This is a genomic window from Sodalis sp. RH16, from assembly GCF_047324245.1.
In the GTDB taxonomy this organism is placed as follows: Bacteria; Pseudomonadota; Gammaproteobacteria; order Enterobacterales; family Enterobacteriaceae; genus Acerihabitans; species Acerihabitans ligni.
In genome coordinates this window covers 1,434,553-1,549,895 of sequence record NZ_CP178737.1, presented here as the reverse complement: position 1 = coordinate 1,549,895, position 115,343 = coordinate 1,434,553, and the positions used below count along the sequence as shown (strand labels likewise).

88 protein-coding genes, 6 tRNA genes, 3 rRNA genes, 1 other RNA gene, 1 pseudogene and 2 riboswitches (2 of these 101 only partly in view) are annotated in these 115,343 nt (G+C 54.0%); of the genes and pseudogenes, 67 read left to right on the top strand and 32 right to left on the bottom strand.

Going from position 1 to position 115,343, the window contains the following annotated elements; all coding sequences use genetic code 11:
• The 3 genes from rbsB to rbsR all read left to right on the top strand — a co-directional run.
• On the top strand, nucleotides 1-778 hold the 3' portion of the coding sequence (gene rbsB / locus ACL2XJ_RS07005; protein ID WP_413726062.1) for a ribose ABC transporter substrate-binding protein RbsB. It extends 110 nt beyond the left edge of the window; 778 of the gene's 888 nt are visible here — the last part of the coding sequence; its start codon lies beyond the left edge, outside the window; its stop codon occupies nucleotides 776-778.
• Nucleotides 779-862: 84 nt separating this feature from the next.
• Nucleotides 863-1,789, top strand: a complete 927-nt coding sequence (gene rbsK / locus ACL2XJ_RS07000; protein WP_132924314.1) for a ribokinase — start codon at nucleotides 863-865, stop codon at nucleotides 1,787-1,789.
• 1 nt (nucleotide 1,790) lies between these two features.
• Complete coding sequence (rbsR, locus tag ACL2XJ_RS06995; protein WP_413726061.1) at nucleotides 1,791-2,792, top strand: ribose operon transcriptional repressor RbsR; 1,002 nt, start codon at nucleotides 1,791-1,793, stop codon at nucleotides 2,790-2,792.
• Nucleotides 2,793-3,076: 284 nt separating this feature from the next.
• Here the strand turns inward: rbsR and tpiA are convergent, their stop codons facing one another.
• The 6 genes from tpiA to ACL2XJ_RS06965 form a co-directional block, all read right to left on the bottom strand.
• Nucleotides 3,077-3,844 (bottom strand): triose-phosphate isomerase, encoded by a 768-nt coding sequence (tpiA, locus tag ACL2XJ_RS06990; RefSeq protein WP_132924317.1) that lies wholly within the window; start codon nucleotides 3,842-3,844, stop codon nucleotides 3,077-3,079.
• Nucleotides 3,845-3,969: 125 nt separating this feature from the next.
• A complete protein-coding gene (locus tag ACL2XJ_RS06985) occupies nucleotides 3,970-4,563 on the bottom strand; it encodes a DUF1454 family protein (protein WP_132924319.1) in 594 nt (197 codons plus the stop codon).
• A gap of 53 nt (nucleotides 4,564-4,616) precedes the next feature.
• Nucleotides 4,617-5,363 (bottom strand): ferredoxin--NADP(+) reductase, encoded by a 747-nt coding sequence (gene fpr / locus ACL2XJ_RS06980; RefSeq protein ID WP_203524105.1) that lies wholly within the window; start codon nucleotides 5,361-5,363, stop codon nucleotides 4,617-4,619.
• 179 nt (nucleotides 5,364-5,542) lie between these two features.
• Nucleotides 5,543-6,553 carry a class II fructose-bisphosphatase gene (gene glpX, locus ACL2XJ_RS06975; protein ID WP_132924322.1) on the bottom strand — a complete coding sequence of 337 codons (1,011 nt, stop codon included), beginning with the start codon at nucleotides 6,551-6,553 and terminating at the stop codon, nucleotides 5,543-5,545.
• Between the two features lie 143 nt (nucleotides 6,554-6,696).
• Nucleotides 6,697-8,217 (bottom strand): glycerol kinase GlpK, encoded by a 1,521-nt coding sequence (glpK, locus tag ACL2XJ_RS06970; RefSeq protein WP_132924324.1) that lies wholly within the window; start codon nucleotides 8,215-8,217, stop codon nucleotides 6,697-6,699.
• 74 nt (nucleotides 8,218-8,291) lie between these two features.
• Complete coding sequence (locus tag ACL2XJ_RS06965) at nucleotides 8,292-9,140, bottom strand: MIP/aquaporin family protein (protein ID WP_132924326.1); 849 nt, start codon at nucleotides 9,138-9,140, stop codon at nucleotides 8,292-8,294.
• 585 nt (nucleotides 9,141-9,725) lie between these two features.
• Between ACL2XJ_RS06965 and zapB the strand changes: the two genes are divergently transcribed.
• The gene (gene zapB / locus ACL2XJ_RS06960) at nucleotides 9,726-9,965 is read left to right on the top strand and encodes a cell division protein ZapB (RefSeq protein WP_132924327.1); all 240 of its coding nucleotides are present in this window, start codon (nucleotides 9,726-9,728) and stop codon (nucleotides 9,963-9,965) included.
• Between the two features lie 52 nt (nucleotides 9,966-10,017).
• Here the strand turns inward: zapB and rraA are convergent, their stop codons facing one another.
• The 7 genes from rraA to priA form a co-directional block, all read right to left on the bottom strand.
• Nucleotides 10,018-10,503, bottom strand: a complete 486-nt coding sequence (gene rraA, locus ACL2XJ_RS06955; RefSeq protein ID WP_132924329.1) for a ribonuclease E activity regulator RraA — start codon at nucleotides 10,501-10,503, stop codon at nucleotides 10,018-10,020.
• Between the two features lie 112 nt (nucleotides 10,504-10,615).
• Nucleotides 10,616-11,533 (bottom strand): 1,4-dihydroxy-2-naphthoate polyprenyltransferase, encoded by a 918-nt coding sequence (locus tag ACL2XJ_RS06950; protein WP_132924331.1) that lies wholly within the window; start codon nucleotides 11,531-11,533, stop codon nucleotides 10,616-10,618.
• A gap of 91 nt (nucleotides 11,534-11,624) precedes the next feature.
• The gene (hslU, locus tag ACL2XJ_RS06945) at nucleotides 11,625-12,956 is read right to left on the bottom strand and encodes an HslU--HslV peptidase ATPase subunit (protein WP_132924333.1); all 1,332 of its coding nucleotides are present in this window, start codon (nucleotides 12,954-12,956) and stop codon (nucleotides 11,625-11,627) included.
• Nucleotides 12,944-13,498 (bottom strand): ATP-dependent protease subunit HslV, encoded by a 555-nt coding sequence (gene hslV, locus ACL2XJ_RS06940; protein WP_132924335.1) that lies wholly within the window; start codon nucleotides 13,496-13,498, stop codon nucleotides 12,944-12,946. The genes hslU and hslV overlap by 13 nt, the downstream gene beginning before the upstream one ends.
• An 85-nt stretch (nucleotides 13,499-13,583) precedes the next feature.
• Nucleotides 13,584-14,573 carry a cell division protein FtsN gene (gene ftsN, locus ACL2XJ_RS06935; protein WP_132924337.1) on the bottom strand — a complete coding sequence of 330 codons (990 nt, stop codon included), beginning with the start codon at nucleotides 14,571-14,573 and terminating at the stop codon, nucleotides 13,584-13,586.
• 89 nt (nucleotides 14,574-14,662) lie between these two features.
• A complete protein-coding gene (gene cytR, locus ACL2XJ_RS06930) occupies nucleotides 14,663-15,697 on the bottom strand; it encodes a DNA-binding transcriptional regulator CytR (protein WP_413726060.1) in 1,035 nt (344 codons plus the stop codon).
• Nucleotides 15,698-15,933: 236 nt separating this feature from the next.
• Nucleotides 15,934-18,129 (bottom strand): primosomal protein N', encoded by a 2,196-nt coding sequence (priA, locus tag ACL2XJ_RS06925; RefSeq protein WP_132924340.1) that lies wholly within the window; start codon nucleotides 18,127-18,129, stop codon nucleotides 15,934-15,936.
• 202 nt (nucleotides 18,130-18,331) lie between these two features.
• Between priA and rpmE the strand changes: the two genes are divergently transcribed.
• The 20 genes from rpmE (at nucleotide 18,332) to ACL2XJ_RS06825 (ending at nucleotide 45,334) form a co-directional block, all read left to right on the top strand.
• On the top strand, nucleotides 18,332-18,547 hold the full coding sequence (rpmE, locus tag ACL2XJ_RS06920) for a 50S ribosomal protein L31 (RefSeq protein ID WP_132924342.1): 216 nt from the start codon (nucleotides 18,332-18,334) through the stop codon (nucleotides 18,545-18,547).
• A gap of 920 nt (nucleotides 18,548-19,467) precedes the next feature.
• On the top strand, nucleotides 19,468-19,965 hold the full coding sequence (gene tssB / locus ACL2XJ_RS06915) for a type VI secretion system contractile sheath small subunit (protein ID WP_413726059.1): 498 nt from the start codon (nucleotides 19,468-19,470) through the stop codon (nucleotides 19,963-19,965).
• A 29-nt stretch (nucleotides 19,966-19,994) separates the two neighbouring features.
• Nucleotides 19,995-21,545 (top strand): type VI secretion system contractile sheath large subunit, encoded by a 1,551-nt coding sequence (gene tssC, locus ACL2XJ_RS06910; protein ID WP_203524096.1) that lies wholly within the window; start codon nucleotides 19,995-19,997, stop codon nucleotides 21,543-21,545.
• Between the two features lie 17 nt (nucleotides 21,546-21,562).
• On the top strand, nucleotides 21,563-22,912 hold the full coding sequence (gene tssK / locus ACL2XJ_RS06905) for a type VI secretion system baseplate subunit TssK (RefSeq protein ID WP_413726058.1): 1,350 nt from the start codon (nucleotides 21,563-21,565) through the stop codon (nucleotides 22,910-22,912).
• On the top strand, nucleotides 22,909-23,580 hold the full coding sequence (gene tssL / locus ACL2XJ_RS06900) for a type VI secretion system protein TssL, short form (protein ID WP_203524094.1): 672 nt from the start codon (nucleotides 22,909-22,911) through the stop codon (nucleotides 23,578-23,580). Before tssK ends, tssL begins: the two co-directional genes overlap by 4 nt.
• A gap of 1 nt (nucleotide 23,581) precedes the next feature.
• On the top strand, nucleotides 23,582-25,279 hold the full coding sequence (locus ACL2XJ_RS06895) for an OmpA family protein (protein WP_413726057.1): 1,698 nt from the start codon (nucleotides 23,582-23,584) through the stop codon (nucleotides 25,277-25,279).
• Nucleotides 25,280-25,311: 32 nt separating this feature from the next.
• Nucleotides 25,312-25,803: an Hcp family type VI secretion system effector gene (locus ACL2XJ_RS06890; protein ID WP_132924354.1), complete on the top strand. Its 492-nt coding sequence runs from the start codon at nucleotides 25,312-25,314 to the stop codon at nucleotides 25,801-25,803.
• Nucleotides 25,804-25,971: 168 nt separating this feature from the next.
• Nucleotides 25,972-28,599 (top strand): type VI secretion system ATPase TssH, encoded by a 2,628-nt coding sequence (tssH, locus tag ACL2XJ_RS06885; RefSeq protein ID WP_413726056.1) that lies wholly within the window; start codon nucleotides 25,972-25,974, stop codon nucleotides 28,597-28,599.
• The gene (locus ACL2XJ_RS06880; RefSeq protein WP_413726055.1) at nucleotides 28,593-31,094 is read left to right on the top strand and encodes a type VI secretion system Vgr family protein; all 2,502 of its coding nucleotides are present in this window, start codon (nucleotides 28,593-28,595) and stop codon (nucleotides 31,092-31,094) included. Before tssH ends, ACL2XJ_RS06880 begins: the two co-directional genes overlap by 7 nt.
• Before the next feature lie 107 nt (nucleotides 31,095-31,201).
• Nucleotides 31,202-32,794 carry a T6SS phospholipase effector Tle1-like catalytic domain-containing protein gene (locus ACL2XJ_RS06875; protein WP_413726054.1) on the top strand — a complete coding sequence of 531 codons (1,593 nt, stop codon included), beginning with the start codon at nucleotides 31,202-31,204 and terminating at the stop codon, nucleotides 32,792-32,794.
• Nucleotides 32,791-33,444 carry a DUF2931 family protein gene (locus ACL2XJ_RS06870; protein ID WP_413726053.1) on the top strand — a complete coding sequence of 218 codons (654 nt, stop codon included), beginning with the start codon at nucleotides 32,791-32,793 and terminating at the stop codon, nucleotides 33,442-33,444. The genes ACL2XJ_RS06875 and ACL2XJ_RS06870 overlap by 4 nt, the downstream gene beginning before the upstream one ends.
• Before the next feature lie 147 nt (nucleotides 33,445-33,591).
• Nucleotides 33,592-33,858 carry a PAAR domain-containing protein gene (locus ACL2XJ_RS06865; protein ID WP_413726052.1) on the top strand — a complete coding sequence of 89 codons (267 nt, stop codon included), beginning with the start codon at nucleotides 33,592-33,594 and terminating at the stop codon, nucleotides 33,856-33,858.
• Nucleotides 33,859-33,862: 4 nt separating this feature from the next.
• The gene (locus ACL2XJ_RS06860) at nucleotides 33,863-35,032 is read left to right on the top strand and encodes a hypothetical protein (RefSeq protein ID WP_413726051.1); all 1,170 of its coding nucleotides are present in this window, start codon (nucleotides 33,863-33,865) and stop codon (nucleotides 35,030-35,032) included.
• A gap of 286 nt (nucleotides 35,033-35,318) precedes the next feature.
• Nucleotides 35,319-38,393, top strand: coding sequence for an ImcF-related family protein (locus tag ACL2XJ_RS06855; RefSeq protein ID WP_413726050.1), 3,075 nt, complete (start codon nucleotides 35,319-35,321; stop codon nucleotides 38,391-38,393).
• The gene (gene tssA / locus ACL2XJ_RS06850) at nucleotides 38,393-39,985 is read left to right on the top strand and encodes a type VI secretion system protein TssA (RefSeq protein WP_413726049.1); all 1,593 of its coding nucleotides are present in this window, start codon (nucleotides 38,393-38,395) and stop codon (nucleotides 39,983-39,985) included. The genes ACL2XJ_RS06855 and tssA overlap by 1 nt, the downstream gene beginning before the upstream one ends.
• Nucleotides 39,986-40,037: 52 nt before the next feature.
• On the top strand, nucleotides 40,038-41,801 hold the full coding sequence (gene tssF / locus ACL2XJ_RS06845; RefSeq protein ID WP_413726048.1) for a type VI secretion system baseplate subunit TssF: 1,764 nt from the start codon (nucleotides 40,038-40,040) through the stop codon (nucleotides 41,799-41,801).
• The gene (gene tssG / locus ACL2XJ_RS06840) at nucleotides 41,765-42,862 is read left to right on the top strand and encodes a type VI secretion system baseplate subunit TssG (protein ID WP_413726047.1); all 1,098 of its coding nucleotides are present in this window, start codon (nucleotides 41,765-41,767) and stop codon (nucleotides 42,860-42,862) included. The genes tssF and tssG overlap by 37 nt, the downstream gene beginning before the upstream one ends.
• Nucleotides 42,843-43,379, top strand: a complete 537-nt coding sequence (tssJ, locus tag ACL2XJ_RS06835; protein WP_413726046.1) for a type VI secretion system lipoprotein TssJ — start codon at nucleotides 42,843-42,845, stop codon at nucleotides 43,377-43,379. Before tssG ends, tssJ begins: the two co-directional genes overlap by 20 nt.
• A gap of 3 nt (nucleotides 43,380-43,382) precedes the next feature.
• Nucleotides 43,383-43,817 (top strand): type VI secretion system baseplate subunit TssE, encoded by a 435-nt coding sequence (gene tssE, locus ACL2XJ_RS06830; RefSeq protein ID WP_413726045.1) that lies wholly within the window; start codon nucleotides 43,383-43,385, stop codon nucleotides 43,815-43,817.
• Nucleotides 43,818-43,963: 146 nt separating this feature from the next.
• Nucleotides 43,964-45,334 carry a VasL domain-containing protein gene (locus ACL2XJ_RS06825; protein WP_413726044.1) on the top strand — a complete coding sequence of 457 codons (1,371 nt, stop codon included), beginning with the start codon at nucleotides 43,964-43,966 and terminating at the stop codon, nucleotides 45,332-45,334.
• A 169-nt stretch (nucleotides 45,335-45,503) separates the two neighbouring features.
• Here the strand turns inward: ACL2XJ_RS06825 and metJ are convergent, their stop codons facing one another.
• The gene (metJ, locus tag ACL2XJ_RS06820) at nucleotides 45,504-45,821 is read right to left on the bottom strand and encodes a met regulon transcriptional regulator MetJ (RefSeq protein WP_132924380.1); all 318 of its coding nucleotides are present in this window, start codon (nucleotides 45,819-45,821) and stop codon (nucleotides 45,504-45,506) included.
• Nucleotides 45,822-46,145: 324 nt separating this feature from the next.
• Here metJ and metB point away from each other — a divergent pair, with 324 nt between their 5' ends.
• The 6 genes and pseudogenes from metB to metF all read left to right on the top strand — a co-directional run bounded on the left by metB (nucleotide 46,146) and on the right by metF (nucleotide 52,771).
• The gene (metB, locus tag ACL2XJ_RS06815; protein WP_132924382.1) at nucleotides 46,146-47,306 is read left to right on the top strand and encodes a cystathionine gamma-synthase; all 1,161 of its coding nucleotides are present in this window, start codon (nucleotides 46,146-46,148) and stop codon (nucleotides 47,304-47,306) included.
• A 2-nt stretch (nucleotides 47,307-47,308) separates the two neighbouring features.
• Nucleotides 47,309-49,744 carry a bifunctional aspartate kinase/homoserine dehydrogenase II gene (locus ACL2XJ_RS06810; protein ID WP_132924384.1) on the top strand — a complete coding sequence of 812 codons (2,436 nt, stop codon included), beginning with the start codon at nucleotides 47,309-47,311 and terminating at the stop codon, nucleotides 49,742-49,744.
• A gap of 701 nt (nucleotides 49,745-50,445) precedes the next feature.
• Nucleotides 50,446-50,808 (top strand): hypothetical protein, encoded by a 363-nt coding sequence (locus tag ACL2XJ_RS06805; protein WP_413726043.1) that lies wholly within the window; start codon nucleotides 50,446-50,448, stop codon nucleotides 50,806-50,808.
• A 12-nt stretch (nucleotides 50,809-50,820) separates the two neighbouring features.
• A pseudogene (locus ACL2XJ_RS06800) lies at nucleotides 50,821-50,967 on the top strand (ankyrin repeat domain-containing protein); the annotation flags it as partial.
• A gap of 3 nt (nucleotides 50,968-50,970) precedes the next feature.
• Nucleotides 50,971-51,552 (top strand): ankyrin repeat domain-containing protein, encoded by a 582-nt coding sequence (locus ACL2XJ_RS06795; protein WP_413726042.1) that lies wholly within the window; start codon nucleotides 50,971-50,973, stop codon nucleotides 51,550-51,552.
• Between the two features lie 307 nt (nucleotides 51,553-51,859).
• Entirely contained in the window at nucleotides 51,860-52,771 is a 912-nt protein-coding gene (gene metF / locus ACL2XJ_RS06790) for a methylenetetrahydrofolate reductase (RefSeq protein ID WP_132924388.1), read from the top strand.
• A gap of 252 nt (nucleotides 52,772-53,023) precedes the next feature.
• On the opposite strand, the gene ppc is transcribed toward metF, so the two are convergent.
• Nucleotides 53,024-55,663 carry a phosphoenolpyruvate carboxylase gene (gene ppc / locus ACL2XJ_RS06785; protein WP_413726041.1) on the bottom strand — a complete coding sequence of 880 codons (2,640 nt, stop codon included), beginning with the start codon at nucleotides 55,661-55,663 and terminating at the stop codon, nucleotides 53,024-53,026.
• A 262-nt stretch (nucleotides 55,664-55,925) separates the two neighbouring features.
• On the bottom strand, nucleotides 55,926-57,077 hold the full coding sequence (gene argE / locus ACL2XJ_RS06780; protein WP_413726040.1) for an acetylornithine deacetylase: 1,152 nt from the start codon (nucleotides 57,075-57,077) through the stop codon (nucleotides 55,926-55,928).
• Nucleotides 57,078-57,313: 236 nt separating this feature from the next.
• Between argE and argC the strand changes: the two genes are divergently transcribed.
• The 3 genes from argC to argH all read left to right on the top strand — a co-directional run bounded on the left by argC (nucleotide 57,314) and on the right by argH (nucleotide 60,566).
• A complete protein-coding gene (gene argC / locus ACL2XJ_RS06775) occupies nucleotides 57,314-58,321 on the top strand; it encodes an N-acetyl-gamma-glutamyl-phosphate reductase (RefSeq protein WP_413726039.1) in 1,008 nt (335 codons plus the stop codon).
• A 21-nt stretch (nucleotides 58,322-58,342) separates the two neighbouring features.
• Complete coding sequence (argB, locus tag ACL2XJ_RS06770) at nucleotides 58,343-59,119, top strand: acetylglutamate kinase (protein ID WP_413726859.1); 777 nt, start codon at nucleotides 58,343-58,345, stop codon at nucleotides 59,117-59,119.
• Between the two features lie 67 nt (nucleotides 59,120-59,186).
• On the top strand, nucleotides 59,187-60,566 hold the full coding sequence (argH, locus tag ACL2XJ_RS06765) for an argininosuccinate lyase (RefSeq protein WP_413726038.1): 1,380 nt from the start codon (nucleotides 59,187-59,189) through the stop codon (nucleotides 60,564-60,566).
• A gap of 74 nt (nucleotides 60,567-60,640) precedes the next feature.
• Here argH and ACL2XJ_RS06760 read toward each other — a convergent pair whose 3' ends face one another.
• Nucleotides 60,641-61,378, bottom strand: coding sequence for a glutathione peroxidase (locus ACL2XJ_RS06760; protein WP_413726037.1), 738 nt, complete (start codon nucleotides 61,376-61,378; stop codon nucleotides 60,641-60,643).
• A gap of 146 nt (nucleotides 61,379-61,524) precedes the next feature.
• Between ACL2XJ_RS06760 and oxyR the strand changes: the two genes are divergently transcribed.
• Nucleotides 61,525-62,445, top strand: coding sequence for a DNA-binding transcriptional regulator OxyR (oxyR, locus tag ACL2XJ_RS06755; RefSeq protein ID WP_132924402.1), 921 nt, complete (start codon nucleotides 61,525-61,527; stop codon nucleotides 62,443-62,445).
• Here the strand turns inward: oxyR and sthA are convergent.
• Complete coding sequence (sthA, locus tag ACL2XJ_RS06750) at nucleotides 62,428-63,828, bottom strand: Si-specific NAD(P)(+) transhydrogenase (protein WP_132924404.1); 1,401 nt, start codon at nucleotides 63,826-63,828, stop codon at nucleotides 62,428-62,430. The genes oxyR and sthA overlap by 18 nt on opposite strands.
• A 207-nt stretch (nucleotides 63,829-64,035) precedes the next feature.
• On the opposite strand from sthA, the gene fabR reads away from it, so the two are divergent.
• The gene (gene fabR, locus ACL2XJ_RS06745; protein WP_132924406.1) at nucleotides 64,036-64,680 is read left to right on the top strand and encodes an HTH-type transcriptional repressor FabR; all 645 of its coding nucleotides are present in this window, start codon (nucleotides 64,036-64,038) and stop codon (nucleotides 64,678-64,680) included.
• 5 nt (nucleotides 64,681-64,685) lie between these two features.
• Nucleotides 64,686-65,057 carry a YijD family membrane protein gene (locus ACL2XJ_RS06740; RefSeq protein WP_132924408.1) on the top strand — a complete coding sequence of 124 codons (372 nt, stop codon included), beginning with the start codon at nucleotides 64,686-64,688 and terminating at the stop codon, nucleotides 65,055-65,057.
• Nucleotides 65,058-65,186: 129 nt separating this feature from the next.
• Here ACL2XJ_RS06740 and ACL2XJ_RS06735 read toward each other — a convergent pair whose 3' ends face one another.
• The 3 genes from ACL2XJ_RS06735 to trmA form a co-directional block, all read right to left on the bottom strand.
• On the bottom strand, nucleotides 65,187-66,023 hold the full coding sequence (locus ACL2XJ_RS06735) for an NADPH-dependent oxidoreductase (RefSeq protein ID WP_413726036.1): 837 nt from the start codon (nucleotides 66,021-66,023) through the stop codon (nucleotides 65,187-65,189).
• Between the two features lie 391 nt (nucleotides 66,024-66,414).
• A complete protein-coding gene (locus ACL2XJ_RS06730; RefSeq protein ID WP_132924412.1) occupies nucleotides 66,415-67,773 on the bottom strand; it encodes an MFS transporter in 1,359 nt (452 codons plus the stop codon).
• 284 nt (nucleotides 67,774-68,057) lie between these two features.
• Nucleotides 68,058-69,167 carry a tRNA (uridine(54)-C5)-methyltransferase TrmA gene (trmA, locus tag ACL2XJ_RS06725; RefSeq protein WP_413726035.1) on the bottom strand — a complete coding sequence of 370 codons (1,110 nt, stop codon included), beginning with the start codon at nucleotides 69,165-69,167 and terminating at the stop codon, nucleotides 68,058-68,060.
• Nucleotides 69,168-69,298: 131 nt separating this feature from the next.
• A riboswitch (cobalamin riboswitch) is annotated at nucleotides 69,299-69,486 on the top strand.
• Between the two features lie 69 nt (nucleotides 69,487-69,555).
• Between trmA and btuB the strand changes: the two genes are divergently transcribed.
• The 10 genes from btuB (at nucleotide 69,556) to birA (ending at nucleotide 81,157) form a co-directional block, all read left to right on the top strand.
• Nucleotides 69,556-71,436 carry a TonB-dependent vitamin B12 receptor BtuB gene (btuB, locus tag ACL2XJ_RS06720; RefSeq protein WP_413726034.1) on the top strand — a complete coding sequence of 627 codons (1,881 nt, stop codon included), beginning with the start codon at nucleotides 69,556-69,558 and terminating at the stop codon, nucleotides 71,434-71,436.
• A complete protein-coding gene (gene murI / locus ACL2XJ_RS06715) occupies nucleotides 71,381-72,256 on the top strand; it encodes a glutamate racemase (RefSeq protein ID WP_132924418.1) in 876 nt (291 codons plus the stop codon). The genes btuB and murI overlap by 56 nt, the downstream gene beginning before the upstream one ends.
• Nucleotides 72,257-72,609: 353 nt before the next feature.
• A 16S ribosomal RNA gene (locus ACL2XJ_RS06710) occupies nucleotides 72,610-74,152 on the top strand.
• Nucleotides 74,153-74,226: 74 nt separating this feature from the next.
• Nucleotides 74,227-74,303 (top strand) — tRNA-Ile (locus tag ACL2XJ_RS06705).
• Between the two features lie 192 nt (nucleotides 74,304-74,495).
• Nucleotides 74,496-74,571: transfer RNA gene (locus ACL2XJ_RS06700), tRNA-Ala, on the top strand.
• A gap of 216 nt (nucleotides 74,572-74,787) precedes the next feature.
• Nucleotides 74,788-77,699: ribosomal RNA gene (locus tag ACL2XJ_RS06695) — 23S ribosomal RNA — on the top strand.
• Between the two features lie 124 nt (nucleotides 77,700-77,823).
• Nucleotides 77,824-77,939, top strand: a 5S ribosomal RNA gene (gene rrf / locus ACL2XJ_RS06690).
• The 16S, 23S and 5S rRNA genes sit together here with 2 tRNA genes alongside, the layout of an rRNA operon.
• Nucleotides 77,940-78,193: 254 nt before the next feature.
• Nucleotides 78,194-79,012, top strand: a complete 819-nt coding sequence (locus ACL2XJ_RS06685) for a hypothetical protein (protein ID WP_413726033.1) — start codon at nucleotides 78,194-78,196, stop codon at nucleotides 79,010-79,012.
• Nucleotides 79,013-79,163: 151 nt separating this feature from the next.
• Nucleotides 79,164-80,201: a UDP-N-acetylmuramate dehydrogenase gene (gene murB, locus ACL2XJ_RS06680; RefSeq protein WP_413726032.1), complete on the top strand. Its 1,038-nt coding sequence runs from the start codon at nucleotides 79,164-79,166 to the stop codon at nucleotides 80,199-80,201.
• Nucleotides 80,198-81,157, top strand: a complete 960-nt coding sequence (gene birA / locus ACL2XJ_RS06675; RefSeq protein WP_132924424.1) for a bifunctional biotin--[acetyl-CoA-carboxylase] ligase/biotin operon repressor BirA — start codon at nucleotides 80,198-80,200, stop codon at nucleotides 81,155-81,157. Before murB ends, birA begins: the two co-directional genes overlap by 4 nt.
• 133 nt (nucleotides 81,158-81,290) lie before the next feature.
• Here birA and coaA read toward each other — a convergent pair whose 3' ends face one another.
• Together coaA and ACL2XJ_RS06665 are read right to left on the bottom strand one after the other, a co-directional pair.
• The gene (gene coaA, locus ACL2XJ_RS06670; RefSeq protein WP_132924425.1) at nucleotides 81,291-82,241 is read right to left on the bottom strand and encodes a type I pantothenate kinase; all 951 of its coding nucleotides are present in this window, start codon (nucleotides 82,239-82,241) and stop codon (nucleotides 81,291-81,293) included.
• A 196-nt stretch (nucleotides 82,242-82,437) separates the two neighbouring features.
• Nucleotides 82,438-82,986: a GNAT family N-acetyltransferase gene (locus tag ACL2XJ_RS06665; RefSeq protein ID WP_132924427.1), complete on the bottom strand. Its 549-nt coding sequence runs from the start codon at nucleotides 82,984-82,986 to the stop codon at nucleotides 82,438-82,440.
• Between the two features lie 461 nt (nucleotides 82,987-83,447).
• On the opposite strand from ACL2XJ_RS06665, the gene ACL2XJ_RS06660 reads away from it, so the two are divergent.
• The 15 genes from ACL2XJ_RS06660 to ACL2XJ_RS06590 all read left to right on the top strand — a co-directional run bounded on the left by ACL2XJ_RS06660 (nucleotide 83,448) and on the right by ACL2XJ_RS06590 (nucleotide 102,095).
• Nucleotides 83,448-83,523: transfer RNA gene (locus ACL2XJ_RS06660), tRNA-Thr, on the top strand.
• Nucleotides 83,524-83,534: 11 nt separating this feature from the next.
• Nucleotides 83,535-83,619: transfer RNA gene (locus ACL2XJ_RS06655), tRNA-Tyr, on the top strand.
• A gap of 42 nt (nucleotides 83,620-83,661) precedes the next feature.
• Nucleotides 83,662-83,788, top strand: a non-coding RNA gene (locus ACL2XJ_RS06650) — RtT sRNA.
• Between the two features lie 141 nt (nucleotides 83,789-83,929).
• Nucleotides 83,930-84,004, top strand: a tRNA-Gly gene (locus tag ACL2XJ_RS06645).
• 4 nt (nucleotides 84,005-84,008) lie between these two features.
• Nucleotides 84,009-84,084: transfer RNA gene (locus ACL2XJ_RS06640), tRNA-Thr, on the top strand.
• 110 nt (nucleotides 84,085-84,194) lie between these two features.
• Nucleotides 84,195-85,379 carry an elongation factor Tu gene (tuf, locus tag ACL2XJ_RS06635; protein ID WP_132923667.1) on the top strand — a complete coding sequence of 395 codons (1,185 nt, stop codon included), beginning with the start codon at nucleotides 84,195-84,197 and terminating at the stop codon, nucleotides 85,377-85,379.
• A gap of 265 nt (nucleotides 85,380-85,644) precedes the next feature.
• Nucleotides 85,645-86,028 carry a preprotein translocase subunit SecE gene (secE, locus tag ACL2XJ_RS06630; RefSeq protein WP_132924429.1) on the top strand — a complete coding sequence of 128 codons (384 nt, stop codon included), beginning with the start codon at nucleotides 85,645-85,647 and terminating at the stop codon, nucleotides 86,026-86,028.
• A 1-nt stretch (nucleotide 86,029) separates the two neighbouring features.
• On the top strand, nucleotides 86,030-86,575 hold the full coding sequence (nusG, locus tag ACL2XJ_RS06625) for a transcription termination/antitermination protein NusG (protein ID WP_132924431.1): 546 nt from the start codon (nucleotides 86,030-86,032) through the stop codon (nucleotides 86,573-86,575).
• A 167-nt stretch (nucleotides 86,576-86,742) separates the two neighbouring features.
• Nucleotides 86,743-87,171 carry a 50S ribosomal protein L11 gene (gene rplK / locus ACL2XJ_RS06620; RefSeq protein ID WP_132924433.1) on the top strand — a complete coding sequence of 143 codons (429 nt, stop codon included), beginning with the start codon at nucleotides 86,743-86,745 and terminating at the stop codon, nucleotides 87,169-87,171.
• 3 nt (nucleotides 87,172-87,174) lie between these two features.
• Nucleotides 87,175-87,879 carry a 50S ribosomal protein L1 gene (gene rplA, locus ACL2XJ_RS06615; RefSeq protein WP_132924434.1) on the top strand — a complete coding sequence of 235 codons (705 nt, stop codon included), beginning with the start codon at nucleotides 87,175-87,177 and terminating at the stop codon, nucleotides 87,877-87,879.
• 324 nt (nucleotides 87,880-88,203) lie between these two features.
• Nucleotides 88,204-88,701, top strand: a complete 498-nt coding sequence (rplJ, locus tag ACL2XJ_RS06610; protein ID WP_132924436.1) for a 50S ribosomal protein L10 — start codon at nucleotides 88,204-88,206, stop codon at nucleotides 88,699-88,701.
• A gap of 66 nt (nucleotides 88,702-88,767) precedes the next feature.
• On the top strand, nucleotides 88,768-89,133 hold the full coding sequence (rplL, locus tag ACL2XJ_RS06605; protein ID WP_132924438.1) for a 50S ribosomal protein L7/L12: 366 nt from the start codon (nucleotides 88,768-88,770) through the stop codon (nucleotides 89,131-89,133).
• 355 nt (nucleotides 89,134-89,488) lie between these two features.
• Complete coding sequence (rpoB, locus tag ACL2XJ_RS06600) at nucleotides 89,489-93,517, top strand: DNA-directed RNA polymerase subunit beta (protein ID WP_132924440.1); 4,029 nt, start codon at nucleotides 89,489-89,491, stop codon at nucleotides 93,515-93,517.
• A 213-nt stretch (nucleotides 93,518-93,730) separates the two neighbouring features.
• Nucleotides 93,731-97,954 (top strand): DNA-directed RNA polymerase subunit beta', encoded by a 4,224-nt coding sequence (rpoC, locus tag ACL2XJ_RS06595; RefSeq protein ID WP_132924442.1) that lies wholly within the window; start codon nucleotides 93,731-93,733, stop codon nucleotides 97,952-97,954.
• Nucleotides 97,955-98,516: 562 nt separating this feature from the next.
• Nucleotides 98,517-102,095 (top strand): inverse autotransporter beta domain-containing protein, encoded by a 3,579-nt coding sequence (locus ACL2XJ_RS06590; RefSeq protein WP_413726031.1) that lies wholly within the window; start codon nucleotides 98,517-98,519, stop codon nucleotides 102,093-102,095.
• A 113-nt stretch (nucleotides 102,096-102,208) separates the two neighbouring features.
• Here ACL2XJ_RS06590 and thiH read toward each other — a convergent pair whose 3' ends face one another.
• From thiH to rsd, 7 genes are all read right to left on the bottom strand, one after another.
• Nucleotides 102,209-103,345: a 2-iminoacetate synthase ThiH gene (gene thiH, locus ACL2XJ_RS06585; protein ID WP_413726030.1), complete on the bottom strand. Its 1,137-nt coding sequence runs from the start codon at nucleotides 103,343-103,345 to the stop codon at nucleotides 102,209-102,211.
• Nucleotides 103,345-104,136 carry a thiazole synthase gene (locus tag ACL2XJ_RS06580; protein ID WP_132924447.1) on the bottom strand — a complete coding sequence of 264 codons (792 nt, stop codon included), beginning with the start codon at nucleotides 104,134-104,136 and terminating at the stop codon, nucleotides 103,345-103,347. Before ACL2XJ_RS06580 ends, thiH begins: the two co-directional genes overlap by 1 nt.
• A gap of 2 nt (nucleotides 104,137-104,138) precedes the next feature.
• The gene (gene thiS / locus ACL2XJ_RS06575; RefSeq protein ID WP_132924449.1) at nucleotides 104,139-104,339 is read right to left on the bottom strand and encodes a sulfur carrier protein ThiS; all 201 of its coding nucleotides are present in this window, start codon (nucleotides 104,337-104,339) and stop codon (nucleotides 104,139-104,141) included.
• On the bottom strand, nucleotides 104,339-105,106 hold the full coding sequence (locus ACL2XJ_RS06570) for a HesA/MoeB/ThiF family protein (protein WP_413726029.1): 768 nt from the start codon (nucleotides 105,104-105,106) through the stop codon (nucleotides 104,339-104,341). Before ACL2XJ_RS06570 ends, thiS begins: the two co-directional genes overlap by 1 nt.
• Nucleotides 105,096-105,749 carry a thiamine phosphate synthase gene (gene thiE, locus ACL2XJ_RS06565; RefSeq protein ID WP_132924453.1) on the bottom strand — a complete coding sequence of 218 codons (654 nt, stop codon included), beginning with the start codon at nucleotides 105,747-105,749 and terminating at the stop codon, nucleotides 105,096-105,098. Before thiE ends, ACL2XJ_RS06570 begins: the two co-directional genes overlap by 11 nt.
• Nucleotides 105,746-107,665: a phosphomethylpyrimidine synthase ThiC gene (thiC, locus tag ACL2XJ_RS06560; RefSeq protein ID WP_132924455.1), complete on the bottom strand. Its 1,920-nt coding sequence runs from the start codon at nucleotides 107,663-107,665 to the stop codon at nucleotides 105,746-105,748. Before thiC ends, thiE begins: the two co-directional genes overlap by 4 nt.
• Before the next feature lie 102 nt (nucleotides 107,666-107,767).
• Nucleotides 107,768-107,881, bottom strand: a riboswitch (TPP riboswitch).
• A 110-nt stretch (nucleotides 107,882-107,991) separates the two neighbouring features.
• On the bottom strand, nucleotides 107,992-108,513 hold the full coding sequence (gene rsd, locus ACL2XJ_RS06555) for a sigma D regulator (RefSeq protein ID WP_132924456.1): 522 nt from the start codon (nucleotides 108,511-108,513) through the stop codon (nucleotides 107,992-107,994).
• Between the two features lie 93 nt (nucleotides 108,514-108,606).
• Here rsd and nudC point away from each other — a divergent pair, with 93 nt between their 5' ends.
• The 6 genes from nudC (at nucleotide 108,607) to ACL2XJ_RS06525 (ending at nucleotide 113,092) form a co-directional block, all read left to right on the top strand.
• Nucleotides 108,607-109,407: an NAD(+) diphosphatase gene (gene nudC, locus ACL2XJ_RS06550; protein ID WP_132924458.1), complete on the top strand. Its 801-nt coding sequence runs from the start codon at nucleotides 108,607-108,609 to the stop codon at nucleotides 109,405-109,407.
• 18 nt (nucleotides 109,408-109,425) lie between these two features.
• Nucleotides 109,426-110,490 carry a uroporphyrinogen decarboxylase gene (gene hemE / locus ACL2XJ_RS06545; RefSeq protein WP_413726028.1) on the top strand — a complete coding sequence of 355 codons (1,065 nt, stop codon included), beginning with the start codon at nucleotides 109,426-109,428 and terminating at the stop codon, nucleotides 110,488-110,490.
• 80 nt (nucleotides 110,491-110,570) lie between these two features.
• The gene (nfi, locus tag ACL2XJ_RS06540; RefSeq protein WP_413726858.1) at nucleotides 110,571-111,266 is read left to right on the top strand and encodes a deoxyribonuclease V; all 696 of its coding nucleotides are present in this window, start codon (nucleotides 110,571-110,573) and stop codon (nucleotides 111,264-111,266) included.
• A 59-nt stretch (nucleotides 111,267-111,325) separates the two neighbouring features.
• Nucleotides 111,326-111,916 (top strand): YjaG family protein, encoded by a 591-nt coding sequence (locus ACL2XJ_RS06535; RefSeq protein ID WP_132924462.1) that lies wholly within the window; start codon nucleotides 111,326-111,328, stop codon nucleotides 111,914-111,916.
• Nucleotides 111,917-112,107: 191 nt separating this feature from the next.
• Entirely contained in the window at nucleotides 112,108-112,380 is a 273-nt protein-coding gene (gene hupA / locus ACL2XJ_RS06530) for a nucleoid-associated protein HU-alpha (protein WP_025246531.1), read from the top strand.
• Nucleotides 112,381-112,420: 40 nt separating this feature from the next.
• Complete coding sequence (locus ACL2XJ_RS06525) at nucleotides 112,421-113,092, top strand: DUF1481 domain-containing protein (protein ID WP_132924463.1); 672 nt, start codon at nucleotides 112,421-112,423, stop codon at nucleotides 113,090-113,092.
• Nucleotides 113,093-113,157: 65 nt separating this feature from the next.
• Here the strand turns inward: ACL2XJ_RS06525 and purD are convergent, their stop codons facing one another.
• Entirely contained in the window at nucleotides 113,158-114,447 is a 1,290-nt protein-coding gene (gene purD, locus ACL2XJ_RS06520) for a phosphoribosylamine--glycine ligase (RefSeq protein WP_413726027.1), read from the bottom strand.
• 15 nt (nucleotides 114,448-114,462) lie between these two features.
• Nucleotides 114,463-115,343, bottom strand: the 3' portion of a protein-coding gene (gene purH, locus ACL2XJ_RS06515) for a bifunctional phosphoribosylaminoimidazolecarboxamide formyltransferase/IMP cyclohydrolase (protein WP_413726026.1). The gene runs 709 nt beyond the window's last position; only the last 881 of its 1,590 coding nucleotides appear in the window; its start codon lies off the right edge, out of view — the gene reads right to left on this strand; the stop codon is at nucleotides 114,463-114,465.

The following is a 115,343-nucleotide window of genomic DNA, read 5'->3' as shown; positions in this document are numbered from 1 at the left end:
CAATCCATTCTTTGTTTCGATGAAAGACGGGGCGCAACAGGAAGCGAATAAACTGGGTTATCAATTGGTAGTCCTCGATTCGCAAAACAATCCGGCCAAGGAATTGGCTAACGTGCAGGATCTGACGGTGCGCGGCGTCAAGCTGGTCATGATAAACCCGACGGATTCCGATGCGGTGGGCAATGCCGTTATCCTGGCCAACCAAGCCAAGATCCCGGTCATCACCCTGGATCGTAAGGCGAACAAGGGCCAGATCGTCAGTCATATCGCCTCGGACAACCGGGTCGGCGGCAAAATGGCGGGTGATTTTATCGGGCAAAAACTGGGTAACAGCGCCAAGGTTATTGAACTTGAAGGGATTGCCGGCACCTCAGTGGCCCGTGAACGCGGCGAAGGATTCAAGCAATCCGCCGATCAATACAAATTCACCATGTTGGCCAGCCAGCCGGCTGATTTCGATCGCACCAAAGGTCTTAACGTCATGCAGAACCTGCTGACCGCCCACCCGACGGTACAAGCGGTATTCGCGCAAAATGACGAAATGGCCTTAGGCGCGATGCGTGCCCTGCAAACCGTCAATAAAACCGATGTGCTGGTGGTAGGCTTTGACGGTACGGCGGATGGACTCAAAGCGGTGCAAAGCGGAAGAATGGCCGCCACCGTGGCGCAGCAGCCCGATCAAATCGGTATTATCGGTGTTGAAACCGCAGACAAAGTATTAAAAGGCGGCAAGGTGGATGCCATAATCCCGGTAGCCCTTAAGCTGGTCACGAAATAACGCCGGTTCACTTTCTACAGCAAGGTATTGCGTTATCGACCCGCCAGCCGGGGGACGATAACGCATTCAATCAGGATAAATACGATGGCGACAAACAAGCTGGTGGTGCTGGGTAGTATCAATGCCGATCATATCCTCAACCTTGAGCAATTTCCTCGTCCCGGTGAAACGGTTATTGGAAAAAACTATACCGTCGCTTTCGGCGGTAAAGGCGCCAATCAAGCGGTGGCGGCCGGGCGTAGCGGGGCGAATATCGATTTTGTCGCCTGCGTCGGCGAGGATGATATAGGGCAGCGTATCCGTAAGCAGTTGGCGGCGGACAACATCGGTGTCGGATCGGTGGAAGCCAGCCCCGGCACAACCACCGGCGTTGCGCTGATTTTCGTGAACCGGGATGGTGAGAATGTGATTGCCATCGATCCGGGCGCCAACGCCGCGCTTACGCCGGATTATCTGGCGCGATACGAGAAAAAGATTATCGATGCCTCCGTGCTGCTGATGCAGCTGGAGTCGCCGCTGGAGACGGTGATTGCCGCCGCCAAGCTGGCAAAGCTGCATCAGACGCAGGTTATTCTGAATCCGGCTCCGGCCCGTGAGTTACCGGACCCGTTGCTGGCCCTGGTGGATACCATCACGCCGAATGAGACTGAAGCGGAACGTCTGACGGGCGTCGCAATCAATGATGACGCCTCCGCCGCCCGCGCCGCGCAAATACTCCATGGCAAAGGCATTCCCACGGTATTGATTACCCTGGGCAGCCGCGGCGTATGGCTTAGCCGGCAGGGTCATGGCAAACTGATCCCGGGGTTTAAGGTCGACGCGGTGGATACCATTGCGGCGGGGGATACATTCAATGGCGCGTTGGTTACGGCATTGCTGGAAGGGGAAGATATGGACAAGGCAGTGAGATTTGCCCATGCCGCCGCCGCCATTGCGGTCACCCGCTCGGGTGCGCAGCCGTCCATTCCCTGGCGCCAAGAAATCGACGCCTTTTTGCAAGGGTTAGACTAGCTTGTCCACCATGAAAGATGTCGCCCGTTTGGCGGGCGTTTCAACCTCCACGGTTTCTCATGTAATCAATGACAATCGTTTTGTCAGCGATGCGGTGCGAGATAAGGTTCTGGCGGCGGTGGAACAGCTGAATTACGCGCCTTCGGCCCTGGCCCGCAGTTTGAAGATAAACCAGACGCGTACCATCGGGATGTTGATAACCTCCAGTAATAACCCGTTTTATGCGGAAGTGGTGCACGGGGTGGAACGCAGCTGCTATGAGCGCGGTTATAGCTTGATCCTGTGCAATACCGAGGAGGATGCGGATCGCATGAGCCGCAGCATGGAGACGTTGCTGCAAAAACGCGTGGACGGCCTGCTTATCATGTGTACCGAAAACAATCGTCCCTCCCGGCTGGCGTTGCGTCGTTATCCTTCATTGCCCATTGTGATGATGGATTGGACGCCGTTTGAGGACGCGCTGGATATCATCCAGGATAATTCGTTGCTGGGGGGCGATCTGGCCACCCGTTATCTGATTTCCCGTGGTTATCATAAAATTGCCTGTATTGCCGGTCCCCAGGATAAAACCACTGCCCGCCACCGGTTGGAGGGCTATCGTCTCGCCATGAATCGCGCCGGGCTGGTTATTCGGGCCGGATATGAAGTGTTCAGCGATTTTGAATTTGGCGGCGGTGTGGCGGCGATGAAACAGCTTTTGGCGTTGCCCGAACCGCCCCATGCGGTTTTCACCGGCAATGACGCGGTGGCGGTTGGGGTTTACCAGGCGCTGTTTCAGGCCGGGCTATCGGTGCCGGGAGATATGGCGGTGGTGGGTTATGACGATATCGAGCTGGCCAAATACCTTACTCCGCCGCTGACCACTATTAATCAGCCGAAAGATTCCCTTGGCGAGCTGGCCATTGATACCTTACTTTATCGGCTGCAAAATCCCGAGACTGAACCGCAAGTGCTGGTGCTGACCCCGGAGCTGGTGGAGCGGGCGTCGGTGGGGCGTCGATGATGGCGCCATTGCCCCGTTTCTCTTGGTTTAACCGCCGGTGATCGCGGGCCTACCGAGCTGTGGGGCGCTCCGGCGGGCGGTAAAACCACGCCCGCTTCGACCCCATCAGCACGGTCTCCCTTTTACACGCTCGGTGTAACCTCCGGCGATCGCGGGTCGTGCCATGATGTCATCAGTTTTCGCCGATGCGACCCGGCCGTTGCATGTTCTCGCACTGTTCATGGCTGGGTATTGCGCAAAAAAAAAACGGGAACATCTGTTCCCGTTTTCGTCTTGATTCAGTATCAGGCCTGTTTGGCTTGTGCCGCGGCTTTAACGATAACGGCAAATGCATCGGCTTTCAGTGAAGCGCCGCCCACCAGCGCGCCGTCGATATCCGGCTGGGTGAACAGTTCAGCGGCGTTGCCGGCGTTAACCGAGCCGCCGTACTGAAGAATAACCTGTTCGGCGACCGCGGCGTCCTGTTTGGCGATATGGTCGCGGATGAATTTATGCACCGCTTGCGCCTGTGCCGGGGTGGCGGATTTGCCGGTGCCGATGGCCCAAATGGGTTCATAGGCGATCACTGCGTTTTCAAACGCGCCGGCACCCAGGGTGGTCAATACGGCGTCCAGTTGACGGGCGCATACCGCTTCGGTTTGCCCGGCTTCGTTTTCAGCTTCGCTTTCACCGATACAAAGCACCGGAATCAGTCCGGCGTCTTTCAGTACCGCAAATTTCTTCGCGATCAGCTCATCGCTTTCTTTATGGTAGGTTCGGCGTTCGGAATGGCCGATGATGATGTATTTGGCGCCGATGTCTTTCAGCATGGCGGCGGAAACTTCACCGGTAAAGGCGCCGGACAGATTAACGTCGACGTTTTGGGCACCCAATGCCAGGCGGCTGCCGGCAAGCTGGTGTTTGGCTTGATCCAGATACATGACCGGCGGCGCAATAGCCACATCACAGCCGACGACGCCACTCAGTTCACTGCGTAGGGCAGTAATCAGATCGTTCACCAAATGTTTGCTACCATTCAGTTTCCAGTTACCCATCACTAACGGATGTCGCATTTTTTATAATCTCCAATCAGGAACGCGAAGCGAAAATTGATTGCCGTAAGGCACTCTTACCTGACCCATAGTATAGAGATTTAATGCTGTGGTGGCTTTGTTTTTTGTCATCAAACGCAGGGGGATCAAGGCTCGGCTAAAGCGAGTTTAACGGGCTCGACGGCAAAAGTAAGGCCCTTATCGCCATCATCCGCCACCACATAGCGTAACGGCCCCCAGGATTGCTGAAAAAAATGGGCGCCCCGGCCTTTGGCCAATAAATCCATGACCCGGGCCGTGCTTTGCTCCACCGTTAAGCCGGGTTCAAACTCGCGCACCAGCGCGGCCATATAATTGACGGCGGTGGCGCGGGCGGCTTTTTCGCCGCCGCCTACCACCGGCAGGTAGGTAATCTGCAGCGTTTTTATTTTACCGCTGCCCTTTTCCAGGGCGGTGGATGCGTAGAGAGTGCTGTTGATCTTGCTGGCGGCGCGGGTCAGGTTGATAAGATCGTTTCGGTTATCAATGGATCGAAATTCACCGATAGGTAAGTTGGGGTTATGGTCGTTATATCTTTCACGAAATTTAACGATGGTTAAATCGAACGTCGGTGCGCCGGCCAACAGGTATGGCGCCACCGGCGTTGCCGCGGCGGAGGTATCGGCGGCCAGAACATGTGTCCAGGCAACGCCCAGCAGCAGACTGGCGGCGGCGAAGCGGATGAACCGGTTCCTATCCATTTATCACCCCGTTAACCACCCTATGCGATACCCATCAGACCGAGTCTCACCGGTTACCAGTAATGCTCGCTGGTGATATGACCCGGCTTGCGCCGCAGGTGTTTGCGCATTTCGCGCGTTTCTTTCAATAATTGCTGAGTATCCCGCACCATTTGCGGATTACCGCAGAGCATGACATGGCCGTTTTCCGCGCTCAGTGCCACTCCTACCGCTTGTTCCAACGAACCGTCGGCGATCAGCGCCGGGACACGGCCGGTGAGTGAACCGGGCACCGTTTCCCGGCTGACCACGGTCTGAATATGCAGTTTGCCGCTATAGCGCTGCTGCAGTTCAAGCATCAACGGCAGGTAACTGAGATCGCGGGCATAGCGCGCCGCATGCACCAGGACAATATCTTTAAAGCGCTCCAGCCCTTCTCCAAATTGCAAAATAGACAGAAACGGGCCCAACGCCGTGCCGGTGGCCAACATCCACAGCGTTTCACAGGGGGGAATTTCGTCAAGGACAAAGAAACCGGCGGCTTCTTTGGTAACCATCAGTTGGTCGCCCGGTTGCATGGCATGCAGCGGCGGACTGAGCTTTCCTTCCGGTACCGTCACCAGATAAAATTCTAGATTGGGGTTATTCGGCGCATTCACATACGAATAGGCGCGCTGGACGCGTTCGCCGTTGATCTCCAGGCCGAGTTTGGCAAACTGGCCCGCGGTGAAAGCGTCCACCGGCGCGCGGACATACAGGCTGAAAAGACTTTCCGTCCAGTGCTCAACATGTATGATTTCCCCATTAACCCATTCAGCCATAGTGCATTTCCCCTTGGTCTTTCAATAAATAATCTGACCGGCAAATTATATTCCACTCTGTCACAGCGGCTTTTGATAAAGGCGATGGCGCCATTATCAGTTAATTTCGGTATTGCATCCAGCCCGGCTGTCGGTTCTTGTTAAGAAAAAGTTGCATTCGAAAGACGCCATCAACGGCGCTAAAGGATAAACGGATGCAGGGCGGGATCTTTACGATCGAGATAATGGGTGGAAGAAATGCGCCGGATCGTCCGACTGTTGCCGCGAATCAGCAGGGTGTCCGTGGTGGCGAGCAGACCTTTGCGGGTAATGCCGTTCAGCAAATCCCCTTTGGTGATGCCGGTGGCGGAAAAGACCACATTGTCGTTACGCGCCATGTCATTGAGCCGCAGCACGGTATTGGCGGCGATACCCATGGCCGCGCAGCGGGCCAGTTCATCGGCGCCGATGCGCAGGTTTATTTCACTGTTGCCTTTGACCTGATGGCGGGGCAGCAGGCGGCCCTGCATATCGCCGTCCATGGCGCGGATTGCCGCCGCGGAAATCACCCCTTCCGGCGCGCCGCCGATGCCGTACATGACATCCACTTCACTGTCCGGCATGCAGGTGAGCAGGGACGCCGCCACGTCGCCGTCAGGAATGGCAAACACCCGTACGCCCAATTGCTGCAGTTCGGCGATAATTTGTTCGTGGCGGGGTTTGGCCAGGATGATGACCGTAAGCTGCGACAATGGTTTACCCAGTTTGCGGGCAACGTTGCGCAGATTCTCATCCAGGGGCGACTCGAGGTCGATAACGCCTTTGGCCGCCGGTCCCACCGCTATTTTTTCCATATACATATCGGGAGCATGTAAAAAGCTGTCTTTTTCCCCCACCGCCATCACGGTCAAGGCATTGGGTTGGCCCATCGCCGTCATGCGGGTTCCTTCGATGGGATCCACCGCGATATCCACCGAATCGCCCCGGCCCGTGCCCACCGCTTCGCCGATATAGAGCATCGGCGCTTCATCGATTTCCCCTTCGCCGATCACTATACGGCCATCGATGTCCACCTGATTGAGCATGATGCGCATGGCCTGGACCGCGGCGTTGTCGGCGGCATTTTTATCGCCGCGGCCCAGCCAGCAATAGCCCGCCAGCGCGGCGGCTTCCGTTACCCTGGAAAATTCAATGGCTAATTCACGTTTCATGACTAAACCTTGCGTCGCAACTTAAATTGAAGTTTGCTGCAAAGTTTATCACATTCGTCACGCTTTCCGGGTGGTCTATGATTTGCCCGAATCTATGATTTGTCCGAAAAAATAAGGCCCATTCATTGAATGGGCCATATGCCTCAGTCCTTCTGTTCTTCATGCTCTTCCCACGAGCGGGCGCGCGCCACGGCCTTCTGCCAGCCACTGTAGCGCACATTGCGCTCCACGGTTTCAATGCCGGGGTGGAATTCCCGCTCGATAACCGATTTGCTCCTCACCTCGTCCAGATCGTTCCAGAAGCCCACCGCCAGCCCGGCCAGGTAGGCCGCCCCCAGCGCGGTCACTTCCCGCACTTCCGGCCGCTCCACCCGGGTGCCCAGGATATCCGACTGGAATTGCATCAGGAAGTTATTCGCCACCGCGCCGCCGTCCACCCGCAGCGACTTCAGCCGGGCGCCGGAATCCCCCTGCATGGCATCCAGCAAATCCCGGGTCTGGAACGCGATGGACTCAAGCGTCGCGCGGATAATATGGTTGGCGTTGACGCCGCGGGTGATGCCGAAGATGGCCCCGCGCGCATAGGGGTCCCAGTAGGGGGCCCCCAGGCCGGTAAAGGCCGGCACCACGTAGACGCCGTTGGTGTCTTTTACCTTGCAGGCGAAATAATCGCTGTCGGCGGCGTCGCTGATAAGCTTCATTTCATCGCGCAGCCACTGGATGGCCGCGCCGGCGACGAACACCGCCCCTTCCAGCGCATAGTTCACCTCGCCGCGCGGGCCGCAGGCGATGGTGGTCAGCAGGCCGTGTTTCGACCGTACCGCTTCGGTGCCGGTATTCATCAGCAGGAAGCAGCCGGTGCCGTAGGTATTCTTGGCCATGCCCTTCTCGACGCACAGCTGGCCGTACAGCGCGGCCTGCTGGTCGCCGGCGATGCCGGCGATGGGAATACGGGTCCCTCCTTTACCGCCGATATTGGTCTGGCCGTAGACCTCCGAAGAGGAGCGCACCGTCGGCAGCATGGAGCGCGGGATATCCAGCACATCCAGCATTTTCTCATCCCAGTCCAGGGCATGGATATTGAACAGCATGGTGCGGGAAGCGTTGGTATAGTCGGTCACATGCACCCGGCCCTGGGTCATGCGCCAAATCAGCCAGGTATCAATGGTGCCGAACAGCAGCTCGCCGCGCCTGGCCCGTTCCCTGGCGCCCTCGACGTTATCCAGGATCCATTTGACCTTGGTGCCGGAGAAATAGGGGTCGATAACCAGCCCGGTGGTTTCACGGACATACTCTTCCAGCCCGTCGTTTTTCAGTTTTTCGCAGATATCGGCGGTGCGGCGGCATTGCCAGACAATGGCGTTGTACACCGGTTTCCCGGTTTCTTTGTCCCACACCACCGCCGTTTCACGCTGGTTGGTGATGCCGATGCCGGCAACCTGGTCGGAGCTGATATCGGCCTTGGCCAGGACCTCCACCAGGGTTGAGCTTTGCGACGCCCAGATTTCCATCGGGTCATGCTCCACCCAGCCGGGCTTGGGATAAATTTGGGTGAATTCGCGCTGCGAAACGCTGACGATATTAGCCTCGTGGTCGAGAACAATCGCCCGGGAACTGGTGGTGCCCTGGTCGAGGGCTACAATGTATTTTTTTTCAGATGGCATGATGTTTTCCTGCAAAAGTTGTCGTTCTAATGGCGTATAAGGCTTGCCATTTCCATCGCGGATCATGGCGGTCATTATGCTTTATGCTCGCTGGCGGCGCGGTGCGTCTCTTCCAGGCCATCTTCGTTTACGGCGGAAGGCAGATAGGGGCCGATAAGCGCACGGTAGCCGAACGCCCCAAGGCAGGCGCCCACCACCGGCGCAATCAGCGGAACCAGGAAATAGGGAATATCGCGTCCGCCGGTAAAGGCCACTTTGCCCCAGCCGGCCAGATAGGCAAATACCTTGGGTCCGAAATCACGGGCCGGGTTGAGGGCGAAGCCGGTCAGCGGTCCCATGGATGCGCCAATCACCGCAATGAGCAGGCCGATGAGCAGCGGCGCCAGCGGGCCGCGGGGGATGCCGTTGCCGTCATCGGTCAGCGCCAGGATCAGGCACAGCAGAATGGCGGCGATAACCGTTTCCACAAAGAATGCCTGTATCACGGTGATGTGCGCATTGGGATAGGTGGAAAAAATGCCGGCGAGCTGCAGGCTTTCCACGCTTCCCCGCACCATATGGTGGGCCTGTTCGAAATCAAAAAACAGGTTGTAATAAAGGAAATAGACCACCGCCGCGCCGATAAAGGCGCCGAGCATTTGCGAGATAATGTAGGGCAGCAGTTTACGGCGTTCAAAATTGCCGAATAACCACAAGGCGATGGAGACCGCCGGACTGAGGTGGGCGCCGGACACCGCGGCGGTGAGATACACCGCCATGGCGACGCCGAGCCCCCAGATGATGCTGATTTCCCATTGTCCTAAGCTGGCTCCCGCCAGCTTCAGCGCGGCGACACAGCCGACGCCGAAGAAGATTAACAGAGCTGTTCCAAGAAATTCTGCGATGCACTGGCCTGTTAGCGTAGGCGTTTTTAATTGGCTCATAGACTTTTCCTGCTGGCGTTAAGTTGAGGTCTTAGCAAAGGGCGGCCTCTGCGTACCGGAAATGTTTTAACCTAGAAGCAAATGTAGGCATCTTGTAAATTTATCGTTAATGAGCGAAAACGAGAAATATCGAAATCAAAATGTGTGCAGCGCGTCATAAAAATGAGCGAATACGCGTAATAGGTGTTAGAAAAGCACCAATACAGGCTGATTTTGACTACCCGGAGTTCAAATATTAATGTTAAAAATACGGGGAAATTTTAGTAAAGGGAGGTAAATCTTTCAGCGGCGTTGGGGTGGTATAGCGTACAATGTCGGACGCATTCGATCTTTTGAACGATCGCGGCTGGACAGCGGGGACGGGCCTACATAAAATCCGTTCTTCGGACTTTCAGCACCAACGTTATTTTTACACACGCCGGCCATGGTGCACGGCGCATGGTGCGGATATTTTCATTGGTTGCACATAAGAAGTGTATATCCTAAATAATTGGAGTTGCAGGAAAGCCAACATCCCTGCAGCTTGAAGTATGACGGGTATAACGCAAATTTACGATGACACCTTGCAGGCTTAAGGGGGCTGAAATGGCTTTTGAAGTATTTGAGAAGTTGGAAGCGAAGGTACAGCAAGCAATTGATACCATCACGCTTTTACAAATGGAAATTGAAGAATTAAAAGAGAAAAACAACAGCCTGACGCAGGAAATCCAACAAGCGGCCGGCAATCGTGAATCGTTGATTAACGAAAACGAACAACTGAAGCAGGAACAGGGTGTATGGCAAGAGCGTTTACGCGCATTGCTCAGCAAAATGGAAGAGGTGTAACAACCTTGATCCAAAGGGCGACGGCGAACCGCCCTTTGGTTACCCGCAGCGGTTATTCCAGGTCGAGAGCGTCTTCCGACAGGATGATACCGGTATTGTCGGCATAAAGATGATCGCCGGAGAAAAAGGTCACTCCGCCGAAATTGACCCGTATGTCGCTTTCACCGATACCTTCGCTTGCGGCGCCCGCCGGCGTGGCGGCCATGGCTTGTATGCCCAGATCCAGTTCTTCCAGATCATCCACCTGGCGCACCGCGCCATAAACCACGATACCTTCCCATTGATTCTGCATCGCCAGGTTACCCAGCTCGGCATTGATCAGGGCCCGACGGACCGAACCGCCGCCATCCACAACCAGCACCCGGCCAAGCCCGTTTTCCTCGAGCACATCGTATAACAAACCATTATCCTCGAAGCATTTCACGGTAATGATTTGCCCGCCAAACGATGTCCTCCCGCCAAAATTACTGAAAAGAGGTTCAACAACATTCACGTCTTCATGATAAATGTCGCACAGTTCTGAGGTATCGTATTTCATAGGATTTACGTCGGTTTGCCGCTGGAGCCCAAAGTATATCGCTTTCTTACGACAGTTGCCAAAATCATCAATTGTTAAGTTGATACGCATCAGAAAAATGAACGACGCATGTTTAGCTAAACAGCAGGCCGACTGCGAATAAGATATTGATTAATAATGCACATTTGACGGTTTTTTCCAGCATCGGACGGATGCCTGACGGGCTGGTTTCATGTAAAACATAGCGTGCTTGCATATATAATGCGGGCACGGTCAAAACAAACAGCCAGCCCACCAGGTTATGCAGTTCAAGCAGGGTAAAAATTGCCAGACAAAACACCGCGCCGGTGAGCAGCGCGACGTGATAATAACGTGCCCGCGTCGGGCCGAGCCTTACCGCGAGGGTATTTTTGCCGTTGAGACGATCGCTCTCAATATCGCGCAGGTTATTGATATTCAATACCGCCGCGGCTAATAGCCCGCAGGCGGTGGCGGGCAACATCACCACGCTGTGAAAAGCGCCGGTTTGCAGATAATAGCTGCCGCCGACGCTGAGCCAGCCGAAAAAGATCAGCACGGACAAATCGCCAAGGCCCATATAGCCGTAAGGGCGGGTGCCCATGGTATAGGTGATGGCGGCGATAACCGACAATACCCCCAAGACCAGAAAGCCCAGAATATCGGCGGGTTTTTCACAGGCGATCCAGATCAAGACCGCCCCGGATAATAGCGACAGGAAAATGGCCGCCATCAGGGCGACCCTCATTTGTTCACGGGTAATAATGCCCAATTGCATCCCGCGCAGCGGCCCGATACGGCCTTTTTCGTCACTGCCTTTAATCGCGTCGCCGTAGTCATTGGCCAGATTGGATAAAATCTGCAGCAACGCGGCCGTTATCAGCGCCATCAGGGCAATAACGGGTTTGAAATGACCTTGCCAGCCGGCCATAGCCGAACCGGTAACAATGGAAGCCAACGCCAGCGGCAGGGTACGCAGGCGCAGGCTGACCATCCAGGCTTTGGTGGGGCTTAACGTGACGGTTTGGCTCATAGTTAACGGATCTTTGTGTGAATACCCGGTTCTGGTAAAAAAAAAAGGAGACCGTAGCCTCCCGTTTCGGATGTCATTTATCCCTTAGCGTTTAGAGGATAAACCGGCTTAAATCTTCATCAGATATTAGCTCATCCAAATGGCTACGAACATAATCTGCATCAATTGTAATAGTTTTACCATCCCATTCACTGGCATCATATGAAATATCTTCCATAAGCCGTTCAAGGACGGTATGCAACCGGCGGGCACCGATATTTTCGGTACGCTCATTGACCTGCCAAGCCGCTTCCGCGATGCGGCGGATGCCGTCGCTGGTGAATTCGATATCCACCCCTTCGGTAGCCATCAGCGCTTTGTACTGAATAGTCAGCGACGCGCTGGGCTCGGTCAGGATGCGTTCGAAATCATTGGTGGTCAGGGCTTCCAGTTCAACCCGGATGGGCAAGCGGCCCTGTAATTCCGGAATCAGATCGGACGGTTTGGAGACCTGGAACGCGCCGGAGGCGATAAACAGAATATGATCGGTTTTCACCATGCCGTGCTTGGTGGAAACGGTGCAGCCTTCCACCAGCGGCAACAAATCCCGCTGCACCCCTTCCCGTGAAACGTCCGGGCCGGAGGTTTCGCCGCGTTTACAGATTTTATCAATCTCATCGATGAACACGATCCCGTGCTGCTCGACGGCTTCAATGGCCGTCTCTTTCAGCTCTTCCGGATTTACCAGTTTGGCCGCTTCTTCTTCCACCAGAAGCTTTAACGCTTCCTTGATTTTAATCTTGCGCGGTTTTTGTTTCTGTCCGGCCAGATTTTTAAACATCGATTGCAGCTGATTGGTCATCTCTTCCATGCCCGGAGGAGCCATGATTTCGACACCCATTGGCGCGGCAGCCAGATTGATTTCTATTTCTTTGTCGTCCAGTTCCCCTTCACGCAGTTTTTTGCGGAAATTCTGCCGGGCAGCCGAAGGTTCAGCCGTTTCTTCCGGCTGGCCCCAGTTGTTTTTAGCCGGCGGGATCAGGACGTCAAGCACCCGCTCTTCCGCCAGTTCTTCGGCGCGGTGGCGATTCTTATCCATGGATTGCAAACGTACCATCTTGACGGCGGCATCGGTGAGATCGCGGATAATGGAATCCACTTCCTTGCCGACGTAGCCTACTTCGGTGAATTTGGTCGCTTCAACCTTGATAAAAGGCGCATTGGCCAGTTTTGCGAGGCGGCGGGCAATTTCCGTTTTGCCGACGCCGGTGGGGCCGATCATTAAAATATTTTTCGGCGTGACTTCATGGCGCAATGCTTCGTCCAGTTGCATGCGGCGCCAGCGATTGCGTAATGCGATGGCCACTGCCCGTTTCGCATTATGCTGGCCTATGATATAGCCGTCGAGTTCGCTGACGATTTCGCGTGGGGTCATTTCGGACATATTTCGGATCCTTGCGCTTCGTACGTTAATTCTTCAATAGTATGGAACTGATTGGTATAAATACAGATATCCCCGGCGATACTCAACGCTTTCTCGACGATATCTCGTGCGCCCAATTCAGTATTTTCCAGCAATGCCCGCGCGGCTGCCTGAGCATAAGGCCCGCCGGAACCGATGGCAATCAGGTCGTTTTCCGGCTGAATCACATCGCCATTGCCGGTGATGATAAGGGAATTCTTTTTATCCGCTACCGCCAGCAGCGCTTCCAGCTTGCGCAGCATCCGATCGGTACGCCAATCCTTGGCCAGCTCCACGGCGGCCTTCAAAAGATGGCCTTGATGCTGATCCAATTTACGCTCAAATAATTCAAATAGTGTGAAGGCATCGGCAGTGCCGCCGGCAAAGCCCGCGAGCACCTGTTCATTATGCAAGCGCCGGACTTTGATTACATTGCCCTTCATTACAGTATTTCCCAGAGTGGCCTGGCCATCGCCACCAATTACCACATGGCCGTTGCGGCGTACGCTTACGATTGTTGTCACGAGCAACTCTCCGGTAGAGATAGAATGAAGCCCCGGCATTCATCCGGGGCATTTGAAATTATAAATGGGGCGGGATTGGCTTTTTTCAACCCCCGCTGGCAATAGGGATACAATTTGGTACCCCTGAGCCGCGGAGATTTTGTAACGATTTATCGGCGCTGGCGCGGTTGGGATAGGGGCCCAACATCACGCGGTTCCAGCCGCCGCTGGTGGTGATACGGCTTTCAACGCCGCCGAACGCCAGTTGGGCGCGGACGGATTCGGCCTGATCCATGACCTTATAGGATCCGCACTGTATTACCCAGCGCTGGGACTTTTCCTTCGCCGCGCTGTCGGTTTTGGCTTCGGCTTTCGGCGCTGGTGAAGCCTGCGCCGACGGCTCGGCCTGACGAGGCTGGGTGATGGCGGTAATCGGCGCCTGGCGCGGTTGCTCGGCGACGGACTGCGTCTTGCGCGGCTGCGAGGCGGCGGGCGCAACCTCGCGTGGAGCGACCAGGGTCGTGGAAGGCGTCTGACGGGGCTGTGCCGTAACGGGCGCCGCCTGGCGGGGCGTGGTCTGCGTGACGGAAGGCGCCTGGCGCGGCAATGGCTGCGCCGTGAACGGGTTCGCCGGGGACCGGCCGGTGTTGGCCGCGGCGTTCCTCGTTTGATCGTTATAAGGCACTTCGTTTAGATGAGTGGGCTGCTGGCGCATATCCGCCTGCATTTGCTCAAGCAACTGACGCTGTTCATCGGTCAATTGCGCCGGCGATTGCACTTCTCCGCCGGCGGTAGGTTCGGTAGGGGACTGTACGCCAATCTGCCGGTTTTCAAGCTCTTTGATATAACGCCAGCGCTCCTCGGGTTTCGGCGGCAGTCCGTTATTGGTGTGATTGCCGTGGCTTGGTAAAATTACCGCCTCTTCCGTTTTATTGTGTGCAATAAAATAGAGACCGCCGATAAACGTTATCAATACGGCAACCGCCAGAGCGATCATGGTTTTTGAAATGCCGGAAGACGTGCGCTTTTTTCGACTGTTTGGTTTTCTGCGCCGCGTATTGGTCCTTCCACGGCTTACATAGTCTCTTTGTGCCACTATTATTTCGCTAAGTTTAAGAAAGTAACCAGCCCGTCATGTTACTGAAGGCAATATTATTTGACTAGCGCCTGTATTCCTAAAGCCCGTCATGTTTTTATACAGGGCGCCGCGGTGCTGCCCCGGACGATCAATTTACTGTCCAGCAGCAAAGAGGTATTCGTCATCTGATGCTGCCTGACCTGCTGCAAAAGCAACAGCGTCGCTTCCCGCCCGATCTGAAAACTCGGCTGCGCCACGGTGGTCAACGGCGGATCGCAATAGTTTGCCAGCGTAATATCATCAAATCCTATCAGAGACAAATCATTCGGTACGCTCAAGCCGATTTTCCTTGCCTGCGACAAAGCGCCGAACGCAATGATATCACTGTGACAAAAGATAGCAGTTGGCGGATTGGTTTGCGATATTAATGCATTAAGCCCCGCCGCGCCGGTCTGAAAACTGATATCGCCCCGGTAAACCATATGTTCGCCCGCCGGAATGCCGTGGCGGCGCAGCGCCTGGATAAATCCCTGCACCCGATATTGGCACAATGTCAGGTCCGCCGGCCCGCTGATACAGCCGATCCGCCGGTGGCCGAGTTTAAACAGATAATCCGCCGCTTCATAGGCCGCGGTAAGATTATCGATATGTACGGTGGCCAACTCAAGCTCGGGGACAAATTCATTTGCCATGACCATCGGCGGTAAATTCTGCTGCTGAGTTTTATCAATGGCGAACGGCAGAACGGAACCCAGCAGCAACATACCATCGATTTGCCGGGCGATGATCAAATCGCTAAAGCTTTTTTTATCCGGATGTTGGTGCGCGCAATCGGCTATCAGGACCAGATACCCTTGCTCATCGGCGGTTTCTTCAATTCCCCGCAACATTTCGGAAAAAAAAGGGTCGCAAATATCAGGCACCATAACCAATAAATTGCGGGTTTCGTTGCGCCTTACCTGACGGGCCAGGGGTTGCGGATCGTAACCGACAGATTGTACTGCAATCTGGACTCTTTTCCGGGTCTGGGCGGAAACCTTTTCAGGATTCATCAATGCCCTGGAAACAGTGGCTGTAGATACCCCTGCCTTCTCCGCCACATCCTTCATGGTCGCCACGACGGTAGGCCTTTTAAGTTCCACATTCATCTCCTGGCGTCAGGTTAACGCTGACGAATTAACCTACTATCCCATTTACAGTCGCCGGGGCATTGTTGCACCGTCCCGGTTACGGGTTGCTGTTAAAAGAACACGTAATAATGAATATTGTCCTTTCTATCAGATTGTGAGGGACTTGGGGTATTTAAAAGGCCGATGGTGTCGGATCTTTCAATATTATTCGAATGGCAATCACAAAAATCCGGCATGAAAAACCGCTGTTAAATGTCGATGGGATCCACATCCAACGACCATTTGACTTTTCGCGCCTGGGTCAGCGTGTCTACCAAGGGCAGGCTGGCGGCCACCAATCGTTGCAACTGTCCACGGGAAGGGTGCTGGAGCAGTAGCTGCCAGCGAAACCGCCCGCCGCGTTTGGGCTGGAGCGCCGGTATCGGCCCCATCAACCACAGCGCATCGTCCCGCAACGGACTGGCATCAAGGAGCTGGCGCAGGCGTTCTAGAAACTGAGCGGCCTGCCGGTTATCGAGATCTTCGGCCCGGAACAGGATATGGCTGGTAAAAGGCGGTAACGATACGGCCTGCCGTTCGGCCAGCGCTTGCTGCGCAAAAGCCATATAGCCGTCATGCAGCAGGACTTGCAACAGCGGATGATCAGGATGGTGTGTTTGCAGGAAAACCTCACCTTGTTTACCCGCCCGTCCGGCCCGGCCGGCAACCTGGGTATACAGCTGGGCGAAGCGTTCCGCGGAGCGGAAGTCCGCCGAAAAAAGCGCACCGTCCACATCCAGCAGCGAAACCAGGGTGACATCGCGAAAATGATGCCCTTTCGCCAGCATCTGCGTGCCGATCAGAATTCGGGCTCCTCCCTGATGCACCTGGGCAAGATGAAATTCCAGAGCGCCTTTGCGGGCGGTGGTATCGCGATCGATGCGGGTAATGGGGGTGGAGGGAAAGAGCGAAGCCAGCGTCTCCTCAAGCTGTTCGGTGCCCAGGCCGACGGGTATCAACTGGGTTGAGCCGCACTGGGGACATTGGTCTGGGATCGGCCGCTGGCTGTCGCAATGATGGCAACGCATCTGCCGCTGCTGCTGGTGGAGCGTATAAAAGTGATCGCAGCGGGGACATTCTGCAATCCAGCCGCATTCATGGCATAACAACGCCGGCGCGAATCCCCGCCGGTTGAGAAATAACATCACCTGGTTGCCGGCATCCAGATGGGTCCGCATTTTATGCAACAGCGGTTGCGACATGCCGTTGGTCAGCGCCAGGCCTTTCAAATCCTGGAGCTGTTCGTGGGCCGGCCTGGCAATGCCGGCGCGTTTGCCAAGGGTAAGATAGCGATATTTCTTTTGCTGGGCGTTATAGAGGGATTCCAGGGCCGGCGTGGCCGAACCGAGAATGATGGGAATATTTTCCTCACGGGCGCGAAATACCGCCAAATCCCGTGCATGGTAGCGCCAGCCTTCATGCTGTTTATAGGAACTGTCGTGCTCTTCGTCGATAACGATGATACCGAGCCGGGCAAAAGGGGTAAACAACGCCGAACGGGTACCGATAACGATCGCCGTTTCGCCGCTGCGGGCCTTGAGCCAGACCGCGAGGCGCTCGCTGTCATTCAAACCGGAATGCAACACGTCCACCGGCGCATGGAAACGTTCGCGAAAGCGGCTGATGGTTTGCGGCGTCAAACCGATTTCGGGCACCAGGATCAGCGCCTGTTTGCCTTTCGACAGGATATTTTCCAGTACGGTCAGGTAAACCTCGGTTTTACCCGAACCGGTCACGCCCGCCAATAACCAGACGGCAAACTGCTGGTCATCGCCATGAATAGCCCCTACCGCGGTGGCCTGCTCGGTATTCAGCCTCAGCCGTTCACCTTCCACGCGAAAATCCCGGCGCCAGTCGGCGCCGTCCGCCCGTGCGGCCCGCAGATCGCTTAATCCCTTGGCACGCAAGGCCTGCAACGCGCCCTCCGCCAGCGCGTGTTCCGCCACCTCATGGCGATAGAGCGGACCGGACAATAGGGCCGCCAGCGCCTGCTGCTGCTTTGGCGCCCGCTTCAGGGTATCCAGGGCAGTGACCCGCCCCTGCTCGGTGGCGAACCATTGCCATAACGGCGTCATTTCGGCGGCTTTGCCCTGGCGCAGTAAAATCGGCAGTGCATGGAACAAGACCTCTCCCGCAGGGTAGTGGTAATAACCGATAGCCCAATTGAGAATCCGCCAGAGACTGTCGGGAAACAGCGAACGCTCGTCAAGCACTTCGTTAATGGTCTTGAGTTTGTCCGGCGGCAGTGTACTGCCTTCGCTTAACCCCGTGACTATGCCGATGGCGTTGCGCTGTCCAAAGGGTACACGAACGCGCCCGCCGATAACCGGACGCGCATGGTCGGGATAGAGGTAATCAAACGTGCGTGCCAATGGCACCGGTAACGCAACGTGAACAACAGGCATCGGATAGTCCCGGGAGAAAAAATAGCGCTGATAGTGTACACTGTGTCGACTCCAATGCACGGATGTGTTTGCAAAGGGCCGCGACATTCTGTATGATTCGCGGCCTTTGGTATAATCCGATATCAGAGAAACGACACTCCCTTCGCGTGGTGTCCGGCGCAAGCAGACCGGATAGCGACGCGGCCTTATGAAGAGGTTTTCCATGAAAAAAGATATCCATCCGAAATATGTAGCAATTACTGCAACCTGTTCTTGCGGTAATGTTATCAAGACCCATTCCACGCTGGGCCACGACCTGACCCTGGACGTTTGCGGCGCATGCCATCCGTTCTATACCGGTAAACAACGTGTTGTTGATACCGGCGGACGTGTTGATCGCTTCAACAAGCGTTTCAGTATTCCGGGCGCCAAGAAATAGTATCCCCGCTGGATTAGCCTGCGCCCAATGGGACGAAGGCTTCCGGTTGACAGAGCCCCGATCAATTGATCGGGGCTTTGTGCTTTTACTGCCGGTAAAACAACCCGTTCCGTATTTTTTATGCCTTAATAACTCAAAGGCGACCCGGTATCGCGGATATTCATTGCCCCTTGTGCCGTACTTCATTTTTGATTACAAAACCGGATTCTCAGTTCGTATTCCTTTGCTGCCTTCTGCCTCAATGTCTGAGTAATACTCTGAGCGGAAGTTCTGCCGGCAGTGATGGTAGGCTTTCTATTCTTGTTGCCCAAAAGGAATAATATTTCAGAAAATGGACGGTACTATTTTCCATAGCAGCGGAAGGTTGTTTTACGAAATTATTGACCCCATAACTGAAAATGCTCAACGATTGGCTATTTGAATCTACTATTTGTTGATGTTTTTTTTAAATATTATCTCTTCGTGTAATTGATAAAAAATAAAGTGCCGTTGGTTGATGAAACCCAAGGGTATTAATTGTAGGTGTTTAACCGTTCTGGCCGATATCTCATTAATAGCTCAATCAAAAGCATGCTCATTCACGCATCAACCCGCCAACTGACGGATGATTAATATGAATTCGGCAATTATTCGCTCTCATCCAAGATGAGACAGGTTTCCATGTTTATTATGGGGGATTATTATCACTTGATATTTTTCATCTGAGCTTTATATACTCTGCGTACTCCTCCCCCAAGGAAAAATTATTTCCGACCTGGCACGATCATAGTTTTACATGGATATGTATGAATGAGGTGTCATATGTCTTATTTTAATTATTCTAAGTTTAAATATCGGTATGGTTCCTTTAATTGTGGTCATCCCGGGTAAGTAAATAATGTGTGATAATTTCTTTTCCAATAAATTTATAAGGCTGGTTTATGGCTGACAGTTTTCAACACGAAGTACCAAAAGCGCGAATCAATATAAAATTGGATCTCCATACCGGCGGAGCCAGAAAAAACGTTGAACTGCCCTTAAAGCTCTTGGTTATGGGGGACTATAGCAATGGCCGCGAACAGCGTCCGTTGTCCGAACGTAGCAAACTGCCCATTGATAAAAATAATTTCAACAGCGTACTGGCTGATTTACAGCCAAACCTGACGATTTCCGTGCCCGACGCGCTGGCTGACGATAATGCCGAGACGGCGGTAGCCCTCTCATTCCGGCATATGAAAGATTTTGAACCTGAACAGGTGGCGCGCCAGATTCCGCAGCTGCGAGCCCTATTGGCGATGCGCAACCTGCTGAGGGATCTTAAATCCAATTTGCTGGATAACGCCGCTTTTCGCCGGGAATTGGAATACATCCTGAAGGATGAGGCATTAAGCCAAGAACTGCGTATGGATTTGGCCGCCCTGGTCCCGCCAGTCAATTGATCCGTCACGGAAAAGAAGGAACTGCATTTATGTCGTTACAGGAAAACAACGTTCGTGATCACGCAACCACTGAGGTACAAAACAACGCTGCCGAGGGGGCGAAAAGTGTCTATGCGGCTCTGTTTGAGAAAATCAATCTTACCCCGGTAACCTCCGTTACCGCTATCGAGTCGTTTCAGAACAGCGATGCCCTTTCTGATGTCTCCACCGATGAAAGGGTAACGGCGGCGGTTCGGGTGTTTATGGACTTGCTCGGACAGTCGCGACAAAGGGTGGAGCGGCTGGATAAAACGCTTTTGGACAGCCATATCGCCGCGCTGGATAACCAAATCAGCCGGCAATTGGACCAGGTCATGCATCATCCGGATTTCCAGCGCCTCGAATCCACCTGGCGCGGAGTGAAGTCCCTGATTGATCAGACCGATTTTCGCCATAACGTGCGAATTGAGCTGCTGGATATCAGTAAAGATCATCTTGTGCAGGATTTTGACGATGCGCCGGAAATCGCCCAAAGCGGTCTCTACGCCATCACCTACACCCACGAGTATGATACGCCGGGCGGGGAGCCCATTGCCGCCGCCATTTCAAACTACGAGTTCGATCGCGGTCCGCGGGATATCGCCTTGCTGCGTAACATATCCAAAGTGGCCGCCGCCGCCCATATGCCGTTTATCGGCTCCGTCGGGCCGGCCTTTTTCGGTAAAGAGACCATGGAAGACGTGGCCGCCATTAAAGATATCGGCAATTATTTCGACCGCGCCGAATACCTGAAATGGAAGGCTTTCCGCGACAGCGACGATGCCCGCTATATCGGTCTGACCTTGCCGCGCGTGCTGGGCCGGCTGCCCTACGGCCCTGATACCGTTCCTGTGCGTAGCTTCAACTACATTGAGCAGGTAAAAGGACCGGATCACGATCGCTACCTGTGGACCAATGCATCTTTCGCCTTTGCCGCCAACATGGTGAAAAGCTTTATCAAAAACGGCTGGTGCGTGCAAATCCGCGGGCCACAGGCAGGTGGGGCGGTGACCGACCTGCCTATCCACCTTTATGATCTCGGCACGGGCAATCAGGTCAAGATCCCCTCGGAAGTCATGATCCCGGAAACCAGGGAGTTCGAGTTCGCCAACCTGGGCTTTATCCCGTTGTCTTATTATAAAAATCGAGACTATGCCTGTTTTTTCTCCGCCAATTCGGTGCAGAAACCGGCGTTATACGACAGTCAGACCGCTACGGCCAACAGCCGCATCAATTCCCGCCTGCCCTATATCTTCCTGTTGTCGCGTATCGCTCATTACCTGAAGCTTATCCAGCGTGAAAATATCGGTACCACCAAAGATCGCCGCCTGTTGGAGCTGGAGCTGAATAACTGGATCCGCGGCCTGGTGACGGAAATGACCGATCCGGGGGACGATTTACAGGCGTCGCATCCTCTGCGCGACGCAAAGGTGACGGTTGAAGATATTGATGACAACCCGGGTTTCTTTCGCGTCAAACTCTATGCGGTGCCCCATTTCCAGGTGGAAGGGATGGATGTGAATCTTTCACTGGTATCTCAAATGCCGCGGGCCAAGGTTTGAGAGGGACAACAACCCCCATGAAAATTTACCGGCCTCTTTGGATCGAAGGCGCTTTTCTGGCGCCTCAGCAATTTCAGCAGCAGGCGCGTTGGGAAGCTTTTCACCGGAGCTGCCTTGACCGACTGAGCGTGCGATATCCCTGGGGCGTACTGGCCGCCCGGTTCGATACCGACGCGCTGCGGCTGAACCGGCTAAAAGCGGAGTATCTTCATGTTCGCATGGCCGATGGGAGTTTGATCGACACCGATCGCTGCGATACGTTGCCTCCCCCATGCGATATTGCCCAGGTTCTTCCCGCCGATGTTCGCCGGGTGGAAGTTTTGCTGGCATTGCCGCTGGAACACGCCAACGGCGGTAACTGCCGGCGGCAAGAGGAGGAAAAAGGGCATCCGGTCCGTTACCGCCAGGAGTGGGCGGAGGTACAGGATGTATTAGGCAATGAAAGCGAATCCATCGCGGTGGAACGCTATGAACTCTCGCTGCGTTTTGATTTCGACAAAAACGGCGAATATCTGACCTGCCCGGTGGCGCGTCTGTTACGTGACGGGCGCGGCAACTGGGAATTGGATCGACAGTTTATTCCGCCGTTATTATCGTTTGGCGCCGGTGATGAGATGTACCGCGCGTTAGGCCTGCTGATGGGCCAGCTACAGGCCAAGCGCCGACGCTTGATGGGGATGCGCCGGGAAAGCAACCAGAGGATGGCGGATTTCGCCGTGGCGGATGTTTCGCTGTTCTGGCTGCTTAATGCCCTCAATTCCAGCGAGCCGGTGCTGGCTGATTTACTCAGAGACCCGGCGGTTCATCCGGAACTGCTGTATCGCGAACTGATAAAACTGGCCGGTGCGCTGCTGACGTTTTCCCTTGACCAGGATATCGATGCGATCCCTCCTTATGACCATGAACGCTTGGAGACGGTTTTTCCACCGCTGTTCGGCCTTATCGGAACCTTACTGGAGGCCAGTCTGCCCTCGCGGGTACTGACGCTGGCGCTTGAGAGCATCGGCCCCAACTATTGGAAGGCACCGCTGAATGATGTTCGCCTGCGCGAAGAAGCGGATTTTTATCTCTCGGTACGCTCCAGTGTGCCCGCCCATAGGTTACAAAGCCAGTTTCCCGCGCTGTGCAAAATCGGGGCGCCGGACGATGTGCACGAGCTGGTTAACACCGCTCTGAACGGAGTCCCCCTGGTTTGCCTGAGCCAAGTGCCTGCCGCGATACCTTTGCGTCTTGAAAATCAATACTTTGCCATGGATCTGAGCCATTCCGCGGCTCAAGCCATGCTGGCCGCCGGCTGTTGTTATCTTTATGTGCCGGGCTCGTTGCCTGATATACAACTCGAACTTTTTGCGGTGCTGCGCGCATGAAAACAACGCTTTCCATCGATAACCTGCTGTGCGAAACCTTCCTGACGGTGATCCAGCTGCGCAACGGGGCGGCCGCCGAGCAGGGCGAAAAACTCTATCAGCAGTGCCAGGGACAGGTTGAAGAGGTCCGTCGGCAATTGCTCCTGGCGGACTATTCCGACGAGAGCATCGATCATATTACCTATGCGCAATGCGCTTTGCTGGATGAAACCGTATTAGGCCGCGGTTTGGGCAATGACATCCCTGACGATGGACATCAGATATGGCTGGCAAAACCGCTGCAGGCTCACTTTTTCAATACTCTTCAAGCCGGCGAGCGTTTATTTGAGCGGATAAGGACGGTACTGAACCAGCCCGCGCCCGATGAAACGGTTTTGATCTGTTTTCACCGCATCCTGGTGCTGGGGTTTCAGGGCCGCTATCGTAACCAGCCGCAAGGGCCGCGAGATCAATTGATAGCCGTTCTGGAGACCAAAATCCCTGCCCTTGAAACAACGCCGGCATCGGTATTGCTCAGCCCGGACGCTGACAGTCTTTATCAATTTTTCGGCAGGCGCTCTTTATGGTTTTGGGGCGGTATCGCCATCTTTTCAGTGGCCGGGCTTTGGTGGGGGCTGCACCATCATCTTCACATGCTGCTGACAGAACTGCTGCCGGAATCTCAATAAAATGCCAATCATGACGGTGCGCATGAAACGCGGATTATGGCTGCTTATTGGCGGTTTAACGCTGATGTTATGTCTGGGTGTCCTGCCTTGGGGAATGACGGCGCGATTCTTCAGCGGGGCGCTAACGCTGTCGGCCGTGGCGGGAGCCTGGATAATTTGCGGGCGGAAGGCATTTCCCGTCTCCGCCGAATATCAACATCTGCTGGCGGCATTGCCCGGTGAATGCTCCACGCCCATAGTGCTGGTCTGCGGCGACAGCGACGATCTGGATAGACTATTTGGCCCGGCATTGGTGCGTGAAATCCCCCACGGCTGCTACCTGCGGCTTGGCGCGGCCAAAGAGCTGGCCAGATTGACGCCTGTCCTCCTGGCGCAGCGTCCGGCTTGGAGGCGGCAACTGGCCGCAATGTTTTTTTTGTCTCCGCAGTCGCATACAGATCAGGGCGTCCTCCGGACGATTTTGCGCGGCTGGCATCATGAATTGGCGGGGATGTCCCGCAATATCGGCCACAGGCCGCCGGCAATGATATGCCTGTTCCTCAACGGCAAAGACGGCCCCTGGTATTTCTGCCCGACAGAGGGAGCCCTCGGCATAATCGGCGAGCTGGCAGCGTCCGGGCAGGAAACAGAGGACGGATTGTCCATAAAAAGCGGCGGGGAGCCTATCCATCACTTGCCCCAGATTATAGAAGCACAGGCCCTGTTGGCCTGGTACCGCGATACGCTGATGGCGGAAAAACCCGCCGACAAATATGGCTGCCCACCTCGAGTCCAATCGGATCTGGCGGTGCGCTTTACGTCAATGCCCGTCTTGAGCGGCAATGTCTGGCAACGCCATCTTGCGGCCCGGACACTGTTGCGGCCCGTGTCTTTTTCTTCCGCAAGGGAAACATCGTTACCTTTCCCCGATCCCCTGCTATGGATGCTGCCTCGGCCACAAGGGCCGACCGCCTGCCGGCGGGCGATGGCTTGGGGTATGGCGGTGCTGACCGGATATTGTCTTGCCGCGCTTTGCATCGTGGCCTGGAACAACCAGCGCCTGTTGATCCGCGTTGCCGCCGATTTGCAACGTTATCATAACATTCCCCCGTCGGCCCATGGCCCCAAGGCGTCAGCCCTGACGGTACTGGTTAACGATGCCAAGGAACTGGAGCTTTACCATCGGCAGGGAACACCGCTGCGCCTTGGATTGGGCTTGTATTCCGGCACCAGTCTTTACGCCGGGCTGCTGGCGGCCATTGACGGTTACATGCCGCCCCTATTTGTATCGGATGCACCGCAACCCCATGCGCCGGGTCCGCAAACCCTCAATCTTAACAGCCTGTCGTTATTCAATGCCGGCAGCGCCAGTCTTAAACCCGAGGCCACCAAGGTGCTGGTGGCCGCCTTGATGGATATCAAGGCGCAGCCGGGATGGCTGATAGTCGTCGCCGGCCATACCGACGACACCGGCAGCCACCGGCGCAATCAGGATTTGTCATTGGCTCGCGCCGAAGCGGTGCGTGATTGGCTGCGCACCATGGGCAATATTCCGTCCGGCTGTTTTGCGGTACAGGGCCACGGTTCCGCCCGGCCCATTGCCGGTAATGACACCGTGGCCGGGCGTGCGGCCAACCGCCGGGTCGACATCAGACTGATACCGGAGCCGGGGGCATGTCAACCCGTGGCCGGGATTCAGGCACCACCTCTTCGCCAATGAAGGCGATATTCATCAATAACAGGAGTTAACCCATGGCAATTCCCGCATATCTCTGGCTGAAAGACGACGGCGGCGCAGACATCAAAGGGTCTGTAAACGTTCAGGGTCGCGAAGGCAGTATAGAAATGACGGCTCTGGAACATAGCCTCTATATCCCCACGGATAATAACACCGGCAAGCTGACCGGCACCCGCATCCATACCCCCCTGGTTTTCACCAAGGAAGTGGATGCGTCAAGTCCCTACCTTTATAAAGCCGTCACCTCCGGCCAGACGCTTAAATCGGCGGAAATCAAATGGTACAAAATCGATGATGCCGGACAGGAAGTAGAGTACTTCAACACCCGGCTGGAAAACGTCAAGGTCGTGAAGGTCGCCCCGCTGATGCATGACATCAAAGATCCGGCCAAGGAGAGACACAACCACCTGGAGCAGGTGGAATTCCGCTACGAGAAAATAATCTGGACCCATAAAGACGGCAACATTATTCATTCCGATTCCTGGAACGAACGGGCTTCCGCCTGATAACCCGGTTCGCAGGCGGAAGCCCGCCTGCGGCCTTAGTGGCGTTATCTGAGCGGCGTCCGGAACGCTCTTCAGCTAAGACCATACACAACGCTTTCCTCACCGGACCGGGACACGGGCCGTGCGGTAGCTATCGCCTTCAAGGCCACTGAGACGAGACCTGACAATATGGACAACCATTGTGCCCCGTTATTGCGCCGACTGAACCCTTATTGCGCCGAAGCCTTAGCCGCCGCGGCCTCCTTATGCCAAACGCGGGCCCACGGGGAAATTACCGTCGAACATTGGCTGCTCAAACTGCTTGAGCAGGGAGACGGGGATATCACGGTGATCGCCCGCCGCTATGAGTGGGATATGGATGACCTGTGGCAGGGGCTGTTATCACAGCTTGAAAAGCTGCCCCGCAGCATCCAGAGTAAACCGCAGCTTTCCAATGCGTTGCAGAGGTTAATCAAATCGGCCTGGCTTGAGGCCTCGCTGCAAGAGAACATTGAGCAAATACGCTCGGTGCATTTACTGTTTGCATTGATATCCACGCCTTCGTTGCTGCAAACCAAAACGCCCTGGCTGCTGCCCGGCCTGGGCGATGCCCAGCTCAGCCGTCTGCTGCCGCTGCTGGATATGCAATCGGATGAACGGCCACAGTGTCCACAGCCGGACATTGCGTCCATGCTGTCTTCATCGCTGCCCACAGATCTCCCTTCGGTATCCCAGACACAACAGATATTGGACAAGTTCACGCTGGATTTAACCGCCAAAGCCCGTGCCGGGCAGCTTGACCCGGTATTAGGGCGCGACGCGGAAATCCGGCAGATGATCGATATCCTGTCGCGGCGACGCAAAAACAATCCGATTCTGGTGGGAGAGCCCGGCGTGGGTAAAACCGCGCTGGTTGAAGGTCTGGCACTGCGCATTATCAGCGGCGAGGTGACGGATAGCCTGAAATCCGTCAGCGTACGTACGCTGGATCTAGGTCTGCTTCAGGCTGGCGCGGGGGTAAAAGGAGAATTTGAACAGCGTTTGAAAAACATCATCGAGGCCGTACAAAATGCCCCCAGCCCGGTACTGCTGTTTATCGACGAAGCCCATACCCTGATCGGCGCCGGTAACCAGGCGGGCGGCGCCGATGCCGCCAATCTGCTGAAGCCCGCGCTGGCCCGCGGCGAGCTTCGCACCATCGCCGCCACCACCTGGGGGGAATATAAACACTATTTCGAACGTGACGCCGCCTTGGAACGGCGTTTTCAAATGGTGAAAGTGGCCGAACCGGACGATGACACCGCCTGCCTGATGCTGCGCGGGCTCAAAGAGCGCTATGCCGTCCATCACGGCGTGCATATCCAGGACGACGCGATACGGGCCGCCGTCGCCTTATCCCGCCGTTATCTCACCGGACGGCAATTGCCCGACAAGGCCGTAGACCTGCTTGATACCGCCGGGGCGCGGGCACACATGAGCCTGAATACCCGGCCGGATAAACTCATGGAATTGCAAAATCAGATTACCGCGCTGGATATGGAACGGGAGTCACTGCTACAGGATTCAGCCACCGGATTTACCTCCGGCACGGATCGGCTGCTTGACATCGATATCCGCCGTGAAAAGCTGCACGAAAAGCTCAATGCCGTCCAAGAACGCTATCAACAAGAGAAAGAGCTGACGAAACAGCTACTGGCCGCCAGGGGGAATAACATCCTCGACGGCCATGTCGACGCTTTACAGCAAAAGCTGGCGCTGTTGCAGGGTAATTCGCCAATGATATCGCCGGATGTAAATGTACGTATGGTGGCCTCGGTGGTGGCGGATTGGACCGGGATCCCCCTCGGCAGTCTGTTGAAAGATGAACAGGTCAATTTGCTGGGACTGGAAAACACGCTGTCGCAAAGGATCATCGGTCAACATCGCGCTATTGAGTCCCTGGCGCAACGGCTGCGGGTGGCAAAAACCGGGTTGACGCCTGAAAACTGTCCTTTAGGCGTATTCCTGCTGGTTGGATCGAGCGGCACCGGCAAAACAGAAACCGCGCTGGCGTTGGCCGATGCGCTTTTTGGCGGAAACCGTTCCTTGATAACCATTAATCTTTCCGAATATCAAGAGCCTCACACCGTTTCCCAGCTCAAGGGATCGCCGCCGGGCTACGTCGGGTATGGCCAAGGCGGCGTGCTCACCGAGGCGGTACGTAAACGTCCTTACAGCGTCGTGCTGCTGGATGAGGTGGAGAAAGCCCACCCTGACGTACTCAATCTGTTCTATCAGGTATTTGATCGGGGCGTGATGAGGGACGGCGAGGGACGGGAGATCGATTTTCGCAATACCGTCATCATGATGACCGCCAATCTCGGCAGCGATAGGCTGATGGCTGCGCTGGAACAGCAGCCGGATGCACCGGATAGCACATTGCACGAACTGCTGCGCCCCATTTTGCGCGATCGTTTTCAACCCGCCCTGCTGTCGCGTTTCCAAACCCTGATATACCGTTCGCTCGATGCCGCCGCCATGAAGCGCATTGTCCACATCAAATTGCAACAGGTAATCCGGCGCCTGCACCAGCATTACGGTTTGCGCTGCGAATACACCGACAGCCTGCCGGAGGCGCTGGCAGCCGCCTGCCTGTTGCCGGACAGCGGGGCGCGCAATATCGATAGCCTGCTGAACCAACAAATTTTACCGGTGCTGAGCCAGCAACTTTTGCAGCGTCACGCCGAGTTGCGCAAACCGCTCGGCTTGAAACTGGACTACAGCATAGATGAAGGCATTACCCTGGACTTTAGCCACGAGGAGCGCAAGCCATGTTAAACGCCGCTAATATTCTGCCGTTCGAGCATCGCCAGCATAAGCTCCTGGTGTGGGACAATAAAACGCCTCTGGATGTGCTGGCGTTTACCGGCGAAGAGCATCTCAGCCGCCCGTTTCGCTACCGTATCGAACTCACCAGTCCGGCAAAGGATATTCCTTCAACCCAAATGCTGATGCGGGATGCCACTTTTACCCTCAATGCAACGCCTGCCGTATTGCCGGAGTTCGGACTGCCGGCGCCGGCTGCGGCCCCGTTACGCTCGATCCACGGCGTGGTTGCCGGATTTAAACGCCTCTCCGCCTCCAGGGACGAAAGCCGCTATGAAGTTACCTTGGTCCCGCGCCTCGCTCTGCTGAGGAACAGCCTGCAGCACCGCATTTACCAGCATTTATCCGTACCGGAAATTGTGGAGAAGGTATTGCGCGACCGCCACTGCTTTAAGGGCCAGGACTTTTTATTCACCTTGGTCCGCGTTTACCCGAAACGCGAACTGGTGATGCAATACGGCGAGGACGATTTGACCTTTATCAGTCGTCTGCTGGCCGAAGTGGGGATCTGGTTTCTCTTCACCGCCGACCCGCGGCTCAACATCGACGTGGTGGAATTTTATGACGACCAGCGCCACTATCGGTCCGGTTCGCTTCTGCCGCTACGTAACCCCTCGGGCCTGGATGCCGGCGGGGCTTCCTGCGTCTGGGACTTGCAAACGGCGTACCGGGTGGTGGCGGGCCGGGTCAGTACCCGCGACTACAACTATCGCGATGCTTCGGCGCTTATGGACGGTGAGGCGGATGTGACCCGCGGGGACAAGACGACCTACGGCGAAGCCTATCATTATGCGGACAATTATCTCACCATCGGCGACAAACACGCGACGGACCCGGAGCCTGAAAGCGGAACGTTTTACGCCCGGCTGCGCCATGAGCGCTACCTGAACCGGCAAACCAAACTGAAAGGTTTTACCAGCTCCGCCATACTGGCTCCCGGCCAGGAACTCAAGGTCCGGGGTGAGAATGCGCCGGGTGTATTCCAGGAAGGCGCGGTGATAACCGGCATCCGCAGCCGTGCGGCGCGAGACAGGGGTCTTGAGGTGGAGTTTACCGCCATCCCCTATTCGGAAATCGTCTGTTTCCGCCCCGAGCCGACGGCGAAGCCGGTAATGGCCGGCACCTTGCCGGCCCGGGTAACCAGCACGCGCGTAAATGACACCTACAGCCATATCGACAGTGACGGACGCTACCGGGTGTCGTTCGATTTCGATCGTGATGAATGGCAACCCGGCTTTGAGAGCCTGTGGCTGCGTCAGGCGCGGCCCTATGCCGGCGATACCTATGGATTGCATACGCCTCTGCTGGCGGGCACCGAAGTGGCGATAGCCTTCGAACAGGGCAATCCTGACAAACCCTATATCGCCTATGCCCTGCATGATTCCAAAACCCCGGATCTCGTCACGCTGCAGAACTACAAGCGCAACGTGCTGCGCACGCCGGCAAACAACAAACTGCGACTGGACGACACGCGGGATCGGGAGCATATCAAGCTCAGCACCGAGTATGGCGGCAAAACCCAGCTTAATCTGGGGCATCTGGTGGACAGCGGCAAGCAGCCCCGCGGCGAGGGGTTTGAGATTCGAACCGACCTGCACGGGGCACTACGGGCGGCTAAGGGCATCTTCATCAGCGCCGATGCGCAGCCGAAGGCCAATGGAAATCAGCTGGATATGCAGGCGGCCATTGAGCAGTTAGATAGGGCATTATCTATCGTTAAAACATTGTCTCAGGCGTCAGAACTCGCTAAAGCCGAGCTGGCTGAAGAATCAGGACAACAGCGATTAAATTCAGCATTACATCAACTGGCCAAAGCCGGGCTTGTGGTCCATGCCCCCCATGGCACTGCGGTGCTTAGCCCGGAAAATGTACAGCTTTCATCAGGGCAAGGCTCGGTGTCGCTGACGGCGGGAAAGAATGCTGATATCAGCGTACTGAAAACATTTATGGTCGCGGCGGGTGAGGCAGTTAGCCTGTTCGCTAAAAATAAGGGAATGAAGCTCTTTGCTAATCGCGGCAAAGTCGATATCCAAGCACAAAATGATGCGCTCTCCGTTTTAGCGGGAAAAAATATCGATATTGCAAGCGTGGAAGGTAAGGTGCAGATCACCGCCCAAGATGAATTATTGCTGAATTGCGGGAATGCGTATATTCGAATGAAAGGCGGAAACATTGAATTGGGTTGCCCGAATAATATTTTATTGAAATCAACCTGTGTACAAAAAATGAATGCCGCCAGCTACAGTGCGCCGACGGTTACGTTGCCTTCAGGCTTTAGCGAGTTCTTTATCGCGAAGGATGAAACAACAGGGGAAGTACTGCCGAATAGACGCTATCGCATAACAACCGCTGAAGGAAAGGTATTTGAGGGCGTCACTGATATGGAGGGAAAAACAATGGAAATTACGACGTCATCTCCGGAAAAGATAAGCATTGAATTTTCATGATTTTGACGATTATTCGTTAACCAAAGATCATTGCGGCACAATGACTATAATAAGGCGTCGTCTGTTTTTATGCCGCCACGGAAATATTCGATATCCACAGCAATAATATGAAAGATAATCAACAACCACACAATCAACAAAACGAAGAAAAGTCAGTAGTGACCAGTTCAGGAAATACGGCACCTTTTGCAAAAGGCATACCGGTGTCATGTTCGGCGATGCCGAAAAGAAAAATAACCTTGACGCTGGGGGTGTTTTTTGACGGCACCGGGAATAATGCGTTTAACTCGACTCTGCGTCAAAAGAACTGCTCTGCGGAATCTGTAGGTTATAATGATAGTGAGGCTCAAGGAATTTTAAATGCCTGCGAGGCAGATCGTTTTGGCCTGCGAGGGAATATAGCGAGAGCCAGTTATGATGGTTCTTATACCAATGTTCATAGGTTATATAATTTATACCGTGATGATAGTGATCCGCAATTTTCAACGCTGGCTGATAACCTACAAATAAGTTTTTATGTTGAAGGCATAGGTACTAGTAACGGAGTCGCCGACTCTAGTGTTGGTATGGCAACCGGAAGAAGCAGCACCGGAATTATCGCTAAAACAGATCGGGCGATTGAGGAAATTAATAAGTCTTTGTCAAATTATCTAAAAAATTTTGATGGTTTGGAAATAGAAAAACTGCAGTTTGATATTTTTGGTTTTAGCCGAGGAGCCGCCGCCGCGCGTCATTTTTCTAATAGAATTAGAACACAAGATACTAAATTATTTTCTGCATTATCAACTAACTTTCAAAGCGCTGATATTTCTTTGCCGACCCATGCTAATCACTCTATACGTTTTCTGGGTTTATTTGATACTGTGTCCGCTGTTGCCACGCCTGTTCCGAGCAGCGCGGATACAGGTGATGTTAATATTTATCTTCCGGTGGGAATAGCAAAAAGAGTCTTTCACATCACCGCAGAGCATGAGTTTCGGCATAACTTTTCATTAAACAGCGTGAAACCAGGTTATCCGGAACTCCCATTGCCAGGCGCGCACAGCGATATTGGCGGCGGCTATCATCCCATGGAATCAGAAGACTACTTTATAAGCCGTCCAGAGTACAATACGGTTCCAGTATCCATGGAAAATAAGTCTACGCGCGTCTATAAAAGGGCAGAGCAAGAAAAACAGACGCGGCTTGCCGATCCAATATGGGGACCGATGTTACAAAAAGCGGAAACCTGGATTCAACTTTGGGATGAGCCGGTACCTTCTGAAAAGCAATCGGGAAGGTTGAAATATGTTGGCGCGGCCATACGCATGCAGCGCAATGTGTCCAATGGTTGGTCATTAGCCATATTGCGGGTGATGCTTGATGCGGCCGAAGAGGCGGGATGTGAATTTGACAAATCGGAAATGAATATTGACTATCCCGTGCCACCGGAACTTCATATTTTGATGAATAAAGCCCGTGCTCAAGGAAAGGCCATAAGGAATGGTAAAGACATTATTCCTTTCAGTTCAGATGAATTGGCTCTTTTAGCAGAAAAATATATTCATTGCTCGGCAAATTGGAAGGTTATAAAGAAAAACCTTAAAACTCAGCAAGAGATTTTCGAGGATGGCGTAAATTTTTCCGTTATATTTTTCCCAAACAGACCTACAGAGAATGGAAAAAGAAACGTTTATGACTTGCAAGGAAAACAAATATGAAATATTTATTATTAATAATAAGCTTACTTGTACTCAGCTCTTGCAAAGCCGGTAATAAAAAGCCAACTAAATCGGCATCCTCAGAATGGCCGGGAAAATGGTATTATTCAATCGTAGACCCTTATAAATTACCTGCGAAACCTTTTATGGCCAGAATGATGAATACTAAGGGCGAAGTGTTTGAATCCAGGTTGATTCTCAAAGGAGTAGGAGGTCTTAATCCGACGAGCCAAGGTAAATGGGGAGATAATGCTTTTGCCCGAATAAGCACCAATGACGCTGTTCCCGGCCTGCCTTGGATTTTCAGCATATGCTGGTTTTCGGTGGTTGAACAAAAAACCTATGAAAGCACTATCACCATTCCCAAAGAAGGAAGTGATTTAATGCAGGAAGTGGTCTTTTATTCTTTGCAGACGGGGCGTCTTATAGGTGATTATCGAGATGTGGTTTATTTCGGTCTGGCACCCGGGGGAGCGATAAAAGCTTGGCTGAGAAATCCAGGCCCTGGCGGAAAGAGAGTAGTTATTGCTGAAGGGAGCGGCGTCTCGGGCAAAGATATGAAATGGTGTTCAGAAGTTACAGGGCATGGTCTCTCGGAGAGAATCAAGGACTATATAAAGGATAAACAATTCCCCTACGGCGAATGGTAACATTTTTTTTTGTCGACATAGCGCATTTTCTGAAGAAAAAGTCATTAAAAATAAATTAAATATTAATTTTTTTATAAAAAACCTGGTTTTTTATTTATTTGAATTATAACTAAAATTTTAACACTATTAATAATATAAGGAGTGAGTATGACAAAAGGCTTTGTTTTATTAAGCGATAAAACCTCTCACGGAGGTGAAGTGATTTCTGCCTCATCCTCCATGTTAATAGACAATAAAAAAGTTGCTCTTAAAGGTGATATGATCAGTTGTCCAATATCGGACCATGGCAATAATTCTATTATCGAAGGCTCATCCGAGTGGTTCTCAGATGGCAAAGAGATTGTCGTGGACGGTTGTCGTTGTGAATGCGGCTGTGTGGTCATCTCAAGCACGCCGGGCGTCGGTTTAGGATGATACGATGGGGTGGGAGATATTCACTTTACCTGCAACAGCTTCCCCTGCTTTGACAGCATTGAAAGTGTGGGGGGGCGTGCTCATTTCAATTCCTGTTATTTGCCTGATGGGACATTTTTTTTGGCCCGTGGGTTGGACTGAAACGGGCAGCGTGACCTTTTGGCAATATACCTTCGGCATACTGCTTTTAATCTGGACGGGCTTATTTGGTTTTAAATTGCTTTTATATGGTAATAGGGTAAGTCAATATAACCAAACCAAACAAATACACAAAGACGCGTTAGCCGCCCGGCAAAGCTGGGCAAGCCGATATTTAATGGTCATAAATAGTACGGTGTATTTACCGGAGGGTTTAACCGCATCATCTTTGATTAATCCTGCCCACTCATTAGAAGTAAGGTATAATCAAGTCAACAAATTAACTCAATTTCCAGACTTGACGATTAGGAAAATAATTTTATCGTTGCTTTCTTCTGTTTCATCTACTTTAAGGAATTTACCAAATTCCTTTAAACCGTATATCACTGTTATTTCTCTAGAGGAAAAATACGACGTTCAAATCTGCGACGCTATTCGATCTGCCTTCGTTGATAGTAATGGTGAAATTCGACCTGAACAATCCATCAAGATTGTTAGAGCATTGCCCCAGACGATATTAAATGACTGGATAAAATCTTCTGAAGAAAATGTAAATATTTTGCTCGCACTCCAGTTCCCAATAATGTGCAATTGTTCCGAAATGGCGGCAATCTTTGTTTTCGTTTCTGACGACTGGGCAGATGATCATAAATTGTCGGGTAAAGCTAAAGTTTACCGCACAATGGATGCTATTAGCGATGACTTCCAATCGAAATATAGCATTATGCTTAATATGCAAAATGTGTCCAGGCTAGCCAATAAAATATGGCTTGCGGATATGAAAAGTAATGAATTCAACATGACGATCCTGCAAGAACACCGAAAATATATAATGGAATTCCTATCAGAAAATATTATAGATTTTGAAAAATTTGTTGGGAAAACGGGACCCTTGGGAGGATGGATGGCATTAGGAGTTGCTGCGGATATTGCTCAACATATGAATGAAAATCAAATAGTATTGGGGCGATGGGAAGAAAATTGGGTGGTTAATGCAATTCAATCTTCCGAGGTGGTGCATAATGATACTGCCTAATCCCTGGAAAGTGGTAGGTTCTATTCTTTTTTTTATTGCAATAGCATCTGGTCTATGGCTGAGCATTGATTATTTCGGCGATGGCATTGGCATACTCGGTCGGGCACAGAAGATAACCCTGTGGTTTATTGTTCTGACTCTCATACTTCTTATTCGCTTGATATCAATCATTGTTCCTTTATACCTTCTTAAGAAGGCTCAAAATGATGCAGAAAAAGCGGGGGTATATCCTGAGCAGGAGCAGCGACTTGCCCAGTTAAAGGCGCAAGAAAATGCGCTCCAACCTATGGTGGAAGGCCTTCGCCTGCATCACGGTCGTTTCTGGCGCCGCAAGGTGCGTATCCTGCTGGTTATCGGCGAGCCTGAACAGGTAGAGGCCATCACGCCCGGTCTTACATTGCAGCGCTGGCTGGAGGGCAACAGTACATTGCTGCTGTGGGGCGGCAGCGTACAAGCCGATCCGAATGAAGAACTGATTGCCCGGCTTCGCGCGTTGCGCCGGCGGCGTCCCCTGGACGGCATCGTCTGGGCGGTGACTGAAACCCAGGGCGCCCAGCCTAGGCACATCTATCTTGGTCTGCGCCAGCTTCTGCGTCAGGGACAGCGGTTAGGCTGGCAGGCGCCGCTCTATCTGTGGCAGGTATGCGACAGCGCCTGGGCGCAAGGAGATCGCCCTGGCGCGCCGGTGGGATGCCTGTTGCCGGCAGCCTGTACATCTGAATATTTATCCGCCCGTTTGCTTGATCTGATTGCACCGCTGCGCCGCGAGGGCATGGGTCAGGTGTTGGCGACTACCCGACATGATTTCCTGCTTCGTTTGTCACTGTATCTGGAGCGGGAGGGTATAACGTACTGGCAGCAGGCGCTGGTTCCGCTGTGGCGTGACTTCTCCTGCGCGTTGTCGCTGCGCGGCATGATGTTCAGCCTGCCGGTCAATGACAAAGCGTCCGGGACGGGGCACGGTTGGTGTTCGGATCCGGCATGGCAAGGCATTGTAAACGATAGTTCGGCCAGAGGCCGCCGCGCCGGTTTTTCGTGGGAGCGAAACGCTTTTTATGCGGTGCTGGGATTGACGCTGCTGTGGGGGGGCGGCAGCCTGCTCTCTTTTATCTCCAACCGCAGTCATATCGTTACCGCCAGGGAGCAACTGACGGCGCTGAGGGAAGACGTTCCCATCGGCGAACAATTGAAGGCGCTTCGTCAACTGGCGAATGAACTGGGGCGGTTGCAGTATCTTTCCTCGCACGGGGCGCCCTGGTATCAACGTTTTGGCTTAAATCAAAGCGGCATGTTATCGGCCGCCTTATGGCCGCGCTACGGCGCCATGAATAATCGCCTTGTCCGTGACGGCGCGGCAAAACAGTTAAGCTTCCATCTCGCTGAACTGGTTGCCCTGCCGCCGCACAGTCCGCAACGCGCCAAGCGAGCCCTGGTGGGCTACGGCCGGCTTAAAGCCTACCTGATGCTGGCGTATCCGGAAAAAGCCGATGCGGACTTTTTGACTCGAATCCTCGAAGAAAACGAACCGGTCCGTGCCGGGGTTGCTACCGGCTTATGGCGGAGCCTGTCGCCGGGGCTATGGAGTTTTTATGCCGTGAATCTGGCGGAGCACCCGGAATGGCGCATCGTGCCCGATGCTGATCTGGTGGCGCAGGTGCGCCGGCTATTGCTGGTGCAGATCGGGCAGCGTAACGCCGAGGCAACGCTTTATCAGAAGATACTGCAATCCGTGTCGAACAACTACGCCGAACTTGGCTTAATGCATATGGTAGGAGATAGGGACGCGCAGGGATTGTTCAGCTCCACCGAAGTGGTGCCGGGGGTATTTACCCGTCAAGCCTGGGAAGGACAGGTGCAGAAGGCCATTGATGAGGCCGTTGCCTCCCGCCGGGAGGAAATTGACTGGGTGCTCAGCGACGCCACACATCCGGTGACGGCCGAGGTGTCGCCGGAAGCGCTTGAAGAACGCCTTACCGAACGCTATTTTACCGATTTCAGCGGTGCCTGGCTGAATTTTCTCAATAGTCTGCGATGGAAGCAGGCGAAAAATCTGTCGGATGTGACCGACCAGCTCACCCTGATGGCCGATGTGCGTCAGTCCCCGCTGATTGCCCTGATGAACACCCTTAGCTATCAGGGGCAAACCGGACAACGGGGAGCGGCCTTGTCAGATTCGCTGGTGAAGTCCGTACAGAGCCTGCTGCATAAAGACGACCTGCCCGCCATCGACCAGCGCGCCGCGGGGTTGACCGGTCCGTTGGACGGCACATTTGGCCCGCTGCTGGCAATGATGGGAAAGGGAAGCCCGGCGGGAGTCATGACCGGCGACAGCTCTCTCAGCCTGCAAACCTTCCTGACCCGTATCACCAGGGTGCGCCTCAAACTCCAACAGGTGGCGAACTCCAATGACCCGCAGGAGATGACCCAGCTATTGGCGCAGACGGTGTTCCAAGGCAAGAGCATTGATCTGACAGACACGCAGGAATACGGCAGCCTGCTTGCCGCCAGCCTGGGGGAAGAGTGGAGCGGTTTTGGCCGGGCGGTGTTTGTCCAGCCGCTGGCCCAGGCGTGGCAGAAGGTACTGCAGCCATCCGCCGCCAGCCTGAATGTGCAGTGGCGAACGTCGATAGCGGATAATTGGGATCGGGCTTTCAATGGGCGCTACCCGTTTGCGGACACGCGCAGCGATGCGTCTCTGCCGATGCTTGGGCAATTTGTCCGCACTGAATCCGGACGCATCGAACAGTTCCTGACCCGCCAGTTAAGCGGAGTATTGCACAAGGAAGGCAATCGCTGGGTGCCGGACAAGCTGAACAGCCAAGGGCTGCATTTTAACCCGGCTTTCCTGCGGGCGGTTAACCACCTTAGTCAGCTTGCCGACATTTTATACACTAACGGCGGTATGGGCATAAGTTTCGAGCTGATGGCCAAACCGGTACGTGATGTGGTGGAAACCACCTTCAATCTCGATGGACAGAAGCTCAGGTACTTCAACCAGAAGGAAAGCTGGCAAAATTTCCATTGGCCGGGTGCTTCGGACAAACCAGGAGTGATGCTGAGCTGGAGCAGTGTGAACGCCGGCCCGCGCCTGTTCGCCGATGAACAAGGAACCTGGGGGCTTATCCGCCTGCTGGAGCAAGCCAAGGTCACGGCGCTGGATGACGGCGATACCCTTTACCGCCTGGTCTTGACCGGCCCGGATGATTTACCGCTAACCTGGAACCTGCGCACCGAACTGGCCGAAGGACCCTTGGCGCTGCTGAAGCTGCGGGGTTTTTCACTGCCGGCCCGAATATTCGATGTTGATGCCGGCGGTGGAACAATGCCACGAAATACCGCGGCCATAGGAGGAGATGGGTGATGTTGCAAACATTAATCACTACCTGTCTGGCGGAACGGAACGCGCTTGAACTGGCCCGTGGGCACATGGTCCAGTGGGAAAAATGGTTGCTGCCTCTCTCCGCTGATAACCCGGTAGGCGATGACCCGTGTTATTGCGACGATTTCCAGCGCATGCGAGAGGAGGTCAATAAAATCACCGGGGCGGATACCGGCCTCATCTGCCGGTTGGCCGAGACGCTGCTAACCACCGTCTGTAAGGACGTCCGCGTTGCTACCTATTATCTGTGGGCGCGCCTGCATGGCGACGGCGAGGCGGGGCTGGCTGACGGGCTGATGCTGCTGGCCGGACTGGTCGACCGTTTTGGCGAACGGGTGCTGCCGGCTCGTCCCAACAGCCGCAGAACGGCGTTGGAATGGCTGGCGGGCAACAAAATGCTGGATAGTCTGGCCCGCTATCCGGAAGTGGCGAAGAGCGAGCTGGTGCGCGTCGTGGCGGCGCTGGCCCTGCTGGAACACGCTGTCGGCGCATGGTCTGAGCTTGACCGGCCGGCCCTGGGGGCGCTATACGGCGCATTGGAGTTGCGTCTGGCGCAATCGGGTGGGCTGGAGGCGGTGGTGCCGCAACACAGCGCCGTGGATGGCCCCGGAATGCTTTCCTCTTCCGCCGGGCTGAAGCCGGGATTGCGTCAAGTTCAGTCGGGCCGCGACCTGCTGGAACAGGGAAAAGCGCTTTCGCGCTACCTGCGCGAACAGCCGCAAGGCTGGCTGGCAAGCCACCGCCTGATGAAAAGTCTGCGTTGGGACACGGTGCATCTTTTACCGCAGCAGGAAAAGGCCGGCAATACCCGCTTGACCCCGCCGCGCAGTGACTGTCGCGCCCAGCTTAAACGCCTGTATCTGCAGCAGAGCTGGGACGAACTGCTGGAACAGGTTGAGCGGATGTATGCGGAGGGCGTTAACCACTTTTGGCTGGATTTGCAATGGTATGCCTGCCAGGCATTGAGCAAGCAGGGGCAGCCGTTCTCCGGTTGGGCGGATCTCGTCAAGCAGGATCTCGGGATGTTGCTGGCGCGCTTGCCCGGGCTGGAAAATCTGAGCTGGAATGACGGCACGCCGTTTGCCGACGATGTGACTCGCGGTTGGATAGCCCAGCAGGTCAGCGGGAGTGCCGAGCATTGGGCGCCCGTAACCTCAGTAATGGCGCCGGCGGATGGCAATGACATTCTGGCCTTGGAAAGCGAGGCCCTGGCCCAGGCGGACAGCGACGGAGTGGACGCCGCATTGGCATGGCTGGCGGCCCGGCCCGGCACTCAAACGGTTCGCCAACGCTGGTTATTGCGTTTATTGATGGCGAGGGTGGCCGAGCAGTACGGCAAAAATGACCTGGCTCTGCATCTGTTGGGAGAGCTCAACACTACCTCCGCCGGTTTGCCGTTAGCTGATTGGGAGCCGGAGCTGAGCTTTGAAGTCAAAGCGCGGCTGCTGAAACTTATGAGGTTGAAAGCTCAGCGCAACGATGCCGACAAGACGGCGCTGGCGCGGCGGATGGAAGCCCTATTGGCTGCGCTGGTGGCTATCGATCCGGTGCGGGCCGCCATCCTTTGCTCGTGATTTCTTTCAAATCCGATTTTTATATCGCCCTCTTTTAATGAGAATTTTCCCCATGGATGATTTGACCCTGCGTTATTTTGACGCCGAAATGCGCTATCTGCATGAGGCGGGCAAGGAGTTCGCCGAAGCGCACCCTGACCGGGCGGCGATGCTCAACCTCGACAAGGTCGGCGCGCGCGATCCCTATGTAGAGCGCCTGTTTGAGGGATTTGCCTTCCTGATGGGGCGGCTGCGTGAAAAGCTTGATGATGATCTGCCCGAGCTGACCGAAGGGCTGGTGAGCCTGCTGTGGCCGCACTATCTACGCACCATACCGTCGCTGTCCATCGTTGAATTGACGCCAGACCGGCGCCTGATGAAGCACAGTGAGACCGTCGGCCGCGGGTTCGAGGTGATGTCCAGGCCCATGGGGCCTCAGGGGACACGCTGCCGCTACACCACCACCCAGGACATGACGTTAACCCCGCTGTCTGTGGAATCGGCCGGCGTTGTTACCGAACCGGACGGCCGCTCTGTCATCCGGCTGCGGTTCGGCTGCGGCGAACTGGCGGATTGGAGCCAAACTGACCTGCGCCGCCTGCCGTTATACCTCAATGCCGACAGCACGGTGGCCTGCGCGCTGCATCGGGCGCTAACGCTGAAAACCCAGGGGATGTACATTCGGCTGCCCGGCGACACGGACCGCCGGCCGCTGGAAGGCTTTTTTTCGCCGCTGGGGTTTGGCGACCGGGATCGGCTGTGGCCGAAAGGGGACTGTGCCTTCAGCGGCTACCAATTGTTGCTTGAATACTTCACGTTCCGGGAAAAATTCATGTTCGTGGCGTTGCACGGACTGGAGTACATCGTTTTAACGCAGGGAATGCCCTGGTTTGAGCTGGACGTGGTGCTTAGCGAGCAATGGCGCCATGACTTGCGGATCGATACCACAAGTATCCGCCTGCACTGCGTGCCGGTGATAAACCTGTTTCCCCTCGAGGCCGATCCGTTGACGCTTTCTCCGTTGGCAACCGATTATCTGCTGCGGCCCATGCGCATGCAGGACGGCCATACTGAAATCTATTCAGTGGACAGCGTGATTTCCTCCAAACACAGCGGACATCAAGAATACGTACCGTTCAGCAGCTTTCGCCACAAGGGTGGCATGCTGCGTGCGCAGGCGCCGGAGCGCTATTTCCATTCCCGCGTCAAACGCGGCGCCAGCGGTATACACGATACCTGGCTGATTTTGGGCGGCGAGGCGTTCGACACCGACAAACTCAGCGCCAATGAGTGTCTGTCTCTGACATTGACCGGCACTAACGGACAACTGCCCCGCAAGGCGTTGCAAAGCACTCTGCTGGATACGGTAGTGCAATCCACGCAAACGGGCCTCGCCGTGCGCAATCTGTGCGCGCCCACCCATCCTTGTTATCCTCCGAACCGGGATCGCTTCCACTGGCGGGTATTGAGTCATCTGGGATCGAATTTCCTGTCGATGATGGACAATGCTGAAGTGCTGCGGGGCACGCTGGCGCTTTATGACTGGACGGAAGATGAACTCAACCGCCGTCGCCTGGCCGCCATAGTCGAGGTGAAACACCATTTGGCACAACGATTCGAAAAAGGCTTCCTGCTGCGAGGCGTCGACATCGAAATCACTCTTGATAGCAACGGTTTTGCCGGCGAAGGGGATATCAGCCTGTTCGGCGAGATGCTCAGCCGTTTCTTTGCGCTGTACGCTGATGTCCATCTCTTTACCCGGCTAACGCTAAATCTTCAACCCTTGGGAACATGTTTGCGATGGAAAGAGAACCACAGTCAGCGGGTGCCCGGCTGAGGGCTACCCGGCTGGTTGAAGCGATGGCCGATCGGATGGCTGAGGTGGGTGTATACCGTTTTTGCCAACTGGTGGAACTGGCAGTGCCGGATAGCCTTCCTTTGGGCAGTACCGCCGACCCGGCAAACGATCCGGTGCGTTTCAGGCCTCATCCCGGCATGGGGTTTCCGGTCAGCGAATTGAAAGCCATCGAGACCGATGGAGAACGCCCCGGACGCCCGGCCACGGTACGAACCTCCTTTCTCGGATTGTACGGCGTGGATTCGCCGTTACCGACGCCGTACCTGGATGATATCACCCGCCAGCGGGAAGGGCATGAGGCCCTTGAAGCCTTCCTCGATATCTTTAACCACCGCATCTTTACTCAATTTTACCGTATCTGGCGCAAGTATTCCTATCCGGCCACGTTTGCCGCCGGCGGCACGGATGCCATCTCCCAATGTCTGCTGGGGCTAATTGGCCTGGGGATACCGGGGACGGCAGCTCATATCGCCACACCGATGTCGCGATTTCTGGCGCTGCTTGGCCTGATGCGTCTGCCGACCCGCACCGCGGAAGGAATGGTAGCGCTGGTAGCCCTGCTGGCACCCGATACTGTCGCTTCGGTGACACCTCACTGGCCGCAAAAAATCACCCTGACTCCCGCGGCGGCCCTGGATAAAACCCGTAGGGTAAATCTAAGTCAACGGGTGGTGCTTGGCGGCTCGGGGTGGGATGTCAACAGCCAACTGTTACTGACGTTAGCAACGGAAAATCCCAATGAGGCGCGGGACTGGTTGCCGGGCGGCCCCTTGCAGCGGGATTTTCTGGTTTTGCTGAGGGTTTATCTGGGCTGGCGTTGTTCGATCCGTTTAAAGCTGAGGCTGTCCAGCTGCTGTTTACCGGCGCCGGTACTGGGCGGAAAACAGGTGCAATTGGGGTTAACCGGCGTACTTGGACTGAGGCCCGCCGAACCCTCGTCGGCTATACCTGCTGCCATCACCATCGGCCTGGGGCGCTATCAGGGATTACAGCCGAATACCGTTGCAATGGAGTGTCAGAATGTCCGTTATCGCTTTTAAAACGCCGCTTGTATTAACCTTTATCATTTCTTCGCTGAGCGGCTGCGGTCTGACGCAAAGCGTGGTGGACGGCACCGGTTCCGTCGCTAAAGCCATTTTCTACAAACAAATCAAGACGCTGTATCTGGATTTCAGCGCTCGGGCGTCATTGAATACTGATGAAACGGATATGACTGCCCTGTCGGTACCGACTATGGTACGGGTCTATCAGCTTCGCGACGGTAGCAAGGTAGATAAAGCGACCTACCAACGCCTGCTGACCGATGGTGAAACCTTGCTGCGGGAAGATCTTTTGTCTTGGCGGGAAGTGGTGGTGAAGCCGGGCGAAGGCGCACAGCTCAATATGCCAATGGAAAAAGAGGCGAAGTGTGTGGCGGTGGTAGGGTTGTTCCGCTCGCCGGATACGGTAAAGAACACCTGGCGGATTATTATCCCCCGTGAGCAGTTGGATCCGGATAGCCCACGCGTGATTGAACTGGGGGAGAATACCCTGAGCCTGAAAGCGCCGAAGGAGTAAAAAATGCAACATCAAAATCCCTCGCTCTATGAAATGATGATGCACAATTTCAGCGGCGAGATGGAACTGCATCAAATTAGCGGCAGCGATCAGGTCATCCTCTCCGTGCTGGACAATCTGCAGCGCATTCTTAATTGCCGGGCCGGCACTCTCAGCCATTTGCCGGATTACGGTCTGCCGGATATGAGTCAAATCCTGCAGGGCATGCCCGGCTCGGCATATGGCCTGCTAACCACCATGACATTAGTACTGCTGAAATACGAGCCGCGCCTGGAAGGCGTTGCCATTAGTCTGTTGCCACAATGTCTTCCGGGGCAGTTGGAATATTCCATTGAAGCGGAACTCAAAGGCATCGGCCCAATCACCTTCGGTACCACCTTTAGCGCTCAAGGTAAAATGCTTGTTCGCCATCTCCGGCAACAGCGCTTTTTAATCTGATAATGCGTTTCGTCTTGCATTTGCTCTGGTTTCAGACTGGCCGCCCAAGGCGGGGGCCGGTGGTGAATTCATGCCGGAAGTGCAGAATTACCGGCCGTCTGAAACAGCTTTAATTCACTGAAATTAATAATTTAGACAGAGGCGTTATGTCATTAATGACCACTGGCCATAGGGTCAGCACCGGCGGCGATCCCCGTGGTTTTACCGAATTTACCGCATTGCGTGATGAGTTGGATAAATTACATCATCCCGCCCGCCCGGACGTGGACTGGTTACGCATTGAACAACTTTGCCTGGCGCTGTTCCGCCGAAACGGCGTTGAACTGCATACCGCGGTGGATTTTACGTTGGCGCGAGCCCGAGTGGCGGGTCTGGCGGGATTGTGCGAGGGCGTTGAACTGATAGCGGCATTGGTTATCCAGCAATGGGCAGTTTTCTGGCCCCGGCCAACCCATGCAAGAGTGGCGCTGCTGGCGGGTCTCTGCGAGCGGTTGCAGCAGGTCTGGCGTATGATCCACGTGGACTACGGAGATTTGGCCCTGTTATACCGTGCCGATCGGGGGATGGAGACGATTTGCGATGCGTTGCGCACTCTCGAACTCAATCATCTTTGCAAATTGGATATCTTGCGGCAAACCATCCATGATACCGCGCTGCGTCTGGAACATACCGACGATTCCTCTATCAGGGCGGATAACCCGCCGCTGCCCGGCGGGTCTAATCACCTTTCGGCCATCTCTTCCATGACCGGATTGCAAAGTGAACCCCTCATCTATATTGCCGAAACCAAAAACCAGGCGCATCCGCGCATACATGTCGCCGAACTTAGGCCGCCGCGCTGGAAAGCCTGGCAAGGTTTTGCGGCGGGCATATTCATCACTGCCCTGACTGTAGCGGGATGCATGCTGATACAACGGCATTCCGCAGAAACCCTGGACCAAACCCTGCTGGCAACAACGCAACCCTTGCCGGCCGCGTTACCGTCACGCAGAATCAATGTCCTGGAGCAACATCATTCGCCGGCGGAGCGGGCGCAGGCCAAGCCGGCGGTGATACAGGCCACCGGGGCACGGTTGGAACAGCTGGCGGGACTGCCGCCATTATGGGCGCACCGCCACGGCGATGGCTTATTAGCGCAGGCTCGTCAATTATGGCCTTATAGCGAGCGGATCAAGCGCCTCTCCGCTGATTGGCGCCGGCAGCGTTTGGCCAATGCAACGCCCGAAGAAGAATTGGCAAATTTTTTTTTGGCGCGTACACGCCTGGAACAACTGGGGCAACAATTAAACCAGCTGGAGCAATCCAAGGGCCGCTACATGACGGTGTCGGCCCTTAAAACCGCGGTCTTCTCCATCCAGCAACCATTACATCGCACACTGCCGCTGGAAGAACTATTGCGGCAATATCATGAGCAGATCCAGACGGGAGAGGAGCCGTCGCCTGTTTTGCGTCAGCAGATTGAACGGCGTTTTAGCCAGTTGCTCAACCGCTTTGCCTTGATGACCGATTTGGAATGAACGCCGGCGGCCGGATACTATTTCTTGTATTTTCATATGCCGGCCGAGCCTGTGTTGCATCTTTTCCAGAGAGAATTCCGCCGGTTCGTCAGGCTCATGGAATTAATCCCGTGAACGCCCGGGACAAATCGGCAATTACGCCAAGCGCGCTGTTACGGCATATAATGCGTTAATAATCCCAGGTCTCAGGATCAATACCCATTTCGCGCATCATCTCTTTGGCTACTTCCGGTATTTCATCGTTTCGCTCTTTGCGAAGATCGTTATCATCGGGCAATGGCTGTCCGGTGAATGCGTGCAGGAAGGCTTCGCAAAGCAGTTCACTGTTGGTGGCGTGACGTAAATTATTAACCTGCCGCCGGGTTCTTTCGTCAGTAAGAATTTTCAGAACCTTCAGCGGAATGGATACCGTAATTTTTTTAACCTGCTCACTTTTTTTACCATGTTCAGCATAAGGGCTGACATATTCACCTTTCCATTCCGCCATGGGATACCTTAATTTCTCATAAAATGATTAAAATTCGCTAAAAACGAGCCAATTATGCCGGAACTTCGTGTTACTCACTACTCCACGCCCGCTTATTTTGCGACTTATCAGCTTTTCCTATCATAACGCACTCGACCGCTACCATTACCCACGGTAAAAGAGAGATTAGATTTTAACACTTTAAACCCGCATAATTTTAGCTGTTATTGATAATTTGCTCAATCTATACGCTAAGAAGTTTAGATGTCCAGATGTATTGACGTCTATCTAAGAGGAGGTTACTCTTTTACCTCCACTCTCCAGCACTGATCAGGATGTGAGTACATGACGCGCAAACAGGCCACAATCGCAGTTCGCAGCGGGCTTAATGATGATGAACAGTTCGGTTGCGTTGTTCCGCCAATCACGCTTTCCAGCACCTATAACTTCGTGGATTTCAATCAACCCCGCGCGCATGACTACTCCCGGCGGGGCAATCCGACCCGTGATATCGTGCAGCGGGCCTTGGCTGATTTGGAGAATGGCGCCGGCGCGGTACTGACCAGCAGCGGTATGTCGGCGATACATCTGGTTTGCACGGTCTTCCTTCAGCCCGGCGATTTGCTGGTGGCGCCTCATGATTGTTATGGCGGAAGCTATCGCCTGTTCGATAGTCTGAGCAAACGCGGCGCGTATCGGGTAAAATTCGTCGATCAGGGTGATGAAGCGGCGCTGAGGGCGGCACTGGCCGAACATCCCAAGCTGGTGCTGATTGAGACGCCGAGCAATCCGTTGCTGAGGGTAGTGGATATCGCCGCGATTTGCCGGGCTGCCCATGAGGCCGGCGCCATCTGCGTGGCGGATAATACCTTTATGAGTCCGGCGCTGCAGCAACCGCTCACATTGGGCGCCGATCTGGTGGTGCATTCCTGCACCAAATACCTGAACGGACATTCCGATGTGGTGGCCGGCGCGGTGATTGCCAAAGATGAAGCCCTCGCCACCGAACTGGCCTGGTGGGCCAATAACATCGGCGTCACGGGCGGCGCATTCGACAGCTATCTGCTGCTGCGCGGGATTCGTACCCTGAATCCGCGCATTCGGCAGCAGCAAAGCAATGCCCAGGATATAGTGGACTACTTGCAGCGGCAACCGCTGGTAAAAAAACTGTATTATCCCGGGTTGCCCGGCAATCCCGGCCATGAAATCGCCTGCCGCCAGCAGTCGGGCTTCGGCGCCATGCTGAGCTTTGAACTGGATGGCGACGAAGCCGTGTTGCGACGCTTTTTGTCCAGCCTGGAGCTGTTCACACTGGCGGAATCCCTTGGCGGTGTGGAGAGCCTGATTTCCCATGCGGCGACCATGACCCATGCCGGCATGGCGCCGGAAGCGCGCGCGGCGGCCGGTATCGGCGAAACCCTATTGCGTCTGTCGGTGGGTATCGAAGACAGTGAAGATTTGATAGCTGATTTGGAACAAGCCTTCCAGGCAGCGACTAAGAGGTAAGTATGAGTGCTTTAGGGACGATTGGACGCCCGGTGGGCAGGCAACTGCATAAATTCGGCGGCAGCAGTCTGGCGGATGTGAAATGTTATCAACGGGTGGCGGGTATTATGGCCGAATACAGCCAACCCGGCGATCTGATGGTAGTCTCCGCAGCGGGAAGCACCACTAACCAGCTAATTAGTTGGCTTAAATTCAGCCAGAGCGATCGTATCTCCGCGCATCAGATCCAGCAAACTCTCCGTCGTTATCAGCATCAACTGATAAGCGGCCTGCTACCCTCCGATCAGGCGGATGCGATGTTCGCCGAGTTTGTGCGCGATCTCGAGCGCCTGGCGGTCTTGCTGGACGGCAAGATGACCGAAGCCGTCTATGCCGAAGTGGTGGGACACGGGGAAATCTGGTCTGCGCGGCTGATGGCCGCGGTGCTCAACCATCAGGATATCGATGCGGCCTGGCTAGATGCCCGTGATTTCCTGCGTGCCGAATATGCCGCACAGCCGCAGGTGGACGAAGCCCTCTCCTGGCCGCTGTTACAGCGGATCTTGACCCAATATCCCAACAAGCGCCTGGTGGTAACCGGATTTATCAGCCGTAACCAGGCGGGGGATACGGTATTGCTGGGGCGTAACGGCAGCGATTATTCCGCCACCCAAATCGGCGCCCTGGCGGGGGTAACGCGAGTCACCATCTGGAGTGATGTGGCGGGGGTGTACAGCGCCGATCCGCGCAAGGTCAAGGATGCCTGTCTGCTGCCGCTGCTGCGTCTTGATGAAGCCAGCGAATTGGCGCGGTTGGCCGCGCCGGTCCTCCATACCCGTACCTTGCAGCCGGTGTCCGGCAGCGATATCGACCTGATGCTGCGCTGCAGCTATCAGCCGGAACAGGGATCGACCCGTATAGAAAGGGTGCTGGCGTCAGGCACCGGCGCCAAAATTGTCACCAGCCATGATGATGTTTGCCTGATTGAGCTGTCGGTTGCGCCGCAGCATGATTTCAGCCAGGCGCAAAAAGAGATTGATGCGGCTCTGAAAAGAACGCAAATCAAACCGTTGGCCATGGGGGTCCATCGCGATCGTCGGTTGATTCAGCTTTGCTATACCGCCGAAGTGGCCGGCAGTGTCTATCAGGTACTGGAAAAGGCGGAGCTGCCCGGTCAATTGCAGCTGCGCGAAGGATTGGCGCTGGTGGCTATGGTGGGGGCCGGCGTCGCCAAAAACCCTCTGCACTGCCACCGTTTTTATCAGCAGCTTAAATATCAGCCGGTGGAGTTTTTCTGGCAGGCGGAAGACGGCATCAGCCTGGTGGCGGTATTGCGCGTCGGTCCCACCGAACATGTCATTCAGGGCTTGCACACCTCGCTGTTTCGCGCTGAAAAGCGCATCGGCCTGGTGCTGTTCGGCAAAGGCAATATCGGCTCCCGCTGGCTGGAGCTGTTTGCCCGCGAACAGGAAAGCCTGTCGGCCCGTACCGGCTTTGAATTTATCCTCAGCGGCGTAGTGGACAGCCAGCGCAGCCTCCTTGACTATGAGGGACTCAACGCCAGCCGGGCGCTGGCCTTCTTCAACGATGAAGCCGTTGAGCAGGATCCGGAAGAACTGTTTCTCTGGATGCGCGCTCATCCCTATGACGATCTGGTGGTGCTGGATGTGACCGCCAGCGAAATCCTGGCGGATCAATATCTTGATTTCGCCAGCTACGGTTTTCATGTCATCAGCGCCAATAAACTGGCGGGGGCCTCCAGCGGAGATAATTATCGCCAAATTCGCGACGCTTTTGCCAAAACGGGGCGGCATTGGCTCTATAACGCCACGGTTGGCGCCGGTCTACCGGTTAACCATACGGTTCGCGACCTGCGTGACAGCGGCGACAGTATCCTGTCCATCAGCGGTATTTTTTCCGGCACGCTTTCCTGGCTGTTTTTACAATTCGACGGTACGGTGCCCTTTACCGATTTGGTTGAGCAAGCCTGGCAACAAGGTCTTACCGAACCCGATCCCAGGGTGGACCTGTCCGGCCAGGATGTCATGCGCAAGCTGGTGATACTGGCCCGGGAAGCGGGTTACGACATCGAGCCGAACCAGGTGCGGGTGGAATCGTTGGTTTCCGCAAGCAGCGAAAGCGGCTCGGTGGATCAGTTTTTCGAAGATGGCGATGCCCTGAATGAAGAAATGACCCGGCGGCTGGAGGCGGCCAGCGAAATGGGTCTGGTTTTGCGCTATGTGGCGCGCTTTGACGCCAATGGCAAGGCCCGCGTTGGGGTCGAGGCGGTACGCCGGGAGCATCCGCTGGCGGCATTGCTGCCCTGCGACAACGTGTTTGCCATCGAGAGCCGCTGGTATCGGGATAACCCGCTGGTGATTCGCGGGCCAGGGGCGGGGCGGGACGTCACCGCCGGCGCTATCCAGTCGGATCTCAACAGGTTGGCGCAGCTGTTGTAAATCAATTTGCCGGGTGGTGCAAATGCCGCCCGAGGGCAAATTCCGCAAGCCGTCATCCTCAAATTAAGACGGGGTTAAGTCAATATCATATACAAAATCTACAACTCATGGCGTAGAGGAAGGGTCATCGCGAGATAGGAAAATTATTTGAGGGGTTAAGTGGAAAAAAATCATGAGCGCTCAAGAATTTTTACGCAATCACAACCACTGATATCAAGATATACACCTTGGCTGATCTAAGCTGCAGTAAGATGGCGACGCGGCGACAAATGGCTGAAAGCAAATTTGAATAACGTTTGCTTTGAATAGTAAGGTGAGCTCACGACGGTCCTCTGTTAATAAACGCTCCGGTACCGCCGGTGCTACCAAATCGACTTCAACCGAGTTTAACATTTTTTGCCGAACGTTTTCTCCGCCCGATTTGTTCATTTCTCTTGTTCAAAAATTGGCGATAATATCTGAGTTGAACAGTTGCTATCGATACCATGATATGACAGGTTAATTAATTGGCCTGCTCGAACGGAATCTAGCGGCAAATGAGATAATTGATTAATATTTTAAAAAATTCATAATTTGCCATATTATTTTTTTTCATGTATATATAAGTTAAATATTTAATTTAGATAATATAATATTAAATAAATGAGAAATATCAAATGATGATTAGTACTACTGCTTCCAGTCCTAGTGGAAATTATATAATGTATGATCCCAATACGCAAAGTTTCAGCTTATGGCAAAAGCCGCCAATAGGCGTACAAAATAGCGCTCACACCATGAAGAATAATAATATCACTTATTTTGATAGGTTGCCTGTAGAAATTATTGGTAAAATATTAAAGAATATGTCAATCTCGGAATCACTGCCGTTGGCAGCGACGTCTCATCTCTTCTTATCCGAAGCCGTGCGTAACATTGAGTTAGCGACTGGTAAAGATTTAGCTGAAGCTATGTTTTCGCTGGTTGATAAGGGTGATTGTCAGAGTATTAATCTTCTGCGTTTAATGAATATTAACTATTTTCTTGTTAAAGGGGATAAGACGGATAATAACTTGTTGCATTGAGCGGTTCAAAGCCAGAAAAGTGATATATGTAGCATTCTACTTAAGATTGAAAGTGTAGATATTAATGCCAGGAATAAAGAGGGATATACGCCGTTACATTATGCTATTAAGAATAATGATATAAGTACATTAACTACCCTTCTTGACATGCCAGGCATTGATTTGGATGACAATTGTAATATCAGCGATCTCGATGATGATGATCAAAATTATCTCCCTCTCCTGCACTATGCGGTGAAATGTGGTAATTTCGACATTGTGAAGACACTGCTGGATCATAAAAGAATTAATGTTAATGTCTATGATGAAAATGGGGATCTGGCTTTGAGACATGCTTTTGCTAAAAAGCATAATGGTATAAATAAAGCTATCATTGATCTATTCCTTGATAAAGAATCTATTGCAATAAACCACCAGAACAATAACAAAGAGACATTATTGCATTTGGCTATATTGAGTCCTTATCACTATCTTATTGAGGATTTAGCGAAAAGAGGTGTAGACGTTAACCTAATTGATCGGCAAAATAATACTGCGCTGCATTTTTCGGTAGCCCATGAGTTTTTTGGCGTAACCGAGAAGTTACTTCAAATCCCAAATTTAAAATTAGATATCAAGAATATATATGGGATGACAGCCTATGAGTTGGCAGTGCGCAAAGGGTTTGATAAGATAGCCGAACTTATTCAAGAAAGGCAATCAGTTAAATCTCCAAACGTGTCCAACTGGTTTGGTCTTTTTTGATTTGATCTCATTTTTCAATATTCAAAATATTTTCTCTTCCATAACCAACTGAAGTTTATGCACTCAAACGACCGCCAGGAATAGCCCGGGTAGTTGGCAAACGTCGATCACGTTAAAGTGAAAAATTTTCAACATTGGTGAACATTACTCCCCATCGTCGGCAATGATTTTGTTGACTCTGCTAACGATTTCCGTCAAATTCAATTTAGCCGTCTAAACGTATAGACGCATACCAAGATGAGTTCGCAACGCACCGTCATCAGCGTATAGTCATCAATGAACAATCCCACGCGCAAGAGGAAAAGGTATGAGTTTTTTTCACGCCAATCAGCGGGAAGCCCTGAACCAAAATCTGGCTGAATTACAGGGCGATATCAACGTCTCGTTTGAGTTTTTTCCTCCGCGCACCAGCGAAATGGAGCAAACGCTATGGCACTCCATCGATCGCCTGAGCATTCTTAAACCCACCTTCGTCTCGGTGACTTACGGCGCCAACTCAGGCGAGCGAGACCGCACCCATAGCATTATCAAGGATATCAAGGAGCGCACCGGCCTGGATGCCGCGCCTCACCTTACCTGCATCGACGCCACGCCGGAAGAGCTGAAAAAGATTGCCGAAGACTATTGGCACAGCGGTATCCGTCATATCGTTGCGCTGCGCGGCGATCTGCCCCCCGGCAGCGGCAAACCGGCCATGTACGCCGCCGATTTGGTGACGTTGCTGAAAAAAGTCGGTGACTTTGATATTTCCGTGGCTGCCTATCCGGAAGTGCATCCGGAAGCCAAAAGCGCCCAGTCCGATCTGATTAACCTGAAGAAGAAAGTGGAAGCCGGCGCCAACCGGGCCATCACCCAGTTCTTCTTTGATGTGGAAAGCTACCTGCGCTTTCGCGATCGCTGCGTGGCCGCCGGCATTGAAACCGAAATCGTCCCCGGCATTCTGCCGGTATCCAATTTCAAACAGCTGCAACGCTTCGCCGCCATGACCAATGTAAAGGTGCCGAATTGGATGACCAGCATGTTTGACGGTTTGGATAACGATGCTGAAACCCGCAAAATGGTCGGCGCCTCCATTGCTATGGATATGGTGAAAATCCTCAGCCGGGAAGGGGTGAAGGATTTTCATTTCTATACCCTGAATCGCGCCGATTTGACCTACGCCATTTGCCATACCCTCGGCGTGAGGCCGCAGGTCGCCGCCGAACAGACCCAGGTTTAAGTCGCGAGTCCGTCAATTCAGAACCGGGCCCTCAGTGCCCTGTTCAGATTGCTGACAAACATGCTCGGATTCAATAAGGCGGGACAGGCTGCCAGAAGAGTAAACCGTCCGCGCCAGGGATGGCGCTGATCGAGCCCCCTGGGACGGGTTCACGGCGTGTTTACGATCTGGCAGCCTGTCCCGACCGGACACTTTGTCGATAAGCTCAACCGGGCCCTCAGGGCCCGGTTTGAATTTGACGATATCTTTCTGCTAACCTGTATTGCGCATTCCCGCCGCCACGCCGGCGATGGTCACCATCAGCGCCTGTTCCACCCTAGGGTCGGGCTGTTCCTGCTGGCGCGAGCGATGCAACAGTTCCGCCTGAAGTACGTTCAGCGGGTCGGTATAGACGTTGCGCAGGGCGATGGACTCCGCGATCCACGGCAGGTCGGCCATTAAATGATCGTCATTGGCAATGGTAAGCACCACGTTGATATCATCCGCCAATTGCTTGCGCAACTGCTTCCCGAGGGGCCATAACTTCTCTTCCACCAGACGCTGGTCGTAATACTCCGCCAGCCATAAGTCCGCTTTGGCGAACACCATCTCCAACATACCGATACGGGTGGAAAAAAACGGCCAATCGCGGCACATGGCTTCCAACTCATCCTGCTTGCCTTCGTCGACGGCCTTTTGCAAGGCGGCGCCGGCCCCCAGCCAGGCCGGCAGCATCAGCCGGTTCTGCGTCCAGGCAAAAATCCACGGAATGGCGCGCAGGCTTTCCACGCCGCCGTTGGGCCGCCGTTTCGCCGGGCGCGATCCCAGCGGTAGTTTGCCGAGTTCCTGTTCCGGGGTGGCTGAACGGAAATAAGGCACAAAGTCGGGGTTTTCACGCACATAACCGCGATACATATTGCAGGAGGTGGTGGAGAGGTCGTCCATCAGCGTACGCCACTCCTGCTTAGGTTCCGGCGGCGGCAGCAGATTGGCTTCCAGTATCGCCCCGGTGTAGAGCGCCAGGCTGCTGATGGCCACTTCCGGCAGGCCGAACTTGAAACGGATCATCTCGCCTTGCTCGGTGACCCGCAGTCCGCCCCGCAGGCTTCCCGGGGGCTGTGACAGTAATGCCGCATGGGCCGGCGCGCCGCCTCGTCCGATGGAGCCGCCGCGTCCGTGGAACAGCGTCAGGGCGATGCCGGCTTTTTCACAGGTCTTGATTAGCGCGTCCTGCGCGCGGTACTGGGCCCAGGAAGCCGCCATGGTCCCGGCGTCTTTGGCGGAGTCGGAATAGCCGATCATGACCATCTGCTTGCCCTGGATAAAGCCGCGATACCAATCGATACCCAGCAATTGGCTCATCACGTCATCGGCGTTATTCAGATCGTCCAATGTTTCAAACAGCGGGGCGACCGGCAACGGGAACTGGCAGCCGGCTTCTTTCAGCAATAAATGCACCGCCAGCACGTCGGAAGGGGTTTTCGCCATGGAGATGACATAAGCGGCAATGGAACCCTGCGGCGCATCGGCTATCACCCGGCAGGTTTCCAGCACTTCGTGGGTCTCGTCGCTTAACTGATAATAACGCGGCAGCAAAGGCCGTTTGGAGTTCAGTTCGCGGATCAGAAATGCCTGTTTGTCAGCCTCGGACCAGCTTTCATAATCCCCCAGTCCCAGATAACGGGTGATCTCGCTTAACGCTTCGGTATGACGGGTGCTTTCCTGGCGCACATCGATACGGACCAGCTGGATGCCGAAACATTTGATACGGCGCAGCGTGTCAAGCAGCTGGCCGCTGGCAATGATATTCATGCCGCAGGCTTTCAGCGATTGATAGCAGGTATACAAAGGCTGCCAAAGCTGATCGTTGCTTTCCAGCAGATCATCCGGCGGCAACTGGTGTTCGCCTTTAACCTGCGCGGTCAGCCAGTTCTGGGTGGCGACCAATTGCCCGCGCAGGCGCTTCATCACCACGCGATAAGGTTCCAGCACCTCGTCGCCGCCCGCCAGCGCCCGCATTTCCGGCGTGCATTCCGTCATGGATAATTCGGAAACCAAAACCTGGATATCGCGCAGGAACAGATCCGCGGCTTTCCAGCGGCTGAGCAACAACACGCGGCGCGTAATGTCGGCGGTGACATTGGGATTCCCGTCGCGGTCGCCCCCCATCCAGGAGGTGAAGCGCACCGGTACGTTTTCCACCGGCAGGCTGAATCCGAACACGCTTTCCAACTGTTCGTTCAGCTCGCGCAAATATTGCGGTACGCCTTCCCACAGGCTGTTTTCCACATTGGCGAATCCCCATTTGGCCTCGTCAACCGGGGAGGGACGGTTATGGCGTATTTCATCGGTATGCCAGTATTGCGCCACCAGTTGACGCAGCCGGCGCATGATTTGCTTGCGCTCATAATCCGCCAAATCGCTGTGGTCTAACTGTTTCAGGCAGTTATTGACTTCAACCAGCATATGGATCAAGGTCCGGCGGGCAATTTCAGTGGGATGGGCGGTCAACACCAATTCAATGGACAACGATTCCACGGCGGCGCGGATATCTTTGTCATCCAGCTCTTTATTATCTTTCAGGCGGGCAAAAACCTTACCTAATCCTTCCGGATTATTAAGGGCTTCCCCATGGGGGGAAATGGCATGAAACTGTTCCGCGGTGTTGGTCAGATTCAAAAACTGGCTAAACGCACGAGCCACCGGCAGCAGTTCGTCATTGGACAGGTTTTGCAACGTGGTTAGCAATTCCTGGCGATGCGTCTCGCTACCCGCCCGGGAGGATTTGGACAGCTTCCGGATGGTTTCTACCTTATCCAGGATATTTTCACCCATTGCATCTTTAATGGTGTCGCCCAGAAGCTTCCCGAGCATACTAACGTTGCTGCGCATTGCCGAATATTGTTCGTTCATAAGGACCCTGATCCAACTTACCTGAAAGTTTGTTACACCCGAATGACGTAGATCACCCGCCATTATCTAGCCATGTATCGATTGATTCGTCAAATGACATCATTTCACGGCATAAAACCGCGCATTCACGGCAATTCGTGAAAGTTAATTACATGGACCCTATATAAGCAATACTTATCCAACAGTATAAAAATGGCACATTTTGCACGTATTTCTTCCCTTCCGGCGCGAATCTGCCGGGCGACCAACGGTGCCGGGAGAGTTACTGCAGACAAAAATGTCGTACCACCTGGGAAATCAACTGCCGTGTCGGTTTAATAAATGCGGTATCGAGATATTCATCTGGCTGGTGCGCCTGGTTAATGGAACCGGGGCCCAACACCAGCGTAGGACAAACCTCCTGGATAAATGGCGCCTCGGTGCAATAGTTGACCACGTCGGTCTTGGTGCCCAGCAATTTTTCCACCACTGACACCAAACGGTGATCCGCCGGACATTCATAGCCGGGGATGGGCGGGTGAAGGGCCTCGATAGTCAACCGGCCCGGCCATTTCTCACTTACCGGCGCCAGTGCCTCCCCCAGCAGTCCGTTCAAATCGCTAAGGGTAAGGCCCGGCAGCGGCCGGATATCCATATGCAATTCGCAGAAGCCGCAAATCCGGTTGGAAGCATCCCCGCCGTGGATATGGCCGAGGTTCATGGTGGGGTAGGGAATTTCAAATGCGGCATGGTGATAACGCTGCTGTAACGTGTTGCGCAATAGCAGCAAATGAGAAATCGCGTCATGCATGAGTTCGATAGCGTTGACGCCGCGGCTCGGATCGCTGGAATGTCCGGATTGGCCGACGATGCGTATGGCGTTGGAGATATGGCCTTTATGGGCGCGTATGGGCTGCAAAGAGGTCGGCTCGCCGATAATGGCGCAATCCGGTCTTAACTGGCTGGATGAGGCGAAATAGCTGGCGCCGGCCATGGTGGTCTCTTCGTCGGCGGTAGCCAGAACATACAAGGGTTTTGTCAGTTTACTTCCGTCAATATCCCGCAGGGTATCAAGAATAAAAGCAAAAAAACCCTTCATATCCGCGGTGCCCAGTCCATATAGCTTGTTATTATGTTCGGAGAGGGTAAAAGGATCGCGGGTCCAGCGACCGTCGTCAAAAGGCACGGTATCGGTGTGGCCCGCCAGCAATAAACCGCCCGAACCGCTGCCGATACTCGCCAGCATATTGAATTTATTCCGGGTGCCGGGAACCGGCTGGATCTCGACCTGGAACCCCAATGCGCTGAACCAGCCTGCCAATAAATTGATTAGCGTCTGATTACTCTGGTCCAGCGCGCTATCGGTGGCGCTGATGGACGGTGTGGCAATCAGGGCACGGTACAACTCAATAAACGGGGGCAAATTATTCTTCACTGTTGACAGCCTTTGGGTTGGATAGTATCAATATTCATGCAATAATAGTGAATAAAAATACACTAACGTTGAGCGTTAAGTAAACGGATTCTTAACAGACTACTACGCTTGGCCTCGCGGGTGAACAGCCAATATACCCAATAGTTTTTGAGTTGCCGCAACTTGAACGCTGTAGGGCGAAGACGCTGGAGATCCCTTCTCGTTGTTAATATTGATTAAGAAGGTGTACATACGTCATGCTGAATACGCTGATTGTCGGTGCCAGCGGTTATGCCGGAGCTGAGCTTGCGGCCTATCTGAATCGTCACCCGCATATGAACATAGCCGCTTTGGCGGTTTCAGCGCAAAGTGCGGATGCGGGAAAACGGCTCTCCGATCTTCATCCCCAGCTCAAAGGCATCGTCGATTTGCCGCTACAGCCCCTGGGGGACGACGTGAGCGAACTGGCGAAAACCGTTGATGTGGTATTTCTTGCCACCGCCCATGAAGTCAGCCACGATCTGGCGCCGGAGTTCCTGGCCGCCGGCTGTGTCGTGTTTGATCTGTCCGGTGCATATCGAGTGAACCAGCCGGAATTTTACAGCCGCTATTACGGTTTTGAGCATCAGCACGGCGATTGGCTGGCCAAGGCGGTTTACGGCCTGGCGGAATGGCAGGGCGAGGCGTTGAAACACGCACAGCTGATTGCTGTCCCGGGCTGTTATCCCACCGCGTCTCAACTGGCTCTTAAGCCCCTGGTGGACGGGGGGCTGCTAAATGCAGAACAATGGCCGGTAATCAATGCCGTCAGCGGCGTGAGCGGGGCGGGACGTAAAGCGTCGCTGGGCAGCAGCTTTTGCGAAGTCAGTTTGCAACCCTACGGGATTTTTACCCATCGCCATCAGCCGGAAATCGCCGCGCATCTGGGGATCCCGGTAATATTTACCCCCCATCTCGGCAATTTTGCCCGGGGCATCCTGGCGACTATCACCTGCCGGCTGAAGACAGGCGTCACGGCGGAAGACGTGGCCGAATGTTATCACAACGCCTATCAGGATAAACCGCTGGTGCGGCTGTATGATAAAGGCGTGCCGGCGCTAAAAGCCGTGGTAGGCTTACCGTTTTGCGATATCGGTTTTGCGGTGCAGGGCGAACATCTTATTGTCGTAGCCGCAGAAGACAATTTATTAAAGGGAGCGGCGGCGCAGGCAGTTCAATGCGCTAACATCCGGTTTGGTTTCTCGCAAACCCTGGCGCTGCTTTAACGGCTAATAACGAGGCACAAAATAATGAATCCGTTAATTGTAAAATTAGGCGGCGTATTGCTGGATAGCGAAGAAGCGCTGGAAAGACTGTTTACTGCGCTGGACAGCTATCGCGCTCAACATCAGCGTCCGCTGGTGATAGTTCACGGCGGTGGTTGCCTGGTGGATGAGTTGATGAAAAAACTGGCATTGCCGGTAGTGAAAATTGATGGCCTTCGGGTTACGCCGGCGGATCAGATAGACATCATCACCGGCGCGCTGGCCGGCACGGCGAACAAAACCCTGCTTTCCTGGGCCAAAAAGCATGCTATCCCGGCGGTGGGATTATGCCTGGGCGACGGCGATAGCGTTAAAGTCACGCCGCTGGATGCGAAACTGGGCCATGTGGGTAAAGCGCAGCCGGGTTCACCGGCGTTATTGACGTCTTTACTGAACGCGGGTTATTTGCCGATAGTGAGTTCCATCGGGATTACCGACGACGGCGAACTGATGAATGTCAACGCCGACCAGGCCGCCACCGCACTGGCAGAGACTCTGGGCGCCGATTTGATTCTGTTGTCCGACGTCAGCGGCATCCTGGACGGCAAAGGGCGGCGCATCGCGGAAATCACCGCGCAAAAAGCCGAGCAGCTGATTGCCCAGGGTATTATTACTGAAGGCATGATCGTAAAAGTCAACGCGGCGCTGGATGCCGCTCGCACGCTGGGCCGGCCGGTGGATATCGCCAGTTGGCGCCACGCCGATCAGCTTCCGGCGCTATTCAACGGCGTCGCCATCGGCACCCGTATTCTGGCTTGATGTATTCAAAAAATAGAATACCCAAAAGCTTTTTGAAAAATGAAGGGTATAGCGAGGGGAGTAAGACATGGCACTTTGGGGTGGACGGTTCAGTCAGGCGGCGGATCGGCGTTTCAAGCTCTTTAACGACTCGCTGAGGTTTGATTATCGGCTGGCCGAGCAGGATCTTATCGGCTCCGTGGCCTGGTCCAAAGCATTGGTGACCGTCGGTGTGCTGACCGCGGACGAACAGATCCGGTTGGAGGAAGCCCTGGCGTTTATCCTGGAGGAAGTACGCGCCACGCCGGAAGCGATCCTCACCAGCGATGCGGAGGATATACACAGCTGGGTGGAGCAGCGGTTGATCGATAAAGTGGGCGATTTGGGAAAAAAACTGCATACCGGACGCAGCCGCAACGATCAGGTGGCCACCGACCTGAAACTGTGGTGCAAAATGCAGGTTCCGGAATTGATTTCCGCTGTTCGCCAACTGCAACAAGCCTTGGTAGCCGTCGCACAAACCACGCAAGACGCAGTCATGCCCGGTTATACCCATTTGCAGCGCGCCCAGCCGATAACCTTTGCCCATTGGTGCCTGGCGTATGCCGAAATGTTGGCGCGCGACGAAAGCCGTCTGCAGGATACCTTGAAACGTCTTGATGTCAGCCCGCTGGGCTCCGGCGCGCTGGCCGGTACCGCATATCCCATCGATCGCGAGCAGTTGGCGGATTGGCTGGGGTTCGCCTCTGCAACTCGAAACAGCCTGGACAGCGTATCCGATCGCGATCATGTACTGGAGCTCTTGTCGGATGCCGCCATCAGCATGGTGCATCTCTCGCGTTTTGCCGAGGATCTGATTTTCTTCAACTCCGGCGAGTCCGCGTTTATTGAGTTATCGGATCGCGTCACATCCGGCTCCTCCCTGATGCCGCAAAAGAAAAACCCGGACGCCCTGGAATTGATTCGGGGCAAATGCGGCCGGGTGCAGGGTGCGCTCGCCGGCATGATGGTCACCCTTAAAGGATTGCCGCTGGCCTATAACAAAGATATGCAGGAAGACAAGGAAGGGTTGTTCGATGCCATGGATACCTGGTTGGACTGCCTGCATATGGCGGCACTGGTCCTGGACGGCCTGCAGGTCAAACGCGAACGCTGCCGGGAAGCAGCCCAGCAGGGCTATGCCAATGCCACTGAGCTGGCCGATTATCTGGTTGCCAAAGGCGTGCCTTTCCGGGAAGCCCACCATATCGTCGGTGAGGCGGTAGTGGAAGCGATAAAGCAGACGCTGCCCCTGGAAGAGATGCCGCTGGCGGCGTTGCAGGCATTCAGTCCGGTCATTGCCGAAGATGTCTATCCGGCGCTTTCATTGCGTTCCTGCTTGGATAAGCGCTCGGCAAAAGGCGGCGTGTCCCCGCGGCAGGTATCATCCGCCATTGACGAAGCGCACAAGCGCCTTGATGCTAAATAACCTTCAGTTCCTTAGCCTGCTCGACCGGACACATTGTCAACCCTCTCGGCGGGCGTGAGCCCGCATAGACAACCTCAAGCCGGCTGCAGCAGATAGCTTTCCAGCTCTTCGCTGCCGCCGATATGGCGTCCGCCGATAAAGACCTGCGGTACCGTGGCGCGTCCGGTCATGGCCCTAAGGCTTACGGTAGTAGCGTCTTTGCCCAAAGAGATCTCCTCATACTGGATGCCGTGGTCCTGCAGCATCAGCTTGGCCTTGGCGCAGAAGGGACATCCCGGCTTGGTAAAGAGCGAGACGGACTCCTGGACTTTACATTCCGGCGCTAGGTAACACAGCATGGTATCGGCGTCGGAGACCTCGAACGGGTCGCCGGGTTTGTTTGGCTCGACAAACATTTTTTCTACAATGCCATCCCGTACCAGCATGGAATAGCGCCATGAGCGCGGCCCAAATCCCAAGTCGGCTTTTTCAACCAGCATCCCCATGCCTTTAGTGAATTCGCCATTGCCGTCGGGAATAAAGGTGATATGCCCGGCGTTTTGATCGGCTTGCCAGGCGTTCATCACGAACGTATCGTTCACCGAAATACACAAAATACTGTCAACACCATGCTGATGGAATAGCCCGGCCAGCTCATTATAACGAGGCAGGTGGCTGGAAGAGCAGGTGGGAGTGAAAGCGCCCGGCAATGAAAAAACGATGACGGTTTTGTTTTTGAACAGATCGTCTGAAGTCAAATCGAGCCAATTGTCGTCTTTGCGGGTGTGAAATATTACCTGCGGCACGGTTTTACCTTCACGGGCATTTATCATAGAAACTCCATCGATAAAAAGGAAAAAAAGATTAAACAGCATGTCATACTGCGTTGGGGTTATTATTGATATTTACTATTGATAGGTATAATCGTTGATTGCTATCCTATCTATCGACGCGAACTATCGCGGATTGGAGGATGTTAATGAATATTCGCGACCTTGAGTATCTGGTGGCCTTGGCGGAGCATCGTCATTTCCGACGAGCCGCCGATGCCAGCCATGTCAGCCAGCCCACACTAAGCGGCCAGATTCGGAAGCTGGAAGACGAGCTAGGCGTTATGCTGCTGGAGCGCACCAGCCGCAAAGTGCTGTTCACCCAGGCCGGACTTTTGCTGGTGGAGCAGGCCCGGACGATATTGCGCGAAGTGAAAATACTGCGCGAGATGGCCAGCCAGCAGGGGGAGTCCATGTCCGGCCCGTTGCATATCGGCCTGATCCCCACTGTCGGTCCCTATTTGCTGCCGCATATTATTCCGACACTCCATGAGACTTTTCCAAAACTGGAAATGTACCTGCACGAAGCTCAGACCAGCCAGCTATTGCTGCAATTGGACAGCGGCAAGCTCGATTGCGCGATCCTGGCGTTAGTTAAGGAATCGGAAGCCTTCATCGAAATTCCGCTGTTCGACGAGCCGATGCTTTTGGCCATTTATACCGATCATCGCTGGGCGGATCGAGATCGGGTACCGATGTCCGACCTGGCGGGGGAAAAGCTGTTGATGCTGGAGGATGGGCATTGCCTGCGGGATCAGGCTTTGGGATTCTGTTTCCAGGCAGGCGCCGATGAAGACACCCATTTCCGGGCCACCAGTCTGGAAACCCTGCGCAACATGGTGGCCGCCGGCAGCGGCATTACCCTGCTGCCCGCGCTGGCGGTACCCAACGAACGTAAACGTGACGGCGTATGCTATCTGCCCTGCTACAAACCTGAACCGAAACGCACCATTGCCTTGGTATATCGTCCCGGTTCGCCGCTGCGCGCGCGCTATGAACAGTTGGCCGAGTCCATTCGCGTTCATATGCAGACCTATATGGGCACCAACCCGCTAAAAGAGGCGGTTTAATCCATTCAAGGCCGCGACCCGATAGGCTTCCGCCATGGTGGGGTAATTGAAGGTGGTATTCACGAAATAATCGAGAGTATTGCCTTCGCCCTTTTGTTCCATAATGGCCTGGCCGATATGGATGATTTCGGCTGCGCGCTCCCCGAAGCAATGGATGCCCAGGATTTGCCGGGTATCGCGATGAAAGAGAATTTTCAGGCTCCCCACGTTCATCCCGACAATTTGCGCCCGCGCCAGATGTTTGAACTGCGCTCGTCCCACTTCATAAGGAACTTTCAACATCGTCAGTTCCTGTTCGGTTTTGCCCACCGAACTGATTTCCGGGATGGTATAGATACCGGTGGGGATATTTTCAATCAACTGTACGTTGGCCTGTCCCTTGATGATGACCTGCGCCGCGATGCGTCCCTGATCGTAGGCAGCGGAAGCCAGGCTCGGATAGCCGATGACATCGCCGACGGCATAAATATGCGATATGGCGGTCTGATACATGCTGTTGACCTTGATCAGGCCTCGGCTGTCCGCTTCCAATCCGATACTTTCCAGCGCCAGCGAGTCGGTATTACCGGTACGGCCGTTGGCATACAGCAGGCAGTCGGCACGCATCCGTTTTCCTGACCGGAAATGCACTTCAACGCCTTGGTCGGTGCCTTCAATCTGTTCATATTCTTCATTGTGGCGAATCACCACGCCGTTTTCCCAGAAATGGTAGGAAAGCGCATCCGACATTTCCTGATCGAGGAAGGCCAGCAGCCGGTCGCGGGTATTGATTAAGTCGACTTTAACGTTCAATCCCCGAAAAATTGACGCGTATTCACAGCCGATAACCCCGGCGCCATAGATAATCACGTGCTGGGGATCGTGTTTTAAATCCAGAATAGAATCGCTGTCGTAAATGCGGGGATGGTTAAAGTCCACGTTTTGGGGGTGATAAGGCCGTGAGCCGCAGGCAATGACAATATGAGCCGCGCTGAACGTTTCAGCCGAGTTATCCGGATAGCGGACCTTCACCGTATGGGCATCGACAAAGCTGGCGTCACCGGTAATGATCTGACACTGGTTACGTTCATAAAACCCTTGCCGCATGCGTATTTGCTGCTTGATGACCATATCGGCGTGATGGAGGATATCGGCAAAACTGGCCCGGGGCAGATGGGCGCTGCCGCTGTATAGCGGGTTTTGGTTGAATTCGATAATACGGCTTACCGCTTGACGCAGTGCTTTAGACGGGATCGTGCCCCAGTGGGTGCAACCGCCGCCGACGCTGTTATAACGTTCAATCACCGCGACGCGGGCGCCCTGTTTGGTTAATCCCATGGCGGCACCCTCGCCGCCGGGACCGGAGCCAATAATAATGGCATCATAATCGTATTCTGATTGCATTCGCGTCAAACCTGTCATTATACAAATTCACAACGTTAATGTAACATTGTAGCCCGAATATCCCAACGCCCGAAGGCTTTTTCTTATTCCAGTTGTTAACGGACGCGGGTTAGGGCGTTTTTGGAAAAATTCAGATTTTGTATCAACGCGGTTGCAACAAATTTTGATATAGTGGTTTTTTATGGGTATTGAGGGCTGGACTGAATTATGGGCGTCAGAGCGCAACAAAAAGAGCGGACCCGACGTTCTCTTGTCGAAGCGGCGTTCAGCCAATTAAGCGCCGAACGCAGTTTTGCCAGCCTGAGCCTGCGTGAAGTCGCCCGTGAAGCCGGCATCGCGCCAACGTCTTTTTATCGCCATTTTCGCGATGTGGATGAGCTTGGCCTCACCATGGTGGATGAAAGCGGCCTGATGCTGCGTCAACTGATGCGCCAGGCGCGACAGCGCATTGCCAAGGGCGGCAGCGTCATTCGCACCTCGGTCGCCACCTTTATGGAATTTATCGGCAATAATCCCAATGCTTTCCGCCTGTTGCTTCGTGAGCGGTCGGGCACCTCCAGCGCTTTCCGCGCCGCCGTCGCCCGCGAAATCCAGCATTTTATCGCGGAACTTGCCGACTATCTCGAAATCGAAAATCATATGCCGCGCAGCTTTACCGAGGCCCAGGCCGAGGCCATGGTCATCATTGTCTTCAATGCCGGCGCCGAGGCGCTGGATGTGGACATCAAAGAGCGTCGCGAACTGGAAGAGCGCCTGGTATTGCAGCTGCGAATGATTTCAAAGGGGGCCTTTTACTGGTATCGCCGGGAGCAGGAAAAAGCGGCCGCCCTTTCTCTTGATGAAAGCAGGTAGGTGATATGACGAACAAACCCCTCGGAGAAAAAGGAATATTAGTCCTGGCATTGATCGCCGGCTTATCCATCAATGGCGCCTTCGCGGCCATATTCAGTTCCATTGTGCCCTTTTCCATTTTCCCCATTATAACGTTGGTGCTGTCGGTGTACTGCCTGCATCAGCATTACCAGGATCGCGCCATGCCCCAGGGATTTCCTTCTCTGGCCGCGGCGAGTTTCCTACTGGGTCTGTTGCTTTATAGCGCCATTATCCGGGCGGAGTATCCGGCCATCGGTTCCAATTTTGTGCCGGCCATCTTGGCGGTAGTGCTGGTGTTTTGGATCGGACGAAAATTAAAACGGCTAGACCGTTCTGGTGAGGACCAGGATTTTTAATCAGCATTACGCCTTCCATAGCCATTAACTATGCAATTTCAGTTACATATAAACCGGGTAGTGTCTACTAGAAACCATAGAACATATATCAAAGCATTTTCGCATTAATACCTTTTTTATCATTTGTCTTTAACTTAAAGGGAATCCCAGCGCGCGCAGTGCCGCGGCTAATTTATCTCGTCCCGCCATCGCCCTGAGCTCTTTGGTTCGCGCAATCACCCGATTGGTCCAATTACTCACCGACAGTTCATTTCGCCGGCTGAACTCGGCCAGGTCTTGGTCATAGATGTCCAACCGGGCCGGTTCGCCCGCGACATCATACTGATCCCGATGGACCACCACCGATTGGGGTAAGCGCGGTTTAACCTCGGCGGGAACGCTGTGATCGGCATAGCCCACACATAATCCGAACACGCCTACCGCGCCTTCAGGCAAATTTAGTTCAGCCGCCACCCGCTGGGTATCGTTACGTAGCGCGCCGATATAGACGGTGGACAATCCCAGGGATTCGGCCGCCACCACCGCATTCTGCGCTGCCAGCGCCGCGTCAATGGTGGCTACCAGCAGCATTTCCAGGTAATTTAATGCCGCCAGCTGCTGCTGTTTTTGTTCGCCGACGCGGCGCAGCCTTGATAAATCAGCCACCCACACCAGAAATAGCGGGCATTCAATAATGTGTTTCTGTCCGGCGGCAACCGCGGACAAACGTGCTTTAAGCGCAGGATCCGTTACGGCAATCAGCGACCAGGTTTGCAAATTAGATGACGTTGCGGCCGATTGGGCGGCAGCGGCGAGCGTCGTCACCGTATTATCCGGTAATGGTTTGGGTAGATATTTCCGTACCGAGCGATGAGACAGCAAAGCGGCGATGGTTTCGTTCCATGGGCCGCATTCGGGCGGCAATTCAGAGCCGTAGCGCGCTGCCAAAGCGGCATGCTGCTGGTCTTTGGATGTTGACGTTGCCATTAATGTAATTGCTCCGGAAGAGATAATAAGCGATACCTCAATGCATACCTATCTGTTTCAATTGTGTCAATGCAATGATGGAAACAAAATATTTATCTACCGCATCGGCTGCGCAGGCGAAATATATGTTTTCACTGCCGGAAAAATAAAATTGATGGAGGTATGTAATAAGTTAAAACGGATAATTGGTTGTTAGATATTGGTAACGGAGATGGCCGCGAGGAAATTCGGCCGGATGTATTTTAAAATGAATATATAAATTATAACCCGACGCAGGATGAGGGAGATGCTGCTTCACAACTTGAAAGCACAAATATATCTTGTGCAATCAAGCTGTATTCGTTGATATTCGAGAGTACGACTGCGTATCGTCAGTTACATTTAAATAACATTAACCAAATTCAATGACTTTAAATCGAGGCACCAGCGTTTTCATCAATGCCCAGGCAATGAGGTAAGCTAATCCGCAAAACATAAACATAATGCCGTAACCCACGTTGATTTCTCCCAGCGCCTGATAATGATCGAACAGCGCGCCGGCGACCTTGGTAACGGCCACGCCGCCGAATCCGCCCGCCATGCCGCCGATACCAATTACCGAGGCAACGGCTTTGTTAGGAAACATATCAGATACAGTGGTAAATAAATTCGCGGACCATGCTTGATGAGCGGAGGCGGCAATACCAATCAGGATAACCGGCATCCAGAATCCTGCATGACCCAATGGCTGGGCCAGAAGGGCGGACAGCGGGAATATGGCGATAAAGAGCATAGCCCGCATACGGGCAACATAAGGATTAAGGCCTTTTTTCATGAACATGGCGGGAAGCCAGCCGCCGCCGATACTGCCCACCATTGTCATACAATATATCGTCGCGATGGGCAGCATCATTTGCGTACCTGTCATCTTGTATTGCGCGGTCAGATAGGCCGGTAGCCAGAACATAAAGAACCACCATACGCCGTCGGTTAAGAATTTACCGATGGCGAATGCCCAGGTCTGGCGATAGGCCAACAAACTAAACCAGGAAATCTTTTCGTGCTCCTGTTCCCGGTTTTGTTTCGAATCCACATCCTCGGAAATATAGTCGTACTCTGCTTGATTCAATTTTCCTTTGGTAAATAATTTCAACGGCAAATCAAACAATCTTTTCCAAAAGAATAAACAAACAAAGCCAATAACACCTACGATGGCAAACGTTGATTCCCATCCCCATTGGACAGCTAACCACGGAACGACCAAGGGAGCGAGGATGGCGCCTACATTTGCCCCCGAATTGAATATGCCGGTGGCGAAAGAACGCTCTTTCTTGGGAAACCATTCGGCGACGGCTTTAATAGCGCATGGGAAGTTTCCCGATTCTCCCAATCCTAAAACCAGTCGGGCGAACATAAATCCGGCTATCGTTATTGGCACCGATATACTCAACGAGGACAGCATAGCGGAAATCCCACCCCCTATCTGCGCCACAAAGGCATGCAATACCGCGCCAAGGGACCAAATGCCTAACACCCAGGCGTACCCCACCTTGCTTCCGGTAAAATCGACAAACCGTCCGGCAAAGAGCATCCCGATAGCGTAAGTAAATTGAAACACTGCTGCGATATTCGCGTAGTCGCTGTTGCTCCAGCTGAATTCTTTGGCTAGTGCCGGCTCCAACAGGCTCAGCACCTGCCGGTCGAGATAATTTATGGTGGTACCAAAAAACAGCAATGCGCATATTACCCATCGATAGTTTGTCCGAGACATCCTTCACCCCATTGAAAAACAAAACGTCATTTTATTTAATGTGAAAGTATATTTTAAATTTACATGGGATTTTTGATATGAAGCATGTCACATATCGATTAAGGCGGTAAAAATATATTCAGGGCCTGGCAGGGAGGGGCCCAAGAGTTGGGCATAAGAATGGGAAAATTGCCCCCCGACGGAGGCGTTTGCAGTCATGGGGCCAGTGGTGTCGGTAATGGCGGGAAATGATTATTCGCCGATGCGGGAATCGGCAGTGCAGAGCGCCCTGAAACAGGCGCCGCTCATTCAGGCGTTTTTGCCGTCAATAAGACGCCGCATTCCATATGACGGGTGTAAGGGAATTGATCAAACAGCGCCATGCGTATGATGTCGTGAGTTTGAGAAAGGGATTCCAAATTGCGGCACAATGACTCGGGATTGCACGAGATATACAGGATGCGCGGATAACACCGCACCAGCTCCACCGTGGCGTCATCCAACCCGCTGCGCGGCGGATCGACAAAAATAGTTTCGCAGCGGTAACTGGCCAGGTCGATATCTTTCAGCCGGGTAAATTCCCGTACACCCTGCATGGCCTGGGTAAACTCCTCCGCCGACATGCGGATGATATGCACATTGCCGATATGGTTGGCGGCAATATTATACTGTGCCGCTTCCACCGAAGGCTTGGCTATCTCCGTCGCCAGCACCCGCTCAAAGTTACGCGCCAGCGCCAGCGAAAAATTCCCGTTGCCGCAGTACAGCTCCAGCAAGTCTCCCCGGGCGTCTTGGGTTGCCGCCAGCGCCCACTCCAGCATATGGATATTGACGGCGGCATTCGGCTGGGTAAAGCTGTTTTCAATCTGCCGGTAGATGAGTTCCCTTCCCGATACCGGCAATCTTTCATCCGCATAATCCCGGTCCAGGCAAATTTTGGTTTTGGCGGCCCGGCCGATGAGATTTACCGCAAAACCCTGCGCCCGCAATTCATCCCGCAGCGCTGCGGCGGCCTCGCGCCATTCGTCATCCAACGGACGGTGGTATATCAGCGTGATGACCGCTTCACCGCTCATGGTGGTGAGATAATCCAGCTGAAAAAGCTTACGGCGTAAAACCGGCGAAAGGCGCAAGGCCTGGATCATTGCCGTCATCAACCCATTGATTAACTCGCTGCCGGCGGCAAAGAAATCGATGCGGATACGCTCTTTGGTGAGCGGATCAAACATGATGTGGTAGAGGTCCTGCTCTTCATGCCAAATCCTGAATTCGGCTCGCATCCGGTAATGATTTACCGGTGAACGGAATATTTCCGGCTCCGGCGCCCGGTAAGCTGCCATCATCGCTTTTAGTCGGGCGGCTTTTTCAGCCAATTGCGTTTCGTAAGCGTCGATAGGCAACGTCTCGGTAGTCATGATGATTTCTCGTCGATATGGGCCAACTTTATCGGTTTGTGGGGATTGTAGGGGATAAATGGATGATGTCCAATGCTGTTCAATTTATAATTTCTTACCTAATGAGTTCTATAGACATAATTATCCCTTTGATTGTAGGATATTTGCCCGGTCTCTTGTGAGTTAAAAGGGAATCCAGTTCTAAGCTGGAGCTGACGCGCAGCGGTGAGGGGACGTCAGGGCGATAGCGGAAGCAGACACTGTCTTTTCGACGGGAAGTCGTCGCCTGGTGTTAAACACATCCCAAGCCCGAAAACCTGCCGGTATTTCGTCGCAATATCCCTGTTTATCGCGTGCTATCAAACACGGAACCTGCGGCATCCTATTTTATCTATTGGATGCTACGTCAATGTTGACTATCAAAAATACCGTTCTGGCGGCATTGTCCGTTACGACATTCTCCGGGTGGGCGCAGGATAACAACGCTCCAAACGGCAGTAATGACACACTTATTGTTTCGGCAAATCGTTTTCCACAGCCGGTTTCATCAGTGCTTGCGCCCACCAGCGTCGTGACCCGCGAGGATATCGACCGTGGCCAAATCAAATCGGTAGCTGAAGCCTTAAGCCGTTTACCGGGCGTGGATATCGCGCAATACGGCGGACTGGGACAGCAAAGCTCTCTGTTCATTCGCGGCACCAATTCCAGTCACGCCCTGGTGCTCATCGATGGCGTGCGTTTGAATCAGGCTGGGATTTCCGGCTCATCCGATCTTAGCCAAATTCCCATCTCTCTGGTTCAGCGCATCGAATTTATCCGCGGTCCGCGCTCCGCCGTCTACGGCTCGGACGCCATCGGCGGGGTGGTCAATATAATCACCACCCGCGAAAAACCCGGAACCACCCTGAGCGCCGGCATGGGTTCAAAGGGTTACCAAAGTTACGATGGGTCCACTCAGCAGCGGCTGGGGGATAATACCGTGGCCACGGTGGCGGGAAATTACACCTATACCCGCGGATTCGATGTGCAGGCCAATTTGCCCGACCCTTATGGCGATCCGGCGCAGCCCGACCGGGACGGATTCATGAGCAAGACCCTGTTCGCGTCGTTGGATCATACGTTCAATCAACAGTTCAGCGGTTTCGCGCGGGTGTATGGCTACGACAATCGTACCGCTTATGACGGCACCTATGCCTATACCGACCCGGCGCATGAAGATGCGCTGCTCGATACCCGCCAGTTATATAGCCGCACCTATGATACCGGCCTGCGTTTTCAGGAAGGTATATACGCCTCCCAGCTCTCATACAGCTATAGCCATACCAAGGACTATAACTACGATCCCAAATACGGACCCTATTCGGCTTCCGCTACCCTGGACGATTCCGATCAATACAACCTGCAATGGGGCAATACCCTCCACGTCACTCACGGTCTGGTCAGCGCCGGGGTGGATTGGCAGAAACAGACAACCGAACCCGGTACCGACTACCTCACCGATGGCTACGAGCAGCACAACACAGGCATCTATGCCACGACGCAGCAGCTTTTCGGACCGGTGACATTGGAAGGCGCGGTGCGGGGAGATGACAATTCACAATTTGGCTGGCACGGCACCTGGCAAAGCAGCGCCGCCTGGGAGTTTATCGAAGGCTACCGCCTGATCGGCTCTTACGGCACCGCGTACAAGGCGCCGAACCTGGGCCAGCTCTACGGCGCTTATGGCGGTAACGCCAACCTGGATCCCGAAGAGAGCAAACAATGGGAAGGCGGCGTTGAAGGACTGACAGGTCCGGTGGACTGGCGTATTTCGGCTTATCGTAACGATATTGATAATCTCATCGATTACGATACGGCGGATGAACGCTACTACAATATCGGCAAAGCCCGTATCAAAGGGGTGGAATGGACCGCCTCGGTAGATACCGGCCCGCTCCGGCATCAATTAACCCTGGAATATCTCGATCCCCGAGACGCCACCACGGACCAGATCCTGGCCCGCCGGGCCAAGCAGCAGATAAAATACCAGTTGGATTGGCAAGTGGCGTCCATTGACTGGTCTCTTAACTACCATTACCTCGGCCAGCGTTATGACACGGATTATAACACTGAACAGGTGGTGAAGATGGGGGGCGTCAGTTTATGGGACATTGCCGCTTCTTATCCGTTAACGCCACACCTGACGGTTCGTGGTAGAATAGCCAATCTGTTTGATAAAGAGTATGAGACAGCTTATGGCTACCAGACCGCAGGACGAGAATTTTATCTCACGGGAACCTATTCCTTCTGACGGTAGCAAGACAAAACGACCCACCATCCTGATTTTTGATTCAGGGGTGGGTGGTTTATCCATTTATGATGAAGTGCGGGAGTTACTGCCGGATCCGCATTATATCTATGTTTTCGATAATGAAGAGTTCCCCTATGGCGAAAAGCCGGAAGACTTTATTGTCGAGCGAGTGGTCAATATCGTCGCAGCTGTTCAGCAATTGCACGCGCTGGATATGGTGATTGTGGCCTGTAATACCGCCAGCACTATCTCCTTACCCGCTTTACGGGAGCGTTTTGCCTGCCCGATCGTCGGCGTGGTGCCTGCGATCAAGCCTGCCGCCAAACTTACTCGCAATGGCATCGTCGGCTTATTGGCTACCCGCGCCACGGTACACCGTACCTATACCCATGATTTGATCGCCAAGTTTGCCGCCGACTGCCATATCATCACCTTGGGTTCAGCCGAACTGGTTGAATTGGCAGAAGCCAAACTGCATGGTGAAACCATTGCGCTCCCCGTTTTGCAAAAAATTCTGCGGCCCTGGCTGCGGCTAGTCGAGCCGCCCGATACGGTGGTGCTGGGCTGTACCCATTTCCCCTTGTTGGCGGAGGAGCTCAAAGCGGTGTTGCCTGACGGCACCCGGCTGGTGGATTCAGGTTCCGCGATTGCGAAACGCGCGGCCTGGCTTATCGCACATGAAATAACCGGTACCGGCTCTACGAGTGAAAATAAAGCCTATTGTTTAACCATGACGCCGCAATCGATGGAATTGTTGCCGGTTTTGCAGCGTTATGGCTTCTTTTCACTGGAAAAATTGTCTATGACGACGCCGTCTTGAGTAAGAATTAGCCTGTCAGCGAAAAATCTGCAATAAGCGCTTGCCACGCCTCGGGAAGTCCCTATAATGCGCCTCCACTGACCGGGATTAACCGCTGCGACGGACCGGGTCGGGAAGGGAAAAGCGCTTTGTTAAAACAAATAAAAGCTTGACTCTTCAGCGGGAAAACGTAATATACGCAACCCGCGCCAGGTGAGATTTAGACCTCCCCGGCCATGCTCTTTAACAATTTATCAGACAATCTGTGTGGGCACTCACAAGACCGTATCGAAACACAACAATACAAGTCTTAGAGTGTTTACCAGTTAATTCAGTAATGAATGAAACAGTAGATTCTTTGAGCATCAAGCTTTTAATTGAAGAGTTTGATCATGGCTCAGATTGAACGCTGGCGGCAGGCCTAACACATGCAAGTCGAGCGGCAGCGGAAAGTAGCTTGCTACTTTGCCGGCGAGCGGCGGACGGGTGAGTAATGTCTGGGGATCTGCCCGATGGAGGGGGATAACTACTGGAAACGGTAGCTAATACCGCATAACGTCGCAAGACCAAAGTGGGGGACCTTAGGGCCTCACACCATCGGATGAACCCAGATGGGATTAGCTAGTAGGTGGGGTAACGGCTCACCTAGGCGACGATCCCTAGCTGGTCTGAGAGGATGACCAGCCACACTGGAACTGAGACACGGTCCAGACTCCTACGGGAGGCAGCAGTGGGGAATATTGCACAATGGGCGCAAGCCTGATGCAGCCATGCCGCGTGTGTGAAGAAGGCCTTCGGGTTGTAAAGCACTTTCAGCGGGGAGGAAGGGGTTGGATTGAATAGATTCAATCATTGACGTTACCCGCAGAAGAAGCACCGGCTAACTCCGTGCCAGCAGCCGCGGTAATACGGAGGGTGCGAGCGTTAATCGGAATTACTGGGCGTAAAGCGTACGCAGGCGGTTTGTTAAGTCAGATGTGAAATCCCCGAGCTTAACTCGGGAACTGCATTTGAAACTGGCAGGCTAGAGTCTCGTAGAGGGGGGTAGAATTCCAGGTGTAGCGGTGAAATGCGTAGAGATCTGGAGGAATACCGGTGGCGAAGGCGGCCCCCTGGACGAAGACTGACGCTCAGGTACGAAAGCGTGGGGAGCAAACAGGATTAGATACCCTGGTAGTCCACGCTGTAAACGATGTCGATTTGAAGGTTGTGGCCTTGAGCCGTGGCTTTCGGAGCTAACGCGTTAAATCGACCGCCTGGGGAGTACGGCCGCAAGGTTAAAACTCAAATGAATTGACGGGGGCCCGCACAAGCGGTGGAGCATGTGGTTTAATTCGATGCAACGCGAAGAACCTTACCTACTCTTGACATCCAGAGAAGACTTCAGAGATGAGGTTGTGCCTTCGGGAGCTCTGAGACAGGTGCTGCATGGCTGTCGTCAGCTCGTGTTGTGAAATGTTGGGTTAAGTCCCGCAACGAGCGCAACCCTTATCCTTTGTTGCCAGCGAGTAATGTCGGGAACTCAAAGGAGACTGCCGGTGACAAACCGGAGGAAGGTGGGGATGACGTCAAGTCATCATGGCCCTTACGAGTAGGGCTACACACGTGCTACAATGGCGCATACAAAGAGAAGCGAACTCGCGAGGGTAAGCGGACCTCACAAAGTGCGTCGTAGTCCGGATTGGAGTCTGCAACTCGACTCCATGAAGTCGGAATCGCTAGTAATCGTGGATCAGAATGCCACGGTGAATACGTTCCCGGGCCTTGTACACACCGCCCGTCACACCATGGGAGTGGGTTGCAAAAGAAGTAGGTAGCTTAACCTTCGGGAGGGCGCTTACCACTTTGTGATTCATGACTGGGGTGAAGTCGTAACAAGGTAACCGTAGGGGAACCTGCGGTTGGATCACCTCCTTACCGAAAGATGCGCGTCGAGTGACGTGTCCACACAGATTGTCTGATAACAGTATTGAGCAAGAAAAACCTTCTATAGGCTTGTAGCTCAGGTGGTTAGAGCGCACCCCTGATAAGGGTGAGGTCGGTGGTTCGAGTCCACTCAGGCCTACCATTCCTTCCCATGCTGCGTTGCGGCGCCACTCGTTTATTATTATAAACTTCGTGACCCCACGCCTTGCCTGGAAACGAATGGGCTATCGTGTTGCTTTCCTTTTTAACGACGTTGCTTTGTATTCTTCATTGATGCACAGCGATATTCGCGTGAAAAAGAATTGATACGATACTAAAAGGTTAGAAACGACTTGGGGCTATAGCTCAGCTGGGAGAGCACCTGCTTTGCACGCAGGGGGTCAGCGGTTCGATCCCGCTTAGCTCCACCATTTCGCGCCGCGAAATGAGAGATTGTCTGGTTTTTCTTTAATTATTTCAGAGCACACTGATATGGCGGCACCTGCGGGTGAACGCGTGTTGAGTATGCTGCGAAATACTGCTCTTTAACAATCCGGAACAAGCTGAAAATTTGAAAAAACATGCTGAGCAAAATCAGTATGCGAGTCTCTCAAAGCAAGCAAACCTAAGACATCTTAGGGTTGTGAGGTTAAGTGACTAAGCGTACACGGTGGATGCCTAGGCAGTCAGAGGCGATGAAGGACGTGCTAATCTGCGAAAAGCGTCGGTAAGCTGATATGAAGCGTTATTAGCCGGCGATGTCCGAATGGGGAAACCCAGTGCAATTCGTTGCACTATCATTGCGTGAATCCATAGCGCAATGAGGCGAACCGGGGGAACTGAAACATCTCAGTACCCCGAGGAAAAGAAATCAACCGAGATTCCCCCAGTAGCGGCGAGCGAACGGGGAACAGCCCAGAACCACCATCAGCTTTTGCATCAGGAGAACGGTCTGGAAAGTCCGGCGACAGAGGGTGATAGCCCCGTATCCGAAGGTGCAGGAGTTGTGGGTTCGATGAGTAGGGCGGGACACGTGATATCCTGTCTGAAGATGGGGGGACCATCCTCCAAGGCTAAATACTCCTGACTGACCGATAGTGAACCAGTACCGTGAGGGAAAGGCGAAAAGAACCCCGGCGAGGGGAGTGAAACAGAACCTGAAACCGTGTACGTACAAGCAGTGGGAGCCTTGAGAAATCGGGGTGACTGCGTACCTTTTGTATAATGGGTCAGCGACTTATATTCTGTAGCAAGGTTAACCGAATAGGGGAGCCGTAGGGAAACCGAGTCTTAACTGGGCGTGTAGTTGCAGGGTATAGACCCGAAACCCGGTGATCTAGCCATGGGCAGGTTGAAGGTTGGGTAACACTAACTGGAGGACCGAACCGACTAATGTTGAAAAATTAGCGGATGACTTGTGGCTGGGGGTGAAAGGCCAATCAAACCGGGAGATAGCTGGTTCTCCCCGAAAGCTATTTAGGTAGCGCCTCGTGAATTCATCTTCGGGGGTAGAGCACTGTTTCGGCTAGGGGTCCACCCCGGATTACCAACCCGATGCAAACTGCGAATACCGAAGAATGTTATCACGGGAGACACACGGCGGGTGCTAACGTCCGTCGTGAAGAGGGAAACAACCCAGACCGCCGGCTAAGGTCCCAAAGTCATGGTTAAGTGGGAAACGATGTGGGAAGGCATAGACAGCCAGGATGTTGGCTTAGAAGCAGCCATCATTTAAAGAAAGCGTAATAGCTCACTGGTCGAGTCGGCCTGCGCGGAAGATGTAACGGGGCTAAACCATGCACCGAAGCCGCGGCAGCGATACCTTCGGGTATTGTTGGGTAGGGGAGCGTTCTGTAAGCCTGAGAAGGTGGCCTGTGAGGGTTGCTGGAGGTATCAGAAGTGCGAATGCTGACATAAGTAACGATAAAGCGGGTGAAAAGCCCGCTCGCCGGAAGACCAAGGGTTCCTGTTCAACGTTAATCGGAGCAGGGTGAGTCGACCCCTAAGGCGAGGCCGAAAGGCGTAGTCGATGGGAAACAGGTTAATATTCCTGTACTGGGTGTGACTGCGAAGGGGGGACGGAGAAAGCTAGACCGGCCGGGCGACGGTTGTCCCGGTTCAAGCGTGCAGGTGGAGAGGACAGGAAAATCCGTTCTCTTGTAACACTGAGGCGTGATGACGAGCCACTACGGTGGTGAAGGGGTTGATGCTACGCTTCCAGGAAAAGCCTCTAAGCACCAGGTCACATCGAATCGTACCCCAAACCGACACAGGTGGTCAGGTAGAGAATACCGAGGCGCTTGAGAGAACTCGGGTGAAGGAACTAGGCAAAATGGTGCCGTAACTTCGGGAGAAGGCACGCTGGCATTAGGTGGAGGAACTTGCTTCCCGAGCCGAAGCCAGTCGCAGATACCAGCTGGCTGCAACTGTTTATTAAAAACACAGCACTGTGCAAACACGAAAGTGGACGTATACGGTGTGACGCCTGCCCGGTGCCGGAAGGTTAATTGATGGGGTTATCCGTAAGGAGAAGCTCTTGATCGAAGCCCCGGTAAACGGCGGCCGTAACTATAACGGTCCTAAGGTAGCGAAATTCCTTGTCGGGTAAGTTCCGACCTGCACGAATGGCGTAATGATGGCCAGGCTGTCTCCACCCGAGACTCAGTGAAATTGAACTCGCTGTGAAGATGCAGTGTACCCGCGGCAAGACGGAAAGACCCCGTGAACCTTTACTATAGCTTGACACTGAACATTGAGCCTTGATGTGTAGGATAGGTGGGAGGCTTTGAAGTAGGGACGCCAGTCCTTATGGAGCCAACCTTGAAATACCACCCTTTAATGTTTGATGTTCTAACTCCGGCCCGTAATCCGGGTCGAGGACAGTGTCTGGTGGGTAGTTTGACTGGGGCGGTCTCCTCCTAAAGAGTAACGGAGGAGCACGAAGGTTAGCTAATCACGGTCGGACATCGTGAGGTTAGTGCAAAGGCATAAGCTAGCTTGACTGCGAGAGTGACGGCTCGAGCAGGTGCGAAAGCAGGTCTTAGTGATCCGGTGGTTCTGAATGGAAGGGCCATCGCTCAACGGATAAAAGGTACTCCGGGGATAACAGGCTGATACCGCCCAAGAGTTCATATCGACGGCGGTGTTTGGCACCTCGATGTCGGCTCATCACATCCTGGGGCTGAAGTAGGTCCCAAGGGTATGGCTGTTCGCCATTTAAAGTGGTACGCGAGCTGGGTTTAGAACGTCGTGAGACAGTTCGGTCCCTATCTGCCGTGGGCGTTGGAAGATTGAGAGGGGCTGCTCCTAGTACGAGAGGACCGGAGTGGACGCACCACTGGTGTTCGGGTTGTCATGCCAATGGCATTGCCCGGTAGCTACGTGCGGAAGAGATAACCGCTGAAAGCATCTAAGCGGGAAACTTGCCTCGAGATGAGTCTTCCCTGTGGCTTTAAGCCGCCTGAAGGGACGTTAAAGACGATGACGTTGATAGGTCGGGTGTGTAAGCGCAGCGATGCGTTGAGCTAACCGATACTAATGACCCGTGAGACTTAACCTTACAACACCTAAGGTGTTTGGGCTGTGAGAGCGTTGTCCGCAAGGGCGATGAGAGAATTTTCAGCGAAGTTCCGGATAAAGGCCAATGGTCATCAGTAAAAGATGACGGTTGGATAACGAATTTGCCTGGCGGCACTAGCGCGGTGGTCCCACCTGACCCCATGCCGAACTCAGTAGTGAAACGCCGTAGCGCCGATGGTAGTGTGGGGTCTCCCCATGCGAGAGTAGGGAACTGCCAGGCATCCAATTGAACGAAGCCCTCTGTGAAAACAGAGGGCTTTTTTCTGCTTGCTAAACCAGGCAGTTCATCTCACTTAATCTCGCAAAGATAAATAAAAGAAATCCTTACCAAAAATGATATATTATTTATAAAGTTGATTTAGCCTGCCTATCTTCTTCAAAGAAGTATCAAATAGACGATATTTGCAATCGCCATTAGTTTAGTTTCTGTTTATATAAATGCGCAAATAACTCTCTAACGAGGCTAGGTTAATTATGAACATAATTAAAAATGTAAGCTCATCAACTAAAATGGGTATTAGTCAGTCAGAAAAAACAGAGGCTAAAAAGCCGGCGGAAGGTTACAAAAGGATATTTGAAAAATGTATCTCCGTAAAGAATAATGCCATCGCCTATCTGACGCATGCCAAAACATGCTATGCAAGATCCATAAAGCACCTGATTTCATCTATAAAATTAGTGCGAAGCGACAAACGCCGCAGCGGCGCTTCGCTCCAGTCAGAAGATGACGGAATTGTTTTGCAATCATGTAAATCGATTTTGGATGCTCACGAACAATTTGAAAATGATATGGAGGAACAGCTTGCAAAATTGAAGGAAAATTTTCAAAAAGAAATAACAGACGACACATATAAAAATCAACTTATTGACGCAATATTCGCGGCAATGTATCGAGACGTAAAAGCCTCGTTCGGAATATATTATTTTCAAAATAAGCCAGAAGTGCTTGGCGAAAACGAATCGTCCCTTCCCAGAGAATATCTGAAAACCATGGGACAAACCGCCTATGACTGGGGAGTGGCATGCAACGAAAAAGAAGGCCTCTATTTTCCTAAAGGCGCAGGGGCCAATCCTTTGTTGAACAGTGTGCTAAGTATATTGCAAAAAAATAATCCCATTGCGACAAAAGATCAAAAAAATATTGAAAGAATTAACCGTGAAATTAACGTCATGGTTGACGCCTATTGTACCGATAATGGTTTGAAAAGCCCTGTTGCTTTTGAATCAGCATTGATAGACATTAATAAAAATTGGCAACTGTATATTAATAAAGATAATTCCACCGAGGCATAGCGGCTCTGGTAAAGCTAAGGATTGCGCGGTTCGGCTTGCTATTGGCCTTGCCTTTTCATACCCATTGAGCGGGGTCAGGATAAATGTCTCTCACCCGAGGCGGGAGGAATCGGGTAGAATAAAAGCATGAATGATTGATATGGGTTAAACAATGATGACGCACGCGGTGCCGGTAAAACACCTGAATACCTTTGGCATAGACGCTACCGCGAGAGAAATTGTGGCAGCCGGTTCTGAGATGGATCTGCTGGCGCGTTGGCAGGAAGCCCAGGAAAAATCGTTGCCCTTTCTGTTGCTCGGGGGGGGAAGCAACGTTTTGTTCCTGGAGGATTTCGCCGGAATGCTGCTGCTTAACCGTATCATGGGAATCAACGTCACTGAGGATGAAAAGTTCTGGCATATCCACGCGGGGGCAGGCGAAGACTGGCATGGGCTGGTATCGTTTACGCTGGATCGCGGCATGGCCGGGCTGGAAAATCTGGCGATGATTCCCGGGCGTACGGGATCGGCGCCGATTCAGAATATCGGCGCTTATGGCGTCGAAGTGGAGAGTGTCTGCGAATATGTCGATCTGCTCGAGCTCAACAGCGGCGTTAAAAAACGTCTCTCTGCCGCCGAATGCTGCTTTGGCTATCGGGACAGCATATTCAAACGTGATTATCGCGACGGCTACGCTATTGTAGCGGTTGGCTTTATTCTCAGCAAAAGCTGGCATCCGGTGCTTACTTATGGCGAGTTGACCTGTCTGGACAGTGAACGCGTGACGCCGCGCGAGATATTCGATACGGTGTGCGCCATGCGACGGGCGAAACTACCCGATCCCGCCATAGTGGGTAATGCCGGCAGTTTTTTTAAAAATCCGTTGGTCAGTGCCGATGCTGCCCGAAATCTGCTGCGCAAGTATCCCGATGCTCCCCATTATCCCCAGTCCTCAGGGGAAGTGAAGCTCGCCGCGGGCTGGCTCATCGATCAATGTGCTATGAAAGGTTTCCGATATGGGGCTGCGGCGGTGCATGAAAAACAAGCCTTGGTACTCATTAACAGGGGCCAGGCTACCGGCGGGGATATTGCGGTTCTGGCCAGGCATGTACGGCGGCAGGTAGCAGAAAAATTCAAGGTTTTGCTCGAACCCGAGGTAAGGTTTATTGCCGCACAGGGCGAAGTGGATGCGGTAGAGGTACTGTCATGAAAGACATTACTGTTCCCTTGAAATTGGTGAGTCTGCTTGCGGACGGCGATTTCCATTCCGGCGAGCAATTCGGGGAAACCCTGGGGATGAGCCGGGCGGCTATCAACAAGCATATACAGACTCTGCGCGAATGGGGGGTGGATGTTTTTACCGTTCCCGGCAAAGGATATCGTTTGCATGGGCCATTGCAGTTGCTTGACGAGAAGATAATACTTTCCCATCTGCCCGAAGGGCGGGTTGCGGTATTGCCCGTTATTGATTCCACCAATCAATATTTAATGGACAGGATTGCAACACTCAGCTCCGGAGATGCATGTGTCGCCGAGTATCAGGGACAAGGACGAGGGCGTCGAGGTCGGCACTGGTTCTCCCCGTTCGGCGCCAATCTTTACCTGTCGCTATACTGGCGCCTCGAACAAGGGCCTGCCGCCGCCATCGGTTTAAGCCTGGTCATCGGCATAATCATGGCGGAAGTACTCCAGCGCCTCGGCGCACAGGATGTGCGGGTAAAATGGCCAAACGATTTATATCTGCACGATCGCAAGCTGGCCGGAATACTCGTAGAGATAAGCGGTAAAGCAGGTGATGCGGCCCATGTGGTTATTGGCGCGGGTATTAATTTATCCATGCGCGAACCGGTAAATGCTGTAATCGACCAGGGATGGATTAACCTGCAGGAAGCCGGTATTAAAATTGATCGCAATGACTTGGCCGCAAGTTTGATCAAAGAATTAAGGCAGGCAATGCCGGTATTTGAGCGTGACGGATTTGCTGCCTTTCATCAACGCTGGCAGGTGCTGGATAACTATTACAACCGGCCAGTGAAACTCCTGATCGGCGATCGTGAAATAAAGGGAATTGCCCATGGTATCGACATGCAAGGGGCCTTGTTGCTGGAGCAGGATAATACAGTCAAAGCTTATTTGGGGGGGGAGATCTCATTGCGCGGGCTTTAAATATAAGATTTCAACTTGCCTGGCAGTACAGAATGCTAACGCTATTGTAATAAATAAAAAATACGCTTTATGACTCTCAAAACCCGACCTGAGACTTATACTCAGGCCGGACAGTGCTGAACTATTGGAGAAATTATTTTCTCAAAAGAATATTCTCTACCGCATGATTGGCGCTTTTGGTCAGGATTAGACTGGCGCGCTCACGGGTAGGGAGAATATTTTCCTTCAAATTCAGTCCGTTGATCTCCGTCCATATTTGCGTTGCAATGTGTACGGCTTCTTCCTCCGACAGTTTTGCATAATTATGGAAATAGGAATCCGGATTTGAAAAAGCACCTTGACGGAATTTAAGAAAGCGGTTGATATACCAGCTCTTTAATAGTTTTTCCGGCGCATCTACATACAACGAGAAATCGACAAAATCGGATACGAACACATGGTGTGAGGCATGCTGGTAATCCATGCCGCTTTGCAGCACATTTAGTCCTTCCAGAATAAGGATATCGGGTTGCGAGATGACTTTCCTGTCTTCCGGGATAATATCATAGATCAAATGGGAGTAGACTGGCGCGCTGACTTCCTTAGCACCTGATTTTACCTCGGAAACAAAGTTGACCAGGCTGCGCATATCATAGGATTGAGGAAATCCTTTCTTTTTCATTATATCCCGTTCTTTTAGAACGCGATTGGGAAAAAGAAAGCCATCGGTGGTAACCAGTTCCACTGAACGGTGTTCCGGCCAACGGCTCAGTAACGCCTGAAGTACGCGTGCAGTAGTGCTTTTGCCTACAGCCACGCTGCCGGCAATACCTATGACATACGGAATATGCTGGCCGTTGGTGCCAAGAAACTGTTCCAAGACTGCCTGGCGCCGCAGGTTTGAACTGATATAAAAATTCAGTAAACGCGAAAGGGGAAGATAAATTTCCGTCACTTCATCCAGTGAGAGATCCTCATTTATTCCCTTGAGCTTGATAATCTCTTCTTCAGTTAACGTTAAGGGCACGGTATCCCGCAACGCGGCCCATTGCTTCCGATTGAACTGGAGATAGGGGGTGGTAAGTGATTGATCACGATTTATCATAAGCTTAGCCAGCCTGTTAAGCAGGTCCAACCGGGGCAGCCGAGCCCACCCGGGACGAAAACAAGCTGCATAGTATAGACAGCTTCATTAGCATCGTAGAGTGTTTTTTCTGCTTAGAGTATTGAATTGTGAAAGCGGCAGGCAACCGCAAAGGCCGGAATGGAAAAAATATCAGGCTTTGCGGTCTAGTTATGCTTTAGCTGGCGAGGGCTCGAATTTGCTGATTGGCCGCAAACAGGCGCTTATAATAAATGACGGTAGGGTGGTAATAGCCGTCGGGAGTACAGGCATAATCAGGTATTTCTCCCAAACTACGATATCCCATGGCGCGATAAAATGCTTCCGCCGGTGAACCAGCCTGCGTATCCAAATAAAGCAAACCACGCTGTAGTCCATAGGCGGTGCGTTCCAGGGCGGTAATCAGTGATTTCCCGATACCCTGCCGACGGCCTTCGCTATGGACTAATAATTTTTGTATTTCCGAGCGATTTTGTCCATTGGGTTTTTGGCAAAGCGCTAATTGAATACTACCGACAATGCCCCGTTCATCACGAGCAATCCAAAGCAATAACTCATTCTTTGCGATTGCGGGGGTCAGTTCGCGAATATGATTTTCCGCGTCTTCCTGAGCCAGGGGATGTTTATATCCCACCGAGGCGCCATGGAGGACTGCATCCATCAGTAAACCGGCGAGTTCGCTGCGGTAAACGGGAAGTGTAGACGCATTGAGTTGCACTATTTTCATGATGTCATCCTCTTGTCGCTGATAACAGGTATATTCACGCAATAGTCATGCCAATATTTTGATAAAACCATTTTCACCGATCTGATTGATTAGCATCTGGATTTTTTCCCCGGACAAATACTCATCACATGGCCGACGAGTAAGATGCGCCTTTAAGGGGCAGGTTTACCTTTTTAGTGCAGTGATGGCGATCACGCTTTTGACAATTGTACCTTCAGGGGATATGTTAACGACCTCGGCACCGTACGGCTTTGGATATCATGCCTAAGGGTCCGGTGGCCATGGCAAAAGCCGTCATAAAATTGTCTTAAAACTCCTTGGCGTTTTGTCTTCGGGACTGAAAACCAACCAACTTTGTGAATCCTTTTACAGATTTGGGCATTTTCTGAGCGAAAATTCGATTTACGCAATTTTTTTGTTGCATAGGTCGTCGGCTCTACCTAGAATGCGCTGCACTTAATGCCGGCATAGCTCAGTTGGTAGAGCAACTGACTTGTAATCAGTAGGTCGAGGGTTCGACTCCTTCTGCCGGCACCAAAAAAAATTCAGGTGGGGTTCCCGAGCGGCCAAAGGGAGCAGACTGTAAATCTGCCGTCACTGACTTCGAAGGTTCGAATCCTTCCCCCACCACCAGATTCGCCGCGGGCAACCAAGGCAATCCCTGATGCAAAGTTACATTGCGCACCAGGGGGAAGGTTGAGAACCTTCGACAAGGTTCGAGTCGAGCAACGCGAGACAACGTCGCTTGCGACGGCCCGAAGGGTGAGGAACGAAGTGACGAATAATCCTTCCCCCACCACCAGATTCGCCGCGGGCAACCAAGGCAATCCCTGATGCAAAGTTACATTGCGCACCGGGGGGAAGGTGAAAACCTTCAACAAGGTTCGGAACCACTGGACCTTTCAACAATCTACAGGAATATCAGGTAGCCGAGTTCCAAGTTGCGGGCATCGTATAATGGCTATTACCTCAGCCTTCCAAGCTGATGACGTGGGTTCGATTCCCACTGCCCGCTCCAATGTGCTGATATAGCTCAGTTGGTAGAGCGCACCCTTGGTAAGGGTGAGGTCGGCAGTTCGAATCTGCCTATCAGCACCACTTTCAGTCTCCCTCCTGATTCACTTTCTGTTAGAAAATAAATTTATCAGGTGTTTGCCTGGTTGATGTGGTGATACCACCGATTTATTCGTGTCTTAGAGGGACAATCGATGTCTAAAGAAAAGTTTCAACGTACAAAACCACACGTTAACGTCGGTACTATCGGCCACGTTGACCATGGTAAAACGACCCTGACCGCCGCCATCACCACCGTATTGGCTAAAGCCTACGGCGGCAGCGCCCGCGCCTTCGATCAGATCGACAACGCGCCGGAAGAAAAGGCCCGTGGTATCACCATCAACACCTCTCACGTTGAATACGATACCCCGTCCCGCCACTACGCGCACGTTGACTGCCCCGGGCATGCCGACTACGTGAAAAACATGATCACCGGTGCAGCCCAGATGGACGGCGCGATCCTGGTGGTAGCGGCAACCGACGGCCCGATGCCGCAGACCCGCGAGCACATCCTACTGGCTCGCCAGGTTGGCGTGCCTTACATCATCGTCTTCATGAACAAATGCGACATGGTGGATGACGAAGAGCTGCTGGAACTGGTTGAAATGGAAGTACGCGAACTGCTGTCGCAGTACGATTTCCCGGGCGACGACACGCCGGTAATCCGCGGTTCCGCCCTGAAAGCGCTGGAAGGCGACGAAGCCTGGACCTCCAAGATCCTGGAACTGGCCGAAGCGCTGGACACCTACATCCCGGAACCGGTTCGCGCCATTGACAAGCCGTTCCTGCTGCCGATCGAAGACGTATTCTCCATCTCCGGCCGCGGCACCGTGGTAACCGGTCGTGTGGAACGCGGCGTGGTGAAAGTAGGTGAAGAAGTTGAAATCGTCGGCATCAAACCGACCGTGAAAACCACCTGCACCGGCGTTGAAATGTTCCGTAAACTGCTGGATGAAGGCCGTGCCGGTGAAAACGTGGGCGTGCTGCTGCGCGGTACCAAACGTGATGAAGTTGAACGCGGCCAGGTACTGGCTAAACCGGGTACTATCCATCCGCATACCCAGTTCGAATCAGAAGTCTATATTCTGAGCAAAGATGAAGGCGGCCGCCATACGCCGTTCTTCAAAGGCTACCGTCCTCAGTTCTACTTCCGTACCACTGACGTGACCGGAACCATCGAACTGCCGGAAGGCGTGGAAATGGTGATGCCTGGCGACAACATCAAGATGGTTGTAAACCTGATTGCCCCTATCGCCATGGACGACGGCTTGCGTTTCGCTATTCGCGAAGGCGGCCGTACCGTTGGCGCCGGCGTGGTAGCCAAGGTTATCGCTTAAGACTTCCGTATAAGTCTTGAAAGATATCGAATAACATTTGACGTAGCGCGCAGTAAAAGGGCATCATTTGATGCCTTTTTTCTACGCTGTGACAGAGAACCTATCTCATCAGCGATTTTACGTCATAATCATTGGTGAGATGGGCTCTTCATCAGCGGCGTGAAACTTCGGAGTTTTGTTGCTAATCCAGGGCAATCTTCGCTTGGTAGCCTCGCCCTCTGCGGGGCTTAGTTGTTTGTATGAATCCTACGTGACAGGTTTTTTTATGAGTGCGAATACCGAAGCTCAAGGAAGCGGGCGCAGCCTGGAAGTGTTAAAGTGGGTAGCGGTGGCTATACTACTGGTGGTTGCGATCGTCGGTAATTATTATTATCGTGATTTTAGCTTACCCCTGCGAGCGCTGGCTGTCGTGCTGATTATCGCTATTGCGGGTGGTGTTGCCTTAATGACGGTGAAAGGTAAATCGACCGTTGCGTTTGCGCGAGAAGCGCGTACAGAAGTACGTAAAGTGATTTGGCCGACCCGCCAGGAAACGTTACATACCACGTTAATCGTCGCCGCGGTGACTGCCGTGATGTCACTGATCCTGTGGGGACTGGATGGTATTCTGGTCCGTCTGGTATCGTTTATTACTGGCCTGAGGTTCTAAGATGTCCGAAGCTCCTAAGAAACGTTGGTACGTCGTTCAGGCGTTTTCCGGTTTTGAAGGTCGCGTGGCGCAATCCCTACGCGAATATATTAAATTGCATGATATGGAAGAACTGTTTGGCGAAGTCATGGTGCCGACGGAAGAAGTCGTTGAGATTCGCGGCGGTCAGCGCCGCAAGAGCGAGCGTAAATTCTTCCCGGGTTATGTACTGGTTCAAATGGTCATGAATGACGCCAGTTGGCATCTGGTGCGCAGCGTGCCGCGCGTGATGGGCTTTATCGGCGGCACCTCGGATCGTCCCGCCCCTATCAGCGACAAAGAAGTCGACGCGATCATGAATCGCCTCCAGCAGGTGGGTGATAAACCGCGGCCGAAAACCTTGTTTGAGCCGGGTGAGCTGGTGCGGGTCAATGACGGCCCGTTTGCGGATTTCAACGGCGTGGTGGAAGAAGTGGATTACGAAAAAAGCCGCTTGAAAGTCTCGGTGTCGATATTCGGTCGCGCCACACCGGTTGAGCTTGACTTCGGCCAGGTTGAGAAAGGCTGATAACGTCCAGGCGCAAATCACATACAACTTGCCTTAGGTGCGGAATTGAACTAGAATTTCGCGCCTTTCGTTTTTTATGTACCCTCGGTATTTCTGCCCTCGGTACAGAAAAAAAATTATCAATGGGGAGCCTTGACCGGCGCTATCACCCGCTAGAGGAAATTTAAATGGCCAAGAAAGTACAAGCCTATGTGAAACTGCAGGTTGCTGCAGGCATGGCTAACCCGAGTCCGCCGGTTGGTCCGGCACTGGGCCAGCAGGGCGTTAACATCATGGAATTCTGTAAAGCGTTCAATGCCAAAACAGAAGGCGTTGAAAAAGGCCTGCCGATTCCGGTTGTTATCACCGTCTATTCTGACCGTTCTTTCACCTTCGTTACCAAAACCCCGCCGGCAGCCGTGTTGCTGAAGAAAGCCGCTGGCGTTAAATCCGGTTCTGGTAAGCCGAATAAAGAAAAAGTCGGTAAAGTGACGCACGCCCAGATCCGCGAAATCGCGGAAACCAAAGCGGCGGATATGACGGGTGCCGATGTGGAAGCGATGTCTCGCTCCATCGAAGGTACTGCTCGTTCCATGGGCCTGGTAGTGGAGGATTAAGAAATGGCTAAACTGACCAAGCGCATGCGTGTTATCCGCGACAAAATTGATTCCACCAAGCAGTACGAAATCAATGAAGCCGTTGCTTTGCTGAAAGAGCTCGCCACCGCCAAGTTTGTCGAAAGCATTGATGTTGCAGTAAACCTGGGCATCGACGCGCGTAAATCCGATCAGAACGTCCGTGGCGCCACGGTGCTGCCGCACGGTACCGGCCGTACTGTTCGCGTTGCCGTGTTTACCCAGGGCCCCAATGCCGAAGCTGCCAAAGCAGCAGGCGCCGACCTGGTGGGCATGGACGACCTGGCCGATCAGATCAAGAAAGGCGAGTTCAACTTTGATGTTGTTATCGCCTCCCCTGACGCCATGCGCGTTGTGGGTCAATTAGGCCAGATCCTCGGGCCGCGCGGCCTGATGCCTAACCCGAAGGTGGGTACCGTGACCCCGAACGTCGCTGAAGCGGTTAAAAACGCTAAAGCCGGCCAGGTGCGTTATCGCAACGACAAAAACGGCATTATCCACACCACTATCGGTAAAGTTGACTTTGATACCGATAAATTGAGAGAAAACCTGGAAGCCCTGCTGGTTGCGCTGAAAAAAGCCAAACCGACTCAGGCTAAAGGTATTTATATCAAGAAAATCAGTCTTTCCACCACCATGGGTGCTGGCGTGGCTGTGGATCAAAGCGGTTTGGCAACGGTTACTGCTTAATTGCCTCTTTACCCGGGCGCAAGATTCGTCTAGAATCGAACGCCCGTTGTTTCATCAATGGCTGATTTACGCCAGGATGGAATAAAGAATTTTCGGTTGGAGCTTGGCCTATCCAAGCCTCCGTCCAAGACCGCAGGTGTGTTTATACCCTTTAAAGATGACGGGTAAACACTTAATCGTCCTGCGTAGACGGTGACAGAGCCTGAATAACATATTCGTTTGCTGGATTCTGCTCACCGTGTATCGACGTTTGACCCCATAAGGGGAGTAAACGATGTGAGTCCCGGGGAATTTTCCCCCGGATAAATCCAGGAGCACAAGCTAATGGCATTAAATCTTCAAGACAAACAAGCGATTGTTGCTGAAGTCAGCGAAGTGGCCAAAGGCGCGCTGTCTGCTGTCGTTGCGGATTCTCGCGGCGTTACAGTGGGTAAAATGACTGAACTGCGTAAAGCAGGTCGTGAAGCCGGCGTATACATGCGTGTTGTTCGCAACACCTTGCTGCGTCGCGTCGTGGAAGGCACTCCGTTTGAATGCCTGAAAGACACGTTTGTCGGTCCGACCCTGATTGCATTTTCTAACGAACACCCGGGCGCAGCCGCTCGCCTGTTCAAGGCTTTTGCCAAAGAAAACGCAAAATTCGAGGTTAAAGCAGCAGCCTTTGAAGGTGAAGTTATCACGGCGGCCAATATCGATCGCCTGGCAACTCTGCCGACTTACGATGAAGCTATCGCACGCCTGATGTCGGCCATGAAAGAAGCCTCCGCAGGCAAACTGGTCCGTACTCTTGCTGCACTGCGCGATCAGAAAGAAGCGGCTTAATTGCCGGTGGCTTTCGGTTGCTATTGCGAACGTATAAACACTTTCTGAATCTTAGGAATAATTGTTATGTCTATCACTAAAGAACAAATTCTGGACGCAGTTGCTGAAATGTCCGTTATGGACGTGGTTGAACTGATTTCCATGATGGAAACCAAATTCGGCGTTTCTGCCGCCACCGCGGTTGCTGTTGCTGCCGGCCCGGCTGAAGTTGTTGAAGAAAAGACCGAATTTGACGTTGTCCTGACCGCTATCGGCGGTAACAAGGTATCCGTTATCAAAGCCGTTCGTAGCGCCACCGGTCTGGGCCTGAAAGAAGCCAAAGACCTGGTTGAATCCGCTCCGGCGACCATGAAAGAAGGCGTTAACAAAGACGACGCCGAAGCTCTTAAGAAAGCCCTGGAAGAAGCGGGTGCTTCTGTTGAGATCAAATAAGACCTTTTGTACGGCAGCCTGATTCTAGGCTGATGGCTGGTGACTTTTGGGTCACCAGCCTTTTTGCGCTGTAAGGCGTCAGTGGGATTTCACACTATTTAACCACTGATTAACCTCAATATCTTTCTCTATCGACGACTTAATATACTGCATCTCCTGTAAAACCTCCCTGGTTTAACAAAATGCAATGAAATGGTTTAAGAGTGATAGAAACAGGTATTGCGGAAGGCATTGTCGCTTTCCGAACGAATACATACCCGGTAGATGTCGAGTTGCAGGGTATAAAATAGTGTTGCATGACCTGTCCTATTAGGGCGGACAGAGTGGGTCACTGATCAGCGAGCTGAGGAACCCTATGGTTTACTCCTATACCGAAAAAAAACGCATTCGTAAGGATTTTGGGAAACGTCCCCAAGTGTTGGACATCCCATATCTCCTTTCTATACAGCTTGACTCGTTCCAGAAGTTCATCGAGCAAGATCCGGAAGGTCAGTACGGATTGGAAGCAGCATTCCGTTCTGTGTTCCCCATTCAGAGCTACAGCGGCAATTCGGAGCTGCAATATGTCAGTTACCGTCTAGGCGAGCCTGTATTTGATGTTAAAGAGTGTCAAATCCGCGGCGTCACGTTCTCCGCACCGTTGCGCGTTAAACTGCGTCTGGTGATTTACGAACGCGAAGCCCCGGAAGGCACGGTAAAAGACATCAAGGAACAGGAAGTCTACATGGGTGAAATACCGCTCATGACCGACAATGGGACCTTTGTGATCAACGGGACGGAGCGTGTTATCGTTTCCCAGTTGCATCGCAGCCCCGGCGTATTCTTTGATAGCGATAAAGGTAAGACGCATTCGTCCGGCAAAGTGCTGTACAACGCGCGCATCATTCCTTACCGTGGTTCCTGGCTGGATTTTGAGTTTGATCCGAAAGACAACTTATTCGTCCGTATCGACCGCCGCCGCAAATTGCCCGCCACGATCGTTTTGCGGGCTTTGAACTATTCCGCGGCGCAGATCCTGGAAACGTTCTTCGATAAAGTCATTTATGAAATCCACGATAATAAACTGCAGATGGAACTGGTTCCTGAGCGTTTACGTGGTGAAACCGCCTCGTTTGATATCGAGTCCAACGGTACCGTTTACGTTGAGAAAGGCCGCCGTATCACCGCGCGCCATATCCGCCTGCTGGAAAAAGACGGTATCGATAAAATCCAGGTGCCGGTTGAGTACATCATCGGTAAAGTGGTGGTCAAAGATTACATCGATGAAAGCACCGGTGAAATCATTTGTCCGGCCAACATGGAACTGACATTGGATCTGCTGGCGAAACTGAGCCAGGCAGGACACAAGCGTATTGAAACGCTGTTTACCAATGATTTGGACCATGGCTCTTATATTTCCGAAACCTTGCGCGTCGATCCTACCAGCGATCGCCTGAGCGCCCTGGTGGAAATCTACCGCATGATGCGTCCCGGCGAACCGCCGACCCGCGAAGCGGCTGAAAACCTGTTCGAGAACCTGTTCTTCTCCGAAGATCGCTACGACCTCTCCGCCGTGGGCCGTATGAAGTTCAATCGTTCGCTGCTGCGCGAAGAGATTGAAGGTTCCGGAATCCTCAGTAAGCTCGACATCATCGAAGTGATGAAGAAGCTGATTGATATCCGTAACGGCAAGGGTGAAGTGGATGATATCGATCATCTCGGCAACCGTCGCATCCGTTCCGTGGGCGAAATGGCGGAAAACCAGTTCCGCGTCGGCCTGGTGCGTGTTGAGCGTGCCGTGAAAGAGCGCCTGTCGCTGGGGGATCTCGATACCCTGATGCCGCAGGACATGATCAACGCCAAACCGATTTCCGCCGCGGTGAAAGAGTTCTTTGGTTCCAGCCAGCTGTCTCAATTTATGGACCAGAACAACCCATTGTCGGAAATTACCCATAAACGGCGTATCTCCGCATTGGGCCCAGGCGGTTTGACCCGTGAACGCGCGGGCTTTGAAGTTCGAGACGTGCATCCGACCCATTACGGCCGCGTGTGCCCCATCGAAACGCCTGAAGGTCCGAATATCGGTTTGATCAACTCGCTGTCTGTCTATGCGCAGACCAATGAATACGGCTTCCTTGAAACGCCGTATCGCCGGGTGCGCGAAGAAGTGGTCACCGATGAGATCCATTACCTGTCCGCCATTGAAGAGGGCAATTTCGTTATTGCCCAGGCCAATACCGATCTCGACGAAGAAGGCCATTTCGTTGACGATTTGATTACGTGCCGCAGCAAAGGCGAATCCAGCCTGTTCACTCGCGATCAGGTGGACTATATGGACGTTTCAACCCAGCAGATCGTTTCGGTGGGTGCGTCGCTGATTCCGTTCCTGGAACACGATGACGCCAACCGTGCGCTGATGGGTGCGAACATGCAACGTCAGGCCGTTCCTACGCTGCGTGCCGACAAGCCGCTGGTAGGTACCGGTATGGAACGCGCCGTGGCGGTCGACTCCGGTGTCACCGCGGTCGCCAAACGCGGCGGTACCATTCAGTATGTCGATGCGTCTCGTATCGTGATTAACGTCAATCCTGATGAAATGGTGGCGGGCGAAGCGGGCATCGATATCTACAACCTGACCAAGTATACCCGTTCCAACCAGAACACCTGCATCAGCCAGATGCCGTGCGTGTCCCTGGGTGAACCGGTTGAACGCGGCGATGTGCTGGCCGACGGTCCGTCCACCGATCTGGGTGAACTGGCGCTGGGTCAGAACATGCGCGTGGCGTTCATGCCGTGGAACGGCTACAACTTCGAAGACTCCATTCTGGTTTCCGAACGTGTGGTCCAGGAAGATCGTTTCACTACGATTCACATCCAGGAGCTGGCCTGCGTGTCCCGCGATACCAAGCTGGGGCCTGAAGAAATCACCGCCGACATCCCGAATGTGGGTGAAGCGGCGCTTTCCAAGCTGGATGAATCCGGGATTGTCTACATCGGCGCGGAAGTGACCGGCGGCGATATCCTGGTGGGCAAAGTGACGCCGAAGGGCGAAACCCAGCTGACCCCGGAAGAAAAGCTGCTGCGCGCCATCTTTGGTGAAAAAGCGTCGGACGTCAAAGATTCGTCGCTGCGAGTGCCGAACGGCGTGTCCGGTACGGTTATCGACGTGCAGGTCTTTACCCGCGACGGCGTGGAAAAAGACAAACGTGCGCTGGAAATCGAAGAGATGCAGCTCAAGCAGGCCAAAAAGGACCTGACGGAAGAGCTGCAGATTTTTGAAGCCGGGCTGTTTGCCCGTATCCATGACGTGCTGGTGTCCGGCGGCATCGAAGACGAGAAGCTGTCCAAACTGACGCGTGAGCGTTGGCTGGAGCTGGGTCTCGGCGACGAAGACAAGCAGAATCAGCTTGAGCAGCTGGCGGAACAGTACGACGAACTGAAAACCGTGTTCGAGAAGAAGCTGGAAGCGAAACGCCGCAAGATCACGCAGGGCGATGACCTGGCTCCGGGCGTGCTGAAAATCGTCAAGGTGTACCTGGCGGTCAAGCGCCAGATTCAGCCGGGCGACAAGATGGCCGGCCGGCACGGGAACAAGGGTGTTATCTCCAAGATCAACCCGATCGAGGATATGCCTTACGATGAAAACGGCGTGCCGGTGGATATCGTACTGAACCCCTTGGGCGTACCGTCCCGTATGAACATCGGCCAGATCCTGGAAACCCATCTGGGCATGGCGGCTAAAGGTATCGGCGACAAGATCAACGCCATGCTGAAAAAGCACGAGGATGTGGCGAAGCTGCGCGAGTTCATCCAGAAAGCCTACGATCTGGGGGATGATGTCCGCCAGAAAGTGGATCTGGCCACCTTCAGCGATGACGAAGTGCTGCGTTTGGCGGAGAATCTGAAGAAGGGTATGCCCATCGCGACACCGGTGTTTGACGGCGCCAAAGAAAAAGAAATCAAGGAATTGCTGCAATTGGGCGGTCTGCCTACTTCCGGTCAGATTACCTTGTTTGACGGCCGTACCGGCGAGCAGTTCGAGCGGCAGGTCACCGTGGGCTACATGTACATGCTGAAACTCAACCATTTGGTTGATGACAAGATGCATGCGCGTTCCACCGGTTCCTACAGCCTGGTCACCCAGCAGCCGCTGGGCGGTAAGGCGCAGTTCGGCGGCCAACGCTTTGGTGAGATGGAAGTATGGGCACTGGAAGCGTATGGCGCGGCCTATACCCTGCAGGAAATGCTGACTGTCAAGTCGGATGATGTTAACGGTCGTACCAAGATGTACAAAAACATCGTGGATGGCAATCATACGATGGAACCAGGCATGCCGGAGTCCTTTAACGTGTTGCTGAAGGAAATCCGCTCTCTGGGCATCAACATCGAGCTGGAAGAAGAGTAATTTAACCCCTATGGCTTTCCGGCCGCAGGAAGATGGCAAGTGAGCGAGCCCGATGAGCTTACCTAGGTAAGTGATTCGGGTGAGCGGGTACAGCCGGCGCATCTGCGGTTTGAAAGATGACGGGGGGTTCGGCTCGGGTGCGTTCGCACCGGTTATCAGGGCGCCTGAGCGTTTCAGGCGCCTAACAGGTCTAACTCCGACAGGAGCCAATCCGTGAAAGATTTACTTAAGTTTCTGAAAGCACAAACCAAGACCGAAGAGTTTGATGCGATCAAAATTGCTCTGGCCTCGCCAGATATGATCCGTTCCTGGTCGTTCGGCGAAGTGAAGAAGCCGGAAACCATCAACTACCGTACGTTCAAACCTGAACGCGACGGGCTTTTCTGCGCCCGTATTTTCGGGCCGGTTAAAGATTACGAATGCTTGTGCGGTAAGTACAAGCGGTTGAAGCACCGCGGCGTGATTTGTGAAAAATGCGGTGTTGAAGTGACCCAGACCAAAGTGCGCCGCGAGCGCATGGGTCATATCGAGCTGGCTTCGCCGACAGCGCATATTTGGTTCTTGAAATCGTTGCCTTCGCGCATCGGTTTGTTGCTGGATATGCCGCTGCGTGATATCGAGCGCGTGCTGTATTTTGAATCTTATGTGGTGGTTGAAGGCGGCATGACCAACCTGGAGCGCCGCCAGATCCTGACTGAAGAACAGTATCTGGACGCCCTAGAAGAGTTTGGTGATGAGTTTGACGCCAAGATGGGCGCCGAAGCCATTCAGGCCCTGTTGAAAAACATGGACCTGGAAGCGGAATGCGAAACCCTGCGTGAAGAGCTGAATGAAACCAACTCCGAAACCAAGCGCAAGAAGCTGACCAAGCGTATCAAGCTGCTGGAAGCATTCGTTCAGTCCGGTAATAAACCGGAATGGATGATCCTGACGGTGCTGCCGGTGTTGCCGCCGGATCTGCGTCCGCTGGTGCCGCTGGACGGCGGCCGTTTTGCCACCTCCGATCTGAACGATCTCTATCGCCGGGTGATAAACCGTAACAACCGTTTGAAACGTCTGCTGGATCTGGCTGCGCCGGATATCATCGTACGCAATGAAAAACGTATGCTGCAGGAAGCAGTGGATGCGCTGTTGGATAACGGCCGTCGCGGTCGCGCCATTACCGGTTCCAACAAGCGTCCGCTGAAATCCCTGGCCGACATGATCAAAGGCAAGCAGGGGCGTTTCCGTCAGAACCTGCTGGGTAAACGCGTCGACTATTCCGGTCGTTCCGTGATTACCGTGGGTCCGTACCTGCGTCTGCATCAGTGCGGCCTGCCGAAGAAGATGGCGCTGGAACTGTTCAAACCCTTCATCTACGGCAAGCTTGAGCTGCGTGGCCTCGCCACCACCATCAAAGCCGCCAAGAAAATGGTTGAACGCGAAGAAGCCGTGGTCTGGGATATCCTGGATGAAGTTATCCGCGAACACCCGGTGTTGCTGAACCGTGCGCCGACTCTGCACCGTCTGGGTATCCAGGCGTTTGAGCCGGTGTTGATTGAAGGTAAAGCCATTCAGCTTCACCCGCTGGTGTGCGCGGCGTACAACGCCGACTTCGACGGTGACCAGATGGCCGTTCACGTACCGCTGACGCTGGAAGCCCAGTTGGAAGCCCGTGCGCTGATGATGTCCACCAACAACATCCTGTCGCCGGCCAACGGCGAGCCGATTATCGTTCCGTCCCAGGACGTGGTGCTGGGTCTGTATTACATGACCCGCGACCGGGTGAACGGTAAAGGCGAAGGCATGGTCTTGACCGGGCCGAAAGAAGCGGAACGCATCTATCGGGGTGGTATCGCCGAGCTGCATGCGCGCGTCAAAGTGCGTATCACAGAGTATGCCAAGAACGAAGACGGCGAGCTTATTGAAAATACCCACATCGTCGACACCACCGTAGGCCGTGCGATTTTGTGGATGATCGTGCCGAAGGGATTGCCGTTCGCCCTGGTCAATCAGGCGCTGGGTAAGAAAGCCATCTCCAAGATGCTGAATACCTGTTATCGCGTGCTGGGCCTGAAGCCTACGGTTATCTTCGCCGACCAGATCATGTATACCGGTTTTGCCTATGCGGCCCGTTCAGGATCGTCGGTAGGTATCGATGATATGGTTATCCCGGCCAAGAAAGCGGGGATCATCGAAGAAGCCGAAGCCGAAGTGGCCGAAATCCAGGAGCAGTTCCAGTCTGGTTTGGTGACCGCCGGCGAACGCTACAACAAGGTTATCGATATCTGGGCCGCGGCTAACGAACGTGTTGCCAAGGCGATGATGGATAACCTGTCCACCGAATCGGTGATTAACCGAGACGGCGTGGAAGAGCGCCAGGTTTCCTTCAACAGCATCTTTATGATGGCCGACTCCGGCGCCCGTGGTTCGGCGGCACAGATTCGCCAATTGGCGGGTATGCGCGGCCTGATGGCCAAGCCTGACGGCTCCATCATTGAAACGCCTATTACCGCGAACTTCCGTGAAGGCCTGAACGTACTCCAGTACTTCATCTCCACTCACGGTGCTCGTAAAGGTCTGGCGGATACCGCGCTGAAAACGGCGAACTCCGGTTACCTGACCCGCCGTCTGGTGGACGTGGCGCAGGATCTGGTGGTTACCGAGGACGACTGCGGCACCCATGCCGGTGTTACCATGACCCCGGTTATCGAGGGCGGCGATGTTAAAGAGCCGCTGCGCGAACGTGTGCTGGGACGTGTTACCGCTGAAGACGTACTGAAACCGGGTACCGCCGATATACTGGTGGAACGCAATACCCTGCTGAACGAACAATGGTGTGATGTCCTGGAAGAGAACTCCGTGGATACCATCAAGGTTCGCTCGGTGGTGACCTGTGAAACCGACTTCGGTGTGTGCGCCAACTGCTACGGCCGTGATTTGGCCCGCGGGCATCTGGTGAACAAGGGTGAATCCATCGGTGTTATCGCCGCGCAGTCTATCGGCGAGCCGGGCACCCAGTTGACCATGCGTACGTTCCACATCGGTGGTGCCGCTTCCCGTAATGCCGCCGAATCGAGCATTCAGGTGAAAAACAAGGGTACCGTGCGGTTGAATAACGCCAAGTTTGTTATCAACGGCGCCGGTAAACTGGTGATCACTTCCCGTAACACGGAACTGAAACTGATCGATGAATTCGGCCGTACCAAGGAAAGCTATAAAGTGCCTTACGGCGCGGTCATGGGCAAAGGTGACGGTTCTGAAGTGTTGGGCGGCGAAACGGTTGCCAACTGGGACCCGCATACCATGCCGGTTATCACTGAAGTAAGCGGCTTTATGCGCTTCACCGATATGATCGACGGCCAGACCATTACCCGCCAGACCGATGAGCTGACCGGCTTGTCCTCTATCGTGGTGCTGGATACGGCTGAACGTACCGGTGGCGGTAAAGACTTGCGTCCGGCGCTGAAAATCGTTGATGCCAGCGGCAATGATGTACTGATTCCGGGCACCGATATGCCGGCCCAGTACTTCCTGCCGGGTAAAACCATTGTCCAGTTGGAAGACGGTGTGCAAATCACCGGCGGGGACACTCTGGCGCGTCTGCCGCAGGAATCCAGCGGTACCAAGGATATTACCGGTGGTCTGCCGCGCGTTGCCGATTTGTTCGAAGCGCGCCGGCCGAAAGAACCGGCTATCCTGGCGGAAATCAGCGGTATCGTATCCTTCGGTAAAGAAACCAAAGGCAAACGTCGCCTGGTGATTTCGCCGGTGGACGGCAGCGATGCTTACGAAGAGATGATCCCGAAATGGCGTCAGCTTAACGTATTTGAAGGCGAACGCGTGGAACGCGGCGACGTGATCTCCGATGGACCGGAATCGCCCCATGACATTCTGCGTCTGCGCGGCGTGCATGCGGTGACCCGCTACATCGTTAACGAAGTGCAGGACGTCTACCGTCTGCAGGGCGTTAAGATTAACGATAAGCATATCGAAGTTATCGTTCGTCAGATGTTGCGTAAAGCCACCATCGTCAACGCCGGCGGCACCGACTTCCTGGAAGGCGAACAGGCTGAATATTCACGGGTCAAGATTGCCAACCGCCAGCTGGCGGAGGACGACAAGATCGAAATGACCTTCAGCCGGGATCTCTTGGGTATAACCAAGGCATCCCTGGCCACGGAGTCCTTTATCTCCGCGGCATCGTTCCAGGAAACAACGCGGGTGCTTACTGAAGCCGCCGTTGCCGGGAAACGTGATGAACTGCGCGGTCTGAAAGAGAACGTGATTGTCGGCCGACTGATCCCTGCCGGGACCGGTTATGCCTACCATCAGGATCGTGCCCGTCGCCGCGCCCTGGGCGAAGTGCCGGTTGTACCGTCGGTCACCGCTGATGAAGCCTCCGCCAATATGGCGGAACTGCTGAATGCGGGCTTAGGCGGTAATAACGATAAATAATCGTTATTGCAGCAACGCAATAGCCGTCCCTTAGGGGGGCGGCTTTTTTTTGAGGTTAAGATTATTTAAGTTAACGTGCTTCTTATTGTATATAAGCAGATATTCATCATGAGACAATAAGCTAAAAAGTAATTATATACACTTAGTAAATATAAAGCGCCTGAATTTACCCCTTGTTTTATGGTGTTCTATTGCCTCATTGGAAAATTAACACCCAAGTTCCTTTTAATAAATATCATAATTTCATCAAGATGTTTTTCTTTTCAATCTAGATAATGTGATTACGAATAATATATTTTCAAAAGCTGAAAATATTCCTATTACGTGAATCGTGATTCATTATTTTATAAATAAATAAAATTCATATTTGTGAAGTTATTTCTTGATTGCGGGGCGCACTGAAAAGCACGCCCTGCATCATTAAAAGGAGAATTTAATGCCAGGTAAACCTCCATATCCTTCATCCGATAATAATACCGGTTCGTGCCGGTCATTTGCCTCAAGTCGTCAGGATTTCCCTTTGTGGCGACCTGTTGCCTGGGCAATCATTGCGGCGCAGGTCATGTTACCCCTCGGTGTGGCTTTTGCTCCGGCGGGGGCGGCATCCGTCGCCGCCTCGGTAGAGAAGCCGGCCAAGAACGTTCTATTGAATAATGACGATTCATCGACCGCGCAAGAATCCATAGAAAATAAAATCGCCGGGGGAGCCATGTCGGCAGGCCACCTGCTGACTGCGCAACAGAGCGATAAAGCGGCGCTTGGTATGGCGCGGTCGGCGCTGGCAGGCGGAGCAGGCCAATATGCTAAAGACTGGTTTGATCAATTCGGCACCGTGCGGTTACAGCTCAATCTCAATGAGCGATTCAAACTGGACAATAGTGCGCTGGATCTCTTGGTGCCGTTATATGAAAATCAGGATGCCATGGTATTCAGCCAATGGGGGATACGGAATAAAGATCACCGCAATACCGGTAATATCGGCGGCGGCGTGCGAACCTTTCACGGCGATTGGATGTACGGGCTAAATACTTTTTATGATAATGACTTCACCGGTAAAAATCGCCGGGCCGGAATCGGCGCGGAAGCCTGGACCCATTACCTGAAATTATCGGCCAACAGCTATTTCCGCTTGAGTAATTGGCGCCAATCGCGGGATTTCGAGGATTATAACGAACGACCGGCCAACGGTTATGACCTGCGTGCCGAGGCTTTTCTGCCGTCGCATCCGCAATTGGGCGGCAAGCTGATGTATGAAAGCTATCGCGGCGACGAGATAGCGTTATTTGGCAAAAACAATCGGCAAAGAGATCCCTATGCGTTTACCCTAGGGCTTAATTACACGCCTTTTCCGCTATTAACCCTTGGTGGCGAGCATCGCCAGGGTAAGAGCGGGCAGCAGGATTCCCGTATCAATCTGCAAATCAATTACCGGCTCGGGGATTCGTGGCTTGCCCAGGTGGACCCATCGGCTGTGGCGGCCGGGCGAACCCTGTCCGGCAGCCGTTATGACCTAGTGGAGCGCAACAATCATATCGTTCTGGACTATCAAAAGCAGGAGGTTATCCGCCTGCTGATGCCGGAACAATTGAACGGGAATTCCGGCCAACAACTCATCATTACTGCCCAGGTTACCGCAACCCATGCCTTGGACCGTGTAGAGTGGAACGCTACGGAATTGATCGCCGCCGGCGGTTCCATCACGCAATCGGCGCCCCATATCCTGTCGGTCACTTTGCCGCCCTATCTGCCCGCCGGCGCGACAAACCGGTATACCATTGGCGCAACGGCCCATGATAAAAAAGGCAATGCTTCAAACCCTGCCTATACCCGGCTTACGGTGTCCGGCCAAGGCATCAGCCTGGCGTCGACGCCCACCACGGCAATGCCGGACAGACTACCGGCGGATGGTATTTCCACCAGCCTGCTATCCATCACTTTGAGGGATGAGACCCTTCAGCCGGTGAGTGGAATGGCGGATGCGCTGACGATGGACATAACGTTTGAAACCGGTGACGGCGAACCCTTCGCGGCGGCAAGCGCCGGCGTTTCCGGCGCCGCGCCGGCGGCGGGTGCTATCAGTGAAACCGCCGTCGGCGTCTATTCGGCCACCCTCACCGCCGGCAGCCATCCGGGACGGGCGGTCATTACTCCGATGATTCACGGACAAGCGTTGAAGCCAATCAACGTTAGCCTGCGGTCGGTAGGCTTGGATCGTAGCCTTTCAAGGCTTGATATCAGCAGCGACAGCATTCTTGCCGATGGCGCCGAACAGGCGACGGTAGTCTTCAGCGCCAAGGATGGTTCCGGCAATGACCTTACCGGCCTCGGTCCGAGATTGGTGTTTGATATGACGCCGTTAGAGGGTGCTGTGTTGACCGATATAAGTGAAGATAACGGTAGCTACAGCAGCTCTTTGAAGGGCACTCAACCGGGGGAGGTGACCATTACGCCGGTTCTGGACGGCGTTAAGATGGTGGCTTTAGCTAAAACCGTCCGCCTGCGCGATGCCCAGGCATATGAAGGCCATTCCGATTTCAGCGTGGACGAGGATACGCTTACGGTGGGCAAGGGCTTCACTATGCTGAGCTTCACCGCCAGGGATAAGAGCGGGGAGCCGGTGAAAGGGTTGGCGGAGCGCTTGGCATTTATCGCTGCGCCATCAGCGGGGATCTCGATTTCAGACATTGTGGAGACCGACGGGAATTATACCGCCCGGCTGAGCGGACTCAGAGCGGGTAGGGTAGAGGTGGCGCCGTCAATCGACGGCCAGCAGTTAAGCGGCTTGATGAAAACGGTCACCTTAACGCCAGGCCCGTTCAGCGAGCTTAATCCCTCCTTCAGCATCAGCGCAGACAAGCTTATCGCCGATGATGAAGATAGCGTAGAGCTTAGACTGATACCGCGGGATGAATATGGCAACGTGACCAAAACTGTAGGTAGAATCTACTTTCATCTTTCATCGATAGCGGGTTTTAGACAAGAAAATGCGCAGTTTGATGACAATGGGACCTACGTTGCCAAATTGTTCGGTACCGTGCCGGGAAATTATACGATAACGCCGGCGGTTGAAGGCAATCGCTTGGAGAGTCTGAGTAAACCCATCACCCTTATGGCGGTGGAGGTGGATACAACCGAATCAGCCTTTGAAATCGATAAGGATACGCTGGCGGCGGATAATACCGAGACCGCAACGCTGACATTTTTTGCCAAGGATGCGCGGGGCCGCCCGATAACCGGTATGGGAGCCCGGCTTGCCTTCAACGCCTCGCCGGAGGAAAATATTACCCTTTCAGCCTTAAGCGAGAGCGGCGGCGTGTATACCGCCACCGTGCGGGGCGCTAAACCCGGCATAGTCAGGTTCGCCCCCAAAGTGGACGGTGCCCAAATCAGCGCAATGACGAAAGAGCTGAACTTCACTCCTGGCGGCATTGATTTAAAAATCAGTGTGGACAAGGCGGAGGCGAAAGCTAAAGCCGGCGAGCAGATGATGTTGACGGTGGCAGCCACTCTTGAAGACGGTTCGCCGGCCGGGGATGTGCTCATCGATATTCACTCCCTTGGCGCCGTCAATCGGCAAAACAGATCGGAAAGCGTCACGCTGTTGATTAACGATGCGCCAAAATATGAAGGCAGAGTGGTGATGGCGACGGGCCAAATCAGCATCCCGTTAACCGACCCCTCGGGCAAAGGGGTTAAGACCACCATTGAGGTCACCGCGCGCGATGGAAAAACCGTGACAAAAGACGTGATATTTACCGTAGCCACCAGCCCCGATGTCCCGGTGGCCAATTATTATGGCCATATGGCGGAGTCCATCGGCGGTATCCAGCGGCCCAGGCTTGCCTCAGAATTCACCAGCGGCGGCAGTGAGAGTTTCAACAACGAAAATTGGGCAGTGGCGCGTTATCCGCTGGCAAGCTCATACTGCACATTGCCGTCCTTTACTTCTCTGGATGCAGCCTATAGTTCGATGCGTTCGAGCGGATGGCCTTTATCACCCGGCGGCTTTACTTGGTCTGGTACGGCAGCCTCTATTGTTATAACCGGGCCGGCCGTCGAAGCTCTTAACAACCAGAACGGACAGAAATTGCTCATGGAGACATCCGGCGAGAACGAGGGATTTGTGGCATGCGCCAGTTGAAAACTGTTCCGCTTCGTAAAATAAAGTAACGCAGGAAAATCCAGACCGTCGGCGGGACTGGTGACTGTCCCGCCGCTAAGTCAAGCTAACATCTTTAACGTGCTCGCCATCGCTTATTCAATCAGCGTCGGCATCCTGCCCAGATAACTGTCCCAATCCTTCCATACCGGCTGCAAACCCGACTGCAGCAGCATCTGCTCCACCTCCTGTACCGAGCGGTTATCATGGGGCTCGAATTGTTCCAGCTCCGGCGTGCCGCCGGCATAGCCTCCCGGCTGCGTCTTGGAACCGGCGCTAACGCTATTTACCACGATGGGTACCGCATGGTCGCGAAACCAAGGGGACTCGCGGGTAGACAGCGAAATTTCCACATCCGGCGCCAGCAGGCGAAAGGCGCACATCACCTGTAAAAGCTGTGATTCGTCCATCAGCGATGCCGGCGTAATTCCCCCGGCGCAGGGCCGCAAGCGGGGAAAGGAGAGGGAATAGCGGCTCTGCCAATGGTTTTTTTGCAGATAAAGTAAATGTTCGGCCACCATATAGCAGTCTGTGCGCCAGTTGTCGGACAAGCCGATCAGCGCCCCCAGCCCGATCTTGTCGATCCCGGCCCGCGCCAGGCGATCCGGCGTTTCCAGCCGCCAGGCAAAATCCATTTTCTGCCCGCGCAGATGGTGCCGCTGATAGGTCGGCTGATGATAGGTTTCCTGATAGACCATGACGCCGTCCAGGCCGAGGGCTTTCAGCTCGGCGTAATTCTCTTGGGATAACGGCTGCACTTCCATCATGAGGGAACTGAAATAGTCGCGGATCAACGGCACATAACGTCGAAAGTAGTCCATGCCGACCTTGCTTTTATGCTCGCCGGTCACCAGCAGCACGTTTTCAAAGCCCCGGTCCCGGATCGCCTGGCACTCCGCGATAATCTCCTGCTCGTCCAGAGTCTTGCGCTTAAGGCGATTGCTCATGGAAAAACCGCAATAGGTACAATCATTGGAACAGAGGTTCGAGAGATAAAGCGGCAGATACAGATTCACCACGTTGCCGAAGCGTTGACGGGTCAGCTGCTGGGCGCGCTGGGCCAAGGGCTCAAGGTAGGGCTGGGCCGCCGGGGACAGAAGCGCCATAAAATCATTCAGGCCGGGCCGTTCGGCGGTTAATGCCCGCTCTACATCCCGGGCTTGCTTGGCATTGATGCCAAGACCGGCATCCTCCCAAGAGATGCGCTGCCAGTGGTTGATAAAAGAATCCATCAGGCCGCTCCTTCCACAGGCTGTTCGCTGTGGCGCAGAAAATCCGTTAACGGGCTGGTGGCGCTGGCCTGGAGTTGACGCGGCGCCAGGCCGGCGTGCCGGCATGACTCGCCGGCTTCCAGCGCCAGCCGGAAGGCGCGGGCCATGGCCACCGGGTCACGGGCCACGGCGATGGCGGTATTCACCAATACCGCATCGGCCCCCATTTCCAGCGCTTCCAATGCCTGGCTCGGGGCGCCGATACCGGCGTCCACCACCACGGGAATGCCTGCCTGTTCGATGATAATCTGCAGGAAATCACGGGTTTTCAAACCTTGATTGGAGCCAATGGGCGAGCCCAGCGGCATGACCGCTCCGCAGCCGGCCTCTTCCAGGCGGCGGCATAATACCGGGTCCGCGCCGCAGTAGGGCAAAACGACAAAGCCCTCTTTCACCAGCTGTTCCGCCGCTTTGAGCGTTTCGATGGGGTCGGGCAGCAGGTATTTTACATCCGGATGGATTTCCAGCTTGATCCAATGGGTTCCCAAGGCTTCACGGGCCAGACGTGCGGCAAACACCGCCTCTTCAGCGGTCTTGGCGCCGGAGGTGTTGGGCAGCAATTTCACGCCGGCCTGGCGCAGGGCGGGCAGGATAGCGTCATTGCCGTTGCGCAGATCCACCCGGCGCATGGCCAGGGTGACCAACTGGCTGCCTGAAGCGGCCAACGCCTGCAGCATGATATCGGCGGTAGAGAATTTTCCGGTGCCGGTAAGCAACCGGGAAGTAAAGGTAGTATCGGCTATTTTCAACATGTTCAGCCTCCTGCTATGGCTTGAAAAAGTAAGATGTCGTCGCCTTCGTTAATGAGATGCCGGGGCCACTGGCTGCGGGGAATAATGGTTTGATTGATTGCCAGGGCCGCGCCTTCCGACGAATATTTCAACTGGTCCAGCAATTCCGCCAGCGAGAGCCGGTGTGAAAGCTCTATGGGCCGTTCGTTAAGGGTGATTTTCATCAAACCGGCTCCCCCTCGCTGACCTGCGCGCCGCACAGTTCGCAGTCGGCGGCGCGGGTCAGTTTAAGGGTGCGCCAGGTCATGGATTTGCCGTCAAACAGCTGCAACCGGCCGCTCAGCGGGGAAGGCAAGCCGCTGAGAATTTTCGTCGCCTCCAATGCTTGCAAGGCGCCCATAATCCCGACCACCGGCCCGACGACGCCGGCGGTACGGCAGTTGCGCTGCGGTTCGGCGGCCTCAGGGAACAGGCAAGCATAGCAGCCGTGCCGGTAGGGCGGCTGCAGCACCAAAAATTGGCCGCTGAAGCCTACCGCGCTGGCGCTTATCAAGGTTTTACCCTGTTGGACGCAGGCGGCGTTTATCTCATGGCGGGTTTGCATATTATCGCTGCAGTCCAGGATCAAATCCGCCCTCGCCACCGCGCGCGTCAACGATTCGCCCGCCAGACGCTCCTGTAATGGGATATATTTTCCCAACGGGTTAAGCGCCTGTAACTGCTGCTGCGCCACCAGGGCCTTGGAATGAGTGATATCGCCGGTTCGATAGAGAATCTGGCGTTGAAGATTGCTGACGTCCACTCGGTCGTCATCCGCCAGCAGCAGGGTACCGACCCCAGCCGCCGCCAGATACAGGGCGGCGGGGGAACCCAGGCCGCCGAGACCGGCTATCAGCACGGTTGCAGCCATTAACTTTTCCTGGCCTTCGGGACCTATCTCTTCCAGCAGCATGTGCCGGCTGTAGCGCAAAAACGCCTGGTCATTGAGCATCCGCCACCTCCCGGCCTTCTGTTTTCTGCAATAAGACAGCGGTGGCCAACCGCCAGTCCGGCGCTTTGGTGATGGCGCTTACCACCGCCACGCTGCCGACGCCGCAGTCCATTACCGCGTCCACCCGATCGATACTGATGCCGCCGATGGCCACGGTGGGAATATCCTCCAATCCGGCCGCCATGCGCTTGAGATCCGCCAGCCCCTGCGGCTGCGACGGCATGATTTTCGTCTGGGTCGGGAAGATATGGCCCAGGGCGATATAAGAGGGCCGGAACGACAACGCCCGAGCCAGTTCCTGATCGTCATGGGTGGAGAGGCCCAGGCGCAGGCCGGCGCGCTGAATAACCGACAGATCGGCGGTATCCAGGTCTTCCTGGCCCAGATGCACACCGTAAGCGCCGTGTTTCACCGCCAGCCGCCAGTAGTCGTTAATGAATATTCTGGCCTGGTATTTCCTGCCCAGCAGGATGGCGGCTTCGATATCCGGTTCTACCGCCTCGTCCGGCCGATCCTTGATCCGAAGCTGCAGGGTGGTGACGCCTGCGTCCAGCAAACGGACTATCCAGGCCAGGGAGTCCACCACCGGATAGAGCCCCAGCCGATGGGCGGTGGGGGCAAAAGGTGCGTTGAGTGCATTCATTTAGCTATCCCCGCTTCAGTGGGCGTCAGATAGATTTCCCCGCCATGGGCGCGGAATTCGGCCGACATCGTATCCATGCCGCTTTGCTGAACGTCGATGGCCTGAGCGGCGGCATAATCCCTGACTTCCTGGGAAATCTTCATTGAACAGAACTTAGGACCGCACATGGAACAAAAATGCGCCACCTTACCGGACTCCTGGGGCAGGGTTTCATCGTGGTATGCGCGTGCCGTGGCGGGGTCCAGCGCCAGGTTGAACTGATCTTCCCAGCGGAATTCAAAACGCGCCTTGGACATGGCGTTATCGCGAATTTGCGCGCCGGGGTGGCCTTTGGCCAGATCCGCAGCGTGGGCGGCGATTTTGTAGGTGATTAGCCCTTGCTTCACGTCCTCTTTATTCGGCAGGCCCAAATGTTCCTTGGGCGTGACGTAGCACAGCATGGCGCAGCCGAACCAGCCGATAAGCGCCGCGCCGATGCCGGAGGTAAAATGGTCATAACCGGGGGCGATATCGGTTGTCAGCGGTCCGAGAGTGTAAAAGGGAGCTTCGTGGCAGTGCTCCAACTGCTCGGTCATATTGCGGCGAATCATATGCATCGGGATATGGCCGGGGCCTTCTATCATGACCTGGACGTCATATTCCCACGCGATTTTGGTGAGCTCGCCAAGGGTATAGAGTTCGGCGAACTGCGCCTCATCGTTGGCGTCCTGGATGGAGCCGGGGCGCAGGCCGTCGCCCAGCGACAGCGCTACATCATAGGCGGCGCAGATTTGGCAGATTTCGCGGAAATGTTCATACAGAAAGCTTTCCTTGTGATGTGACAAACACCATTTCGCCATAATGGAACCGCCGCGGGAGACGATGCCGGTTAACCGTTTGGCGGTCATGGGCACATAGCGCAGCAGCACGCCGGCATGAATGGTAAAGTAGTCCACCCCTTGTTCCGCCTGCTCCAAGAGGGTATCGCGGAACGTTTCCCAGGTCAGATTCTCCGCCACGCCGTTGACCTTTTCCAGCGCCTGGTAGATGGGCACCGTACCGATGGGGACCGGGCTGTTGCGCAGTATCCATTCCCGTGTTTCGTGGATATAGCGTCCGGTGGAGAGATCCATTACGGTATCCGCGCCCCAGCGCGTGGACCATACCAGTTTTTCCACTTCTTCTTCGATGGAAGAACTTACCGCCGAGTTGCCGATGTTGGCATTGACCTTCACCAGAAAATTGCGGCCGATAATCATCGGCTCCGATTCGGGATGGTTGATATTGGCGGGGATGATGGCGCGGCCCTCGGCAACCTCCCGCCGCACGAATTCCGGCGTGATATTTTCCGGCAGCTCGGCGCCGAAGCCATGGCCGGGATGCTGTTGCAATAGCACCTCGCCGCGGATTCGTTCACGGCCCATGTTTTCACGCAGCGCAATGAACTCCATTTCCGGCGTCACGATACCCGCCCGGGCGTAATGTAACTGTGTGACGCAGCGCCCAGGTTTGGCGCGCTGCGGCATATGGCCCGGTGCAAAACGGATTTCATCCAGACCGTCGTCGGCACGCCGCTCCCCGCTGTAACGAGAGCTTAATTCACTGACGGTTTCGGTATCCGCCCGGCGTTCGATCCAGTTGGCACGCAACGGAAACAAACCGGCGCGTACGTCAATGGATATCTCCGGGTCGCCATAGGGTCCGGCGGTATCGTATATCGGCACCGGCTCGTTCTGTTCATATCGGGGGGCGCTTTTATCACCGCCGATCATGGTCGGACTGAGCTGTATTTCACGCATCGGCACCCGGATATCGGCACTGCTGCCCTGCAAATAAATGCGGCGGGACTGGGGGAACGCCTCGCCTTTCAGGCGGTTGATAAAATCCTGGGCCTGTGCCCGCTGTTCGCGGCGGGAAGGAGTGGTGGGTAGAGACATAGCAATTCCTTATAAAGAAGTTAGGGAAAATTGCTTGTCCGGAGCGCTACGGGAGTAATAAGACAGGGCTGGAATCATATGTCGATCGACGATGATTCTTGGCGTTGAATTACTCTTGTTCCCTTCGCGGGTATTAACCCGATCAGGTTCCGCGGATCCCGAATTAACGGTCTCAGCCTGGCGTAATGTACGCGCTAGGCACTCCGACAAGATACCGGCTCATCACGAGCCAACGTTTGCTGACAAAGTGCCCCTACTCGTTGACGCCGGGGCGATTGGTCAGCGTTGCGGCTCAGATGAGCCGAAAAGGATGCTCAGACCCGGCGTTAAGCCAGGCGCGAGGCATCCGGGTCATTATTGGCGGCGGGTTCCGAGGGCCGATAGTCCGCTCGGTGCTCCAACGCCTTTTGAATCAGCTTGTCCTCCAGCGAAAACCGGGTGCCCAGCGCCTCGCCGACGCCGGAAAGGGCTTCCTGGAACTCCATGCAGTTGTCATGATCCACGGCGGTCTCAAATTGGCTGTCATAAAACGACATGATTTGTTGCGTATTTTCCTGCAAAGCCTGGTAGATCTGCGTTATTAAAAGACGGTTGGGACCGCTTTCGTCCGCCTCCGGCACGATACGATCGTACACATGAAAATGGCCGGCGGACAGATAGTCCACGAGATGATGGCAAAAGTCGTCCAGCGCGTTTTCATCCAGAGGAGTATGCTTTTCTTTGTTGGGCTTAAGACCGATGAGATGGTAATAAGCAACCAGTAAGCCCCGGCGGGCCACCAGCCATTGGTCAATAAGTTCGTTACTGCCGCCAACCCGTTGAGCCAAGATTTCCAGCTGGTTTAACATGACAGACTCCGATGTAATAAAAGTAACGCTGCGTTATTTATCTTTTAAAGCTAAATTCTAGATTGCCAGTGAAAAAGGGGTAGTGCAACTAAAATGGAACAAGAACTCAGCGGTAACGAACACGGCTGGTGGGTCGTCAGCCAGAACAGCAAATTGTGGTTACCCCAAGGGGAATTGCCGTTTGGTTTGGCCTCCGCCTGGTCGCTGCAGGGGTTTACTGCAACCCCCATCGGCGAATGGGCAGGGTCTACCGCCTGGCTGGTACGCCATACCATGCCCCGGGATATGGGATCGGTCCGGCAGATCATTGACCAAGACCCCGGCCTGTTCCAATTGGCAGGGCGGGGTGTCCAACTGGCGGAATTCTACCGGGCCCACCGGTTTTGCGGCTACTGCGGACATACCATGCGCATTAGCGGCAAAGAGTGGGCTTGCCTGTGCGATCATTGCCATGAACGCTATTACCCGCAAATCGCTCCATGCATTATAGTTGCGATTCGCCGGGGCGATGAAATTTTGCTGGCCCAGCATACCCGCCATCGCGGCGGCATCTATACCGTGCTGGCCGGATTCGTCGAAGTGGGTGAAACGCTGGAGCAAACGGTGGCCCGCGAGGTCATGGAAGAGACCAAGGTGAAGGTGAAGAATGTACGCTATGTCACCTCTCAGCCATGGCCTTTTCCCCATTCGCTGATGATGGCTTTTATGGCGGAGTATGACGGTGGCGACATCACCCCCGATCACAGCGAGATCCTGGATGCCGGCTGGTATCGTTACGATGCATTGCCGTTATTGCCGCCGCCGGGCACCGTGGCCCGCCGGTTAATCGAGGATACGGTGGCCCTATGTCGCGCGGATCGGGATGCCGACAGCTCTATTGCGACAACCCGTTAATAACAAAGGAAATCCAGCATGGATGAATTGAAAAACGATCGTTACCTGCGCGCCCTGCTGCGCCAGCCGGTGGATATGACCCCGGTCTGGATGATGCGGCAGGCCGGTCGCTACCTGCCGGAATACCAGGCGACCCGCGCCGAGGCCGGGGATTTCATGTCGCTGTGCAAAAACGCTGAATTGGCCTGCGAGGTGACGCTGCAGCCGTTAAGGCGTTATCCCCTTGACGCGGCGATTCTGTTTTCCGATATTCTGACCATCCCCGATGCCATGGGATTGGGACTCTATTTTGAACAGGGAGAGGGGCCGCGTTTCGAGCGGCCCCTCTTATCTTTCGGCGACATAACAAAATTACCCATTCCCGATCCCGAGCAGGAATTGGTGTATGTCATGAACGCGGTGCGTACCATCCGAAAAAATCTGCGCGGCGAGGTGCCTTTAATCGGCTTCTCCGGCAGTCCCTGGACCCTGGCAACCTACATGGTTGAAGGCGGCAGCAGCAAATCCTTCACCAAAATCAAAAAATTGATGTATACGGAACCGAAGAGCCTGCATCTGCTGCTGGACAAACTGGCGGATAGCGTCACGCTTTATCTGAACGCCCAGATTCGCGCCGGCGTCCAGGCGGTGATGATTTTCGATACCTGGGGCGGTGTGCTTACCGGTAATGGCTACCGGGAATTCTCTCTCGCTTACATGCATAAAATCATCGACGGTCTGCTGCGGGAGAACGAAGGGCGCCGGGTGCCGGTGACCTTGTTCACCAAGGGCGGCGGACAGTGGCTGGCACAGATGGCCCAAACCGGTTGCGACGCCCTGGGCCTTGACTGGAGCACCGACATCGGCGACGCCCGCCGCCTCGTGGGAGATAAAGTGGCTCTGCAAGGCAATATGGATCCGTCGATACTGTACGCCCAACCGCAGCGCATCGAGCTGGAAGCCGCTGAAATACTTGCGGGTTTCGGGTACGGGGAAGGACATGTGTTTAACCTGGGGCATGGCATTCACCAGGATGTGCCGCCGGAAAACGCCGGCGTATTGGTGGAGGCGGTACACCGCCTGTCGCGTCCTTATCACCCTTAATCCTTACCACATGTAGTCGCCGGCGTTATCATTCGTTGACGCTGAGGTTATCACCCGTAGGAGCTGGCATTATGGAAATTGTGGATATAGCCGGATTACGTGCGCAGCAAATCGCCACCGCGGGAAATGTTATCCGTCATGACGCTTTTGATTTCGAGACCCCGTCAATCATCGCCGGCGCCGATGTGGGATTTGAACAAGGGGGCGAGGTGACCCGCGCGGCCATTGCTCTGCTGCGCTTTCCGTCCCTGGAGCTCATCGAGTATCAGGTGGCGCGTATCAATACCACCATGCCGTATATTCCCGGCTTTTTGTCCTTCAGGGAGTACCCGGCCCTACTGGCCGCATGGCAGCGTCTTTCGCAGCAGCCGGATTTGGTCTTTGTGGACGGCCACGGCATCTCCCATCCGCGCCGTTTGGGGGTCGCCAGTCACTTTGGCCTATTAATCGACCGGCCCACCATCGGCGTGGCGAAACGCCGCTTGTGCGGTCGTTTCGAGCCGCTGAGCGATGAACCGGACGCCAGGGCTCCTCTCATCGATAAAGGTGAGCAGGTCGCCTGGGTATGGCGCAGTAAATTACGCTGTAATCCGCTGTTTATCTCCACCGGGCATCGGGTGGGTTTGGACAGCGCGCTGCATTGGGTGCGCCTGTGTATGAGAGGATACCGTTTGCCTGAACCTACCCGCTGGGCGGATGCGGTGGCCTCGAATCGCATGGCGTTTCAGCGCTGGCGGCAAGATCAGGAAAGCCCGGACTTGTTTAATCCGCAATAGGGGAACCGGGCAATTTCGGGTACACTGCTTCGCAATATTAAGAATATTGAGATAGTGCGATGTTACGTAATCCGATACATTTGCGTCTGGAGAAGCTGGACAGCTGGCAACACGTGATTTTTATGGCATCGCTGTGCGAGCGGATGTATCCCAACTACCATTTGTTCTGTACGCAAACCGGTTTTGGCGAAGCAGCGATTTATCGTCGCATTCTCGACCTGGTTTGGGAGACACAGGTAGTTAAAGATGCTAAGGTCAATTTTGATTTACAATTAGAAAAGCTGGAAGACTGTATTCCCGCGGCCGATGACTTCGATTTTTATGGTGTTTACCCGGCGATCGATGCTTGTGTCGCGCTTAGTGAATTATTGCATTCGTATTTAAGTGGTGAGACGCTGGCACATGCCGTCAGCGTAAGTGAAACTTCCATCCATACGGTAGCAATGCTGGAAATGACCGAAGCTGAACGGGAAATGCCCGATGAAGAGCTGAGCGCATTACCCGCCATTGAGCAAGAATGGGATATCCAATGGGAGATTTTTCGCTTGTTGGCGGCCTGTGAAAATCGCGACCTAGATTTAATAAAGGGACTGCGGGCAGACCTGCGCGAAGCCGGAATTAGCAATATTGGGATAAATTTACAGCAATAAGGCAATAAAACGTGATTTAAGACCTGTTTTGCCATGTCTTAAGACTTCACATCTGCACCCTGTCTGGTCTACATTTGGGGGGGCATAAAAAAAGTGGCTATCGGTGCGTGTTTGCAGGAGAGCGCTAAATTTTTGGCATATCCGTCGCACTCGATGCTTAGCAAGCGATAAACACACTGTAAGGATAACATATGAACAAGACTCAACTGATTGATGTAATTGCTGATAAGGCTGATCTTTCCAAGGCACAGGCAAAGTCAGCATTGGAATCCACTTTGGCGGCAATTACTGAGTCTCTAAAAGAGGGTGATGCAGTACAATTGGTTGGTTTCGGTACTTTCAAAATTAATCATCGTAGCGAACGCACTGGACGCAATCCTCAGACCGGCAAAGAAATCAAAATTGCTGCGGCCAATGTGCCCGCATTTGTTTCTGGCAAGGCCCTGAAAGACGCTGTTAAGTAAATACAGTGTGTTGGTGAAAAGATTAAGCGGAGGGGCTACTATGCCCCTTTTGTTTGCGCGCCGGTGGGGCTGGATTGGGCTGTTTGCCGTTATGCTCAACGCCTGTAGTCACCGCCAGGACCAACTGCCTTCCTTCACCGCCAGCGGCTATATTGCCGACCGGGGCGTAGTGCGTTTATGGCGCAACGACGACCAGGCGCAGCGAGCGGTCACCATTCTCAGTGTCTACAGCCCCTATGAAGGGGATAATACGACTATTACCCGCTACCAGTATCTGGACGACCAGGTGCGTCAAATCAACCGTACGCAGAACGGTGCCCATGCACAGGTAGTGCAAATCCGTTTTGATGACAAAGGCAACGTGAGTTTTATGCAGCGCCAGCGGGATCAAGTACGGGAAAAACTCAGTGACGACGAATTGGCCCTCTATCAGTTCGAAGCCAATCGCCTGCTTCAAGACAGTCATTCATTACGCGTGGGCCATGTGCATCTGGTGCAAGGACAGTGGAGAGACGGCGCAATGTATAACTGCCAGGACAAGGCTGTTAATCCCAATTTCGACGGGCGTTCCCTGTCGTGGATAGCGGCGCGATCAACACATTCAGCCCGGCCGCTGGGAGTGGCGTGGCTAGAGGCCCCCGAAGGAACCCAGTTATTATTGGTCGCCAACGAAGATTTTTGCCGCTGGCAACCCAAGAAAAGCGATCTTTAGGCTTTTCGCTACGCCGGTAGGTAGACTCGCCGCGTTTGACGAGTCTCTTTGGATTCCCGAATGCCTCAGAGGGATTTTTCCCGCTCGATGGCGCGATAGCCGATATCGGTACGATAAAAACTGTTTTGCCAATGGATAGCACGCACGCCGCGATAGGCCCTGGCCTGCGCATCCGCCACGGTATCCCCCAATGCGGTAACGCATAGTACCCGACCACCTTGTGTCAGCACTTTGCCGTCCTTGAGAGCGGTACCGGCATGGAAGACTTTTTCCCCTTCCACCTCCTGCGCCGGCAAGCCGGTAATTTCATCGCTGCTGCGATATGCCGCCGGATAGCCGCCGGCCGCCAACACTACCCCCAGGGCGGGACGCTGATCCCATGACGAGGTTTCGCGATCTAATCGGCCGTCGGTGGCCGCAAGGCAATGGGCCACCAGATCGGAGCGCATGCGCAGCATAATGGGCTGGGTTTCCGGATCGCCGAAGCGGCAGTTGAATTCAATGACTTTGGGATTGCCTTCAGGGTCAATCATCAGTCCGGCATACAGAAAACCGGTGTAGATGTTACCTTCGGCCGCCATACCGCGCACGGTCGGCCAGATAACCTGATCCATAACGCGCCGGTGCACCTCGTCCGTGACGACCGGGGCCGGGGAATAGGCGCCCATGCCGCCGGTATTCGGCCCGGTATCACCATCCCCCACACGTTTGTGGTCCTGGCTGGTGGCCATGGGCAGCACATGTGCGCCATCCACCATGACGATGAAACTGGCCTCTTCCCCTTCCAGGAACTCTTCCACCACAATCCGGTGTCCGGCATCGCCAAAAGCGTTGCCCGCCAGCATGTCCTGAATCGCCGCTTCCGCTTCCGGCAGTGTCATCGCGACGATAACCCCTTTGCCGGCGGCCAAACCGTCCGCCTTGATAACGATGGGCGCGCCTTTTTCACGCACGTAGGCCAGCGCCGGTTCGATTTCGGTAAAATTACCGTATGACGCGCTGGGAATATGATGCCGGGCCAGGAAATCCTTGGTAAACGCCTTGGAGCCTTCCAACTGCGCGGCGGCTTTGGTCGGGCCGAACACCCGCAAACCGGCGGCGCGAAACGCGTCGACGATGCCCAGCACCAGCGGCGCCTCGGGGCCGACGATGGTCAGACCGATATCATGGCCTTGGGCAAATTCCACCAGCGCCGGGATATCGGTTGCGGCGATGTTGACATTCTCCAGCGCGGGTTCGATGGCGGTACCGGCATTACCCGGCGCGACATACACTTTGCCGGCCAGCGGTGAACGTGCGCTTTTCCACGCCAGGGCGTGCTCACGGCCGCCATTGCCAATAATCAAGATATTCATGGGATGCTCCTGGGATCAGTGGCGGAAGTGGCGCATGCCGGTAAAAATCATGGCGATGCCATGTTCATTGGCCGCGGCGATGACTTCATCATCGCGGATGGAACCGCCGGGCTGGATAACACAGCTGATCCCCACGGCCGCCGCGGCGTCGATACCGTCCCGGAAGGGGAAAAACGCATCGGAGGCCATGGCCGATCCGCGCACGTCCAAGCCTTCGTCAGCGGCTTTGATGCCGGCGATTTTTGCCGAATAGACCCGGCTCATCTGGCCGGCGCCGATACCGATGGTCATATTGCCGCGGGCATAAACGATGGCGTTGGATTTAACGTATTTGGCCACTTTCCAACAGAACAGCGCATCCCGCAGCTCCGTTTCGCTTGGCTGACGTTCGGTCACGATGCGCAAATCCGCCGGCCCGACCATACCCAAGTCCCTCTCCTGCACCAGCAGGCCGCCGTTGACGCGTTTGAAATCCAGACCGGGTATCCGTGCCTGCCAGGCCCCGCAGGTTAATACCCGTACGTTTTGTTTCGCCTTGAGTACGGCCAGGGCGTCATCGGTTATGGACGGTGCGATAATCACTTCCACGAACTGGCGGCTGATAATGGCTTTGGCGGTAACGGCATCGAGGGGACGGTTGAAGGCGATAATGCCGCCGAACGCCGAGGTCGGGTCGGTCTTATAAGCCCGTTCATAGGCTTCCAAAAGCCCATCGCCGATGGCGACCCCGCAAGGATTAGCATGCTTTACAATTACGCAGGCCGGTTCGGCAAACTCTTTTACGCACTCCAGAGCGGCGTCGGTATCGGCAATATTGTTATAGGATAAGGCTTTGCCTTGCAGCTGTTGCGCGGTGGCGACGGAGGCCTCACGGGTCTGCTCTTCGATATAAAATG

Excerpts from the sequence above, each read along its gene's own strand:
- rbsK (WP_132924314.1), top strand. The coding sequence starts at position 863 with ATGGCGACAAACAAGCTGGTGGTGCTGGGTAGTATCAATGCCGATCAT.
- tpiA (WP_132924317.1), bottom strand. The coding sequence starts at position 3,844 with ATGCGACATCCGTTAGTGATGGGTAACTGGAAACTGAATGGTAGCAAA.
- ACL2XJ_RS06985 (WP_132924319.1), bottom strand. The coding sequence starts at position 4,563 with ATGGATAGGAACCGGTTCATCCGCTTCGCCGCCGCCAGTCTGCTGCTG.
- fpr (WP_203524105.1), bottom strand. The coding sequence starts at position 5,363 with ATGGCTGAATGGGTTAATGGGGAAATCATACATGTTGAGCACTGGACG.
- glpX (WP_132924322.1), bottom strand. The coding sequence starts at position 6,553 with ATGAAACGTGAATTAGCCATTGAATTTTCCAGGGTAACGGAAGCCGCC.
- glpK (WP_132924324.1), bottom strand. The coding sequence starts at position 8,217 with ATGCCATCTGAAAAAAAATACATTGTAGCCCTCGACCAGGGCACCACC.
- ACL2XJ_RS06965 (WP_132924326.1), bottom strand. The coding sequence starts at position 9,140 with ATGAGCCAATTAAAAACGCCTACGCTAACAGGCCAGTGCATCGCAGAA.
- zapB (WP_132924327.1), top strand. The coding sequence starts at position 9,726 with ATGGCTTTTGAAGTATTTGAGAAGTTGGAAGCGAAGGTACAGCAAGCA.
- rraA (WP_132924329.1), bottom strand. The coding sequence starts at position 10,503 with ATGAAATACGATACCTCAGAACTGTGCGACATTTATCATGAAGACGTG.
- ACL2XJ_RS06950 (WP_132924331.1), bottom strand. The coding sequence starts at position 11,533 with ATGAGCCAAACCGTCACGTTAAGCCCCACCAAAGCCTGGATGGTCAGC.
- hslU (WP_132924333.1), bottom strand. The coding sequence starts at position 12,956 with ATGTCCGAAATGACCCCACGCGAAATCGTCAGCGAACTCGACGGCTAT.
- priA (WP_132924340.1), bottom strand. The coding sequence starts at position 18,129 with ATGCCTGTTGTTCACGTTGCGTTACCGGTGCCATTGGCACGCACGTTT.
- rpmE (WP_132924342.1), top strand. The coding sequence starts at position 18,332 with ATGAAAAAAGATATCCATCCGAAATATGTAGCAATTACTGCAACCTGT.
- tssB (WP_413726059.1), top strand. The coding sequence starts at position 19,468 with ATGGCTGACAGTTTTCAACACGAAGTACCAAAAGCGCGAATCAATATA.
- tssC (WP_203524096.1), top strand. The coding sequence starts at position 19,995 with ATGTCGTTACAGGAAAACAACGTTCGTGATCACGCAACCACTGAGGTA.
- tssK (WP_413726058.1), top strand. The coding sequence starts at position 21,563 with ATGAAAATTTACCGGCCTCTTTGGATCGAAGGCGCTTTTCTGGCGCCT.
- tssL (WP_203524094.1), top strand. The coding sequence starts at position 22,909 with ATGAAAACAACGCTTTCCATCGATAACCTGCTGTGCGAAACCTTCCTG.
- ACL2XJ_RS06895 (WP_413726057.1), top strand. The coding sequence starts at position 23,582 with ATGCCAATCATGACGGTGCGCATGAAACGCGGATTATGGCTGCTTATT.
- ACL2XJ_RS06890 (WP_132924354.1), top strand. The coding sequence starts at position 25,312 with ATGGCAATTCCCGCATATCTCTGGCTGAAAGACGACGGCGGCGCAGAC.
- tssH (WP_413726056.1), top strand. The coding sequence starts at position 25,972 with ATGGACAACCATTGTGCCCCGTTATTGCGCCGACTGAACCCTTATTGC.
- ACL2XJ_RS06880 (WP_413726055.1), top strand. The coding sequence starts at position 28,593 with ATGTTAAACGCCGCTAATATTCTGCCGTTCGAGCATCGCCAGCATAAG.
- ACL2XJ_RS06875 (WP_413726054.1), top strand. The coding sequence starts at position 31,202 with ATGAAAGATAATCAACAACCACACAATCAACAAAACGAAGAAAAGTCA.
- ACL2XJ_RS06870 (WP_413726053.1), top strand. The coding sequence starts at position 32,791 with ATGAAATATTTATTATTAATAATAAGCTTACTTGTACTCAGCTCTTGC.
- ACL2XJ_RS06865 (WP_413726052.1), top strand. The coding sequence starts at position 33,592 with ATGACAAAAGGCTTTGTTTTATTAAGCGATAAAACCTCTCACGGAGGT.
- ACL2XJ_RS06860 (WP_413726051.1), top strand. The coding sequence starts at position 33,863 with ATGGGGTGGGAGATATTCACTTTACCTGCAACAGCTTCCCCTGCTTTG.
- ACL2XJ_RS06855 (WP_413726050.1), top strand. The coding sequence starts at position 35,319 with ATGGTGGAAGGCCTTCGCCTGCATCACGGTCGTTTCTGGCGCCGCAAG.
- tssA (WP_413726049.1), top strand. The coding sequence starts at position 38,393 with ATGTTGCAAACATTAATCACTACCTGTCTGGCGGAACGGAACGCGCTT.
- tssF (WP_413726048.1), top strand. The coding sequence starts at position 40,038 with ATGGATGATTTGACCCTGCGTTATTTTGACGCCGAAATGCGCTATCTG.
- tssG (WP_413726047.1), top strand. The coding sequence starts at position 41,765 with ATGGAAAGAGAACCACAGTCAGCGGGTGCCCGGCTGAGGGCTACCCGG.
- tssJ (WP_413726046.1), top strand. The coding sequence starts at position 42,843 with ATGTCCGTTATCGCTTTTAAAACGCCGCTTGTATTAACCTTTATCATT.
- tssE (WP_413726045.1), top strand. The coding sequence starts at position 43,383 with ATGCAACATCAAAATCCCTCGCTCTATGAAATGATGATGCACAATTTC.
- ACL2XJ_RS06825 (WP_413726044.1), top strand. The coding sequence starts at position 43,964 with ATGTCATTAATGACCACTGGCCATAGGGTCAGCACCGGCGGCGATCCC.
- metJ (WP_132924380.1), bottom strand. The coding sequence starts at position 45,821 with ATGGCGGAATGGAAAGGTGAATATGTCAGCCCTTATGCTGAACATGGT.
- metB (WP_132924382.1), top strand. The coding sequence starts at position 46,146 with ATGACGCGCAAACAGGCCACAATCGCAGTTCGCAGCGGGCTTAATGAT.
- ACL2XJ_RS06810 (WP_132924384.1), top strand. The coding sequence starts at position 47,309 with ATGAGTGCTTTAGGGACGATTGGACGCCCGGTGGGCAGGCAACTGCAT.
- ACL2XJ_RS06805 (WP_413726043.1), top strand. The coding sequence starts at position 50,446 with ATGTATGATCCCAATACGCAAAGTTTCAGCTTATGGCAAAAGCCGCCA.
- metF (WP_132924388.1), top strand. The coding sequence starts at position 51,860 with ATGAGTTTTTTTCACGCCAATCAGCGGGAAGCCCTGAACCAAAATCTG.
- ppc (WP_413726041.1), bottom strand. The coding sequence starts at position 55,663 with ATGAACGAACAATATTCGGCAATGCGCAGCAACGTTAGTATGCTCGGG.
- argC (WP_413726039.1), top strand. The coding sequence starts at position 57,314 with ATGCTGAATACGCTGATTGTCGGTGCCAGCGGTTATGCCGGAGCTGAG.
- argH (WP_413726038.1), top strand. The coding sequence starts at position 59,187 with ATGGCACTTTGGGGTGGACGGTTCAGTCAGGCGGCGGATCGGCGTTTC.
- ACL2XJ_RS06760 (WP_413726037.1), bottom strand. The coding sequence starts at position 61,378 with ATGATAAATGCCCGTGAAGGTAAAACCGTGCCGCAGGTAATATTTCAC.
- oxyR (WP_132924402.1), top strand. The coding sequence starts at position 61,525 with ATGAATATTCGCGACCTTGAGTATCTGGTGGCCTTGGCGGAGCATCGT.
- sthA (WP_132924404.1), bottom strand. The coding sequence starts at position 63,828 with ATGCAATCAGAATACGATTATGATGCCATTATTATTGGCTCCGGTCCC.
- fabR (WP_132924406.1), top strand. The coding sequence starts at position 64,036 with ATGGGCGTCAGAGCGCAACAAAAAGAGCGGACCCGACGTTCTCTTGTC.
- ACL2XJ_RS06740 (WP_132924408.1), top strand. The coding sequence starts at position 64,686 with ATGACGAACAAACCCCTCGGAGAAAAAGGAATATTAGTCCTGGCATTG.
- ACL2XJ_RS06735 (WP_413726036.1), bottom strand. The coding sequence starts at position 66,023 with ATGGCAACGTCAACATCCAAAGACCAGCAGCATGCCGCTTTGGCAGCG.
- ACL2XJ_RS06730 (WP_132924412.1), bottom strand. The coding sequence starts at position 67,773 with ATGTCTCGGACAAACTATCGATGGGTAATATGCGCATTGCTGTTTTTT.
- trmA (WP_413726035.1), bottom strand. The coding sequence starts at position 69,167 with ATGACTACCGAGACGTTGCCTATCGACGCTTACGAAACGCAATTGGCT.
- btuB (WP_413726034.1), top strand. The coding sequence starts at position 69,556 with ATGTTGACTATCAAAAATACCGTTCTGGCGGCATTGTCCGTTACGACA.
- murI (WP_132924418.1), top strand. The coding sequence starts at position 71,381 with ATGGCTACCAGACCGCAGGACGAGAATTTTATCTCACGGGAACCTATT.
- ACL2XJ_RS06685 (WP_413726033.1), top strand. The coding sequence starts at position 78,194 with ATGAACATAATTAAAAATGTAAGCTCATCAACTAAAATGGGTATTAGT.
- murB (WP_413726032.1), top strand. The coding sequence starts at position 79,164 with ATGATGACGCACGCGGTGCCGGTAAAACACCTGAATACCTTTGGCATA.
- birA (WP_132924424.1), top strand. The coding sequence starts at position 80,198 with ATGAAAGACATTACTGTTCCCTTGAAATTGGTGAGTCTGCTTGCGGAC.
- coaA (WP_132924425.1), bottom strand. The coding sequence starts at position 82,241 with ATGATAAATCGTGATCAATCACTTACCACCCCCTATCTCCAGTTCAAT.
- ACL2XJ_RS06665 (WP_132924427.1), bottom strand. The coding sequence starts at position 82,986 with ATGAAAATAGTGCAACTCAATGCGTCTACACTTCCCGTTTACCGCAGC.
- tuf (WP_132923667.1), top strand. The coding sequence starts at position 84,195 with ATGTCTAAAGAAAAGTTTCAACGTACAAAACCACACGTTAACGTCGGT.
- secE (WP_132924429.1), top strand. The coding sequence starts at position 85,645 with ATGAGTGCGAATACCGAAGCTCAAGGAAGCGGGCGCAGCCTGGAAGTG.
- nusG (WP_132924431.1), top strand. The coding sequence starts at position 86,030 with ATGTCCGAAGCTCCTAAGAAACGTTGGTACGTCGTTCAGGCGTTTTCC.
- rplK (WP_132924433.1), top strand. The coding sequence starts at position 86,743 with ATGGCCAAGAAAGTACAAGCCTATGTGAAACTGCAGGTTGCTGCAGGC.
- rplA (WP_132924434.1), top strand. The coding sequence starts at position 87,175 with ATGGCTAAACTGACCAAGCGCATGCGTGTTATCCGCGACAAAATTGAT.
- rplJ (WP_132924436.1), top strand. The coding sequence starts at position 88,204 with ATGGCATTAAATCTTCAAGACAAACAAGCGATTGTTGCTGAAGTCAGC.
- rplL (WP_132924438.1), top strand. The coding sequence starts at position 88,768 with ATGTCTATCACTAAAGAACAAATTCTGGACGCAGTTGCTGAAATGTCC.
- rpoB (WP_132924440.1), top strand. The coding sequence starts at position 89,489 with ATGGTTTACTCCTATACCGAAAAAAAACGCATTCGTAAGGATTTTGGG.
- ACL2XJ_RS06590 (WP_413726031.1), top strand. The coding sequence starts at position 98,517 with ATGTTACCCCTCGGTGTGGCTTTTGCTCCGGCGGGGGCGGCATCCGTC.
- thiH (WP_413726030.1), bottom strand. The coding sequence starts at position 103,345 with ATGGATTCTTTTATCAACCACTGGCAGCGCATCTCTTGGGAGGATGCC.
- ACL2XJ_RS06580 (WP_132924447.1), bottom strand. The coding sequence starts at position 104,136 with ATGTTGAAAATAGCCGATACTACCTTTACTTCCCGGTTGCTTACCGGC.
- thiS (WP_132924449.1), bottom strand. The coding sequence starts at position 104,339 with ATGAAAATCACCCTTAACGAACGGCCCATAGAGCTTTCACACCGGCTC.
- ACL2XJ_RS06570 (WP_413726029.1), bottom strand. The coding sequence starts at position 105,106 with ATGCTCAATGACCAGGCGTTTTTGCGCTACAGCCGGCACATGCTGCTG.
- thiE (WP_132924453.1), bottom strand. The coding sequence starts at position 105,749 with ATGAATGCACTCAACGCACCTTTTGCCCCCACCGCCCATCGGCTGGGG.
- thiC (WP_132924455.1), bottom strand. The coding sequence starts at position 107,665 with ATGTCTCTACCCACCACTCCTTCCCGCCGCGAACAGCGGGCACAGGCC.
- rsd (WP_132924456.1), bottom strand. The coding sequence starts at position 108,513 with ATGTTAAACCAGCTGGAAATCTTGGCTCAACGGGTTGGCGGCAGTAAC.
- nudC (WP_132924458.1), top strand. The coding sequence starts at position 108,607 with ATGGAACAAGAACTCAGCGGTAACGAACACGGCTGGTGGGTCGTCAGC.
- hemE (WP_413726028.1), top strand. The coding sequence starts at position 109,426 with ATGGATGAATTGAAAAACGATCGTTACCTGCGCGCCCTGCTGCGCCAG.
- ACL2XJ_RS06535 (WP_132924462.1), top strand. The coding sequence starts at position 111,326 with ATGTTACGTAATCCGATACATTTGCGTCTGGAGAAGCTGGACAGCTGG.
- hupA (WP_025246531.1), top strand. The coding sequence starts at position 112,108 with ATGAACAAGACTCAACTGATTGATGTAATTGCTGATAAGGCTGATCTT.
- ACL2XJ_RS06525 (WP_132924463.1), top strand. The coding sequence starts at position 112,421 with ATGCCCCTTTTGTTTGCGCGCCGGTGGGGCTGGATTGGGCTGTTTGCC.
- purD (WP_413726027.1), bottom strand. The coding sequence starts at position 114,447 with ATGAATATCTTGATTATTGGCAATGGCGGCCGTGAGCACGCCCTGGCG.